General features: G+C 41.5%; 114 protein-coding genes and 1 pseudogene (2 of these 115 cut by a window edge). 84 read left to right on the top strand and 31 right to left on the bottom strand.

What is annotated here, in order from left to right:
- From uxuA to IGJ42_RS13060, 4 genes are all read left to right on the top strand, one after another.
- A protein-coding gene (gene uxuA, locus IGJ42_RS13075) for a mannonate dehydratase (protein ID WP_008380661.1) crosses the window boundary here: on the top strand, positions 1–466 show its 3' end. Its footprint begins 611 nt before the window's first position; the window shows 466 of its 1,077 coding nt (coding positions 612–1,077); the start codon falls outside the window, past its left edge; it ends in the stop codon at positions 464–466.
- Positions 467–482: 16 nt separating this feature from the next.
- The gene (uxaC, locus tag IGJ42_RS13070) at positions 483–1,871 is read left to right on the top strand and encodes a glucuronate isomerase (protein WP_429960201.1); all 1,389 of its coding nucleotides are present in this window, start codon (positions 483–485) and stop codon (positions 1,869–1,871) included.
- Positions 1,872–2,010: 139 nt separating this feature from the next.
- Positions 2,011–2,337 (top strand): MGMT family protein, encoded by a 327-nt coding sequence (locus tag IGJ42_RS13065; RefSeq protein ID WP_074933265.1) that lies wholly within the window; start codon positions 2,011–2,013, stop codon positions 2,335–2,337.
- The gene (locus IGJ42_RS13060; protein ID WP_422705633.1) at positions 2,334–3,041 is read left to right on the top strand and encodes a GntR family transcriptional regulator; all 708 of its coding nucleotides are present in this window, start codon (positions 2,334–2,336) and stop codon (positions 3,039–3,041) included. The genes IGJ42_RS13065 and IGJ42_RS13060 overlap by 4 nt, the downstream gene beginning before the upstream one ends.
- 95 nt (positions 3,042–3,136) lie before the next feature.
- On the opposite strand, the gene IGJ42_RS13055 is transcribed toward IGJ42_RS13060, so the two are convergent.
- On the bottom strand, positions 3,137–4,336 hold the full coding sequence (locus IGJ42_RS13055; RefSeq protein WP_429968057.1) for an enolase C-terminal domain-like protein: 1,200 nt from the start codon (positions 4,334–4,336) through the stop codon (positions 3,137–3,139).
- A gap of 290 nt (positions 4,337–4,626) precedes the next feature.
- Here IGJ42_RS13055 and IGJ42_RS13050 point away from each other — a divergent pair, with 290 nt between their 5' ends.
- The gene (locus tag IGJ42_RS13050; RefSeq protein WP_429968056.1) at positions 4,627–6,456 is read left to right on the top strand and encodes a glucose PTS transporter subunit IIA; all 1,830 of its coding nucleotides are present in this window, start codon (positions 4,627–4,629) and stop codon (positions 6,454–6,456) included.
- A 52-nt stretch (positions 6,457–6,508) separates the two neighbouring features.
- On the opposite strand, the gene IGJ42_RS13045 is transcribed toward IGJ42_RS13050, so the two are convergent.
- The 3 genes from IGJ42_RS13045 to IGJ42_RS13035 all read right to left on the bottom strand — a co-directional run bounded on the left by IGJ42_RS13045 (position 6,509) and on the right by IGJ42_RS13035 (position 8,632).
- Positions 6,509–7,279, bottom strand: a complete 771-nt coding sequence (locus tag IGJ42_RS13045) for an ABC transporter permease (protein ID WP_005228499.1) — start codon at positions 7,277–7,279, stop codon at positions 6,509–6,511.
- On the bottom strand, positions 7,272–8,207 hold the full coding sequence (locus IGJ42_RS13040; RefSeq protein WP_005234114.1) for an ABC transporter ATP-binding protein: 936 nt from the start codon (positions 8,205–8,207) through the stop codon (positions 7,272–7,274). Before IGJ42_RS13040 ends, IGJ42_RS13045 begins: the two co-directional genes overlap by 8 nt.
- A gap of 176 nt (positions 8,208–8,383) precedes the next feature.
- Positions 8,384–8,632, bottom strand: a complete 249-nt coding sequence (locus IGJ42_RS13035; RefSeq protein WP_008380673.1) for a helix-turn-helix domain-containing protein — start codon at positions 8,630–8,632, stop codon at positions 8,384–8,386.
- Positions 8,633–8,825: 193 nt separating this feature from the next.
- On the opposite strand from IGJ42_RS13035, the gene IGJ42_RS13030 reads away from it, so the two are divergent.
- Together IGJ42_RS13030 and IGJ42_RS13025 are read left to right on the top strand one after the other, a co-directional pair.
- Positions 8,826–9,089 (top strand): hypothetical protein, encoded by a 264-nt coding sequence (locus tag IGJ42_RS13030; RefSeq protein WP_005228502.1) that lies wholly within the window; start codon positions 8,826–8,828, stop codon positions 9,087–9,089.
- Positions 9,090–9,102: 13 nt separating this feature from the next.
- Positions 9,103–10,020, top strand: coding sequence for a LacI family DNA-binding transcriptional regulator (locus IGJ42_RS13025; protein WP_008380675.1), 918 nt, complete (start codon positions 9,103–9,105; stop codon positions 10,018–10,020).
- Positions 10,021–10,080: 60 nt separating this feature from the next.
- Here the strand turns inward: IGJ42_RS13025 and IGJ42_RS13020 are convergent, their stop codons facing one another.
- Positions 10,081–10,854: a MerR family transcriptional regulator gene (locus IGJ42_RS13020; RefSeq protein WP_430615717.1), complete on the bottom strand. Its 774-nt coding sequence runs from the start codon at positions 10,852–10,854 to the stop codon at positions 10,081–10,083.
- 114 nt (positions 10,855–10,968) lie between these two features.
- Between IGJ42_RS13020 and IGJ42_RS13015 the strand changes: the two genes are divergently transcribed.
- The 5 genes from IGJ42_RS13015 (at position 10,969) to IGJ42_RS12995 (ending at position 16,805) form a co-directional block, all read left to right on the top strand.
- Positions 10,969–11,850, top strand: coding sequence for an HAD-IIB family hydrolase (locus tag IGJ42_RS13015; RefSeq protein WP_005234118.1), 882 nt, complete (start codon positions 10,969–10,971; stop codon positions 11,848–11,850).
- Positions 11,837–12,190 carry a DUF1827 family protein gene (locus IGJ42_RS13010; protein WP_005234119.1) on the top strand — a complete coding sequence of 118 codons (354 nt, stop codon included), beginning with the start codon at positions 11,837–11,839 and terminating at the stop codon, positions 12,188–12,190. The genes IGJ42_RS13015 and IGJ42_RS13010 overlap by 14 nt, the downstream gene beginning before the upstream one ends.
- 248 nt (positions 12,191–12,438) lie before the next feature.
- Positions 12,439–13,905 (top strand): nicotinate phosphoribosyltransferase, encoded by a 1,467-nt coding sequence (locus IGJ42_RS13005; RefSeq protein ID WP_005234120.1) that lies wholly within the window; start codon positions 12,439–12,441, stop codon positions 13,903–13,905.
- A gap of 62 nt (positions 13,906–13,967) precedes the next feature.
- The gene (gene nadE / locus IGJ42_RS13000) at positions 13,968–14,792 is read left to right on the top strand and encodes an ammonia-dependent NAD(+) synthetase (RefSeq protein WP_077451952.1); all 825 of its coding nucleotides are present in this window, start codon (positions 13,968–13,970) and stop codon (positions 14,790–14,792) included.
- 192 nt (positions 14,793–14,984) lie between these two features.
- A complete protein-coding gene (locus IGJ42_RS12995; RefSeq protein ID WP_077451950.1) occupies positions 14,985–16,805 on the top strand; it encodes an LTA synthase family protein in 1,821 nt (606 codons plus the stop codon).
- Between the two features lie 67 nt (positions 16,806–16,872).
- On the opposite strand, the gene IGJ42_RS12990 is transcribed toward IGJ42_RS12995, so the two are convergent.
- Together IGJ42_RS12990 and nrdI are read right to left on the bottom strand one after the other, a co-directional pair.
- On the bottom strand, positions 16,873–18,522 hold the full coding sequence (locus IGJ42_RS12990; RefSeq protein ID WP_430615714.1) for a MutS-related protein: 1,650 nt from the start codon (positions 18,520–18,522) through the stop codon (positions 16,873–16,875).
- 41 nt (positions 18,523–18,563) lie between these two features.
- On the bottom strand, positions 18,564–19,013 hold the full coding sequence (gene nrdI, locus IGJ42_RS12985) for a class Ib ribonucleoside-diphosphate reductase assembly flavoprotein NrdI (RefSeq protein WP_430615712.1): 450 nt from the start codon (positions 19,011–19,013) through the stop codon (positions 18,564–18,566).
- A gap of 135 nt (positions 19,014–19,148) precedes the next feature.
- Here nrdI and gloA2 point away from each other — a divergent pair, with 135 nt between their 5' ends.
- Both gloA2 and IGJ42_RS12975 read left to right on the top strand, forming a co-directional pair.
- A complete protein-coding gene (gloA2, locus tag IGJ42_RS12980) occupies positions 19,149–19,526 on the top strand; it encodes an SMU1112c/YaeR family gloxylase I-like metalloprotein (protein ID WP_005234127.1) in 378 nt (125 codons plus the stop codon).
- Positions 19,527–19,619: 93 nt separating this feature from the next.
- On the top strand, positions 19,620–20,186 hold the full coding sequence (locus IGJ42_RS12975) for a GNAT family N-acetyltransferase (RefSeq protein ID WP_005234129.1): 567 nt from the start codon (positions 19,620–19,622) through the stop codon (positions 20,184–20,186).
- A gap of 4 nt (positions 20,187–20,190) precedes the next feature.
- On the opposite strand, the gene IGJ42_RS12970 is transcribed toward IGJ42_RS12975, so the two are convergent.
- Positions 20,191–20,712: an LURP-one-related/scramblase family protein gene (locus tag IGJ42_RS12970; RefSeq protein WP_005228514.1), complete on the bottom strand. Its 522-nt coding sequence runs from the start codon at positions 20,710–20,712 to the stop codon at positions 20,191–20,193.
- Positions 20,713–20,751: 39 nt separating this feature from the next.
- On the bottom strand, positions 20,752–21,621 hold the full coding sequence (locus IGJ42_RS12965; protein WP_016612723.1) for a Cof-type HAD-IIB family hydrolase: 870 nt from the start codon (positions 21,619–21,621) through the stop codon (positions 20,752–20,754).
- A gap of 132 nt (positions 21,622–21,753) precedes the next feature.
- Between IGJ42_RS12965 and IGJ42_RS12960 the strand changes: the two genes are divergently transcribed.
- The 5 genes from IGJ42_RS12960 (at position 21,754) to IGJ42_RS12940 (ending at position 25,305) form a co-directional block, all read left to right on the top strand.
- The gene (locus IGJ42_RS12960; RefSeq protein ID WP_142424649.1) at positions 21,754–22,443 is read left to right on the top strand and encodes a uracil-DNA glycosylase; all 690 of its coding nucleotides are present in this window, start codon (positions 21,754–21,756) and stop codon (positions 22,441–22,443) included.
- Between the two features lie 141 nt (positions 22,444–22,584).
- Positions 22,585–23,568, top strand: a complete 984-nt coding sequence (gene pta, locus IGJ42_RS12955) for a phosphate acetyltransferase (RefSeq protein ID WP_008380699.1) — start codon at positions 22,585–22,587, stop codon at positions 23,566–23,568.
- A gap of 214 nt (positions 23,569–23,782) precedes the next feature.
- Positions 23,783–24,256, top strand: a complete 474-nt coding sequence (tsaE, locus tag IGJ42_RS12950) for a tRNA (adenosine(37)-N6)-threonylcarbamoyltransferase complex ATPase subunit type 1 TsaE (protein WP_034858989.1) — start codon at positions 23,783–23,785, stop codon at positions 24,254–24,256.
- The gene (locus IGJ42_RS12945) at positions 24,249–24,773 is read left to right on the top strand and encodes a GNAT family N-acetyltransferase (RefSeq protein WP_008380704.1); all 525 of its coding nucleotides are present in this window, start codon (positions 24,249–24,251) and stop codon (positions 24,771–24,773) included. Before tsaE ends, IGJ42_RS12945 begins: the two co-directional genes overlap by 8 nt.
- Positions 24,774–24,789: 16 nt before the next feature.
- Positions 24,790–25,305, top strand: coding sequence for a GNAT family N-acetyltransferase (locus IGJ42_RS12940; protein WP_194188162.1), 516 nt, complete (start codon positions 24,790–24,792; stop codon positions 25,303–25,305).
- A 75-nt stretch (positions 25,306–25,380) separates the two neighbouring features.
- Here the strand turns inward: IGJ42_RS12940 and IGJ42_RS12935 are convergent, their stop codons facing one another.
- Together IGJ42_RS12935 and IGJ42_RS12930 are read right to left on the bottom strand one after the other, a co-directional pair.
- Complete coding sequence (locus IGJ42_RS12935; protein ID WP_010749886.1) at positions 25,381–25,914, bottom strand: 3'-5' exonuclease; 534 nt, start codon at positions 25,912–25,914, stop codon at positions 25,381–25,383.
- A gap of 84 nt (positions 25,915–25,998) precedes the next feature.
- Complete coding sequence (locus IGJ42_RS12930) at positions 25,999–26,751, bottom strand: exodeoxyribonuclease III (RefSeq protein WP_194188161.1); 753 nt, start codon at positions 26,749–26,751, stop codon at positions 25,999–26,001.
- 213 nt (positions 26,752–26,964) lie between these two features.
- Between IGJ42_RS12930 and IGJ42_RS12925 the strand changes: the two genes are divergently transcribed.
- The 4 genes from IGJ42_RS12925 (at position 26,965) to IGJ42_RS12910 (ending at position 29,942) form a co-directional block, all read left to right on the top strand.
- Positions 26,965–27,240, top strand: coding sequence for an AbrB/MazE/SpoVT family DNA-binding domain-containing protein (locus IGJ42_RS12925; protein ID WP_201688466.1), 276 nt, complete (start codon positions 26,965–26,967; stop codon positions 27,238–27,240).
- 72 nt (positions 27,241–27,312) lie between these two features.
- A complete protein-coding gene (locus IGJ42_RS12920; protein WP_236596272.1) occupies positions 27,313–27,390 on the top strand; it encodes a type II toxin-antitoxin system PemK/MazF family toxin in 78 nt (25 codons plus the stop codon).
- A 329-nt stretch (positions 27,391–27,719) separates the two neighbouring features.
- The gene (gene murB / locus IGJ42_RS12915) at positions 27,720–28,604 is read left to right on the top strand and encodes a UDP-N-acetylmuramate dehydrogenase (RefSeq protein ID WP_371875350.1); all 885 of its coding nucleotides are present in this window, start codon (positions 27,720–27,722) and stop codon (positions 28,602–28,604) included.
- Between the two features lie 117 nt (positions 28,605–28,721).
- The gene (locus tag IGJ42_RS12910) at positions 28,722–29,942 is read left to right on the top strand and encodes a hypothetical protein (RefSeq protein WP_430615707.1); all 1,221 of its coding nucleotides are present in this window, start codon (positions 28,722–28,724) and stop codon (positions 29,940–29,942) included.
- Positions 29,943–30,007: 65 nt separating this feature from the next.
- On the opposite strand, the gene IGJ42_RS12905 is transcribed toward IGJ42_RS12910, so the two are convergent.
- The 4 genes from IGJ42_RS12905 to IGJ42_RS12890 are packed head-to-tail and all read right to left on the bottom strand — an operon-like array spanning position 30,008 to position 32,980.
- Positions 30,008–30,652, bottom strand: a complete 645-nt coding sequence (locus tag IGJ42_RS12905; protein ID WP_005228527.1) for an ECF transporter S component — start codon at positions 30,650–30,652, stop codon at positions 30,008–30,010.
- 2 nt (positions 30,653–30,654) lie between these two features.
- Complete coding sequence (gene coaC, locus IGJ42_RS12900; protein WP_005228528.1) at positions 30,655–31,212, bottom strand: phosphopantothenoylcysteine decarboxylase; 558 nt, start codon at positions 31,210–31,212, stop codon at positions 30,655–30,657.
- 32 nt (positions 31,213–31,244) lie between these two features.
- Entirely contained in the window at positions 31,245–31,994 is a 750-nt protein-coding gene (gene coaB, locus IGJ42_RS12895) for a phosphopantothenate--cysteine ligase (protein ID WP_430615705.1), read from the bottom strand.
- On the bottom strand, positions 31,991–32,980 hold the full coding sequence (locus tag IGJ42_RS12890) for an acryloyl-CoA reductase (protein WP_430615703.1): 990 nt from the start codon (positions 32,978–32,980) through the stop codon (positions 31,991–31,993). Before IGJ42_RS12890 ends, coaB begins: the two co-directional genes overlap by 4 nt.
- A 386-nt stretch (positions 32,981–33,366) precedes the next feature.
- Here IGJ42_RS12890 and IGJ42_RS12885 point away from each other — a divergent pair, with 386 nt between their 5' ends.
- The 5 genes from IGJ42_RS12885 to IGJ42_RS12865 are packed head-to-tail and all read left to right on the top strand — an operon-like array spanning position 33,367 to position 37,739.
- Complete coding sequence (locus IGJ42_RS12885) at positions 33,367–33,909, top strand: helix-turn-helix domain-containing protein (RefSeq protein WP_008380724.1); 543 nt, start codon at positions 33,367–33,369, stop codon at positions 33,907–33,909.
- Between the two features lie 16 nt (positions 33,910–33,925).
- Positions 33,926–35,014, top strand: coding sequence for an ABC transporter ATP-binding protein (locus IGJ42_RS12880; protein WP_005228533.1), 1,089 nt, complete (start codon positions 33,926–33,928; stop codon positions 35,012–35,014).
- Between the two features lie 12 nt (positions 35,015–35,026).
- The gene (locus IGJ42_RS12875) at positions 35,027–35,836 is read left to right on the top strand and encodes an ABC transporter permease (RefSeq protein ID WP_005234157.1); all 810 of its coding nucleotides are present in this window, start codon (positions 35,027–35,029) and stop codon (positions 35,834–35,836) included.
- The gene (locus IGJ42_RS12870) at positions 35,833–36,669 is read left to right on the top strand and encodes an ABC transporter permease (RefSeq protein WP_430615701.1); all 837 of its coding nucleotides are present in this window, start codon (positions 35,833–35,835) and stop codon (positions 36,667–36,669) included. Before IGJ42_RS12875 ends, IGJ42_RS12870 begins: the two co-directional genes overlap by 4 nt.
- Positions 36,666–37,739 (top strand): ABC transporter substrate-binding protein, encoded by a 1,074-nt coding sequence (locus tag IGJ42_RS12865; RefSeq protein ID WP_077451915.1) that lies wholly within the window; start codon positions 36,666–36,668, stop codon positions 37,737–37,739. The genes IGJ42_RS12870 and IGJ42_RS12865 overlap by 4 nt, the downstream gene beginning before the upstream one ends.
- Before the next feature lie 140 nt (positions 37,740–37,879).
- Here IGJ42_RS12865 and IGJ42_RS12860 read toward each other — a convergent pair whose 3' ends face one another.
- Entirely contained in the window at positions 37,880–38,326 is a 447-nt protein-coding gene (locus IGJ42_RS12860) for a MerR family transcriptional regulator (RefSeq protein WP_430615698.1), read from the bottom strand.
- 253 nt (positions 38,327–38,579) lie between these two features.
- Here IGJ42_RS12860 and IGJ42_RS12855 point away from each other — a divergent pair, with 253 nt between their 5' ends.
- From IGJ42_RS12855 to IGJ42_RS12830, 6 genes are all read left to right on the top strand, one after another.
- Entirely contained in the window at positions 38,580–39,587 is a 1,008-nt protein-coding gene (locus IGJ42_RS12855) for an aldo/keto reductase (protein ID WP_430615696.1), read from the top strand.
- 171 nt (positions 39,588–39,758) lie between these two features.
- Positions 39,759–40,052 (top strand): zeta toxin family protein, encoded by a 294-nt coding sequence (locus IGJ42_RS12850; RefSeq protein WP_231472762.1) that lies wholly within the window; start codon positions 39,759–39,761, stop codon positions 40,050–40,052.
- Entirely contained in the window at positions 40,045–40,212 is a 168-nt protein-coding gene (locus tag IGJ42_RS12845) for a hypothetical protein (protein ID WP_005234163.1), read from the top strand. The genes IGJ42_RS12850 and IGJ42_RS12845 overlap by 8 nt, the downstream gene beginning before the upstream one ends.
- Before the next feature lie 409 nt (positions 40,213–40,621).
- On the top strand, positions 40,622–42,388 hold the full coding sequence (locus IGJ42_RS12840) for a 1-deoxy-D-xylulose-5-phosphate synthase (RefSeq protein WP_430615693.1): 1,767 nt from the start codon (positions 40,622–40,624) through the stop codon (positions 42,386–42,388).
- Between the two features lie 289 nt (positions 42,389–42,677).
- Positions 42,678–43,856, top strand: coding sequence for an MFS transporter (locus IGJ42_RS12835; protein WP_034872112.1), 1,179 nt, complete (start codon positions 42,678–42,680; stop codon positions 43,854–43,856).
- Positions 43,857–43,981: 125 nt separating this feature from the next.
- Complete coding sequence (locus tag IGJ42_RS12830) at positions 43,982–44,869, top strand: MurR/RpiR family transcriptional regulator (RefSeq protein WP_228095123.1); 888 nt, start codon at positions 43,982–43,984, stop codon at positions 44,867–44,869.
- Between the two features lie 35 nt (positions 44,870–44,904).
- Here the strand turns inward: IGJ42_RS12830 and IGJ42_RS12825 are convergent, their stop codons facing one another.
- On the bottom strand, positions 44,905–45,726 hold the full coding sequence (locus tag IGJ42_RS12825; protein WP_008380735.1) for an MBL fold metallo-hydrolase: 822 nt from the start codon (positions 45,724–45,726) through the stop codon (positions 44,905–44,907).
- Between the two features lie 98 nt (positions 45,727–45,824).
- Between IGJ42_RS12825 and IGJ42_RS12820 the strand changes: the two genes are divergently transcribed.
- The 3 genes from IGJ42_RS12820 to IGJ42_RS12810 all read left to right on the top strand — a co-directional run bounded on the left by IGJ42_RS12820 (position 45,825) and on the right by IGJ42_RS12810 (position 49,486).
- Positions 45,825–45,980 carry a hypothetical protein gene (locus IGJ42_RS12820; RefSeq protein WP_430615689.1) on the top strand — a complete coding sequence of 52 codons (156 nt, stop codon included), beginning with the start codon at positions 45,825–45,827 and terminating at the stop codon, positions 45,978–45,980.
- Positions 45,981–46,193: 213 nt separating this feature from the next.
- The gene (locus IGJ42_RS12815; RefSeq protein ID WP_315037105.1) at positions 46,194–48,050 is read left to right on the top strand and encodes a beta-glucoside-specific PTS transporter subunit IIABC; all 1,857 of its coding nucleotides are present in this window, start codon (positions 46,194–46,196) and stop codon (positions 48,048–48,050) included.
- 11 nt (positions 48,051–48,061) lie between these two features.
- Positions 48,062–49,486 carry a 6-phospho-beta-glucosidase gene (locus IGJ42_RS12810; RefSeq protein WP_086297909.1) on the top strand — a complete coding sequence of 475 codons (1,425 nt, stop codon included), beginning with the start codon at positions 48,062–48,064 and terminating at the stop codon, positions 49,484–49,486.
- A gap of 122 nt (positions 49,487–49,608) precedes the next feature.
- Here IGJ42_RS12810 and IGJ42_RS12805 read toward each other — a convergent pair whose 3' ends face one another.
- Positions 49,609–50,493, bottom strand: a complete 885-nt coding sequence (locus tag IGJ42_RS12805) for an AraC family transcriptional regulator (RefSeq protein ID WP_008380738.1) — start codon at positions 50,491–50,493, stop codon at positions 49,609–49,611.
- Positions 50,494–50,625: 132 nt separating this feature from the next.
- Between IGJ42_RS12805 and IGJ42_RS12800 the strand changes: the two genes are divergently transcribed.
- Both IGJ42_RS12800 and rhaM read left to right on the top strand, forming a co-directional pair.
- Positions 50,626–51,732: a glycoside hydrolase family 88/105 protein gene (locus tag IGJ42_RS12800; RefSeq protein WP_430615687.1), complete on the top strand. Its 1,107-nt coding sequence runs from the start codon at positions 50,626–50,628 to the stop codon at positions 51,730–51,732.
- A 39-nt stretch (positions 51,733–51,771) separates the two neighbouring features.
- Positions 51,772–52,083 (top strand): L-rhamnose mutarotase, encoded by a 312-nt coding sequence (gene rhaM, locus IGJ42_RS12795; protein ID WP_061053170.1) that lies wholly within the window; start codon positions 51,772–51,774, stop codon positions 52,081–52,083.
- Positions 52,084–52,238: 155 nt separating this feature from the next.
- Here rhaM and IGJ42_RS12790 read toward each other — a convergent pair whose 3' ends face one another.
- Genes IGJ42_RS12790 through IGJ42_RS12780 form a run of 3 tightly spaced genes read right to left on the bottom strand, consistent with a single transcriptional unit; the run spans position 52,239 to position 56,081 of the window.
- Positions 52,239–53,690: a response regulator gene (locus IGJ42_RS12790; protein ID WP_005234181.1), complete on the bottom strand. Its 1,452-nt coding sequence runs from the start codon at positions 53,688–53,690 to the stop codon at positions 52,239–52,241.
- Positions 53,687–55,456: a sensor histidine kinase gene (locus IGJ42_RS12785; protein ID WP_008380747.1), complete on the bottom strand. Its 1,770-nt coding sequence runs from the start codon at positions 55,454–55,456 to the stop codon at positions 53,687–53,689. Before IGJ42_RS12785 ends, IGJ42_RS12790 begins: the two co-directional genes overlap by 4 nt.
- A complete protein-coding gene (locus tag IGJ42_RS12780) occupies positions 55,425–56,081 on the bottom strand; it encodes a DUF624 domain-containing protein (protein WP_005234183.1) in 657 nt (218 codons plus the stop codon). The genes IGJ42_RS12785 and IGJ42_RS12780 overlap by 32 nt, the downstream gene beginning before the upstream one ends.
- 264 nt (positions 56,082–56,345) lie before the next feature.
- Here IGJ42_RS12780 and IGJ42_RS12775 point away from each other — a divergent pair, with 264 nt between their 5' ends.
- The 16 genes from IGJ42_RS12775 to IGJ42_RS12700 all read left to right on the top strand — a co-directional run bounded on the left by IGJ42_RS12775 (position 56,346) and on the right by IGJ42_RS12700 (position 79,145).
- On the top strand, positions 56,346–57,656 hold the full coding sequence (locus IGJ42_RS12775; protein ID WP_430615684.1) for an ABC transporter substrate-binding protein: 1,311 nt from the start codon (positions 56,346–56,348) through the stop codon (positions 57,654–57,656).
- Positions 57,657–57,845: 189 nt separating this feature from the next.
- Positions 57,846–58,805, top strand: a complete 960-nt coding sequence (locus IGJ42_RS12770) for a carbohydrate ABC transporter permease (RefSeq protein WP_016608843.1) — start codon at positions 57,846–57,848, stop codon at positions 58,803–58,805.
- Between the two features lie 3 nt (positions 58,806–58,808).
- Entirely contained in the window at positions 58,809–59,642 is an 834-nt protein-coding gene (locus IGJ42_RS12765) for a carbohydrate ABC transporter permease (protein ID WP_005234188.1), read from the top strand.
- 75 nt (positions 59,643–59,717) lie between these two features.
- Positions 59,718–61,331 (top strand): glycosyl hydrolase family 28 protein, encoded by a 1,614-nt coding sequence (locus IGJ42_RS12760; protein ID WP_430615681.1) that lies wholly within the window; start codon positions 59,718–59,720, stop codon positions 61,329–61,331.
- 424 nt (positions 61,332–61,755) lie between these two features.
- Positions 61,756–63,009, top strand: coding sequence for a glycoside hydrolase family 28 protein (locus IGJ42_RS12755; protein WP_008380756.1), 1,254 nt, complete (start codon positions 61,756–61,758; stop codon positions 63,007–63,009).
- A gap of 419 nt (positions 63,010–63,428) precedes the next feature.
- Positions 63,429–64,943 carry an extracellular solute-binding protein gene (locus IGJ42_RS12750; protein WP_430615679.1) on the top strand — a complete coding sequence of 505 codons (1,515 nt, stop codon included), beginning with the start codon at positions 63,429–63,431 and terminating at the stop codon, positions 64,941–64,943.
- 264 nt (positions 64,944–65,207) lie between these two features.
- Positions 65,208–65,876: a DUF1961 family protein gene (locus tag IGJ42_RS12745; protein WP_005234196.1), complete on the top strand. Its 669-nt coding sequence runs from the start codon at positions 65,208–65,210 to the stop codon at positions 65,874–65,876.
- Positions 65,876–66,550, top strand: coding sequence for a YesL family protein (locus tag IGJ42_RS12740; protein WP_005234197.1), 675 nt, complete (start codon positions 65,876–65,878; stop codon positions 66,548–66,550). Before IGJ42_RS12745 ends, IGJ42_RS12740 begins: the two co-directional genes overlap by 1 nt.
- Positions 66,525–69,038, top strand: a complete 2,514-nt coding sequence (locus IGJ42_RS12735; protein WP_430615676.1) for a hypothetical protein — start codon at positions 66,525–66,527, stop codon at positions 69,036–69,038. Before IGJ42_RS12740 ends, IGJ42_RS12735 begins: the two co-directional genes overlap by 26 nt.
- Positions 69,023–69,970 carry an ABC transporter permease gene (locus tag IGJ42_RS12730; RefSeq protein ID WP_005234199.1) on the top strand — a complete coding sequence of 316 codons (948 nt, stop codon included), beginning with the start codon at positions 69,023–69,025 and terminating at the stop codon, positions 69,968–69,970. Before IGJ42_RS12735 ends, IGJ42_RS12730 begins: the two co-directional genes overlap by 16 nt.
- An 11-nt stretch (positions 69,971–69,981) precedes the next feature.
- Complete coding sequence (locus IGJ42_RS12725; protein ID WP_086297880.1) at positions 69,982–70,860, top strand: carbohydrate ABC transporter permease; 879 nt, start codon at positions 69,982–69,984, stop codon at positions 70,858–70,860.
- A gap of 86 nt (positions 70,861–70,946) precedes the next feature.
- Positions 70,947–73,157 (top strand): helix-turn-helix transcriptional regulator, encoded by a 2,211-nt coding sequence (locus tag IGJ42_RS12720; protein ID WP_142437393.1) that lies wholly within the window; start codon positions 70,947–70,949, stop codon positions 73,155–73,157.
- A 193-nt stretch (positions 73,158–73,350) separates the two neighbouring features.
- Entirely contained in the window at positions 73,351–76,023 is a 2,673-nt protein-coding gene (locus tag IGJ42_RS12715; protein ID WP_430615673.1) for a beta-galactosidase, read from the top strand.
- Positions 75,995–76,834, top strand: a complete 840-nt coding sequence (locus tag IGJ42_RS12710) for a sugar phosphate isomerase/epimerase family protein (RefSeq protein WP_430615671.1) — start codon at positions 75,995–75,997, stop codon at positions 76,832–76,834. Before IGJ42_RS12715 ends, IGJ42_RS12710 begins: the two co-directional genes overlap by 29 nt.
- Before the next feature lie 286 nt (positions 76,835–77,120).
- A complete protein-coding gene (locus tag IGJ42_RS12705) occupies positions 77,121–78,104 on the top strand; it encodes a LacI family DNA-binding transcriptional regulator (RefSeq protein ID WP_244732334.1) in 984 nt (327 codons plus the stop codon).
- 273 nt (positions 78,105–78,377) lie between these two features.
- Positions 78,378–79,145, top strand: coding sequence for a histidinol-phosphatase (locus IGJ42_RS12700; protein ID WP_430615669.1), 768 nt, complete (start codon positions 78,378–78,380; stop codon positions 79,143–79,145).
- A gap of 68 nt (positions 79,146–79,213) precedes the next feature.
- Here the strand turns inward: IGJ42_RS12700 and add are convergent, their stop codons facing one another.
- The 4 genes from add to IGJ42_RS12680 all read right to left on the bottom strand — a co-directional run bounded on the left by add (position 79,214) and on the right by IGJ42_RS12680 (position 84,391).
- On the bottom strand, positions 79,214–80,230 hold the full coding sequence (gene add / locus IGJ42_RS12695) for an adenosine deaminase (RefSeq protein ID WP_422705694.1): 1,017 nt from the start codon (positions 80,228–80,230) through the stop codon (positions 79,214–79,216).
- A 152-nt stretch (positions 80,231–80,382) separates the two neighbouring features.
- Positions 80,383–81,489 (bottom strand): alanine dehydrogenase, encoded by a 1,107-nt coding sequence (gene ald / locus IGJ42_RS12690; protein WP_016612688.1) that lies wholly within the window; start codon positions 81,487–81,489, stop codon positions 80,383–80,385.
- A 147-nt stretch (positions 81,490–81,636) separates the two neighbouring features.
- The gene (locus IGJ42_RS12685) at positions 81,637–82,359 is read right to left on the bottom strand and encodes a C39 family peptidase (RefSeq protein ID WP_422705696.1); all 723 of its coding nucleotides are present in this window, start codon (positions 82,357–82,359) and stop codon (positions 81,637–81,639) included.
- A 100-nt stretch (positions 82,360–82,459) separates the two neighbouring features.
- Complete coding sequence (locus IGJ42_RS12680) at positions 82,460–84,391, bottom strand: ABC-F family ATP-binding cassette domain-containing protein (protein WP_315037042.1); 1,932 nt, start codon at positions 84,389–84,391, stop codon at positions 82,460–82,462.
- Positions 84,392–84,608: 217 nt separating this feature from the next.
- Between IGJ42_RS12680 and IGJ42_RS12675 the strand changes: the two genes are divergently transcribed.
- Entirely contained in the window at positions 84,609–85,283 is a 675-nt protein-coding gene (locus IGJ42_RS12675) for a redox-sensing transcriptional repressor Rex (protein ID WP_005228549.1), read from the top strand.
- A gap of 92 nt (positions 85,284–85,375) precedes the next feature.
- Here IGJ42_RS12675 and IGJ42_RS12670 read toward each other — a convergent pair whose 3' ends face one another.
- Positions 85,376–85,738 carry a thioredoxin family protein gene (locus IGJ42_RS12670; RefSeq protein ID WP_086372317.1) on the bottom strand — a complete coding sequence of 121 codons (363 nt, stop codon included), beginning with the start codon at positions 85,736–85,738 and terminating at the stop codon, positions 85,376–85,378.
- 220 nt (positions 85,739–85,958) lie between these two features.
- On the opposite strand from IGJ42_RS12670, the gene IGJ42_RS12665 reads away from it, so the two are divergent.
- From IGJ42_RS12665 to IGJ42_RS12645, 5 genes are all read left to right on the top strand, one after another.
- The gene (locus IGJ42_RS12665) at positions 85,959–86,906 is read left to right on the top strand and encodes a permease (RefSeq protein ID WP_086297855.1); all 948 of its coding nucleotides are present in this window, start codon (positions 85,959–85,961) and stop codon (positions 86,904–86,906) included.
- 3 nt (positions 86,907–86,909) lie between these two features.
- Positions 86,910–87,740 (top strand): TIGR03943 family putative permease subunit, encoded by an 831-nt coding sequence (locus IGJ42_RS12660; RefSeq protein WP_086297853.1) that lies wholly within the window; start codon positions 86,910–86,912, stop codon positions 87,738–87,740.
- Positions 87,741–87,885: 145 nt separating this feature from the next.
- Positions 87,886–88,152 carry an IreB family regulatory phosphoprotein gene (locus IGJ42_RS12655; RefSeq protein WP_005228556.1) on the top strand — a complete coding sequence of 89 codons (267 nt, stop codon included), beginning with the start codon at positions 87,886–87,888 and terminating at the stop codon, positions 88,150–88,152.
- Entirely contained in the window at positions 88,152–88,583 is a 432-nt protein-coding gene (ruvX, locus tag IGJ42_RS12650; RefSeq protein ID WP_005234242.1) for a Holliday junction resolvase RuvX, read from the top strand. Before IGJ42_RS12655 ends, ruvX begins: the two co-directional genes overlap by 1 nt.
- 22 nt (positions 88,584–88,605) lie before the next feature.
- Complete coding sequence (locus tag IGJ42_RS12645; protein ID WP_005228559.1) at positions 88,606–88,923, top strand: DUF1292 domain-containing protein; 318 nt, start codon at positions 88,606–88,608, stop codon at positions 88,921–88,923.
- A gap of 84 nt (positions 88,924–89,007) precedes the next feature.
- Here IGJ42_RS12645 and IGJ42_RS12640 read toward each other — a convergent pair whose 3' ends face one another.
- Complete coding sequence (locus IGJ42_RS12640; RefSeq protein WP_155853352.1) at positions 89,008–90,153, bottom strand: site-specific integrase; 1,146 nt, start codon at positions 90,151–90,153, stop codon at positions 89,008–89,010.
- A gap of 51 nt (positions 90,154–90,204) precedes the next feature.
- On the bottom strand, positions 90,205–90,777 hold the full coding sequence (locus tag IGJ42_RS12635; protein WP_136770847.1) for a helix-turn-helix domain-containing protein: 573 nt from the start codon (positions 90,775–90,777) through the stop codon (positions 90,205–90,207).
- Between the two features lie 134 nt (positions 90,778–90,911).
- On the opposite strand from IGJ42_RS12635, the gene IGJ42_RS12630 reads away from it, so the two are divergent.
- From IGJ42_RS12630 to IGJ42_RS12595, 8 genes are all read left to right on the top strand, one after another.
- A complete protein-coding gene (locus IGJ42_RS12630) occupies positions 90,912–91,190 on the top strand; it encodes a helix-turn-helix domain-containing protein (RefSeq protein ID WP_010733560.1) in 279 nt (92 codons plus the stop codon).
- Positions 91,147–91,431, top strand: a complete 285-nt coding sequence (locus tag IGJ42_RS12625) for a helix-turn-helix domain-containing protein (protein ID WP_430615663.1) — start codon at positions 91,147–91,149, stop codon at positions 91,429–91,431. Before IGJ42_RS12630 ends, IGJ42_RS12625 begins: the two co-directional genes overlap by 44 nt.
- A 395-nt stretch (positions 91,432–91,826) precedes the next feature.
- Positions 91,827–92,690, top strand: a complete 864-nt coding sequence (locus IGJ42_RS12620) for a hypothetical protein (RefSeq protein WP_430616155.1) — start codon at positions 91,827–91,829, stop codon at positions 92,688–92,690.
- An 8-nt stretch (positions 92,691–92,698) separates the two neighbouring features.
- A complete protein-coding gene (locus IGJ42_RS12615; RefSeq protein ID WP_136770845.1) occupies positions 92,699–92,917 on the top strand; it encodes a hypothetical protein in 219 nt (72 codons plus the stop codon).
- A complete protein-coding gene (locus IGJ42_RS12610) occupies positions 92,904–95,474 on the top strand; it encodes a pLS20_p028 family conjugation system transmembrane protein (RefSeq protein WP_430615660.1) in 2,571 nt (856 codons plus the stop codon). The genes IGJ42_RS12615 and IGJ42_RS12610 overlap by 14 nt, the downstream gene beginning before the upstream one ends.
- A gap of 13 nt (positions 95,475–95,487) precedes the next feature.
- A complete protein-coding gene (locus IGJ42_RS12605; protein WP_010733556.1) occupies positions 95,488–95,676 on the top strand; it encodes a hypothetical protein in 189 nt (62 codons plus the stop codon).
- A 1,594-nt stretch (positions 95,677–97,270) separates the two neighbouring features.
- Complete coding sequence (locus IGJ42_RS12600) at positions 97,271–97,582, top strand: hypothetical protein (RefSeq protein ID WP_123862538.1); 312 nt, start codon at positions 97,271–97,273, stop codon at positions 97,580–97,582.
- Between the two features lie 296 nt (positions 97,583–97,878).
- Complete coding sequence (locus IGJ42_RS12595) at positions 97,879–102,075, top strand: hypothetical protein (RefSeq protein WP_155853353.1); 4,197 nt, start codon at positions 97,879–97,881, stop codon at positions 102,073–102,075.
- 229 nt (positions 102,076–102,304) lie between these two features.
- Here the strand turns inward: IGJ42_RS12595 and IGJ42_RS12590 are convergent.
- Positions 102,305–102,663 (bottom strand): annotated as a pseudogene (locus tag IGJ42_RS12590) (tyrosine-type recombinase/integrase); the annotation flags it as partial.
- A 122-nt stretch (positions 102,664–102,785) separates the two neighbouring features.
- On the bottom strand, positions 102,786–103,559 hold the full coding sequence (locus IGJ42_RS12585; protein ID WP_155853354.1) for a hypothetical protein: 774 nt from the start codon (positions 103,557–103,559) through the stop codon (positions 102,786–102,788).
- A gap of 104 nt (positions 103,560–103,663) precedes the next feature.
- Between IGJ42_RS12585 and IGJ42_RS12580 the strand changes: the two genes are divergently transcribed.
- The 11 genes from IGJ42_RS12580 to IGJ42_RS12530 all read left to right on the top strand — a co-directional run bounded on the left by IGJ42_RS12580 (position 103,664) and on the right by IGJ42_RS12530 (position 113,102).
- Positions 103,664–103,909 (top strand): helix-turn-helix domain-containing protein, encoded by a 246-nt coding sequence (locus tag IGJ42_RS12580; protein ID WP_047638989.1) that lies wholly within the window; start codon positions 103,664–103,666, stop codon positions 103,907–103,909.
- 201 nt (positions 103,910–104,110) lie between these two features.
- Positions 104,111–104,803, top strand: coding sequence for a DUF3800 domain-containing protein (locus IGJ42_RS12575; RefSeq protein ID WP_010733550.1), 693 nt, complete (start codon positions 104,111–104,113; stop codon positions 104,801–104,803).
- A gap of 4 nt (positions 104,804–104,807) precedes the next feature.
- Positions 104,808–105,251, top strand: coding sequence for a hypothetical protein (locus tag IGJ42_RS12570; RefSeq protein WP_010733549.1), 444 nt, complete (start codon positions 104,808–104,810; stop codon positions 105,249–105,251).
- Positions 105,252–105,786: 535 nt separating this feature from the next.
- Positions 105,787–106,209, top strand: a complete 423-nt coding sequence (locus IGJ42_RS12565; protein WP_176285369.1) for an NUDIX hydrolase — start codon at positions 105,787–105,789, stop codon at positions 106,207–106,209.
- 145 nt (positions 106,210–106,354) lie between these two features.
- Positions 106,355–107,458, top strand: coding sequence for an alpha-hydroxy-acid oxidizing protein (locus IGJ42_RS12560; protein ID WP_008380802.1), 1,104 nt, complete (start codon positions 106,355–106,357; stop codon positions 107,456–107,458).
- Between the two features lie 176 nt (positions 107,459–107,634).
- Positions 107,635–108,261, top strand: a complete 627-nt coding sequence (locus IGJ42_RS12555; protein WP_010749841.1) for a glycosyltransferase family 32 protein — start codon at positions 107,635–107,637, stop codon at positions 108,259–108,261.
- Positions 108,262–108,373: 112 nt separating this feature from the next.
- Entirely contained in the window at positions 108,374–108,883 is a 510-nt protein-coding gene (locus IGJ42_RS12550; protein ID WP_005234265.1) for a GNAT family N-acetyltransferase, read from the top strand.
- A 121-nt stretch (positions 108,884–109,004) separates the two neighbouring features.
- Positions 109,005–109,847: a DUF368 domain-containing protein gene (locus tag IGJ42_RS12545; RefSeq protein ID WP_430615655.1), complete on the top strand. Its 843-nt coding sequence runs from the start codon at positions 109,005–109,007 to the stop codon at positions 109,845–109,847.
- Between the two features lie 259 nt (positions 109,848–110,106).
- Complete coding sequence (locus IGJ42_RS12540; RefSeq protein WP_430615653.1) at positions 110,107–111,558, top strand: amidase; 1,452 nt, start codon at positions 110,107–110,109, stop codon at positions 111,556–111,558.
- Positions 111,559–111,570: 12 nt separating this feature from the next.
- A complete protein-coding gene (locus tag IGJ42_RS12535) occupies positions 111,571–112,422 on the top strand; it encodes a transporter substrate-binding domain-containing protein (protein WP_430615650.1) in 852 nt (283 codons plus the stop codon).
- Positions 112,422–113,102, top strand: coding sequence for an amino acid ABC transporter permease (locus IGJ42_RS12530; RefSeq protein WP_315037021.1), 681 nt, complete (start codon positions 112,422–112,424; stop codon positions 113,100–113,102). The genes IGJ42_RS12535 and IGJ42_RS12530 overlap by 1 nt, the downstream gene beginning before the upstream one ends.
- Before the next feature lie 127 nt (positions 113,103–113,229).
- On the opposite strand, the gene IGJ42_RS12525 is transcribed toward IGJ42_RS12530, so the two are convergent.
- The gene (locus IGJ42_RS12525) at positions 113,230–113,550 is read right to left on the bottom strand and encodes a helix-turn-helix domain-containing protein (RefSeq protein ID WP_005228576.1); all 321 of its coding nucleotides are present in this window, start codon (positions 113,548–113,550) and stop codon (positions 113,230–113,232) included.
- Positions 113,551–113,804: 254 nt separating this feature from the next.
- Between IGJ42_RS12525 and IGJ42_RS12520 the strand changes: the two genes are divergently transcribed.
- The 4 genes in view from IGJ42_RS12520 to celB are tightly spaced (at most 13 nt apart) and all read left to right on the top strand, a layout consistent with a single transcriptional unit that may run on beyond the window.
- Positions 113,805–114,140 carry a PTS cellobiose transporter subunit IIB gene (locus IGJ42_RS12520; RefSeq protein WP_016612678.1) on the top strand — a complete coding sequence of 112 codons (336 nt, stop codon included), beginning with the start codon at positions 113,805–113,807 and terminating at the stop codon, positions 114,138–114,140.
- Positions 114,141–114,153: 13 nt separating this feature from the next.
- A complete protein-coding gene (locus tag IGJ42_RS12515; RefSeq protein ID WP_016612677.1) occupies positions 114,154–114,510 on the top strand; it encodes a PTS lactose/cellobiose transporter subunit IIA in 357 nt (118 codons plus the stop codon).
- Positions 114,500–115,018: a hypothetical protein gene (locus tag IGJ42_RS12510; protein WP_016612676.1), complete on the top strand. Its 519-nt coding sequence runs from the start codon at positions 114,500–114,502 to the stop codon at positions 115,016–115,018. Before IGJ42_RS12515 ends, IGJ42_RS12510 begins: the two co-directional genes overlap by 11 nt.
- Positions 115,011–115,343: the start of a PTS cellobiose transporter subunit IIC gene (celB, locus tag IGJ42_RS12505; RefSeq protein WP_430615647.1), read on the top strand. The gene runs 1,020 nt beyond the window's last position; only the first 333 of its 1,353 coding nucleotides appear in the window; its start codon is at positions 115,011–115,013; its stop codon lies beyond the right edge, outside the window. The genes IGJ42_RS12510 and celB overlap by 8 nt, the downstream gene beginning before the upstream one ends.

Here is a 115,343-nt window from a genome sequence, read left to right as displayed (position 1 = left end):
TGTTCATCCAGATGATCCTCCCTATTCGATTTTTGGTCTGCCTCGTATCGTTAAAAACCGCGATGATTTGGATTGGGTCTGCAACGTGGTAGACAGTCCGTCAAATGGTATCACACTTTGTACTGGCAGTATCGCCGAAGACCCAGCCAATAATGTCTATGAGATTTTGGCTGAGTTTTGTCGCCGGGATCGGATTCCTTTTGCCCATGTTCGTAACATTCAATACTTGGGCAATGACAAAGACTTTTATGAAGCACCGCATCTCTCATCTGAAGGCTCATTAGACATGTATCAGATCCTAGAAGCGATGTACAAAAATGGCTTTGACGGCTACATTCGACCAGATCATGGGCGAATGATCTGGGGAGAAACGGGACGTCCAGGCTATGGCTTGTATGATCGGGCGATCGGCGCTTCCTACTTATTAGGGTTGTGGGAAGCCATCGACAAGAGCGTGGGGCGTTAAGAAAAGGAGCGAAGAAATGTTTTTAACTGACGATTTTATTTTGAAAAACAGCTTTGCCAAACAGTTGTACCATGAGTATGCAAAAAAGCAGCCGATCATTGATTACCATTGCCATTTAGAGCCGAAAGAGATTTTCGAAAACCAAAACTTCACCAATCTCACCCAAGCGTGGCTGGCGGGGGACCATTACAAATGGCGCTTGATGCGTGCCAATGGTGTTGCAGAATCTTTGATCACTGGCGATGCTGACGACTACGAAAAATTCTGTGCTTGGGCGCAGACCTTGGAGGCTTGCATTGGCAATCCATTATATGTCTGGACCAATTTGGAATTGAAGCGAATCTTTGGTATTGATGAGCGGTTGACACTAGCCAATGCAGCAAGCATTTGGGAAAAAGTCAATCAACAGCTGCAGACGAAGGAATTTTCACCACGAGAACTGATCAAAAAGATGGCCGTTGAGGTAATCTGTACGACGGATGATCCCATTGATTCGTTGACATATCATCAAAAGTTGGCAGAAGAATCCTTTGCCGTGTATCCTACCTTTCGTCCTGACAAAGCAATCAATCTGCAGAATCCAGAATTTCCAGCATACCTTAAGCAATTGGCTATAGCTGCGAGCAAAGAGATCACTAGCTATCAAACGCTAGTTGAAGCATTGACCGTACGTATTTCTTACTTCCAGCAACAGGGCTGTCGTTTAGCAGATCACAGTCTGTCACGTCTTGGAGAGGAAGCTTATGATGGCGCTGCACTTGAAGCGATTTTTCAAAAGCGTTTGACCACTGAGACATTGACTAATGAAGAAATCAGACAGTTTCAAACCGGCTTGCTGATTGACTTGATGCGCCAATACGCAAAGCAAGGCTGGACCGCGCAATTGCATCTGATGGCGACTCGCAACAACAGTCAAAAACTTTTCCAACAACTAGGACCTGATAGCGGCGGTGATGCGATGGGGGACGATCGTCTAGCGAGCGGCTTAAGTCGGACATTGGCGCAGCTTCAGGCGGAAAGTTTATTGCCGAAGACGATTTTGTATTCACTGAACCCCAAAGATTATCCAGTGTTGACTGCGCTGATGGGGGCGTTCCAAGAAGAGAGCAAAGGCAAGCTGCAATTAGGCTCTGCTTGGTGGTTCAATGATACGTATTCTGGTATGCGACATCAGTTGACGACCCTAGCAGAAGGCGGGATTCTTGGAAACTTCGTCGGCATGCTGACGGATTCTCGCAGCTTTTTGTCTTATCCACGCCACGAGTATTTCCGGCGGATTTTGTGTCAGGTGATCAGTGAATGGGTAGAAGACGGACAACTGCCAGCAGATGAAATATATTTAGGGCAGATCGTCGCAGATATCTCTTATCACAATGCGAAAACCTACTTTGATTTTCCAAACTAATGACTACTCGATTCGTTCTTGGCTTGCTAGAGAAGGAATCGAGTGTTTGGATGGCTATTGCTAAAGTTGCGTCTGTTCATTTACTATTGGCAGGGAATCCAGTACTATGATAGAAAGAATCAAAGAAGGAGCGAACAGTATGAATCCATTCTATGAAGAAGTCTATGCGCTGGCGCGGCAGATCCCTTTTGGTAAAGTCGTCTCCTATAGTCAGATTGCGTGGAAATTGGGACAAATCAACGGCGCGCGAGCAGTCGGTCGAGCGATGCGCTTGAGCCCTCAGGATGTCCCTGCCCATCGAGTCGTGCGGGCAGATGGCGTCTTAGTTGGTCCCTCCGCCAATGGGCGAAAAGCAGCACTCGTCGATGAAGGGGTGGTCTTCAAAGCCAGTGGACGTATCGATATGAAGGCTTGCAGTTGGTCCATGAGCGAGATCGCTCCCGCTCAAATGAAGGAGCCATTATGAAAAAACGTGAATTTATCGTGCAAGATCTGTTGAGTAAAATCTATCAGGAAGAATTTTCTGCTGGCAAATTACCCAACCAAAGAACCCTTGCGCAAACCTATGGCGTTTCTCGGTTTACGATCCAGCAAGCAATTAAAAACCTTGAAGAGATCGGGATCGTCAAAGTGGTACAAGGTTCAGGGATTTTTATCCATGAAAAATGGGTCAAAAACCCAATGATCTTTAATTCCTTGACCCGCACCCCTTATGACCGCATCCATTCCACAATGATTTCCTTGAATAAGGCGGCAGCAACGTTGGATGAACAGCAGATTTTCCAAATAGGCCCAGACGAGGAAGTCTGGACCTTTGAACGAGTGCGGATCGTCAATTACAAAATCGAACAGCTGGAAACGTCTAAATTGCCCGTCAGCCTATTTCCCGAATTGACACAAGAAATCGTGGAGCACTCGATCCAACGCTATGTCGAAAGCTGCGGGTACCGCATTTCCCACTACATCACAAGCTATACCCCCATCACCACATCGACCGCGCAATCGGGTATTTTATTGTGCAAGCGGGGGACGCCGGCAATGCAGATCAGCAATCGGGCGATTTTAGAAGACGGCCGCGTGTATGAGTTCAGCAATATCGTTGCCATTGATTATGCCGTGACCTACATCCGTCCCTTTGACCGTGAGATCCATCGCTCACGCATCGATTGATTTCGGGAAAGCAAATGCGCCAGTTGCGTCGTCTTTATCCAGAAAGAACAAAAGACATCCCCTGTCGGTTGGACAGGGGATGTCTTTTGTTGTGTTTAAGGAGTGATCAATGTGCCGTCTGGTGTACGGCTCTGGGTCCATTCATGAGGACGGTAAACCACGGGAAATTCCGCAGCTGCTGCTTCATCGAACGTGATTCCGATCCCACTTTTCTCGATCGGATAAAAATAGCCGTTTTCAGGTTGCGGACTGCCACCAAAGACCGACTGGGTATTTGCTGGGATCGCAATCGTTTCTTGGATCGCGGCATTGTGCAGATGGATATTTAGATGGGTGTTGACGGCTAAGCCGACAGGGCTGATATCAGACGGCGTGTGCCAAGCGATCCGAATGCCCATCGCATCGCAGAAGTGAGCCAATTTCAATGCTGGCGTGATCCCACCGATTTGTGAGACATGGGCACGCATAAAGTCAATCTGTTGATTTTTGACTAGCTCTTGCCATTCCATCGGATTATTGAACAATTCGCCGGTCGCGATCGGGGTCGCCGACTGGCTGCGGAGTTGCTGCAACCACTTGTTTTGATCCGGCGGCAAAATATCTTCTAGGAAAAAGAGATTAAAAGGTTCAGCGGATTTTGCAAATTGAATCGCTTGGTTTGGATGCAGCCGTTCATGCACGTCATGCAGCATTTGAAATTGATTGCCGTATCGTTCTTGGATCGCAGCAAACATTTTCAGTGTTGTGTCCATGTAGTCTGTTTGATCAAAATAGGAACCAGCGATGGGCTGATCGGGTGTTTGCAGTTGGCTAGGATTTCCACCATAAAAGCCTAATTGGCAACGGATATAGCGATACCCCTCAGCCAAGAAGCGATCGATTTCTTGATAAAGGTCTTCGAGATTATCTGCCACGGCATGGGTATAGGCGGGAATCGCCGTACGCGCTTTTCCACCTAACAGTTGATACAATGGCATATCGGCTAATTGTCCCTTGATGTCCCATAAAGCCATGTCGACTCCTGAGATGGCATTGTTGGTGATCGGACCATTCCGCCAGTAAGAATTGACATTCATCACTTGCCAAAGATCTTCGATTTGATTGGCATCGCGGCCAAGTAAGAGGGGGCGTAAATACTCGTCAACGACGGTTTTTACGGCTAGTGGGCGAAACTGGAAGGTTGCGCAGCCTAACCCAGATACGCCTTTGTTCGTTTCTACTTTAACGACAACAAGGTTATGGCGATCAGGTTTGATCGCAAAGGCTTTGACGTCGGTGATGATCGTTGGTGTCATTTCATTCACTCCAATTTTTGTCTCTAGTTGCTATAGCCATTGAAACATGCTTGGCAACCGCTGTCAATTTGGTCTAATAAAAACTAGATATACACCATAAAACCAGTCCAATTTTTTACTGTTTTATAATGAAACGTTGATATATAGCGTTTTTATTCTGTTTTTATCAAAAAAGGACTGGTTTTACAAGTCTGTGTGAGCATGCTACTATGTGTGTGAAAACGGAAACACCTGAAAGGGCGCCCGTCAAAAGGATCAGGACCGTTAGCAAACAACAGGGGGAAAAAAAGATGACCAAAGAAGACATCGTAAAACAGATCATTAAAGATGTTGGCGGATCAGACAATATCAACAATGCATGGCACTGTATGACTCGCTTGCGTTTTGATTTAAAGGATGAGAAAAAAGTCGACTATGCGGCGTTAGAAAAAACACCCAAAGTCGTAGGAACAAAATATCAAAGCAATCAGCTGCAAGTAGTGATAGGAACGGATGTTGCTGATTATTATGTACCTTTAGCCAAAGAATTAGGTCTTGATGAAGCGAACCAAGGGGAAACATCAGAGAAAAAAGGAGCCGTTTCCTTATTTATGGATACCGTTTCTGGCGTTTTTGGTCCGATCGTTCCAGCTATCGCTGGCGCAGGAATGATCAAAGGATTGATGGCTGGATTGGTGGCATTGAATGTCATCTCTAATCAAACAGATACCTATTTAGTGATCGACATGATCGCGAGCGGCGTATTCACATTCTTGCCATTTTTTGTTGCTGCCTCAGCCGCTCGGATTTTTAAAACCAATCAATATTTAGCGATTGCAATCGCGGCAACACTGCAATTTCCAACGATGACCAATGCGGTAGCCGAAGGGAGCATTTCTGTCTTTCGTTTGTTCGGCGTATTGCCAGTACCCGTCTTTAACTATGCAGGGACAGTGATTCCCATTATCTTTGCCGTGCTGGCGCTCAGTTATATTTACCGTTGGGTCGATAAACTCTTACCACAAGTGCTGCGTACCGTGTTTACACCGACGATTTCGTTGTTTGTCGCTGGTATCTTGACATTAACGGTCATTGGCCCAATCAGTATCCATCTAGGAAACTTATTGGCTGCTGGCGTGGCTGGATTATTCACTATCTCGCCTGTCTTAGCAGGAATCGTGGTAGGGGCGATTCGACCAATCGCAATCTTCACGGGACTGCATCATGCCATGACCCCGATCGCTTTGCAAAACTTTGCCAATCAAGGGTATGACATGTTGATGCCAATGATGTTTATGGCAAATATGGCAATCACCGGCGCAACAGCAGCTATTTATTTCAAAGTCAAAACCAAAGAAGAAAAATCGATCATTCTATCGTCGGCGGTTTCAGGCTTGTTAGGGATCACAGAACCTGCGTTATTCGGGATTTTGTCGAAGTATAAAAAAGCCTTCATCGCAGCAACAGTTGGTAGTTCTGTGGCGTCTGCCTTCATCAGTTTCTTCGGTGTTCGGATTTATGGATATATTCTTTCAAGTATCTTTAGTTTGCCAGCCTATATTGGGGAATACTTTATCTATGCTGTTTTAGGGATCATCTTGGCAATCGGCTTATCCTTTGCAATGAGCTGGTTCTTGGTACCAAATCAAGCAGCAGAAGGCGATCGTTACACCAACGAAGTGGATCTGCATGCCGTGACTCATGGTGAATACGTCCCATTAGAAGATGTACCAGATGAAGTTTTTTCAACGAAAATGATGGGAGAAGGCTATGCCATCGAGTCCCAAGATGGCCAAATCTTTGCACCGGTCAGTGGCGAAGTCACCACTGTTTTCCCTTCAAAACATGCCGTCGGGATCAAGACCCAAAACGGCGTTGAAGTTCTTGTGCATATGGGGATCGATACAGTTTCCCTTGGTGGTCAAGGCTTTGAAGTCTTTGTCAAAGCTGGGGAGCAAGTCACTCCGCAAACCAAACTGGCACAAATGGATCTGCCGTTTATCAAGCAGCAAGGCAAAGAAACCATGGTGATCGTTTTGATCACCAACATGGATCGCGTGCAGCAATTTTCTGGAAGTACTGATTTAGAAGGCAGACACCAAGCCGGTGCATTGCTGGAAAAAATCGTTTTGAATGCCTAATAAAAAAAAAAGATGAGCTTCATTAATGAAGTTCATCTTTTTTTTATTGCAATTAACTACGCAGCCCGCGGCCTTTTTGGATCAAGTACCAGCATACGCTGTATAAGACAACAATGAACAAGACCAAAATACCGATGGATAGGAAAATTGGGACATCGATGGTGCCTAAAAAGCCGTAGCGGAAACCAGAGATCATATACACGATCGGGTTGACTTTGGAGATCGTTTGCCAAATCGGCGGCAGCATGCTGATGGAGTAAAAGACGCCTCCAAGATAGGTCAATGGTTGTAAAACAAAGGTTGGCACGATGGAAACATCGTCAAAGGATTGGGCGAAGATCCCATTTAGCAACCCTGCTAATGAAAATAAGATGGCGGTCATGACTAGGGTTAAGACAACGATGACCCAAGAATACACATGTAATGGCACGAAGAAAAGGGAAATGATGGTCACCAATGTGCCCACCAAGATACTACGGCCAAGTCCGCCAAAGACAAAGCCCCAAATGATGACGTGAGTAGGAACCGGCGCCACTAAGAGTTCCTCAATGTTTTTTTGAAACTTCTGTGAAAAGAAGGAAGAAGACACATTGGAGTAAGAGCTGGTGATCGTCGACATCATGATCAGCCCAGGAACGATAAATTCCATATAAGAAAAGCCGCCCATTTCGCCGATGCGGCTGCCAATCATTTTCCCAAAGATAATGAAGTATAAGGAAGTAGTGATGACGGGTGGGACGAGGGTCTGCACCCAAATCCTTAAATAGCGGTTGGTCTCTTTGACCGCTAAACTTTTTAAGGCTGTAAAATAAAGACTAAACATGGTTTTCCTCCGCTTCGTGTGCTTCTTCGGTGATTTTCAAAAATAGTTCTTCCAAGCGATTGGATTTGTTGCGCATGGAGAGGACATTGATCCCTTGCTGGCTGAATTGAGCAAAAAGATCGTTGACGCCTTGGTCTCGAGCGACTTCAACGGCGATGGTCTGTTCATCTTCCATTTGGATCGGATATCCAGTGATCGTTGGTGCTTGTTTGATCGGTGCGATATCAAAAAGAAAGGTTTCAAATTGCAGTTTTGCCAACAAGGATTTCATGCTGGTGTTTTCGATCAGTTCACCAGATTGAATGATCCCGATGTTGCGGCAAAGCATTTCCGCCTCTTCTAAATAATGGGTCGTCAAAATGATCGTTGTGCCATTTTGGTTCAGCTCCCGCAAAAAGCTCCACATTTCCCGACGCAATTCGATATCGACACCTGCCGTCGGTTCATCCAAAATCAATAGCCGTGGTTCATGCATCAGGGCACGAGCGATCATCAAACGGCGTTTCATCCCGCCCGACAGCATCCGCGCACGAACATTGCGTTTTTCCCACAAATTCGACTGCTTCAAGTATTTTTCGCTGCGCTTGATGGCTTCGTTGCGGGGGACACCATAATACCCAGCTTGATTGACCACGATCTGCTGGACCGTTTCAAAGGGATTGAAATTGAATTCTTGGGGAACCAAACCAATCTGTTGTTTGACTTGGACCAATTCTTTGTCTAAATCGTAGCCGAAGACTTTGACGCTTCCGGAAGATTTATTGACAAGAGAGGTGATAATGCCGATGGTGGTGGACTTTCCAGCGCCGTTAGGGCCTAACAAGGCATAAAAGTCGCCTTCTTCCACCGTCAAATTTATGCCCCGCAACGCTTCAACGCCGGTGGCATAGACTTTGCGTAAATCGGTTAGTTCTAGTGCATAGGTCATGTTTGTTTGAACTCCTTCTATGTATGATGGTTTATTCTATCATTTTTTTTCAAGAAGAACCGCATGATTTGATTTTTTTCATTTGATTAGATAACAATTGTTGCTAATCGATGAAAAGTGGGAAAGAGGCAAAAGAAAAAACGACCATTTGATCGTTTTTTCGATAAAGTCGATTGTTAGCATAAATACCGTTCTGGTCGTTCTGTCTGTCCTAATAAGTAATCGACAGAAACATTATAAAGGGAAGCTGCGTGTAGCAGCGTCAATACATCGGGTAAGCAATCGCCTGCTTCGTATAAGGTGTAATCGGGGTAAGACACATCGAGATGCTGGCATACTTCTTTTGGGCTCAATCCGCGTTCTTCTCTTAAAAACTTGAAGCGGCAACGCAAGGTGTCTAATAAAAAAGCTTCTTCTAATGTCACTTTGCGGTCCTCCTTAAAAAATTGCGCTTCCTTTCGCACTGTTCTCTTTTTATTGTACCAACAAAAGCAAAATATGCGAAGTAATTCACATGAAGGTCGAACGGTTTTTGTTAAAAAGTGAAACAAATGACTTGCTCTGAGACGCGTTTCATACAGTATGCTTGATTTATAAAAAGGAAGGCGGGATGAAAAAATGAATACATACATGAAGAAAAATGGTGCGGAATGTTGTTATGTAACGTTGGCTTTTGATGGACAACAACTGGTATTGACGAAGCCAAAAGGGTTCTTTCAAGAACGATTAGTAGAAATTCCTGTGGATGAGATCAGTCACTTGACGTGTGATGAACACTTCGGGTCTCAGCGGATCGGATTTATTCATCACAATGATTACTATGAATTTTATACATGTGGGTTAAGTGTGATAGACTATATGAAAGAACAATTATTCGTTTAAGGAGCAGTGAGTCATGGCAAACATTCGGGATATTGCACGCTTGACCGGTTATTCGGTCTCCACAGTTTCACGAGTCATTAACAACAATCCGTATGTCAGTGAAGAAAAGCGTCGCAAGATTCTGGCTGTCATGAAAGAGGTCAACTATATTCCAAATTACACCGCGCGGGCATTGAGTGTTGGCAAAACCAAAAATATTGGTGTGATTCTGCCATTTGTCAATCATCCGTACTTCGATCGCTTGTTGAGCGGCATCACAACAGCAGCGTTTGCTCGGGGCTATAAGGTTACGCTTTTAGCCACGAACTATGATCCGCAAGTAGAGGAAGCGTATTTGCAAGAATTTGCGGCGAAAAGCTTTGATGCCTTGATCATTGCCTCGCGGGCGAATCCGATCGAAACCTTATTGCCTTATCGTTCTTACGGTCGCATCGTCTTTTGTGAGAATATCTCGTATTTGACTGACGGTTGCACCTATATTGATCGAGAGGAATCGATCAAAGAAGTCTTTACGTATTTTAAGGAACAAGGTATCCAGAAAATTGGCGTGACATTGGGACGCAGCCGCAAGCTCAGCAGCAATTCAAAAATCACGGTCCGTTTGGCTCATGACTATTTTTCGACTTTTTCCGAAGACTTGATCTTTTGGGATTGTTTGACGGAAGAAGATGGCAAAGAAGCAGCTGCTTATTTTGCAGATAAAGGGGTCGAAGCGATTTTCACCAATGGGGATCATGTTGCTGCTGGGATCCAGTCACAGGCGCCGGGAGAATGGCTCGTGATTGGACGGGACAATTTATACATCAGTGAGCTGCTACAGCTTTCAACGATCGATCATCACTTGCAAGCTTGCGGGGAGACTGCCGTCCAATTGGCGATAATGGAAAAAAGCGGCAACTATCGCATGCCCTATGAGTTCATCAAACGATAGCATAGACGAAACGATGCGCAAACAAAGCCCCTGAGCGGGCAGTGCTTGCGCATCGTTTTTTTAATGGGATTCGGTGTAATGGTCAATGATCTGTTTCAACAGCTGGGCGCTGCCGACGCCCGCTTTTTGATCGTAATAGGCGGTAAAACGCTCGTCTTGAACGTACATTTCCCCTAAAGATCGGTGATATTCTACTGAGTAAAAGGGTGCTGCTTGTTTGAGCCATGCTTGATGTGCAGCAAAAGCCATTTGGGCTTTGTCAGAAGGGATTCGTTTCCCTTCCTTTTCAGTCAATAGCTCTTTTAACAGCTGCAATAAGCGGTTTTCGTTGTCGGTCAGTGCTTGATAATCGACTTGGGTCATCTGCTGCCACTTTTGGTTGCTTTTTTCGATGATCTCCTCACCGTAGGTTTCTCGTAACTCGGCACCGTAGTTTGCTTCGTTTTCACGAATTTTTTGTTTCTTAAAATAACTGAATTTCTCTTGATCGGTCATCGTCTTTTCTCCTTCATAATAATCAATTGTTTGCGCTAAGGTGGTCAAAAGACTGTCCAGGGCTGCTCGCTCTTGTAAAAGCTGTTGGTAATGCTGCAACAAGACCGTTTGGATCGATGCTTGCGGCTCATCCAAGATCCCGCGGATCGTTTCTAATGACAGCCCAAAAGACTTAAAATACAAAATCTGCTGTAGGCGATCGACTTCCTGTCTCCCGTAGATACGGTAACCAGCTGAGTTGGTGCGTTGCGGTTGTAACAACTTGATCTGATCATAATACCGCAGGGTACGGCTGCTGACTCCTGACAGTTTGGCTAAGGCACTGATCGTATATTCCATCGGCTTTTCCCTCCTTACACCTGTATCCTAAAGGTTGACGTAACGACAAAGTCAAGAAAATTTTTTTGCGTTTTTTAAAATGTGCTATAATTATAACAAAGAAAGGAAGATAAGATGCAAATAGTTTTTTCTGATATTGATGGGACGTTTCAAGAAATGGGGCACCCGATTCATGAGATCAATAAAGAAGCCATCCGTTGTTTGCAAGCCCAAGGGGATCACTTTGTGTTTGTCACAGGGCGAGGATTTGAGCTTGTTCAAGATATGATGGCGGAAGAAGGCCTTTCCTGCGATGTGATTTTCGGAAACGGCGCCGGTCTGATGATAAAAGGAGAAGCGCCTGTTTTGACGCATACCTTACCCTATAAGACATTGGCACAAGTGATTGGTATCTTAGAGACAGAAGCGGTTTTTTATTTCTTACATACTGACCATGGCATCATTTCCCCACAAGCGCATTTGTATGAAGCGCAATTTCAAGAAAGCCGTAAGCAGTTACTCGCGGAGTTAGGGGAGCGAGGGCAAATCATCGCTGACTACAAATACGAGTTCTTCTACAACGAATGCCTTCATAAAGACGACGTGTTGCAGTTTATGAAGGAACATCCAGAGATAAAGGTCATCAAAATCGAACTGATGGAAGCGTCAGACGAAAAAAGAGAACGGCTGCGGGCGATGATCCAGTCAGAAACGGCAGCGATTTTTCAATCCTTTGTCCAAACACTGGAAATCGTTGATCCATTGGCGACCAAAGGTGCGGCGATCCGTAGCTTTTTAGAAGCTTTTCCCGCTGCCAAAAGCTACGGGATCGGTGATGGTGAAAATGACCTTGCGATGTTTGAAGCGGTGGATGTTTCTTTGGCTGTAGCAAATGCCAGCCCAGCGATCAAAGCAGTTTGTGATCGAACCATTGAGCGCGCGGAAGACGGCGGTGTTGGCCGCTTTATTTTAACAGAATTAGTTTCGAGAGAGGATGTTGTGCATGAAGTTGATTGAAACCCCAGTAAACCAAAATCTAAATATGGAAACTTTTTACCCGAACATCTCCAAGTATCTATTCGACAAAATAGCGATCAAATACTACAAATTGTATTCGCTTGATCGGACGCAGATTCTCTATGTGGATAGTTTTGATACGATTTCTTTAGTATTGATCAACAATAAAAAGAAAATCAGTCGGGAAGAAGTCGACACAGCGATTCATCGTTTGCTGAAGGTCGATCGCAAAGACGTGACCGTCAATATCAATATTCGTAAAGAAATGGAAGCAAGAGGCATCACCTTTTCTAAACCGAGGAAAGATGTCATTCTTGTTCAATTGCCTGTGAAAGAATAGTAGTTGAAAGAAGTTGGGACATGCACGTTGCAAGAGCAATCAAACGTTGAACAAAGGGGCGACCTTATACGAGCGCGTAAATAATGCGCAATAAGTAGGAGGTTGACCCATGCTTTTGAGCAATTTGTTCTCAGATGGATTGCCTTGTACTGGCAAAAACCCAACTTTTTTTTGAAAAAAACAAGATTTTCTGTCTTTTGTGTTTTTTTTGCTATAATGAGAAGAAGTAAGCTAGAGGGAGTAAGAACATGCAGAAATTATTTAAAGATGACAGCTTGACGCTACACACTGATCTCTACCAAATCAACATGATGCAAACCTATTGGGAGTTAGGCAGAGCCGATCGTAATGCGGTGTTTGAATGCTATTTCCGTGACATGCCTTTTGAAAACGGCTATGCGATCTTTGCCGGTCTGGAACGATTGATCGATTATTTGAACGATTTATCCTTTTCAGAAACGGATATTGCCTACTTGCGAGAAATCGGCGGCTACCCAGAAGCCTTTTTAGAGTATCTAAAGGAGTTCAAGTTTGCTTGTACCGTTCGTTCAGCGTTAGAAGGCGATTTGGTCTTCAACAATGAACCGATCATACAAGTAGAAGGGCCGTTGGCACAAGCGCAGCTGATCGAAACGGCGTTACTAAATATGGTCAATTTCCAAACCTTGATCGCCACGAAAGCTGCCCGCATCAAATCCGTGATCGGCACGGATCCCTTGTTGGAATTTGGTTCACGGCGGGCACAAGAATTGGATGCAGCCATTTGGGGGACTCGAGCGGCCTATATTGGCGGAGCGGATGCGACGAGTAATGTGCGGGCAGGGAAGATTTTTGGCATCCCAGCCAGCGGAACCCACGCCCATTCCCTCGTGCAATCCTACGGCAATGACTATGATGCATTTATGGCATATGCCCAAACCCACAAAGATTGCGTATTCTTAGTCGATACCTATGATACATTGCGTTTAGGTGTGCCAAATGCGATTCGTGTGGCCAAAGAGATGGGGGATAAAATCAATTTCTTAGGTGTGCGGATCGACAGCGGCGATATGGCGTATATCTCGAAAAAAGTCCGTGAACAGTTGGATGAAGCGGGATTCACGGAAGCCAAAGTCTATGCTTCCAATGATCTAGACGAAAATACGATTCTAAGCTTGAAAATGCAAAAGGCGAAAATCGATGTATGGGGTGTCGGCACCAAGCTGATCACCGCTTACGATCAACCGGCATTAGGTGCGGTTTATAAACTGGTGGCCATCGAAAATGAGCAGGGAGAAATGATCGACACCATCAAATTATCCAGCAATGCCGAAAAGGTTTCGACCCCTGGGAAAAAACAAGTCTGGCGGATCACCCGTAAATCGGACGGCAAGTCAGAAGGCGATTATGTCACGCTATGGGAAGAAAATCCGCAAGCAGCAGACGAACTGTTCATGTTCCATCCTGTTCACACTTTTATCAACAAAACAGTGACGAACTTTGATGCGCGACCATTGTTGCAAGATATCTTTGTAGATGGCCAGCAAGTGTATCAAGTACCTGACTTAGAACACGTCAAAGCCTATGCGACGAATTGCTTGGATTCCCTTTGGGATGAGTACAAACGTGACTTGAATCCACAGAAATACCCAGTCGATCTCTCGCAAGAATGCTGGGATCATAAAATGCGCACGATTGAAAAAGTACGCAAACAGACCAATGGCGCGATTTTGTAATCCGCAACTGCGCTGGTCCTAAGATCAGTCAGCTGCTTCAAAAAATAAGAGGAGGCGTTTCTATGACCATGCAACAAGAAATTATCAAAGAATTAGGAGTCTTACCGACCATCGACCCGAAAGAAGAAGTTCGTAAGAGTATTGATTTTTTAAAGGCGTATCTGCAAAAGAATCCGTTCTTGCATACGTTTGTCTTGGGGATCAGTGGTGGACAAGATTCAACGTTAGCCGGCCGAATCGCGCAATTGACGATGGAGGAAATGCGTAGCGAAACCGGGAATCCCAACTATCAGTTCATAGGGGTACGCTTACCTTATGGGGAACAAGCAGATGAAGAAGATGCCAAAAAAGCCATTGAATTTATCAAACCAGATATTGAGCTGCGGGTAAACATCAAAGCCGCCGTCGATGCCCAAGTGCAAGCGGTGGAAGAAGCAGGCTTAGCGGTTTCTGACTTTAATAAAGGCAATATCAAAGCCCGTCAACGGATGATCACACAATATGCCATTGCGGGTGAAAAAGCAGGGGCTGTTCTGGGAACAGATCATGCTGCGGAAAATATCACCGGCTTCTTTACGAAATACGGCGATGGCGGTGCCGATATCTTACCACTGTTTCGTTTGAACAAACGCCAAGGTCGTCAACTCTTGCAATACTTAGGCGCGCCAGAAGCGTTGTATACAAAAGTCCCAACTGCGGACTTGGAAGATGGCAAACCTTTAGTGGCAGATGAAGCAGCTTTAGGAGTGACCTACAACGACATCGATGACTATTTAGAAGGCAAGGAAATTGCGGCTGAAGCCCAACAAACCATTGAAAACTGGTGGAACAAAACGCAACACAAACGCCACTTGCCAGTCACGATTTTTGATGATTTTTGGAAATAAACGAAACCAGTGATTCCGTTCCATTCAGATAGAAAGAAGAGTCTAGGGGGCAAGAAACCTTAGACTCTTTTTTTATGAGGGTTGCTTTCTTTAAAAATAACAAAAGCTTCTTGCCCTGGCTTTACTTTCTTGTCTTGAAAGCATAAAATACGAGGGTACCTAGAACGTGTAGAAAAGGAGGAATGTTCCTTCGTGAAAATAAATAGCCATCCTTATCTGAAGATCGCATTAAAAGGCATCGCCATCGTCCTGTTGATCATTTTCAGTAATTTATATTTGCAATGGTGTCAAAACAATCTTTCCGTTGAATTAGCCTTGAAATTTGCCTTTTCGTGGCATACAGCAAAGTTTTTCTTGGCTTGTGGGGTGCTACTGCTGGTGTATGGGGTGTTTGCCAGTTTGGCAGGTTCAGTACTGATCGGGGGCATCTTTTATAGTGTCGTCATCGGAATCTTAGGGTACGCCAACCATACGAAGATGGTCTATCGCCAAGAACCAATCTATCCTGATGATTTAAAGATGGTCACTCAATTCGACCTTCTACGAACCATGATCGGCAATGGCGCGTTTTTCTTAGCCATCCTCTTTGCTCTGGCGGCGATCGGGGCGATCGGCTGGAGTATCTATCGCAGCCGCAAATTAAACCGGCGTTTACAAGTAATGCGAGGGGCAGTGCTGGTCGTATGCTCGCTGGGCTTAGTCTATGTTTCACACTTCAACGACAGCAACAACCTTCTACGCAAAGCCTACAATCAGACGGCGCTCTGGATTCCGTATTCACAAAAAATGAACTATTACAATACGGGATTTATCGGTGGGTTTTTGTACAACTTGCGGGTAGATGCCATGACGAAGCCTGAGGGGTATTCAAAAGAAGCGATCCAAGCGATTGCGGATACCTACAATGCACAGGCGGCGGAGAAAAACCAAGACCGTGAAAGTGAAGCACCAAATATCGTTTATGTGATGAGTGAGAGCTTTTCCGACCCGAGCCATTTAAATGGCTTGTCGATCACCGGCGATCCGTTGAAAGACTATTACCACGTCGCCGATCAAACCATCAGTGGAAAAATGCTTTCGCAAAATTATGGGGGCGGTACGGCAAACATCGAATTTGAAGCGTTGACTGGTTTTGCCATGGGCCTATTGAATCCGCAAATGACAACGCCTTACACGATGCTAGTGCCGAAATTGACGCAACTGCCATCCTTGGTTTCTTTCTTGGAACAATCAGGGTATACGGCAACGGCGATCCATCCTTACGATACATCAATGTACAAACGCAAGGATGTCTATGGGGTGATGGGGTTTGAACAGTTTATCGATCAAGATACGATGACCTATACCGACAAAATCGAAAATAATCCTTACATCTCTGATGAGGCGGCCTACAAAGAAGTGCTGGCATTGTTGGAAAACGATCAGCAACCGCAATTTGTCCATTTAGTGACGATGCAGACCCATATGCCCTATGCTGGCAAATACGATACGCTGAATTACCAAGCGAGCGGTCCGGGCAATATGGCTTCCTTGGAAAACTACCTACAGGATATCTCTTATAGCAGTACAGCGTTGAAAAACTTTGTGGCTGAATTAGAGCAGCTGGATCGGCGAACGTTGGTCGTCTTTTGGGGCGATCATTTACCAGGCATTTATGCCGATGAAATCAAGGATCAAAATGAAACGGCTGCCCTGCATGAAACCGAGTTTTTGATGGTTGATTCGCAAGGGAATTTTGCACCAGAAGATGTACCAGTAACAAGTCCTTTTTATTTTGCACCGAACCTATTAGAAGCCAGTGATCAACCAACCAGCGGATTTTACCAGTTGTTGTTGGCCTTGCAAGATGAGTTGCCGGCTTTTGAACTGGGTCAATATTATCAAGAGGGACAATGGCAGACGACTCTTGCGTTGGATCAAGAAGCCCAAGAAATCTATGATGCCTATAGTTTGATCCAATACGATGTGCTACAAGGAGAGCAATACAGTTTAACGACTGGTTTGTTTGACTAAATAAAACATAAAATAGCGCCCTATCCTGTGACTGACACTGGGATAAGGCGCTTTTGTGTGTGTGAAGTTATAATTCCTGCCATTTGCGGTTTTGATCAAAATTATTGGCGGCGGCATAGGCGTCTTGAACGATCGTTTCAGGGTAGCCCATGACTTTTAAGAGGGCGATCGCGTTGCGGCTCAAGGCAGGACCGGATTTGACCTTGTAATCAAAGGAGATGCCGTCATCTTCCGTGACTTGTTCAGAAAAATGAATGTTGCGGCAATCATTTTTCAAAATTTCAGTCAGCTCAATATCATGGGTAGCGACAAAGGCTAATGATGGGTAGGCTCGCAACCAATGGATGATGCTAGCAGAAGAAGCGATTCGTTCCACCGTATTGGTTCCTTTTAAAATCTCATCAACAAAACAGTAGCAGCGCTGTTTCGTGGCAACGGTATCTAGCAGGCGTTTGATGGATTTGATCTCCGCCACGAAATAGCTGTCGCCTTCAAATAGATCATCTTCGACAGCCATCGAGGTAACGACGTGACCAGGAACCATCGTAAAGGTTTCAGCTACTGCTGTCTGGATCGTTTGTGCCAAAATACAGTTGATGGCGACACTTTTGACATATGTCGATTTGCCTGAGGCATTAGAGCCAGTTACAAGGGTATTGTGGGTCCAAGTGACATCATTCATGACTGCTTCACTCAGAAGGGGATGATACGTACCCGTTGCTTCTACACCTCCGCTTGTTTGGAAGGTCGGTAGGCAAGTGATGGGCATATACGTGCGAAAATTTAAAATGGCGGCTGCGACTTCCAATTTTCCCAGCAAATTCCACAGATCCATGGCTGCTTGTTGGTGTTTGGCCAGAGTAGTGGTGACCGTTTGATAGGAAATAAACGGCAGCATAAAAATGATATTGATGTATTCAAACAACATGTCTCCTTCGCTGCCGTTTTTGGCACGAAACGAGAAAGCGAAACGAGTGATCTTCTTTAATGGTGCCAAGGATTGTTTGAGCTCATCTTGGAGGGGCGTGTTGATTTTAGCGATCTGACTGCCACAGGCAATCGTTTGAACCAAATAGCGCATGCTGTTCAGTTCTGTTTCCAGCTTGGCTTTTTTGATGGAGTAATAGATCGTATTGAAAACGACACTAATCAACGTCAACAGGAGGCCTTGGACAATCCCCAGCAGGAGCAGCAAGATGCCGACTAATGGCAGCACACCTAAAAAGACAAAGAACGGCAGAGAACCGATCGATTGCGCCGCTTCATTGGCCAAGTAGGCTTTCGAAAAATTATCATCTTGTTTTCCTAAACGAGCAAACGTATATTGGGATTGTTCGCGTGCGGCACTGTCAGCAGCAAAAAAGTCGATCAATTTGGTCAGCTGTTTGTCCGGCTTGAAGTGGAAATTGCGTAATTGCTGGTACAACGCTTCTGAACCAACACTGGAAAACGTCAGATTAATGGACTCAAACAACGAAAAGCCATCCAAGTCATACCAAGTGATGTCATCGACCTCGCTATCAAAATCGTGAAACTTCTTCTCAGTCAGCCAAGCTTTTTTCAAACTCGCTTCTTTATCAAAGCGGGGCTGACGGGGAAGTTTTCCCCAAGCAAGCCGAACGTAACGACGTACTTTGTATCGATTCCAGATATCTAGTGCGGTCAAGATGAGAATGCTGGCGAGTATGATCAAAATGACCATCGTTTGTGGTTCCATATGCAAAAGTCCTCCTAATGGCTAATGAATGCTGGCTAAAGCTAAGTGTTGCTGTGGGCAGGATCGATTTCTTTTAAACAAGCATAGATACGTTCAATATCTTGGGTCGTGCCTCGCAGCTCGAAATCCGCTAAGAACGGAATCGAAAATTGTTCCGCATATTGCTTTGCGGTCAAGCAATATTGATAATTAAAGTTTTTGTTGCCGCTGCCGATCACGCCTAAGCAAAGAGCGGCGTTGTTTTCATAGTCAATGTATTCCCGCATGGTTTCTGTAAGGATCTCCTGATCGCCGTTATCGACGCCGTTTCCACCTTCTAAATAGGTAGGGACAAAAACCACATAAGGTTCGTCTTCTTGTTCAAAGACACTATTGTCATGAATTTCTTTGGCTTCCCAAGTGCGCGGTGTGTCTTGCTGATCTGCATAGGCCAACAAGCGGTTGACGAATGCACGGGTATTTCCAGAGATTGAAATATAAAGTAGTTTCATTTTTTCATCACCTTCCGCTTTCTAGTATAACAGAAACCATTTATGAAAAGAGGAGAACTTCGGCAGTCTTTTCTAGTAAAATGCAGCCAAAGGCTTTAAACTGAGAGAGGAGTCCAATACAAAGGAGTGGCAATAATGTTTTCAAAAATGCATCATGTGGCGATCATCGCTAGTAATTACCAACAGACCAAAGAGTTTTATGTAGAAAAATTAGGCTTTGAAGTGATTCGTGAACATGCGCGTCCAGAAAAGAAAGATGTAAAAATCGACTTGCGCTTTGGGGAATCAGAAATAGAACTGTTTGTGGTGGAAAACCCACCAGCAAGACCAAGTTTTCCCGAAGCAGCCGGCTTGCGACATTTGGCCTTTGCGGTGGAAAATATTGAAGCAGTCGTAGCGGAGTTAGCCACTAAAGGGATTGTGTGCGAACCGATTCGTTTTGATACCTTCACCAATAAGAAGATGACCTTTTTCCAAGATCCAGACGGCTTGCCGTTGGAATTACATGAATAAACAAGGAAGACTTTGTGTTGATCCTTTGTCGATTCAACTTGGTTTTTCTTGAGAGAATTGTTATTCTATGTATAGAAGCAAGGAGGAAAAAACGTGATAAGATTTGCAAAAGAAGAAGATCGTTTTGTCATGGCTGAACTCGTTTTAGTCATTTTAAAGGACATGGAATTGCCGTTTGTCAAAGAGATCGGAGAAGCCAAGACCTTAGAGATCTTGGCAGATGCCATGCTAGAACCCGATTATCGTTACGGCTTTCGCCGTGCGCTAGTCAATGAGATCGACGGAGAAGTTGCTGGCGTCGCCTTTGGATATCCAGACAAAGAAGAGGCGACGATCGATCAGCCTCTAGATAAAGTGCTGGAACAGTACGGTTTGAGTAAAGACATGAAGCTGTTTATCGATGAAGAGACTTTACCAAATGAATGGTACTTAGATACCATCTGTGTGGCTGAGAAATTTCGGGGTAAAGGCGTCGGCTCAGCCTTGTTAGAAGCATTGCCGAAAATTGCTTCTAGAGATGGTTATGAGGTGATCGGCTTGAGTGTTGACCGAGCAAATCCCCATGCGAAGCGGCTCTATGAAAAGCACGGATTTGAAGTCGTGGCCCAAAGAGAGATCAGTGGCCATCTTTACGACCATATGCAAAAAAGAACCAGCTGATTTTTCAGCTGGTTCCATTTGTTAGTCGAAGCTCAAGAGGATGGTCTTTTTTGCGGTGCCGATTGTACAGCCAGTAATCCATGACGGCCGCAATACAGATGCAGACCGGCGCATCCCGGTCATCGACAACATCCAGTACATAATAATCCCCCGTCAACAAGGTCGCTTTGTCCATCTCCATAATCTTTTTATTGAAATGATGGATCCCATAGCGATGATTATAGATATCGCCGTGGACCGCCCAGTGAAGCTGCTGGATATAGTAGAAATCACCTGGCCAGTTAAAGATTTTTTGCAGTGTACCGACTTTCTCAAAGTCTTTGTAGATCTCAAAGCGTGTACCAAAAGTAAAGCTGATTTGTTTGATACTAGCGACCATTTGCCCATTTAAACGGTAAAGGGAGAGGGCATCGCCCTTGGTTCCCCAACGTCCCACCATCAAAAATAGTGATTTGCCTGTTTCATCTTTGACAATGGTTCGTGTGACTCTGCTAAGTTGCCTATCTTGGATGAAAAATTCTGACATACTTACGCCTCCTCATGTATCCCCAAAAAGCTGCGTGGTTTAAAGATTTTCATCAATTGCCCGAACGATTGCTTTGCCGACACCAGCCTCAATATTGGTGTCCGTCAAATACTTCGCGACTTCTTTTACCTCTAACTCGCCATTTCCCATTGCAAAACTAACGCCTGCCAGTTGCAGCATACTTACATCATTTAAGTTGTCACCGATCGTCATCACTTCCGCCAGTGAGATCATCCGATCTTTGGCGACATGTGCCACTGCGATTCCTTTTTGCGCGTTTCGGTGGTTGATCTCAATATTGTTTTGTCCAGAAGAAGTCACCACTAGATCGCCGTACCCATCGATGATTTTCGTGATAGGACCCAATACCCGGGCACCGTCTTGGTGGAAGCAGATCACTTTCAAAAATTCTAATTCTTCGATCGAAAACAACTCACTGAAATCATCGACATAATTGATCGGTAAAAATTCTAAACGGGCTGCTGTCATAGCAATCGCCATCTTATGAGTGAGATGGGGCATTGCTTCTGCCGTATGGATCGCAAAATTTTCGATCCGACGTGTCTGACTTTCCGAGTAGATCCCATTGCTCGTTGAGACCTCAAAATAGATGTCGTTTTCTTTTAGTAGGTCGATCAACGAACGAGTTTGTTCATGGCTGATCGGCACAGTAAATAATGAATTACCCGCTTCGTCATAGACTTGGGCCCCATTCAAGGTGATCATGGCACAGTCGATCCCGGCTTCTTGCAGCGGCGGCAATGCCTCTTTACGGTTACGGCCAGTTGCGACCATAAATTCGATTCCTTTGGATTGGGCATATTTGATTGCTTGGATATTTTCTTCTGAAATCTGCATACTGGCATTTAAAAGCGTACCATCCATATCAGAAGCAATTAATTTGATCATTGTCAGCGTCCTTTCTTAATCGTTTCTACAAATAGTGTACCATAAATCACGGATTTTTTTTCTTTCGAAGAGTAATTCTTGTTTCTAAGGGGAGGGATTTGTTATCCTAGAAGAAAACAAAGGAGATTCGCCATGAAACGACTATTGGACAATGATTGGCAAGAACAATTGCAAGAATCATTTGAGCAACCCTATTACCAACAACTACGGGCTTTCTTGAAACAAGAATATGCCCAGCAAACGATCCATCCAGCGATGGATCATATTTATGAAGCACTTAAACTGACGCCATACCATGACGTAAAAGTTGTCATCTTAGGTCAAGATCCTTATCATGGCCCGCACCAAGCCCACGGACTGTCGTTTTCCGTGCAGCCGGGGGTCAAAATACCGCCTTCCTTACGCAATATTTACAAGGAATTAGCCGATGACTTAGGGATTCCACCTGTGTCCCATGGCTATCTTGTGCCATGGGCGCAACAAGGGGTCTTATTGTTGAATACCGTATTGACGGTACGTGAAGGGCAAGCCTATTCACATCATGGACGTGGCTGGGAGCAGCTGACAGATACGATTATCGAAAAATTGAATCAACGAGAAGAACCGGTCATTTTTGTACTTTGGGGCAAACCCGCCCAAAAGAAAGCCGCTTTGTTAGATACCAGCAAGCATATTATTATAACAGCGCCTCATCCAAGTCCGTTGTCGGCACATCGAGGATTCTTTGGTTCAAAACCTTTTTCTAAGATCAATCAAGCGTTGCTGGCATTAGGGGAAGAACCAATTTCCTGGGCGTTGCCAGAAAAAATAACACAGTTGTAAAACTGTGTTATTTAGAATGAGTGGATTTGTGAAAAAGGTAACGATATTTAAAATAATCGACTAATACAGGATTTTTATCTGTTCTTTTTTTCATAGTTATTGTACAATGGAAGGGTATAAAAAAACTGGAGGTCTTTACCCGTGGAATTATTCGAAAGTTTAAAATTTAAAATCGTGCGTCGTCATATCAAAATCGTTTTTCCAGAAGCAACAGATCCTCGTATCCTAGGTGCTGCTAGCCGTTTACGTTCAGAAGAATTGATTGAACCCGTTTTGATCGGTAACCCGGTTGAAATCGAAAAAGCAGCAGAAGCTCGCGGAATCAACGTATCAAACTTTGAAATTTTAGATCCTGAAAATTATGATCGTTGGGATGAAATGGTTGAAGCTTTTGTGGAACGCCGCAACGGCAAAGCAACGAAAGAACAAGCAGAAGAAATCTTAAAAGATGTCAACTATTTCGGTACAATGTTGACTTACATGGGCATTACTGAAGGAATGGTTTCAGGAGCGATCCATTCTACGGGTGATACAGTAAGACCCGCTTTACAAATCATCAAAACAAAACCAGGTGTGAGCCGTACAAGTGGTGCTTTCTTAATGGTTCGTGGTCGTGACCAAGAAAAATACTTGTTCTCAGACTGTGCCATCAATGTAAACCCAAATGCACAAGAATTAGCAGAAATCGCTGTTGACTCAGCGAAAACCGCTGAATTATTTGAAATCGATCCAAAGGTTGCTATGTTAAGCTTCTCAACGAAAGGTTCTGCGAAAGCACCAGAAGTAGATAAAGTCGTTGAAGCAACAAAAATCGCCAAAGAATTGGCACCAGAATACCAAATCGATGGAGAATTGCAATTCGATGCTGCGTATATCTCAGCAGTTGCGCAATTGAAAGCTCCTGAATCTGAAGTAGCTGGTAAAGCAACCGTCTTTGTTTTCCCAGATTTACAATCAGGAAACATTGGCTACAAGATCGCCCAACGTTTCGGTAACTTTGAAGCGATTGGACCAATCTTACAAGGGTTGAACAAACCAATCTCTGATTTGTCTCGTGGTTCAAATGAAGAAGATGTCTACAAATTATCAATCATTACTGCGGCACAAACATTAATGGAAAAATAAGCAGCCAATCGCTGCACTGATGAAAAACTGATCCGTTGAGGGTCAGTTTTTTGTTTTGCTTTTGGAAAGTTGAGGGCAGCAAAGGAGGAAGTGTGCGCAAAAGCAACGATCCAGTGATCGTCGGGAAATTTTCCCTAAGCTCCTTCTTTACAATTCCTTGAAAAACAAGCTATACTAGCAACTAGTAAATTAGATTGATCAAAGGATGGGGACTATGTTTACCATTAACGACTTAGAAGCAACCGCAGCATTTGCAAAAATCATTGGAGAGGCAGCCGAGCCAGGGGATAATCTGGTATTGACGGGCGATTTAGGTGCTGGCAAAACAACATTGACGAAAGGCATCGCCTTGGGGCTAGGAATCGAGCAACTGATCAAAAGTCCGACCTATACGATCATTCGTGAATATACCAATGGGCGGCTACCGCTGTACCATATGGATGTCTATCGGGTGGAATACGGTGCAGATGATTTAGGACTGGATGATTATTTCGAAGGGGATGGCTTGTGTGTGATCGAGTGGGGCAATCTCTTAGAAGCCTCCCTGCCAGAGGATTATTTAGAACTGATTTTGGAAAAAGATGATACAGATGAACAAAAACGTCTTGTGAAATGTCATGCATATGGCACCAAAGCAACCGCCTTTTTGCAACGGATCACAACAAAATGGCAGGCAGCCCATGAGTGAGATCCAATTACAGATCAAAGAAGCCACGGGTGCTGATGCCAAAGCTGTGTTAGCAGTCAGCCAACAGCTAGGAGAAGAAACGGATTTTCTCTTAATGGACGAGAGCGGCTTGGCGTTGCCAGAAGCCTTATTGGCAGAACAGTTGGATGCTATCTATGAACGGGAGGACTATTTGCTGTTGTTGGCATTTGATCAAGAACAATTGATCGCCATGGCATCAGTCAAAGGCAATGAAGAGTGGCAATTAGCCCATGTCGGAGAGATCGGTATCTCGATTTTAAAAGACTATTGGGGCTTGGGCTTAGGTTCGCTCCTGATTGAAGAATTACTGGACTGGGTAGTAGAAGTTGGCGAATTGACCCGCATCGAGTTGACCGTCCAAGCGAGAAATCTACGGGCGATCCATCTGTATCAAAAATTTGGTTTTTTAACAGAAGGCTGTATGAAAGAAGCGGTGCAAACCCGCGAGGGGCAAAAAGTTGACGTTTTGATGATGGCACGTCTTTTTGAATCATAAAAAAGGAGTGAAGGAAATGGAGTTTCGGGAACCGACGATCGCAGACTGCGATCAAATCGAAGCGTATCGGCAAGCCTTCGAGAAGAATCAAGAAGTCATCCATGGTGGGGCAGGACTTGTAGAAAGTCCCACAGCCAAAGACTGGCTAGGGGGATTGGCAGATTTTAAAACAGCAGAAACGGTACCAGAAGGATTCGTTCCCGCCCGTACCTATCTGGCTATCCAAGATCAAAAAGTGGTCGGTCTCTTGAATCTGCGTCTGACACTTAATGCATATTTGCGCCAAATTGGCGGACACATCGGGTATTCGGTGCACCCAGACCATCGAAAGCAAGGCATCGGCTCGGCAATGCTGGCACAGTCATTGGTAAAGGCCAAACAATTTGGCTTGAACAACGTGTTAGTAACCTGTGAAGAAGCCAATCGCGCCTCCGCCAAAGTCATTGAAAACAACGGTGGTAAATTGACAGAAAAAGTCATTGATCCTGAAGATGGCGCTGTAATCTGTCATTATTGGATCGATCTGACCTAAAATGAATCCTTCCTTAAATGAAAACGTGCGTCCTAAAGGCTAGCGCAATGCTGACTTTAGGACGCACGTTCTTATTTATTTGACTAAAACCAATTTTTTTAATGGATCGATACCAAATTCTTCTTCTTGACGCAATAAGATTTGGGCACATGCCCGACTATCTTCTAGTGCATCATGGTGGTTTAGTAAAGGAATCTGTAATTGCTCACAAACCGTGTTTAATTTGTGGTTCGTAAATTCTGGATACAGCTTGCGGCTCGTTCGCACCGTACATAAGGAAAGATAATTTGGTTGTGACAACCCATAATAATCAAGACATCCCGCCAAAACCCCAGTATCAAAACCAGCGTTATGCGCAACGATCAAACTGTTCAGTTGATAATATTGTTGGATTTGTTTCCATACGTCAGGAAACTTAGGCGCTTCTTGTACATCTTCTGGACGGATGCCATGAATTTGAATGTTTTTCCAAAAAAATTCCGTTTCCGGTTGGATCAATGTGTAATATTCGCCAACGATTTTGCTATCTTGTACCATGACTAGTGCAAGGGAACAGGCACTATGCTTTTGATAATTTGCTGTTTCAAAGTCCATTGCGATAAAATTCATCAGACTCACCTCATTGCCATTCTAGCACAAAATCAAAGAATGAAAAGCGAACAAACGTTAAGAAAAACTGAAGTTTTCTTACGGTTATTTGAGATCTAGCTCCACCGGACAATGGTCACTGCCGATGATATCTGTATGGATCTTGGCGTCTAGCAAGCGCTCATTTAAGTCATCCGAAACGACAAAGTAATCGATGCGCCAGCCAGCATTGTTTTTGCGAGCGTTGAAACGGTAGCTCCACCAAGAATAAATACCTTCTGCATCTGGATAGAAATAGCGGAACGTATCGGTAAAGCCAGCAGCCAAAAGAGTCGAAAACTTTTCCCGTTCTTCAGGTGTAAACCCAGCACTTTTTTGATTGGTTTTCCAGTTTTTGATATCGATATTTTTATGGGCAACATTCAAATCACCACAGAGAATCACTGGCTTTTGTTGTTTCAATTCAGTCAAGTAAGCCAAAAAGGCATCTTCCCAGGTCATGCGATAATCCAAGCGGCGCAATTCATTTTGGGAATTCGGTGTGTAGCAAGTAATCAAGAAAAATTCAGGATACTCCAGCGTGATGACGCGACCTTCCGTATCATGTTCTTCGATTCCTAATCCATAACGGACCGATAGTGCAGGTTCTTTTGCGAAAATTGCTGTGCCAGAATAGCCTTTCTTCTCCGCATAATTCCAGTATTGATGATAGCCTGGTAAATCCAATTCGATCTGACCTTCTTGCAGCTTTGTTTCTTGTAAACAAAAGAAATCAGCATCGAGGGCATCAAACACTTCAGAAAAATTTTTTTTAACGATGGCCCGTAAACCATTCACATTCCAAGAAATAAATTTCATTGAGACTCCTCCTTGTTTTCCACTACGCCTCCCATTTTACCTAAAAAAGCCAGAAGCGCAAAGCAAGTGAGCGGAATGAGGAAAACAAGGAGGAAGAATGAGGATTAAATTTGGATGCTAGAGAAAATTCGTTTGTAGTACGGAAAAGGAACGATGGCTTCTTACGTTTACTTCCATTTTATGATACAGTCATTTTGAAAAGGGGGCAGTTTCATGACGATCAAAGCGCAAGTTTCAGCGAAAATGACTTCGAAAAATCAAATAACTATTCCAAAAAGTGTGCGGCAAATACTAGGCTTAAAAGAGAATCACTGGGTAATTTTTGAATTTACCCCAGAAGGTGTGATCAAGGTAAGAGGCGAAAAAGCAGCACCTTCTTTTGAAGCTTTTTGGAAACAAGAATTAGCGATCATAGAAGAAATGGGAAAATTTGACACAGGTGAGATGTTTTTTGAAAAAGATTTAGGTGAGAAGAACATTGAATGGTAAGGCAAGGAGATATTCTTTTATTGACTTAAATCCCACCAAAGGAAATGAAATGGCAAAAAAAGACCGTGTGTAGTGGTTAGTAATGATTATTATAACAAGAGTTTCAATAACATCTTAGTGATGCCACTCAGTAGCTCAAAAAATATGTAGAAGAAAAATTTGCTCGATCGAATGCGTTTCAAACAGTTACCGAAACACAATAAAGTAAAGTTCAAGGGACGATTCTTTGTCAGCATATTTGCAGTGTGGACTTCTTGCATCGCAGCCACTTAGAAGTAGTCGATAAAGTCACTACGGAGATGAAAGAACGATTATCTGAAATAACAAAACACTTTTTTTGAAGCTGACTCTTTATTAATCAGGTCATTTGATTATTAAGCTTTTCTTTGATTCACCAGAGGTAGCAACTTTTCCTTGAACATGCTAAAATAAGTGAGATGTTTATTGTGAAAGGAAACCTTCTCGTGAATAAAGACTTGATGATTGCGCAATTCCCTGAAATTGCCTTATTAAAAGATGAACCCTTATTGAACTATACGTATACAAAAACTGGTGGACCGGCAGACATTTTGGCTTTTCCCAAAACAGCAGATGAAGCCAAACAGCTGCTTGATTATTGCCGAGAACAAGCGATTCCTTGGATCGTCTTAGGAAATGCCAGCAACTTGATCGTCCGTGACGGTGGTATTCGTGGCGTGGTGATCATGCTATCAGAAATGAACCAAATCGTGGTGGACGGCACTTCTTTGATCGTCGATGCTGGAGCAAAGTTGATCGATACCACCTATGTCGCTTTGCATGAATCGTTGACTGGTTTTGAATTTGCCTGCGGGATTCCTGGCAGTGTCGGCGGTGCCGTCTTTATGAATGCTGGCGCCTATGATGGCGAAATCCAAGATGTCTTTGCGTCCTGCGACGTTTTGCTGGCTAATGGTCAAATCGTGACTTATACCAAGGAAGAAATGGAATTTGCTTATCGTCATAGCAAATTGCAAGAGCAAAAGATGATCATTTTGAGCAGTCGCTTTGATCTAGCAAAAGGCGATCAAGAGCAAATTAAAAAGCGGATGGATGAACTGACAGAATTGCGGCAATTGAAGCAACCGCTAGAATACCCCTCTTGTGGGAGTGTCTTTAAACGTCCAGTCGGTCATTTTACCGGCAAGCTGATCCAAGATGCAGGCTTACAAGGATTGAAATGGGGCGGAGCCCAAATTTCGGAAAAACATGCGGGCTTTATCGTGAATGTCGATCAAGCCACTGCAACGGATTACGTTGAACTGATCGCTCATATCCAACAAGTCATCAAAGAAACCTTTGATGTCACCTTAGAAACAGAAGTCCGAATCATCGGCGAAGAATAGATTAGCGAAAAGATTGTCCCGCGGGGCAATCTTTTTTTCATGAGAGCTGATAAAAAAGAGCTTAGGATTGTAAGCTTTCGCAGTCTTCGGTACAATAAAAGAAAAGGAGTGAGCAGGATGAAAAAGTGGGGAAGCGTCATTTTGTTTGTTGGGTTCGCCTTTCTTTTCGGCGGTTGTACGAAATTACCGCAAGAACAGTTTGCCGAACAGTTGACGAATCAGCAAGCAGCGAATGCTGGTGAATTCCAAGCGACGATCGATACCTTTGAGATAGGCAGCAGCAGCGAATACGGTCAAGAAGCCGATAGGTATGCCTCTATGTTGATGTCACAGTTAGTTGGCTCGTCATTTAAAGGGGACTTCGTGCAAGACAAAGAAACCAAAGCGATTTTACTCAATCTGGCAGTCGCTTTTGGGGGGCAGGAGCTGCCGATCAAGCTGATCGTCGATCCAGAAAAACAAGAAGCGTATGTGTCAGCTGAAATCTATGAAACACTGCAAGGGTATATCAGCGCATTTGGTAGTGACAGTTATGGGACAAAACCAGACGCTGCGGAATATGAAGGCAAATACCTGCGCATCGATCAAGAAACCTTAGATTCTTACTTTGGCGAAGGAACTTTTGCAGAGGACGGCGAGGGGACGACCGAAGCAGAAAAAGCGCCTGAAAACCTCTTTACCATGAACAGTCTTTTTCATAATGAGACGTTTGCAGACTATTTGAAAACCTTCGAACCGGATGCTTTCAAAAGAGATGGAGATACGATCAGCCATACGTTTACCAAAGAAGAATTGGCAGATTATGCAACCTATGCCCAAGAACACGGTGCCGATCAAAAGCAAGTCGCCGAATTAGAAACGATGCTGGAAGAAGTCGAGCAGTTTGACTTAGCTATGACCGTCAATACGAAAACAAATCAGCAGAAAATGGCTTTTCACTTCGTGCAAGCGGATGAGCTGCAAACGACTATCGGAGCTACGGTGACTTTTACAGGAAAGAAAAGTGATACTGCCGTTGCGATCCCCACAGCGGAAGAATTGATTGACCCAGAAGAATTGTTTTCTCCCTATGATTATGGCTGGGATGACAGCTATGACGATGGGTATGAGAATGATTATGATGATGAGTACTGGGATAGCTATGATGAAGCCGATGATTGGTCTTCTTATATGCTGACGGATGAGGAGTTCGAGGAACTGCTACTGCAAATCAAGCAAGAGCTGCCTTATTTGACCCAAGCAGATATCGATGATTATCTGACATTTTATGAAGAGTATTTGACCCAAGAGCAGTATCAAGAGCTTGTCGAAGCACTCCAGATGACACAAAGTTTATGAGTCACTCAAAAGGGAAGCGACCGCCTAAGTTAGCCAAAAAGCTAACTTTAGGCGGTCGCTATTTTTTAGATTCGATTTTTTTTGCGGTTCATGACTAAGCGCAAAAGAACGGTTCCAACTGCCATCGTGGCGATTCCCGCTACAATGGCTTCAGGCACGCCTTGGGCGAAGATCACACCCAAAATCGCTGCGTAAACAGCATTGCCGGCTTTTCCCACAACCTCCGCATATTCTTGCTGGAACAAGAAGTAGATCAAGTTCATTACCAGAATCGTATTCGTCAAACCTCCGGCAACACCAGCAATCAGTAGCGAAAGACTTTGCTGTTTGTTTTTCCAGATTTTTTGACAGCCTTTATAAACAAAGTAAGGAACGACACCAATCAAAATACGGGGAATCAGCGCTACGAGGATCGCTTTCCAACTTCCTTGATCACTCCCATAAATCGGTACGAAAGGGGAGAAGACAAAAGAAAGCGGGGTGATGATCCAGGTCGAACGCACCATACTGATGATCCCAAAGGCGCCGCCTAAAAAGCCGCCGATCCGAGGGCCTAATACAATGGAAGCGATGATCACAGGAATGTGCATCGTTGTCGCATTGATTGGTCCTAAGGGAATAAACCCAAGAAAGGGAACCGATGCTAAAAGAATCAAGATTCCTAAAAAGAAAGCTGTTAAGACAAGTTCAAAAGTTGATATTTTTTTCATTGTTAGACACTCCGTACTTCCAAAGCAGTCAATGCTTTTTCAAGAATCGTTTCTGTTGCTGCTAATGCGCCTCTGCCGAAATCACCGCAAGCCAGTAACGCTTCACGGGGTTCAATCTCTTGGAAGCCGACTTCTTTCAAAATCCCCAAATTTCTTTGAACAATCGGGTTTTCGTACATGACGGTATTCATGGCTGGCGCAATCAAGCGGGGCACGGATAACGGCAACGCTAAGGCAACTGTTGAGATCAAATCATCGGCTATCCCATGCGCCAGCTTGCCAATACTGTTGGCACTGGCTGGGGCGAGCAAGAAAAGATCGGCTTGTTTGGCTAGTTCAATATGATTGATCCGATCTGGTTGACGTTCTTGCATAACATCTACATGGATCGGGCGTTTGGATAATGACTGTAGAGTCAAAGGCGTAATAAATTGTGTGCTATTTTGAGTCATTAAGACATCCACTGCATAGCCCTTTTTGGTTAATTCATTGGTCAGGTCGGCTGCTTTGTATGCAGAGATACTGCCGCTGACGCCAAGCAGAACGTGTTTTTGTTTCATGATTCTTTCTCCTTTTCTAAAAAAACATCTAGCTAAGCACGCAGGTCATTGCGTAATGTGTCAACGATCAAGGTTGCGATCTCAGCTTTTGTGCGACCAGTCCCGATTTGTCCTTCTTGTGTCAAAAGGTGGCCAACATGCTGGTTTCCTGAAATTTGCGTCAAGTCGTTGGCCAACACATAATCCGCTTGGCTAGCCAGCAAACTTTTTCGTGCGACCGCGAACAACTCGTCTTCCGCTACGGCTACTAATAATTTGAATCCGACTAATAAGGTTGTCGGCTGTAATGCTTTGATGGTTTGGATCACTTTCGGGGTTTTCTTCAACACTAAAAACAAATGATCCGTATTGGAAGAAACTTTGCCTGCCGTTGCTTCAGATTGTGCGAGCACGTGTGCCATCAATGCCGGAGTGACCTGGTTGTCATAAGTCGGTAGGGCATCGTTGATTGCTTCATAAAAGGCTGCTTCTGAAAAATGAGCAGCAGGGGTAAAATCACTAACTGCCATACTGTGGATCACGGCAGCATACGAATGGGTCGTCAATAAATCGGTCAATTGCCCCAACAAGTCCGTGGTCCCTTCAATGAAATGACAGGTAACTCGTGGATCGGTAGGCGGTTGCTTGGCAGTTTTCGTCGTAACGTAATCGATGGTCACCTCAGGGTACCGCAGCCATTCCTTGGCAATCGCTTGACCAAGTGAACCCGTGGAATGATTCGTGATTGCACGGACATCATCGATTTTTTCGGAAGTACCGCCAGCCGTAATCAAAATTCTCATTGCCCTTGTGACACCTCAACGATCGTCCGTCCTTGGTGCGTGCCAGCTAATAAAGCTGCCAACGTTTCTGGTAAGTCTTCCAAAGTGATGGCTTTCGTGTAAAGCTGATCGATCACATTCCACTCACCCGCTAATTTCTCCCATAATGCCGTGCGGATCTCATGGGAAACATTGACTGAATCGATCCCAATTACACGAATCCCACGCAAAATAAAGGGTAAGACAGTCGTTTCGATTTTGATCCCACCAGCATTGCCGCATAAGAAGGCACCGCCCCCATAAGCGATTTGCGGAAGCACTGCCGCAAGCAATGGACCGCCAACAGTATCGATGACCGCTGCAAACGATTGTTTTGCTAATGGTTTGACCTTTTCGGGTACCACTTCATCCGGACGGACGATTTTCGCTGCGCCTAGGTCCAACAACCATTGCGCATCGGTTTTCCGAGATAGCGCCACTATATTTGTATAGCCCAGTTTTTTCAATAAAGCAATGCTGACACTGCCAACGCCACCGCTCGCACCTGTCACCAAAATCGCAGCGTCTTTTGCTAAGTGCAGCTGCTCTAATTCTTGCACCGCTAAAGCTGCTGTAAACCCAGCAGTGCCATAGGTCATACTGTCTTTCGCTGAAAAACCAGCAGAACGTTTCACGAGCCACTCGGCTGGGACCCGTTGAAATTGACTGTAACCGCCTGGGTGAGAAACCCCTAAGCCATAACCAGTCACTAAAACTTGATCGCCTGGGGCAAAATCAGCAGACTGACTGTCCACGACTTCCCCTGCTAAATCGATTCCCGGCGTCATCGGATACGTGCGGATCACGCCGCCATTTTCTTTTGCTGCCAAGGCATCTTTGTAATTAACATCTGAGTAATCAACACGGACAAGCACATCGCCTGCTGGCAGCTCGTCAAGGGTTGCAGTTGTGAGTGAAGCAGTAAAATTTGGTTCATTCATGACACGAAAGGTAGAGAAATTCGTCATTTCAGACACTCCTTTGATGGTTTGTACTCATAATACCATAAGTTTTATTTTTTTAACCAGTGAAGCAAGAAAAGGCAGGGCTTCTTATCAAAAAATCAGTAAAAATAGATCATTATTAAATCTACCTTTTCTTCGTTAAAATAGAAGATGTTCTTTTAAACCTGTGAAAAGCGAAAATGACGGGACCGCCAATCGTTTCCTTTATAGCACAAGCATTTAGCATCACTCCTTTTTTTGATTAGGAAGAAAAGAATTCAAAGAAATGAAGAAAAAAGGCTTGTGTTTTTTGCAATTATTTGTATACTAGAAAAAGTGAAATTAAACATGAAGTTTACTTATAGCAAACTTTTTTACTTGCAGTTGTGTCAATAAAAGGGGGAATGAACATGGAGATTGGCGAGAAGCTGCGCAATTTGCGCGTTCAAAAGAATTTGACCCAAGAAGAATTAGGCGAGCGGACCGATTTGACGAAAGGCTATATCTCACAGTTGGAACGTGATTTGAGTTCGCCTTCTATGGAAACTTTTTTTACGATCTTAGAAGTTTTAGGCGTGACACCAGAGGAATTTTTCCGAGAAGAAAATGCGCAGCATCAAGTGGTTTATCGCGAAGAAGACAGTACGCTTTATTATGATGAAGAAAATGGCTATGAATTGAAATGGCTGATTCCCGATTCCAATGAAAAAGAAATGGAGCCAGTCTTGCTGACTTTTGATAAAGCCGGCGAATACAAGACCTTTGAACCATCGTTAGCAGAAACATTTATCTATGTCTTAGAGGGCAGTGTGGCGTTGTCGTTAGGAGAAACGCAGTACAAGGCTCGTAAAGGCCAATCGATCTATTATCAGGCGACTGAGCCGCATCAATTAAAAAATATCGCCGGCAAAAAAAGCCGTGTGCTCGTAGTCGTGACGGATTCTTATTTATAGTACAGGAGGAAAGAGTGTGGGAAAAACAATAATTTCATTCAACAATGTGGTGAAACGATTTGATGATGATGAAACAGTTTTGAAAAAAGTGAGTTTTGATATTGAAGAAGGTCGCTTTTATACATTGTTAGGTCCTTCAGGTTGTGGAAAAACAACTATTTTACGCATCATTGCGGGTTTTTCGGACGCAACAGAAGGCGACGTTTATTTTGATGGACAAAGAATTAATGACGTTCCTGCCAATCAACGGCAAGTGAATACTGTCTTTCAAGATTATGCCTTATTCCCACATATGAACGTTTTTGAAAATGTGGCATTTGGTCTGCGAATCAAAAAATTACCAAAAGATGAAGTGAATAAAAAAGTCTTAGAAGCGTTACGGTTAGTACAACTTCCTGGTTATGAGAATCGTGAAATCAGCGAAATGTCAGGAGGTCAACGCCAACGGGTCGCAATCGCACGAGCGATCGTCAATGAACCCAAAGTATTGCTTCTTGATGAACCATTGTCCGCATTGGACTTGAAATTGCGAACTGACATGCAATACGAGCTGCGGGAATTGCAGCAGCGACTAGGCATCACCTTTATTTTTGTCACCCATGACCAAGAAGAAGCGTTGGCCATGAGTGATGAGATTTTCGTCATGAACAAAGGGAAGATCGTCCAAAGCGGAACACCAGTGGATATCTACGATGAACCAATCAACCATTTCGTGGCGGATTTTGTCGGTGAAAGCAACATCGTCACAGGCACGATGATCGAAGACAACTTAGTGGAGTTTGTCGGCAAGCAATTTGAATGTGTCGATGGCGGGATGCGGCCGAATGAAGCCGTTGAGATCGTGATCCGTCCGGAAGATTTGAATTTGACGACGGCGGAAAAAGGCAAGCTGGTCGTTGAAGTAGACACGCAATTGTTCCGAGGCGTGCATTACGAAATCATTTGTTACGACGAACAAGGCAACGAATGGATGGTTCACTCTACAAGAAAAGCCACTGAAGGAAGCAAGATCGGGCTTTCCTTTGAACCAGAAGACATCCACGTCATGCGTTTCAATGAGTCCGAAGAAGATTTTGATGCTCGTTTAGAGAGCTACGAAGATTAGGAGGGAAAGCAAATGACGAAAATGCGTCGTTTTTATGCGATACCCTATGTCTTTTGGTTATTGCTATTTGTTATTGCACCAGTCTTATTGATCATCTACCAATCCTTTTTTGATATGAACGGCAACTTTTCGCTGGTCAATTATCAAAGCTACTTAGGTTCTGGCAAATATTTGATCATGACCTTAAACTCGGTTTGGTATGCCTTTTTGATCACCTTGATTACCTTAGTGATCAGCTACCCGACAGCCTATTTCTTAACTAAGCTGCGTCACAAAGATTTGTGGCTGCTGTTGATCATCTTACCAACGTGGGTCAACTTATTGTTAAAAGCCTACGCGTTTATTGGCATCTTCGGCATTCACGGTAGTGTCAACAATTTTCTAGAAATCATGGGTGTTGGACCAAAGCAGATTTTGTTTACCGACTTTAGCTTTTTGACGGTTGCCGTCTATATCGAACTGCCCTTTATGATCATGCCGATTTTTAATGCCTTAGAAGAAATGAATCCCTCTTTGATCAGTGCCAGTCGCGATTTAGGGGCAAACAGCTATGATACGTTTCGACGAGTGATTTTCCCTCTGTCGTTAAACGGTGTAAAAAGCGGCGTCCAAGCCGTCTTCATTCCGTCGCTCTCCCTCTTCATGTTGACCCGTTTGATTGGGGGCAATCGCGTAATCACGCTTGGTACGGCGATCGAGCAGCACTTTCTCGTTACCCAAAACTGGGGCATGGGTTCGACCATCGGCGTCATTTTGATCATCGCTATGTTCCTCGTGATGCTGTTTACGGGAGAAAAGAAAAAAGGAGGGCAACGTAAATGAAAAAATTTCGCTGGTCGAATCTTTATCTGATCGTCGTCTTTATTCTTTTGTACGTGCCGATCTTTTATTTGATTTTCTATTCCTTCAATGAAGGAGGCACCATGAATGCTTTTATGGGTTTCACTTTTGAACATTACCAATCCGTCTTTCAAGATACCCGCTTGATGATCATCGTGTTGAACACCTTTATGCTGGCATTTTTATCAGCATTACTGGCAACGATCATCGGCACATTTGGTGCGATGGGCATCTACTATACCCGCAAACGCCGAACAAGAACAGCATTGTTGAGTTTGAATAATATTTTGTTGGTTTCACCAGATGTCATCATTGGTGCTAGCTTCTTGATTTTCTTCACGATGATCGGCAACTTGTTCCGTGGGTTTAGCTTAGGCTTTTTCAGCGTATTGCTTTCGCATATCGCCTTTAGTATCCCGATCGTGGTCTTGATGGTCTTGCCGAAATTGCAAGAGATGAACGATTCAATGATCGATGCTGCCCGTGATTTAGGCGCTAATAATTTTCAAGTCATCAAAAATATCATTTTGCCTTTCTTGACACCGGGCATCATCGCCGGCTATTTCATGGCCTTTACTTATTCACTCGATGATTTTGCCGTGACATTCTTTGTGACAGGCAATGGCTTTAGTACCTTATCGGTAGAGATCTATTCTAGAGCACGTCAAGGAATCAGTTTAGAAATCAATGCATTAAGCACACTTGTCTTCTTATTCTCCATGATCCTGGTGGTAGGCTATTACTTTATCAGTAAAGAAAACGGCGCGAAAAAGTTGCGTAAAAACCGCCGTGTGGAGGTGGCAAATCTGCGATGAAACGACTACAATCTCTGATTATCGGTATTGTTGCGATCGTCCTGATCTTGCTCTTTGGTGTCCGTCAATTGGAACGCTCCTCTGGTATGGCAGGCGCTGAGGTCGTCAACATCTACAACTGGGGCGACTACATCGACCCTGATTTGATCAGTAAGTTTGAAGAAGAGACAGGCTACAAAGTCAATTATGAAACCTTTGACTCAAATGAAGCGATGTTCACGAAGATCCAACAAGGCGGTACGTCCTATGACATCGCCATACCGAGTGAATACATGATTGAGAAAATGATGGAACAAAATCTTTTAAAACCATTGGATCACAGCAAAATCAAAGGGCTAGACAATATCGACCCTCGCTTTTTAGACCTGAGTTTTGATCCAGGCAATCAATATTCCATCCCTTATTTCTGGGGAACACTGGGGATCGTCTATAACGATAAATTCTTTGATGAAGGTGAGATCACCCAATGGGACGATCTTTGGAAACCCGAATTAGCAAACAGCATCATGCTGATCGATGGCGCGCGTGAAGTAATGGGATTAGGTTTGGACAGCTTAGGCTATTCTCTTAACAGCAAAGACGATGATCAACTGCAAGAGGCATTCAATAAGCTGCGGACCATGACCCCAAATATCAAAGCCATCGTCGCAGATGAAATCAAGATGTACATGGCCAATGAAGAAGCATCGGTTGCGGTCACATTTTCTGGGGAAGCAGCCGACATGATGTACGAAAACGAGCACATTCATTACGTGATCCCTTCGGAAGGTTCCAACCTGTGGTTCGATAATATGGTCATTCCTAAGACCTCACAAAACGAAGCCGGTGCTTACGCCTTCTTGAACTTTATGCTAGAACCCGAGAACGCTGCACAAAACGCAGAATACATCGGCTATTCCACACCAAACCAAGAAGCCATGGCATTACTGCCTGACGAGATCACCGAAGACGAACAGTTCTATCCATCCGATGAATTGATGGAACACCTCGAAGTCTATGAAAACTTAGGTGCTGAGTATCTTGGCATCTATAACGATTTGTTCTTGGAATTGAAGATGTATCGGAAATAAGCAAACTGCCATTAAGCAGGGAATGAATCCTGTTTAATGGCAGTTTTTTAGTAATGAATAGTCTATTTCAGCACTATACGAATATAATCATCAAAAAATTAAGTGTCTATTGATCCAAATCATTGGTAAAATATCTTCATTCAAGTTCTATTCCGCAATACTGCTTCCTCCTCCCAAGTTGCCGGATTCAATGGATCGTTAGAAGCTGTTTTCTGGTTGATGAGCTCTTGATAGGTATTGATTTTCTTTTCTAAATAAGCGACTCGTTTTTGCGCTTCTGTAAGTTTAACGAGCGCTTTTTCTTTTTGCGATTGAATGATGTCGGCTCTTTCTTTGATCGTCGAATCGCCAAGGAGGCAAAGCGAAATATAATGCTTAATGGCTTCTAAAGACATGCCTGTTTCGCGCAAATTCTTGATACCAGTTAACCAATTGATGGAAGTCTGATTAAAAACCCGTCTGTTGTTTTTGTCCCTGATCAAACTAGGAACCAAACCCATATCGGTATAATAGCGAATCGTGTGTTCAGACAATTCAGTGATCGTGGCTGCTTCTTTGATAGAGTAAATGTTGGTCACGCCTTTCATAATTTGCTGTAGTAAAGCAAGTCGTTTGAACGTATTAGTAAAAACTGTTGTAGATCATTTTCTTTTTATATCGCGTATTATAGCACAGATAATTTTGTGGAGAAAAGTAGCTTCCTATTTGAGAGCCTCAAAAAGACAAAAGGTGGAAGAAAAATGATTGTTAGAAACTCCTTGACTTCGAGTGACTCGAAGATGCTAAAGTTTAGCTAGCTTAACGAGTGCATAAGGTATCGATGAAGGAGGGAATTGTAATATGAAGAATAGAAAAATCAGAAGTTTAGCAGTTTCGCCAATCGGAATGGGGTGTATGGGGTTTTCTCACGGATATGGAAAGGTGCCAGAAGAAAAAGAGAGTATTGCATCTATTCACAAAGCTTACGAATTTGGCTGTACATTTTTTGATACAGCAGAAGCTTATGGAAAAGAAATGTTTTATTCTGGACATAATGAGGAGTTGGTGGGTAAAGCACTGTCGCCTTTTCGAAACAAAGTTGTTCTTGCCACCAAGTATCATCTCGACGAAAAAGAAGTGAATGAAAGCACAACTCTTTACACAGCCATCCGTAACCATTTGATTGCTTCAATGGAAAAATTGCGCACCGATTATGTTGATCTTTATTATCTTCATCGAATCAATGAACAGCTTTCTTTAGAAGAAATAGCTGATGTGATGGGACGATTGATCAAAGAAGGTATGATCAGAGAATGGGGACTCTCGCAAGTTTCCGTGGAGACACTTGCTAAAGCACATGGGATTACCCCCGTTGGTGCTGTGCAAAATCTCTATTCAATGGTTGAGCGTGATTGTGAGCGAGAGATTTTCCCCTATTGTCTTGAGAACGAGATCGCCGTCGTTCCTTTTTCACCAATCGCTAGTGGGTTTTTATCTGGAAAAGTCACACCAGATACATCCTTTGAAGGGGATGATGTTCGCAAATTCGTCCCTCAGCTGGCTAAAGAAAACCTCGTAGCCAATCAACCGATTTTAAATATGCTAGCAGAAGTCGCTCAAGCAAAGCAGGCGACAAATGCCCAAATTTCATTGGCGTGGATGCTTCACAAGTACCCGAATGCAGTGCCGATTCCTGGATCAAAAAATCGAGTCAGGATTTTGGAAAATCTAGCTGCTTGGGATGTACAGCTTACAGATACCGAGTTTCAAGTAATTGAAAACCAATTGAATCAAATACCTGTATATGGCCATCGAGGACATGTCGAATCACAACAACAATCTTTCGGAAAACAGTGGGACAAACACTAAATTAAGAAAAAGTTGGAAAAGCAGACTGCATGACAAATGTAGTCTGTTTTTTTGCGTATAGTTCATTAACAGAAATTTTTGCCATCTTACTTCTCGCAATAAATGATTCTTGTTTCACCCACTAAAAAAGCTGATCAAAATATTGCGCGATGCTTAAAAAAGAATTATGATGTGCTTATCTATTATATCTATCAAGATCCTTTTATTGCTTGGAATTATACGAAGCAACGTGAAAAAATAGAAGGACGCTTTGTTCCTAAAGAACATTTTATAAATGCTTTTTTTCAATCAAGATATAACTTGATTAAAATGAAGGAATTGTATAAAGAAAATGTGACCGTTAATATTTTTATAAAAGATTTTCAAAATCGCCATTCTCATACGTTGATGGCAGTTGACAATGTATCGTTCGCTTTGCCATTAACATACACAAAGGAAGAATTGGAGGAGAAGCTCAATGACTGAGAAAGAAAAAGTAGAAACAATCATGATAAAATATCATCGAAACTTCTCGATCTTACAGAAAAAGGCAACGCCTAGCGAATTGAAAACAGTTTTAAACTTTGTTGCAGAAGAATCGAACCGTAAACAGCGAGTGCTTGTTGGCTTAGAGAAAGAAGAATAAGTGGTCAATGAAAAAATTTAGGTTTCTTAAGAATGACCATTGAACAAGTAAAATCCGAGATAAGAAGCAAGCGCTTCTTATCTTTTTTTTGTATCATTATGGCGGGCACGCAGTAAAGATAGGATCAAAATAGAATAAATTCACAAAAAGTGCTTGACCTAAAGTCAACTCTAGGTGGTATCTTTTTAGATAGAAGAAATGAGCAGCGATTGTTGAAACTCAGAAAAATCACGATTTCCCTTTAGGATAACTTGCTATTTCTCGGTTTGACAGGAATTCTAAAAAGAGCGTCTAGCTCCGATGGCCACGTTTTTCATTCTAGAGAACGATCCACTCATTTCGATTTCGTGTCTTTTTCCTTGTGAGTAAACACACGAACCATTCAAACATTTCTACAGGAGGTACGTACATGTTATTAGAAAAAATCAAAAGCCCCAAAGAGTTAAAAGAATTGACCAGTGGGCAACTTCAAGAACTGGTAGTAGAAGCACGAACTGCTTTATTGGAAAAAATCAGTCACCATGGGGGGCACAATGGCCCCAATCTGGGGATGGTTGAGATGACGATTGCGTTGCATAAAGTCTTTGATTCCCCCACAGATAAGCTGATTTTTGATGTGTCCCATCAGACCTATATCCATAAAATGTTGACGGGACGCGCCCATGCCTTTCTTGATGCTGCGCAGTATGGTGCGGTTTCTGGTTACACGAATCCGAAAGAAAGCGAGCACGATCTCTTTACGGTCGGTCATACCTCCACCTCAGTTTCGTTGGCAAATGGTGTGGCGAAAGCCCGTGACCTAAAAAATGAAACGTATAACGTCGTTGCCGTGATTGGTGATGGTTCTCTATCAGGCGGGTTAGCGTTTGAAGGCTTGAACAATATCGTGGAATTAGGCACCAATACCATCGTGATCCTCAATGACAATGACCAATCGATCGCAGAAAACCATGGGGGGATGTATCAGAATTTGCGGGCATTGCGGGAAACAAAGGGGCAAGTAGCAGACAATCTGTTCAAAGCGATTGGTTTTGAGTACCACTATTTAGATGAAGGAAATGACCTCGCTGCACTGATCGCTTTATTTGAAAAAGTGAAAGATGTTGATCATCCTGTTTTATTACACATTCATACGATCAAAGGCAAAGGCTTCAAGTTTGCGGAAGAAAATCGTGAAAAGTTTCATGCAGGCGGTCCCTTTCATTTAGAAACCGGCGAATATATTTCTATTGGCGGCAATCAAGTAACGTACAATAGCTTAACGACGGATTATTTATTAGAAAAAATGGCGTCAGATCCTAAAGTCGTGGCAGTAAACGCTGGTACACCGATGCTGCTTTTTTCTCCGGAACAAAGAGAAAAAGCAGGCAAACAATTTGTAGATGTAGGTATTGCAGAAGAACATGCGGTATCGATGGTTGCTGGGTTAGCAAAAAATGGAGCAAAACCTGTCTGGGCCGTTTTTTCTACCTTTATGCAACGTAGTTTTGATCAAATTTCCCATGATTTGGCCTTAAATCATCTGCCTGGAACGATTCTGGTATATGGTGCATCGATTTACGGCATGAATGACGAGAGCCATTTGGGAATTTTTGATATTCCATTTTTGGCACATATTCCCAACCTTATTTATCTTGCGCCAACCTCTAAAGAAGAATATCTGGCAATGTTGGATTGGTCGCTGGAACAAACCAGCTCACCAGTTGCGATCCGGGTACCGGTTGGACCTGTCAACGAAATGGCAGTGACAGTCTCTACTGACTACAGTGATCAAAAAAATGAAGTGACTCAAGCTGGCACGCAGGTAGCCATCGTCGGTGTTGGGAACTTTTATGCGCTAGCGGAAGAGATCGCAGAACAATTGAAAATGCAACATGGAATTACGCCAACGGTGATCAATCCTAAGTTTATTTCAGGGGTCGACAAAGAGTTGTTGGATGCTGTGGCACGATCGCACAAACTCGTTGTCACGTTGGAAGATGGCATACGAGAGGGTGGCTATGGACAAATGATTGCCAGCTACCTGGGTGATCGTGAGATTGTCGTCAAAAACTATGGCTTAGAAAAGAAATTTTATGATAATTACCGGGCAGCGGACGTTTTATCTGAACTTGGTATCACCGTTGAGACAATTACGAAAGACGTTATGGAACAGTTAAAGCAATCAATTCACTAAAGCATTCTGAGTAGTTACAGTCGATTTATGAAAAGAAGGAAACCTTGCAGAAAACATACTGCAAGGTTTCTTTTTTTAGACAAACATAAATGAGTTCCAGCAATCGCCATAGAAACCTAGTAGAATACAGAAGACCAATGCTTTTCAAGCATAAAGCCCAAGCGCGTTAAGCATTGGTCAACGAGGACAATCTAGCGAATAATAAGGTAGTGAAAGGATCACTTTGTCATCTTGGACTATTGGGTTCAGAGACAAGGAAGAAAAGGTGTTTTTAAGGAAAGGGGTATTTATGAAATTTTTTTCTATGAAGTTGTTGGCACTGCTGTCGGTGGCAATGGTTGTCTATTCGGCACCGGCGATTTCTGCCAATGTCCCAGCGATTGCGGCAAGCTTTCCAGAAGTTGATGCGGTCTACATTGGGTTACTGACCACGATTCCATCATTGTTTCTTTTACTGGGGATTTTTACTACCAGCATGATCGAAAAAAGGATCGGCAAAAAATACACGATGGTCACCGGCTTGGTCATTGTGGCGGTTTTTGGCACGCTGCCGGCATGGTATCAGGGGAGCTTTCCCGTCTTGTTTCTTTCTCGAGGGATTCTTGGCTTCGGGATCGGCTTATTCAATCGTTTGGCGATTCAAATGATTAGTTTGCTGTTTCAAAATGAGCCGCAAAAGAAAGCCAAAGCTCTTGGATTAGAAAGTGCCGTCGGTGGTTTAGGTGGTATCTTTATGACTTTGCTGGTTGGGCAGCTAGTGAAAATCAGTTGGGAAATGTCCTTCTTGGTTTATGGCTTTGCCCTGATCAGTCTCTTCTTTGTCCAGCTGTTTATTCCAAACGAAACACAGGCTGTGACTAATGAGACGTTATTGGCGAACGTCACGGTTTCAAAAGAACGGAAACAGCGATCATTCGTTCTGGGTGTGCTCTTGTTTCTAATCGTTGTCTTATTTATTAATTACAATTTACAGATCACACCATTGTTATTGGAAAAAGGAATCGGGGACGCCACTGAAGGCAGTAACATGATCGCCGCCATTGCGACGGGAGCATTTATCGCCGGCAATGCCTTTGGCTTGATATACAGTCGCCTACATCGCTGGTTGCTGCCCATTGCGGCATTGCTTGCAGGAAGCAGCATCTATTTGACTTATCCATTGCAGACAGTGGGGCTACTCTTGGGTTGTTCTTTATTATTAGGCTTTGCCTTTCGCAGCATCATGCCTTTTTTCACCCACTTGCTGACGACTGGTGGTGAAGCAGAAGCTAAGTTTGGCACGATCGTCTCGATCGTTGCTTACAATTTAGGGGTCACGCTCGCACCCTATGCATCACGCTTGCTGATACTAGTCAGCGGCAATGAAACAGCAGGGATGCAGATGATCTTATCAGGGGGCATGCTATGTCTGATTGGTATGATCGCCCTTTTGGGAAATAAATTCTTTTTGTATTTTGAACGAGGGTAGGCATACGCTGGCGTGCTCCACGCTTTTCTGTCTTCAATTCATCACTTTCAGTGCTTTTAGATAGAAAGAAACGTGAATGAATGGGACGTGTAAAACTAACAGCAGCAATCAGAAGGGAGAACCAGATGTATCTTTTTCAAAAAATTGAAGAAGCAGCGTTTAAACAAAATGATGCAAGAAGGACGATCGGTGATTTTTTACTAGGCAATCGGGAAAAAGTCAGTGAGTATACTATGGAAGAAATCGCAAAACTGACCCATACCTCAAAGCCGACGTTAGTCCGTTTTGCAAAATATTTTGGCTTTTCCGGTTGGAAAGAATTTGTGTATGCCTTCGTGCATGAACTGGCACACTTTGATGATGGCTCAGCAACGATCGATGTGAATATCCCTTTTGGTGAGGCGGCAGACACATTAGAAATCATTGAAAACTTGGCGAACTTACGCATGCAGACGATTAAAGAAACAGCGGCACTTATGACGGTAAAAGACCTGAATCAAGCCGCTCGACTCATCAATGGCGCTCAAAACGTTGTCATCTATGGGCGTAGTCCAAATTCGTATTTCGGGCAGCTGTTTAAACGCAACTTAAACACGATTCATAAAAAAGCCTTTGTTGCGGATACGGACGAAGCGGGCTTGATTTCCCAAACGCTGACCCCGAAGGATTGTGCCATTCTTATCTCTTATTCTGGAAATAATTCAGAGACCTATCCTATGAAAAATGTGAAAACATTGCTGAAAAATGGTGTGCCAATTATCAGTCTTACGAGTGGTGGGGACAACTATTTGCGGGACTATTCGACAATCGTCTTGACGATTGCTAGCCGAGAAAAACTATATTCTAAAATCGGAAATTTTTCCACAGAAGAATCGATTCAATTCCTTTTGACGGTTTTGTTTGCTCAGATTTTTTCCCTCGATTATCAGGAGAATATCCAAATGAAAATCAGCAACGCTCGTTATTTAGAAACGAGTCGAAGAACGACGTTTAAAGAGATGGCAGAAGAATAAAAGGACCACACCAAAAACGGTGTGGTCCTTTTTCCCTATTCTAAATTGTTGGAAGTGGTTGATTTCAATTCGATCGGCTCACCGGCAGCAACTAGACGAATCCGTTTCGGATTGACGATCCGATCGTACAAAGCTTCAGGGTCCCCATTAAAAGCATCGATATGCGGAGCATCCACTGTTCCCCAATGGGAGAGGATCAATTCAGCATGAGGATAGGTATTTGCCAGTTTCACGGCGTTCTCAAAGCCGATATGCCAAGCGTTGTCGTTAAAGTCAAATAAGATCGCATCTGGTTGAGGCATCTCTAATTGTTCTGGTAAGAGACGAGAATCGCCAGGAATCCACAAGGAACCATCCGGAGTATCGATCCAAAAGCCGCAATAGTCCTCAATTTGGAAGACACGGTCAAATTTTGTCGTCTCATTTTGCCAAAGGTGATACGCCTTTGTTAAAGAAATCTCCAAATTTTTAACGGTGAATGAATCATAGATTTCGTGACCTTGGGCAGCAACTTGAAAGTGCTCTTGCATAAGTTCGGCAACATATTTGGGTCCATGGAAGCTATCGGTAACCGGGACTAATTTTTCAATCGTCGGAATGCCGTAGTGATCATTATCTGAATGGGTGATCAATACCGCATCTAAGTGAGGGACTGCCGCCGGTTTGATTGGCAGATCGATCAGTAACGGCAGGTCAAATCCTTCTAAGACCGGATCGACCATGATACATGTACCACGGCTGTTTAGAAGAATACCGGAGTTTCCTAACCAGCGAATGATCGTTTGATCTGTTTTTTGAAAAGCTTCTTCATGAAAGAAAATCGTTTTTGGGGGTATTGCTTGTTTCGCGTTTGTCATGTTTCTTCGTTCCCTTCGCCTGTTTTTTATAAATCCAACCCAGAATAGCCGTTCATAACAGGCTAGACCAAATCGTTGATTCAGTAAGGATTGCTTCAATGGTTGGGGGAAGAAGCAGTGGTTTGATCCGTTGTTGCGGGATCATCGGGGCGCTCTTTTTCGGTTGGTGGGTCCATTACGTTGAAAAAGCCTATTATGATCGCGATAAATCAAAAGTAACACAATCATCTAGTAAATTAGATCATTGTTTCTAGTGGCTTCGTCAAGGCGATGTTTGGTCTTTTAATGGAATGGATTTCGAAAAAAGAGCGGTTTTTAATGAAAAGATGAAATCCATTTCGTCTTTAGGAAAATATATTGGAAACGCTCTCTATAAATGGTACATTGCTGGCAGAAAGAACAGTATGTTATACCGGTAAGCACATACAACATAGATTTTCTTTGAAATTTATTTAGGGGTGGAATGTATGAGTGAAAATTATCAATCATTAGCAAAAAAAATCGTCCAGTATCTGGGGGGACAAGAAAATATCACGGATGCCTATCACTGTCAAACCCGATTGCGCTTTAAAGTCAATGAAGAAAAGCGTATAGATCAAGGAGAACTAGAGGCGCTCGATGGGGTTGCCAAATACATCAATAACGCAGGGGTACATCAAGTCGTGATCGGAACACATGTCAAAGATGTCTATGAAGAAGTCACAAAATTGGTTTCGCTTCAATCATCAGGGGCGTCGGAACCTGGGGAGAAAAAAGGACCAGCAGCTGCAGTGATCGATTTTGTGGCAGGAACGTTTCAACCAATTATTCCCGCACTGTCCGGTGCCGGAATGGTTAAGGCAGTTTTGGCTTTATTGATCGTTTTTGATGTGATCACGGCTGATTCGCAAACCTATTACATGCTGAATCTTTTTGCAGATGGTGTTTTCTTCTTCTTACCAATGATCCTGGCCTTCACTGTGGCACAAAAATTGCGATGCAATCCGATTTTAGCGGCTTCAGTGGCTGCTATGATGATGCATCCTAATTGGGGTGCCTTGGTCACAGCAGGCGAACCCGTTCACTTTTTTGGGGTTATTCCTTTTACATTAGCAAATTATACGGGATCAGTCATTCCGATCCTGATCGTGATTTTTTTCCAATCGTATGTCGAAAAGTTTTTGAACAAAGTGATTCCAAAATCAGTGGAGCTGGTTTTTGTTCCGATGCTAACATTCTTGATAATGGGTACATTAGCCTTCTCGCTATTTGGACCGATCGGTAGTATCTTGGGTGGTTATTTGGCAACTTTCTTTACCTTCTTAAGTGTCCATGCTAGCTGGGTTCCAGCGGTTTTGATTGGGGGCTTTTTGCCAATCATGGTGATGTTTGGATTGCACAATGGGATTGCTCCTTTAGGGGTGATGCAAATGGCAGAACTTGGGTATGACAGTATTTTTGGTCCAGGGGCATTGGTCTCAAACATTGCTCAAGCAACCGCAGTAGCAGTTGTCGCATTGCGTACGAAAGAGAAAAAAACTAAGCAGTTGGCGGTATCAGGGGCAATCACTGCCTACATGGGGATTACCGAACCCGCTTTATATGGCATCAATTTGCCCAAAAAATATCCGTTGGTTGCGGCAATGATTGGTGGGGCTTCTGGTGGTTTGTATGCTGGCTTGACCAATACGCATCGCTTTGCGACCGGTTCGTCTGGTCTCCCAGCAATCTTACTATATATCGGTGATGATACGATGCGCTATTTTTGGAACATCATTATCGCATTGGTGATTGCAGCTGTGGTGAGTGGGGCCGTTACCTATGTCTTAAGTTTCAAATATGAAACAAAAGTGACAATTGATGTTCCGGAGATGAAAGCAGTAGTACTAGAAGATACCGGCTTGATCAATCCTGTACCGGGAATCGTGATTCCGTTGAATCAAGTCAAAGATGACGCATTTGCTTCTGAAGCACTCGGAAAAGGATTTGCGGTCGATGAACCCATCGGTGAAGTCATTGCGCCTTTTGATGGAAAAGTCGCTGCTGTTTTTCCTACCAAACACGCGATTGGCTTGGTTTCAGACACCGGAATCGAATTGTTGATCCATGTCGGTTTAGACACAGTGGAACTAAATGGTCAGTATTTTGATGCTTTAGTAGAAGCAGAGCAAAAAGTTACAAAAGGGCAGCGATTGCTGACGTTTGATGTACCGCAGATAAAAGCTGCAGGATATGTCACACAAGTACCGATCATCGTTACCAATACACCACAATATACCGCAGTCGAACGTGTGAAAGAAGGTTTGGTAGCTAAAGAAGAGGAAGTACTTGTAGTCAAAGTTTAGGAGGAAATAACATGGGATTATCAGATGATTTTTTATGGGGCGGTGCAACGGCTGCCAATCAAGCAGAAGGTGGTGTATTAGCAGGAGGACGTGGCTTATCAAATGTCGACCTCTTACCAACTGGTCCTGATCGCGCAAAGGTCGCTGCGGGTGAACTGGAAATGTTGGAATGGCAGGAAGATTCTTTTTATCCAGCCCAAACGGCCATTGATATGTACCACCATTATATGGAAGATATTGCCCTTTTTGCCGAAATGGGGTTTAACGTGTATCGGATGTCACTTTCTTGGTCACGGATTTTTCCGAATGGCAATGACGAAGCGCCCAACGAAGAAGGACTGCTTTTTTATGAGAAAATCTTCAAAGAATTGAGAAAACATCAAATCGAGCCATTAGTCACGATTGCCCACTTCGATGTTCCGCTGCATTTGATCAAGGAATTTGGTGGCTGGAAAAATCGCCGACTCATTGATTTCTATGTGACTTATGCGGAAACCGTCTTCCAACGCTATCGCGGGTTGGTCAAATATTGGCTGACGATCAATGAAATCAATATTTTGCTGCATCAGCCCTTTGTAGGTGGCGGGATCGTCTTTAAAGAAGGGGACAATCGTCAAGAAATCAAATACCAAGCAGCGCATCATCAGTTAGTCGCCAGTGCCTTAGCAACCCAAAAGGCTCATGAAATCGATCCGACCAATCAAGTTGGTTGTATGCTGGCTGGTGGCAGTCATTATCCTTATACTTGCCGACCTGAAGATTACCAAGAAGCAATCGATCGTGATCGCGAAGGCTATTTCTTTATCGATGTGCAAGCCCGAGGCAAATACCCCAATTATGCCTTGAAAAAATTTGAGCGCGAAGGCTTAACAATCAAAATAACACCTGAGGACGAGGCGATTTTAGCGGCTTCTCCTGTTGATTTTGTCAGTTTTTCTTATTACTGTTCGCGAACGGTCAGTGCCCACCCAGAAGACTATGCGCAAGCGACAGGGAATCTCTTTCCATCAATTAAAAATGAACATCTATCATCGACTGAGTGGGGGTGGCAGATTGATCCGTTAGGACTGAGAAATTCATTGAATCAATTGTATGATCGCTATCAAAAACCGTTGTTTATCGTAGAAAATGGGTTAGGGGCGATCGATACCCCTGATGAGAATGGGTTTGTCGCAGACGATTATCGGATCGACTATTTAAAAAAACATATTCAAGCCTTCAAAGATGCAGTGACGATCGATGGCGTGGAACTACTTGGTTATACTACTTGGGGTTGTATTGATCTTGTAGCAGCCAGCACCGGTCAAATGAGTAAACGCTACGGCTTTATCTACGTGGATCGAGACGATCAAGGCAACGGCACCTTGAAACGAACCAAGAAAAAATCCTTTGAGTGGTATAAAAAAGTGATCGCTTCAAATGGGGAAGTTTTATAGCATACAAAAAGAATGACACATTTCCTCGTGTCATTCTTTTTGTATTGTGTCATCTAACATCAGGAAAGGGAAGCAGCAACTCTTTTTTCACGAGCCAATGATTGGCGCTTTGCAACGGCTTGCTATTTTTTCCCTGCAAAATGCGTAAAACGGACAAACTGATTTTGGGCTTCTTCTTGTAAAAATTCTTTTGGTGTCAGCTGAAATTCTTGTTTAAAGCAGCGTAAAAAATGGGTATAGGAGTTGAAGCCGCAAGCTTCGAACGTGGCGGTGGCGCTTCTGGTTTTACGTAAAATTTCTTTGCTCTTTAAGAGTCGTTTCTTTACCACATAGGCATGAAAGGCGACGCCAGTTTCTTTTTTGAAGGTCCTTGAAAGCGAGTATGGGCTCATGAAAAGGGCTTTGGCGACGGTCTCTAAGGAGAGATCAGCGGTCAAATGCTGATTGATATAGGTAATAGCAGCCAAAATGTCTTTATTTTTATAGAGTGAGTCGGATAAAAATAGCGGTTCTTTTTCCTGATAGGCAATCGTATTGATGGAAATCAAAAACGCAATCAAATGATTTTGATAAAGTAAGTCGGTGCCATAATTGCTATCCGTTTTTTTGCGTAAAGGACGCAATAGCTGGTCTAGTTGGTCGGCATCGATCGATAAAATACGACTGTTGATGCCGCCGTTGCTACGAAAACAGGCAGTGAGATCTGTTTGGGTAGTGGAGAGGGCAGCGAGATAACTAGGATTGATATACAGGTAGGTTCGCTCGAAAAAATCAGAAGTTTGATGAACGATTCGATGCAAGACGTTTGGAGGAATCAAGATGATCGTACCAGGTTCTAGAGGGAATTCTCCGCCATCGATAAAGAAGACCGCTGATCCTTTTAAGGTACAGTGAATCTCATAAAAACTATGGTAATGATAAAGGGTATTGTTTTCTTCTACGATGTCTTTGATATGAAAGGCCTCAAAACGATCGTTGATCATCGTATCCGCACTTTGCTTCTCCATGATTGGCTCCTTTCGTACTCGTTTGTTTTTATCATACAAGAATAGATAGTAAAGTGTCAATAACTGCTATTTTTGTGTAAATGTAAGCGTGTTACGATCAATCTATCAAAGAGAAATGAGAGGATGAACCCAATGGTGATTTTAGAACAGTTATTTGTGGAAAAACGTGTTGTAGAAGAAAAAATTGATCGCATGATCGAAAATTTAACGACGATCAAGGATGATAATGGCGAATTTCTATTAGACTTTGACGGCTTGATCGTTGATGATAAAAGCTGGGGGATTTGGAACTGGCCGCAAGGGGTGGGACTATACGGCATTTATAAAAACTACCAAATCACCAAAAATCCCAAAGCGCTCCAAGTTGTGGAAGAATGGTTTGAGCAGCGGATGTTAGAAGGCGCGCCACCTAAAAATGTCAACACGATGGCGCCGCTTTTGGCAATGGCGTATCTTTATGAAGACACCAAAGATTCTCGTTACTTGCCGTACCTTGAACAATGGGCGGAATGGGTCATGCATGATATGCCGCGAACCGATGAAAATGGTCTGCAGCATGCGACCTATGGACCAGAAAATCGCAAGCAGCTTTGGGACGATACCTTGATGATGACCGCTTTGCCTTTGGCGAAAATTGGCATGTTGCTGAATCGTCCGGCCTATATCGAAGAAGCAAAACAACAATTTATGATCCATATCAAATACTTAGTTGATAAAAAAACTGGTCTTTGGTTCCACGGCTGGACCTTTGAAGAACGCCACAATTATGCGCAAGCGCTTTGGGCAAGAGGCAACTGCTGGATCACCATTGCGATTCCTGAGATCATTGACATTCTCGACTTGCAAGAAGGAGATGCGTTACGAGGCTTCTTGATCAATACCCTCTTAGACCAACTAGCTGCCTTGCAAGAAATGCAAGATGAAAGTGGTTTGTGGCACACCTTGTTAGATGATCCTAGCTCGTATGTGGAGGCTTCTGCGACGGCTGGTTTTGCCTATGGGATTTTAAAAGCCGTTCATAAGCGTTACATTGACAAAGCTTGGGAAGATGTTGCCTATAAAGCGTTAGCCGGTTTGATCGAACAAGTCGCAGAAGATGGAGAAGTCCAAAATGTTTCCATCGGTACTGGAATGGGAGAAGACTTGGCGTACTACAAAAACATCGCGATTACAGCAATGCCTTACGGGCAATCACTGACAGTTTTAGCATTTACTGAACTATTGGTTTCATTTTGTTAAGCAGAACACCTTACGTAATAAAGAGAGGAGCAGACAAAGATGATCAAAAAAGCGATTCGGATGAAGCTACATCCTGGTTATGAAGCAGAATATGAAAAACGGCATCGCGAACTATGGCCAGAACTAAAAGAGCAGCTCATAGCACACGGGGCGAAAAGCTACCAGATTTTCTTAGATCCAGAAAGCCTTGCGTTGTTTGGCTACCTTGAGATTGAAGATGAAACCCGCTGGCAGCAGTTAGCGGCAACCGAGATCAACCAAAAATGGTGGCAGTACATGGCAGAACTTATGGAAACAAATCCGGATGATTCGCCAGTGACACAGGAGTTAAAGGAAGTCTTTACGCTGTAAGCTAGACAAAAATGTTTATTTCTTAAAACGAACACGGTCGCATCAATTGTTTGACATCAATTACTGGTTAGTCAAAGAGGTAGTTCGCTCACGAATGTGAGCGGACTACCTCTTTTGTTGAAATAGCAACACAGTCATTTCGGATAGAAGAAACGTTAAGAGAGAAGTGCTTTTTCTTGCTGCTTCAAAAATTTCTTTGGTGTCATACCGGTAATCTTTTTAAACGTTTGAACAAAATATTCGGGGGCATTACTAAAGCCCGTCATCGCTGCCACTTCGTAGACTTTGTAGTTTTTCTTCAGCAGTTCTTGTGCTTTTTGGATTCGGTATTCGGCTAATTTTTGATTGAAGCGAATCCCGGTTTCTTTGTAATAGGTTTTTCCTAAGTATTCAGGATTTAAGTACAAAAGATGGGCGGCGATCCATTTCAATGACAATGCTTCATGGTCATAATATTCTTCGATGATCAGGTTGACTTTTTGGGACAGCTGCATGTTCTCGCTATCGTCTAAGCTGCCCCGCATCAAATCGATACAGTGAAGCAGCATAAACTGGAGTTCGTGCCAATTATTCAAGAGCATGATCTTTGGGGAATAGTCATCAAAGTAGATGTCTTTTTTGATGCGATGGTTTTCAAAAATTGCCGATAACAAATCGTTGACCTGCAGCCGCAATAGTTGGACAGGGTAAAGCTCCATGCGACAGGTAGAAAAAAAGTTTTCCGTAAGAACTTGGGCTAAAGTCAGTTCGCCTTTGTCGATCAATGCCAAAAGTTTTTCACGGTATTCCATATAGAGACTATTTTCATAGACATTTTCTTGTGAGATTTGGGCTTCTTGGATGACTTCAAAGGTATCAAAATAAAACTCCTTATCCAAGTTCCGCTTGCCTAAATGATAACTGAGTAAAAATTTTTCGGGGGTTTCGACCCAGCAATTGATGGCGATCCCTTTTCCTAGATGCGCAGCCTGTACCTTCGTTTTAAAAAAGAGATTAAAGGTATTTTCCGTACTGAAGTTCAGGATATAGCCAACTTTGTTTTGATGACCGATCACCAACTCGTGATGGTTCTCATAGCTTTCGATCCGCTTGGCGATGGCGTGATAGAATTTCGAATCAAATAAGTACATACAAAATGGAAAAACGAACGATTCAGGCAGCGGTTCTTCTCCGCAGCTATTGATGTATTGTTCAATTTGTTGTTTTAAATAGAGGGTAGATTCCATTTGACGACGTTCAGAACGTTCGATCGTCTCAGCCAACGCTTCTGAAAGCTTGCTCGGAAAAACAGGTTTTTCAAGGAAAAATTTGACCCCTAAAGCCATCGCTTCTTTGGCAAAGGAGAAGCTGCCAAAGCCTGTCAAAATAATGATTTGAATCGCAGGATTGATGGCTTTTAATTTTTTGATCAAGGCAAGTCCATTGACTTTAGGCATATTGATGTCGGTAATCACGATGTCGATGGTGTTTTGCTGACAAAATGCCAAGGCTTCTTCACTGTCTGTGTAAATTCCTTTGACCACTAATGGGAAATCAAAAGAAGCAACGAGGTTAGCCACACCATTTGCTATCAAGGGTTCATCGTCAACAACGAGGATATTTTTCATGTTTCACTCACTCCTTTTAAGGGGATCACAAAGCGCACCGTCGTCTTTTTGAAGGGAATCGAGGAGACGATGGCTAAGGACGCTTGATCACCATAATGCAGTTGCAATCGTTTTTGAATATTGGTCAATCCGATGCCGCCTTCTTTTTCAATCGAGAAGTTGGCTTTAAAACCAGGGCCATTGTCAGAGACACTGACTTGGAGAAAGGTTGCTTGTTGTTCAATCGTAAGGACGAGGCGACACGTCTCCTTCATATCATTGACGGCGTATTTAAAGACATTTTCAATCAATGGTTGAATCAGTAACTTAGGAATCTTAAAGGACAAGTCATTCACCAAAATTACTTCGATATACTCGATCCGTTTCCCGAAGCGAACGTTTTGAATATTGATATAGGCGTGCACGATATCTAATTCATCTTGTAGCGTTGTGAAGTCAGACTTGGTATCGATTTTTTTTCGAAACAAATAGGCAAGGGAGGTGACCATCTCTGAGATCTGCCACTGCTGATTTTCAATGGCGATCCAGTTGATCGAGTCTAACGTATTGTATAGAAAATGTGGATCTAATTGCGCTTGCAATCCTTTAAATTCGATTTCTTGGGACAATATACGCATTTCATAATTGTCCTTGATCAAGGCATTTAATTCATCGATCATCGTATTGTAGCTTTCATAAAGGACCATGATCTCTTCTTGACTATTTTCTGGGACAGCGAGGGTCTTTAAAGAGGCCAGTTTTTTCGTTTTCCGCAGAACTGCCATTTGCGAAGCTAAGTCAGCTAAAGGGCGGGTCAGCTGATTGCTTATTTTCCGAATCACAACAATAATCAAACATAAAAAAGGCAAACTCACAGCGATGGAAAGGCCTTGTAGTTTATAAAGATCAGCTAAGACTTGATTTTCAGGCAGCAAATAAATGAAGGTCATATTCGGCATCGTCTTCCGATCCATTGCGTAGTAGTACTGGCGATTATCAAACGTCATGGAGCCGATCGATCGCTGGAAGGTTTCCATTTTTTGCTGCAAGGTATTTTGATCCGCAGCGAGGGTTTGCTCGTCATTTGCGGTACTATAAAATTGGTTCTGATACGCCATGAAAAATTGGTTTTGTTCGGAGACAATGGGAAGACTTTCGATCTCGTTACGAAAGAAGGACGTATTCACTAGAAATATCACCGTACCAATATAGGTTAAAGAAAGATCGGCTGTTGAATAGATTTTTCGCAGGTAGACGCCTTGAGAAAGGTCTTTTGCAAAAAACCAACTCCCTTTGGCAGGCTTATCGGGCAAAGTCTCGATCATATCTTTGATGGTTTGGCCATTAAAGATATGGTCGGTCTCGGCTAGAAAGTTGATCATGTTTTCGTTCGTTGGGGTAAAGAGATAGACGTTTTGAATCGTTGATTCATTGCGTACGAGGGCGTTGATTTCTGCACTTAAGGCATTCTTTTGGTCGATCGCCTCTAAGGATTGCAAGGAATCTTGTGCCAAGATCCTTTGTAGGCCATTTTGGATCGGTGCACTATCGATAATGCGAAAAGAGAGGGTTTCGACGGCAGTTAAACGCTTGGCGATATTTGTTGAAATGATCGAGACATCTTTATACGCGGCTTCTTTCAGCTGCGCCATGTAGACTTGTCGCCAAACTAAGGTCAGGAGAACAGCCAATGAGACGATAATTGCCACCGTCGCAAAAAAGACAAAATGTAACTGTCGCTCAAAAGGCTGCTTTTTAAAGTGATTGATCAGCTTCTGGGACTTCATGGACACTGCCTCGCTTTGCTTGCAATTGTTTGGTTTTTTCAATCATCTGACCATGAAAAAATTCAGCGAAGAACAAGAAAATCACCAGTCCAAAGACGAGTAACAAAGAGGTTTTGGCAGTCAATAAGAGAAACAATAAATACCAGGTAAACAACAAGGCAAGGCCTTGCAGTGGGTAGCGAAAGACTAGAAAGATACTGACGTACAAGGTCTGTTTCCAAGCGTGTTGTTCGGCTTTGGCATAGGTCATAAAGCTGATGAATGCAGTGTAAAGGAGGAGAATCGTTAAAAGTAAATAGACAGGGCGCAGCCAAGCCATTTCAGTCGGGAAAAAATGAGTGATCCGTAAGTTAAACAATAACAGGAGTACTGTACTTAATAGTCCAATGCCAAAAAGGGAAAAGGTGCGAAAGGCTTGCTTGTAGGCTTGCCAGAAGGCAACAACCGAATAGTCATGGCCAGTTTTACGAAAATCATGTAAACATTTGATCGTGACAGCGGTGGCAGGACCGAAGCCAAAGATCCCCAATCCTAAAAGGGTAAAGAAAAGCCATAAAAGGTTTAATTTAGCAAAATAAGCTGTTACCGTAAAAAGACGAAACAGTCCGGTTTGTATTTTTTTCATTGTTTCCACCTACCTTGTTTTTTGAAAAGAAAGCCTTTTCAACGCTAGTATAGCATAGTATATTGGAAAAAATAGAGCATGTCTGTTTTTTTACATTTTTCATCTGTTTTTCTATTTTTTTCTAGCTATTGCCCGTGAAGGCTTAGCCTTCAGCAAAAACGACAGTCTAGTTTTTCACATATTTGCTCTTGTTTTTTCATTTTTATTAACGAGGATTTCCATTACAATCAGCTTGTAAGCGCAAACAAAAAGGAGTGTAGAAGAATGAAGAAAACTTTTTTTAAAGCAGCGAGCTTGTTGTTTCTTGGTGCGACCTTAGCAGCTTGTGGCAACAACGGCAATAGTAGCGGAAGCTCAGAAGCTGATGCAGATGGGAAAACGACGATTTCCTTTACCTGGTGGGGCTCAGAAGTCAGACACGAGAAGTATATCGAATCAATCAAAGAATTTGAGAAACAAAATCCTGACATCAAAGTTGAATATGAATATGGTTCTTGGGATGACCATTGGAAAAAACTAGCAACAAAAGCGGCTTCTGGAGAATTACCTGATGTGATCCAGATGGATGTGCAGTACATTGCGCAATATGGAACGAAAAATCAATTAGCAGATATGTCGGAATTTATCGGCAATGAGATTCAAACCGATGATATCAAAGAATCGATTTTAGCAACTGGCGAGTTAGATGGAAACATTTTTGGCATACCAACTTCTGTCAATACTATGGCGATGCTCTACAATCCATCATTGGTAGAACAAGGGGGCACTGGGATCGACTTTAGCAATTATACCTTCGATGACCTTATAGAAAGTACGGCAGCGATCGCTGAAGCAACAGGTGATTACGGTTGGAATGATAACAATGACAACAGTACGATTTTGCAATATTTTTTACGCACTAAAGGTGAAGATCTATACAAATACGATGCGGACGGCAAACCAGAGATCGGTTTTACCAAAGAAAACTGGGTTGAATTTATGGGGGCTATCGCGGATCTTACGGAAGCCAAAGCAATGCCAACCGCAGAAGTGACTAGCAATGCCAACAGTATGGATCAATATCCGTTTTCACAAGGAAAAGCAGCCTATATGATGACTTGGTCCAATCAATACTTGACTTATAAAGCCTCCGCCGCAGAAGATGTCGAAATCAACTTGGCTCGTCCATTCGACTCAGAAAACGGGGCGATGGCGTATCGACCAGGGTTCTTTTATTCGATCGCGAATGCTTCTGAATCAAAAGAAGCAGCTGCGAAGTTTGTTGACTTTTTAGTGAATAGTGAAGAAGCCAATAAGATCATCGGTACTGAGCGGGGAATTCCTTCCAATGATGCCATCAAAGAATTGCTTTATGCCGACATGACACCAGAAGAGCAAGAGTCATCTGATTTCTTAGATGATATTGCAGACATCGTCGGTGATCCATCCCCAATCCCACCAATTGGGTTTGCTGAAATCAACACGTACTTTAAAGAGCTGTACGCAGAGATCACTTATGGCACGATGACACCAGAAGAAACTTATGATGCCTTTACGCAACGCTGCGAAGAAATTTTTGCAGAAAACTATCAATAAGCATAGATGCGGCGCCTTTACTGACTTTTTCAGTAAAGGCGTTTTTTTAGGAGAAGCACTGGAGGAAAAAAATATAGGTCCTCTAGTTTTTCACATTTCTGTGCTTTTTTTTCTATTCATTCTTAAGAAGCACTTCGTTAAAATCAACTTGTAAGCGTAATCAACTATAGGAGGTAGGAAGTGAAAATTATGGAACTACAATCAAAATCACCCACGGCAAAAGAGCCTGGGAAACTCAAAAGCTGGTTTAATCGATTACCAGAATCAAAACAGAATATGGTTACAGGCTACTTATTTATCTCACCCTTCATCATTGGCTTTTTTGCTTTTATTATCGTCCCGATGGGGATTTCTCTTTTTATGTCTTTTCATGACTATGATTTATTGACAGAGGCGCAATTTGTTGGCTGGAATAACTTTAAGACGATTTTTACGAATGATCCCAAGTTTGTTCAGTCACTGACTGTTACGCTGAAATATGTTGTGTTGGCAGTCCCTTTACGGCTGATCGTCGCATTAGCAGTGGCGATGCTGATCAACCGCCCATCGAAATTAAGCGGCGCTTATCGGGTATTATTTTATATCCCTTCGATTTTAGGTGGGAGCGTGGCGGTCTCGATCATGTGGCGGAATCTTTTTGGCGATTCAGGGTTGATCAATGGCGTGCTAGCGGCGATCGGCTTAGACCCGATCTACTTCTTTAAAAGTCCTGGCTTAGCGTTGATGACCTTGATTTTATTAGCAGCGTGGCAATTTGGCTCGTCGATGTTGATTTTCTTATCCGGTTTGAAAAATATTCCGAAAGATTATTACGAAGCGGCAGAAATTGATGGGGCAGGAAAAATCAGACAGTTTTTCAATATCACGGTTCCAGTCCTGACGCCAATCATCTTTTTCAATCTGATCTATCAAACGATCATGGCCTTTTTGACCTTTACACCTGCGTTTATCATTTCGAATGGGACGGGTTCACCCCGTAACGGCACGTTAGTCTATTCCTTGTACATGTATCAACGAGCCTTTACCGATTTCAAAATGGGCTATGCTTCAGCCTTAGCGTGGATTTTACTGGTCATCGTTGGGTTGATTACGATTCTGTTGTTCGCAACATCGAAATTTTGGGTGTTTAAAGAAAACGAGGAGGTTTGATTGATGCGTGAACAAAAACAAAATTATTTCTTTGATGCCGTGATCTTAGTTGCTGCATTACTGATGCTTTATCCGATTTTCTGGCTGCTGTTTAGTGCCTTTAAACCTAGTAGTGACATTTTTCGAACGGCAACGGAGTTGATCCCCCGAAGCTGGACGTTAGAAAATTTTACCAAGGGGTTTGAAGGGATCGCAGGGATTCCCTTCATTCGCTATATTTTCAACTCGTTGCAAATCGCGTTGATTTCAATGGTAGGGGCGGTCTGTTCTTCGGCTGTCATTTCTTATGGATTTGGTCGAATTCCTTTCAAAGGAAAAGGCTTTTGGTTTGCTTGTATCTTGGTCACGATGATGCTGCCGCAAGAGATCATCATGGTGCCTCAGTATCTTTGGTTCAATCAATTAGGCTGGCTTAACTCGATTCGTCCGGTAACCGTTCCTTCATACTTCGGACAAGCTTTCTTTATTTTCATGATGGTTCAATTTGTCTCTGCGATCCCGACAGATTTAGATGAAGCAGCAAAAATGGACGGCTGTGGACGGGTCGGTATTTTCTTCCGTGTGATTCTACCGTTGATGAAGCCTTCCTTGGCAAACGCTGCGATCTTCTCTTTCTATTGGAAATGGGAAGAACTGATCGGACCGATGCTGTACCTTACACGTCCGCAAAACTACACGGTATCGATTGCCTTAAAGCAGTTCCTAGATGCTAGCAGCACCTCCAATTGGGGAGCGATGTTCGCGATGTCTGTCGTCTCCTTGCTGCCTGTGTTGATCATCTTCTTTATTTTCCAAAAATACATTGTTGAAGGCATCAGCACGACTGGTCTTAAATAAGTGTGGAAAAAGATATTCGCTGTTTTGGAATATCTTTTTTCTATTGAATGAATTCGTTGAAGAAAGGACAAACCGATGCAACCATTTCAAGTAATTGATTTTCATGTGGTACCAAGCACGATCGGCGCTCATCAAGCGACCCTTATTTGGGAGAAGCCGCTGCACGCCCAAGCTATTTTTGGTTATCAATTGTTTTTAGACAACGATTTGATCCAAACCAGACCAACAAACAAGACGCATTGGACGTTGACAAACTTATCTGCCGATCAAACGTATCAAGTAACGATCATCTGCCTCGATCATCAGGGGTGCCTGCTTACAAATACCGCAGTCACGACGACCTTTCGTACAAAGAAAAAAAGTGTTTTGTTAGATGTTACGCAAGCACCCTACCATGCTGATAGCGCAGGCAAAGAAGATAGTACCGCCATTCTCCAGCAAGCGATCAACGATTGCCCTAGCAATGGCACTGTCTGGATCCCAACAGGGGCAGTGATCCTTTCTGGTGCGTTGGAGCTAAAAAGCAATATGATTTTTCAGGGAGATGGCACATTGCAAGCAAGCCTCGACATAGAAACGTATCGGGTTGCCCCTCACGATTATTTAGGAAGCGTGAATCAAGAGGGGTTGCCATTAAGCCGTTATGAAGGCTGGGAATTGTTTTGTTTTCGTTCATTGATCAACATTGGGTATATCGATCGGGGCGATCGAGGGCGTATCGTTTGTGAAAATGTCCGTCTTTGTGGCAAAGGAACGATCATTGGTGGCGGGAATCCATTAGGACTAGCGATGCGAAACCCTTATGCAGACCGTGAACAGTATCCAGAATATGTTTCTGATGGAAAACCTGGAAGACGAGTAAGGGGACGTTTGATCTGTATGATGCAGGCCAAAAACATCCATTTGACAGAGCTGACGTTGATTGATCCACCATGCTGGACTGTTCATATGATTTACTGTGACACCGTTGTGACCCATGGGGTGACTATTCAGTCCAAAGGCATCGACAATGGCGATGGTTGGGACCCAGATTCTTCGCAAAATTTGCTGATTTTTGACACCGTTTTTGATACGGGCGATGATTGTATCGCAATCAAATCTGGCAAAAATCCAGAAGGAAATCAGATCAATAGACCAGCGAAAAATATTCGGCTGTTTGATTTGGCTATTCGAGGGGGACATGGCATCGCGATTGGTAGTGAGCAATCTGGTGGTGTTGAAAATATCGCTTTTCGAGATTGTCAACTGACCAATACGCTTTATGGACTAGAATTGAAAGCGCAGAATGATCGTGGTGGCTATATTCGTCAAGTGACGATCACCGATTGCCTGTTGGATCGTTTCATGGCTCATCCTGTTGCTTACAATGCCGATGGTCAGGCAGCACAACAGTTACCGATCATTTCGGATATTTTGGTCAAGAATACCCGTATCGTAGGGCAGAACCCTTTGGTCGAGCTAAAAGGGTTTGTCGATGAACAAACACAGCAGGTTTCACCGATCCAACGCGTTACTTTTGAGTCAGTTGCCTTTGAATCAGCTAAAGGGCAAAAGAAAATGATTTTTGAACAGTGTCAGGAGGTCAGCTTTAAAGAGGCAGCGATCATTGAGCGAGCGGCCATAAGTGACGCAATAAGTTGCCAAGAAACAGTCGAACTATCCATGGTGGGGCAAAAGAAACGCACGTAGAACAAGCTTTTGGAAATGATCTGCGTTGGTTTTCCCAATGAGAAAAAGTTAGTTAAGCACCTTATTTCCTTCCTTGACAGGTTGCGCCTTTTTGCTTTTGTAGACAAAAAGGCGCATTTTTCTAACAAGAAAGGACGTTACAAAAAAAGACGATCCTCAGAAATCAAAAAGGACTTTCTTTTGCCGCTAAGGGGACTATAGTAAAGAATGTAGGAAAAAAGGACGCCAGAAAGCACATGGGAAAAGACAACGAGATGTGCCAAGAGGAACGCTTTACTTGATGGACAGCGCCAGTAAGAAGCACTTAGTTCTATCCAAATAAATGATAGATGAAAAAAGGTTGGCGATGCGCAAATTTTTAAAAGTCATGGATATCGATAAACCTATTTGTAGCGTAAAACAAAAGCGTAGGAGGTAAGCAAGAATGGAAGACATCACGCAATTATTGCAACGAGAAATTGACCAAGCATCAACTGTGCAGGGAACAGTGATTACACCACCCGGCGCCTATCAAATCGGCGCATTGTTTTTAAAAAGCAATGTGCACTTGATTGTCTCAGAGGATACGATTCTGTATGGTAGTCAAGAACTGGCCGATTATCCCGAAGTAGATAATCGGGTCGCAGGGATCAATATGAAGTGGCCTGCAGCGATGATCAATGTTTTTCACGCAGAAAATGTCATGATCTCGGGAAAAGGGAAACTTGATGGTCGTGGAGAAACATGGTGGCAAACGTTTTGGGGAACAGATGAAGCCAGCGGGATGATGGCGGATTATGCAAAGAAAGGCTTACGCTGGGCAGCAGATTATGATTGCAAGCGTCCACGAAATATCCTTGTTTATGAAAGTCAGCAAGTAACCATCAAAGATATTTCGTCGGTACAGTCGGGTTTTTGGAATACACAAATCACGTATTCTCACCACATATTGATCGACGGCATCACGATAGACAATGGAAAAGGGCCTAGTACTGATGGCATCGATATTGATTCCTGTGAAGAAGTCACCATTCAAAATGCCTACATTTCCTGCAACGATGACAATATCTCGATCAAGGCGGGACGTGGGGCAGAAGCCTTAGCCCAGCAAAGAAGCTGTCGGAAAATCACGATCAAAGACTGTCAGTTAGGGTACGGTTCAGGAATTGCCATTGGCAGTGAAACTTCAGGTGGGATCGAAGAGATCAAAATCCAAAAAGTCGTCTTTGAGCAAACTGGCGCAGGGTTTCGGATCAAATCCGCTAACAATCGAGGTGGATTTATACGCAAGGTCACTGCTTCGGATTTAACGATGAAGGATGTTGGCTTTCCTTTTCTCTTACAAACAAATTGGTACCCAGATTATAGTTATCCAGAACTGCCAGCTGATTATGCGGAAGAGATTCCCGACTATTGGCACAAATTGATGGCACAACCTGCTATTCCAGTAGGTCCAGCAAAGGTCTGCGACATTACTATTGAAAACGTGCAAGCTACCAAAATAGGACAACAAAGCGTGCGTGCTTTCTTCATCGAGGCCAGCCCAGCAGAACCGATCCGCAATCTAACAATGAAAAATCTTTCCATCCATGCCGACGAGTTCGGCAAGATTGCAGGGGTCGAAAACTTAAAGATGGTGGAAACGATCGTCACTGCGTTAGCGCCAACCTTGGATCAAAATGATGTGTATGAGCGGTAGTACTCTTTCTGTCGGATATGAATGAGTGGTGATCCACTTAGTACTACAAAACTGATGAATTATCAAAAAAGACCAATGAGTTGGTCTTTTTTTCATGATAAGATGTTTCCAAATCTCTCACGAATAAGAACATCAGTACTTAGGCTACTTTTTCTACAACGAGAATTTAAGAATGATAGGAATCAGAAAAACTGCGATAATTAAATTGATTGAGCGAACTAAGAACACGAAGAACTATTTATTCTTTTTTCCTATAATTTACGATACCTGCAAATGTAGAGCAAAACTCCCTACCCAGCCATATATCAACGATTAACAAAAAATGTCAATTGCTGGAAATCCTGCTTTTCGTTATGCTTTTGGTATTGAAAGCGGTTTATTTAATCGAGCTCAACAACAAAATCTAAGGAGGAAAAGTAGTGAAAAAATTAAGTACGATTCTTGGTTTGGGGTTACTATCAGTCGCCTTTTTGTCGGCATGTGGGAAGGAGGAAGCAGGTTCCACAACAGATTATGATACGATTTCGATTTTATCGCCGTACATTGAAACTGAACCACCTGCAAGTGACAACGAGATTTTGAAACAATTAGAAGCTTACACTGGCAAAAACATTGATATTACCTGGGCACCCAATACATCCTATGAGGATAAAATGAATATTACGTTAGCTTCAGATGATATTCCAGAAGTGATGGTCATTCAAGGAAAATCAGGAGGATTTATCAAGTCAGCAGAAAATGGGGCTTTTTGGGATTTGACCGACTATTTAGCTGATTATCCTAATCTCTCTCAGTCTAACGAGGATGTTTTGCGTAATTCTTCTGTGAATGGCAAAGTGTACGGAATTTATCGGAAACGTGATGCGATGCGGACGGCGGTGATCATCCGAAAAGATTGGTTAGAAAACTTAAACTTAGAGGTACCAGAAACGATCGATGATCTTTATGAGATTGCCAAAGCATTTACTGAGAACGATCCCGATGGGAATGGTGAAAATGATACGTTTGGTTTGATTATTCCCCAATGGCCTGGCTCGATCAATTCAAATAGTCCTTACGATGTGTTAGCTACTTGGTTTGGGGCAGGAAATGCTTGGAAAGAAATAGACGGCACTTTAGAGCCATCCTTTATGCAACCAGAATACCTAGAATCAATGCAATTTGTTAAAGATATGGTGGAACAAGGCTATGTCAATCGTGATTTTGCAACCATGGCAGCAGATAAATGGGATGAGCCGTTTATCAATGGACGTGGTGGGATCATTATTGATACGTATTCACGAGCAGCACAAATCAGTAATAAATTATTGCAAGCTGGAGAAGAAGACCTCGTCGTCTTTACAGGGAATTTAAAAGATAATAGCGGTACGATGAATGCGTTACCGACAGATGGCTATTCTGGTTTCTTGGTGATTCCTAAGTCGAGTGTCCAGACAGAGGAACATCTAAAAGAGGTGTTGACGTTCCTTGATAAATTAAATGATAAAGAAGCACAGGTATTGCTGAACAACGGAATCGAAGGAATCAATTTTGAAGTAGTGGATGGAATGTCCGTCGCACTAGAAGGATCAGAAGCTGAAGCGTTAGCCAATGCGGTTAAAGGGTACTCACAAATTGGGATGAATGTAACGGAAGATACCCTGTACTATATTGCTAAGCCTGATACAGAAGCGGCTACTGAAAGCTATGAAAAACGATTGTCATTGATGGAAGCTGATTTAGAGCACGCTGTCTTTAACCCAGCAGCCTCCTATAATACAGATACGTATGTAACAAAAGGGGCACAGCTTGATCAGATCATTAGTGATGCGCGGGTTCAATTTATCGCAGGACAAATCGATGAAGCGGGTTGGGAAGCTGCGATCGAACTTTGGAAGAATCAAGGAGGCACGCAGCTGATGGAAGAAACGAATGCCCTTCATCAAGCACAATAACGACAGTCGAAGAAGGTTGAGTGGATCTTGCTCTCAACCTTTTTCTTTTTCAATAATTTTTTTCAGCTAATAAAATGGAGTAATAGTCAAGTGAGACGAGACAGGTAGTGAGAAATCAGAAAAGAAAAAATGGAAACAAGCAAATGAAAACCCTAATCTAACGCTTGATATCAAAGAATTCAAAAAAAGTCAATTGTTAGAAATGTAGGTCAAGTTTACTATGAAAAGAGAAAAGCAGCTCATATACGCATAAAAGGAGAAGAAATGTTAGCGAAATTGATCTATGAAAATCCGCTGAATCAAGCAGCAGATATTCAACACTTTATTGCTGAAGGAGAGCCCAAAATTACTTTCCAAGACGGGATGATTCTGGCAAATACGTATTCTGAAGAATCAAACAAACAACCACATTTTGTTTTATGGCTGCCTCAACAATTTCCAGCGGACCTACGAATCACCTGGCAGTTTCAACCACTGGCTGAACCAGGCTTATGTATGCTCTTTTTTGCAGCAGCCAATCGCAAGGGTGGCTCGATCTTCGATTCTGGAGTACCCAAACGAACCGGGGCATATCCCGAGTATCATTCTGGAGGGATCAATGCTTACCACCTTTCTTATTTTCGAAGAAAGTATGAGGAGGAACGGGCGTTTGAAACGTGTAATTTGCGCAAAAGCCATGGGTTTCATCTGGTCGCCCAAGGCGCAGATCCACTTCCGAGTGTAGCAGATGCCCGAGGGTTTTATCACCTAAGAATCGATAAGGTAGGTGCAACGATTACCTTTTGGATCAACGACTTATTGGTGTTAAGGTACCTTAATGAGGAACATTTTGGTCCCGTATTAACCAAAGGAGCGATCGGATTTCGGCAAATGGCGCCAATGAAGGCCTGCTATAAAGACTTGAAGGTATATTCCTTAGAGGAGGAACAGTGATGAAATGGCAGAAAGCATATCAAGCAGCAGATTTTGTCTTTTATTGTTTGCTGATAAATGTAACCGTTATTATAGGTGCGCTAGTAGGTGGGATCATCTTTGGACTGGCGCCTAGCGTACAAGCAGGATTCCACGTAGCAAAGAAAACCCTTAAACAGGAATCGCCGCCTTTTTTTCAAACGTTCTTTCGGTATTACCGCAGGAACTTTTGGCGATCGAATCGCTTGGGCTTACCGATCATTCTCTTTTATTTGTGCCCCATGGTAGTGATCCAGCAAGGATTTTTAGCGGCATTGACTCAAACAGGCTTGATCCTATTGATCGTTAGCCAATGCGTCGCGATCGCTGTGATTAATACATTGCTTAGCATGTACGAATATTATGTGCTCCCAACGAAGAAGTACCTAGGCGCTTCACTACGCTTTCTTTTCTTTCAACCTATTGGCACCTTTTTAGGCGTCCTTTGGTTTGGGATTTGTAGTACGATCAGCTTTTTTCTCCCCGGTCTCCTGCCATTTTTAAGTATTGGGATGTGGATCATTGGCACAATGGGGATTTACTTGAAATTATTTGATGAAAATGAACAAAAGCTAAAGCAACAAAACGATGCAGGTCAACCTGCAGAGAGGGAAGAGGAGGAAATCGAGCATGGCATTGAAATGGCTCAAAAATAAACCTAAGGGAAAACGTGGGCTGAGTTTTGGGTATCCATGGGAAAAAGGAGCTTTACAACCTGAGGTTCTAAGTGAGGAACTGTTTTTGCTGGGGGAGGAGCCGCTGCAAACGAAAGTACTGGCTTACTGGCCAGATGGCAGTGTGAAATGGACAGGACACAGTGGTCTGGTGGCAGAAACGACGCAGTTACTTTTTCAAAGAAAACAGCGTGTCCAGAAGAAACAGGCGATTGCTAGGGAAGCTTACAACGGTATTTATTTTGACAACGGTACGATCAAAGGCTTCTTCCCGAAACATGGGGAAGGGAAAAATGTATTGGACTGGGTAGCGGTCAATGGGCAGAAAAAATTGCAAGATCTTCACGCAATCCTGCAATACCAAAACAAAAAGGTGCAGTCCAAAGTAACGGACTTGATGTTGGAAGAAAATGGTTCAGAAAAAGCCGTTATCAAAGTATCGGGCGTCATTGAGATCAATCAAGAAGTGGTGCAAGAGTTTATTTTACGGTTCCGTATCTTTCGCGAAATCAGCAAATTGGAAATCATTCATACGGTCATTATCATCAAACCACTTGCTTATGAAGGCATGGGGGTAGCATTTGATTATGCGTTGACAGGTGAAAATTGGAATCGACAAGTCAAATTTATTGCAGATGCTGTGTATCATGAAGCGGCACAATTGTTACTTTCACGGCGACACTATCAGCAAAACATTCCCTATCAACAACAAGCCAGTGGACAGCTCGTTTCATTGACCCCAGCGGACGAGCCGATGCTGTCTCATGCGGTGGAAAATGCTATTTGGGACAATTTTCGGGTCAATCAAATCAATCATCGGTCATTTGAATTAGAAAAACAGACCGAAGCTGGGTACTGTTGGTTGCCCATTGGGGATGGCGAGCATTATTCAGGTACCTTTTACGCTGGGGGAGAAACCGGCGGCGTTGCTTGCAGCATGGAGAAATTTTGGGAAAAAGCACCATCTGCGATCGAGGTGACAGGCATCACCCAAAAAGAAACCCAAATCACGATGTGGCAGTGGTCACCGAATGCCAAGTCAATGGATTTTCAGCACTATTCCAAACGTGATCATATGCTTAGCGGATACGAAGGAATGGAAGAGATTCGTTCGACGGCAGTTGGCGTAGCAAATACGACGCGTTGTTGGTTGGATCTATATGAAGAAGCCCCGTCAGAAGAAGTGTTGCTGGGCTTAGCTCAAGAAAACCAAGAACCTGCCCAGATCGTTTCATTGCCAGAGCGTTATCAAGAGACGAAGGTTTTTGGCAGGATCAGTTTACCAGACGAATCAACGAAAACGAAACAGTTGCTGGAGCAACAATTGGCTAAGATGCGTCAATTCTATTTAGCAGAAGTCCAACAAAGAGGTTGGTATGGCTATTGGAACTATGGTGATGTCATGCATACCTATGATCAGTTTCGACACCAATGGCGCTACGATCTTGGTGGGTACGCTTGGCAAAACACTGAATTGGTCCCTAACATGTGGCTTTGGTTAGATTTTTTACGGACTGGTGATCCAAGCGTCTACTATCTGGCTGAAAGCATGACGAGACATACTTCAGAAGTCGATCAGTATCATGCTGGGGAATACAAAGGATTAGGGTCAAGGCATAATGTCGTTCATTGGGGGTGCCAAGCCAAAGAAGTTCGAATTTCAATGGCGTGTCTCCATCGCTACTACTACTATTTGACAGCGGATGAACGCATTGGAGAGATTATGGAACAAGTCAAAGACAATGAAACCTATGCTTTTGATGCGTTACCACCGATGCGCGAGTTTTATGAACGAGAAACGAAGCGGATACCGATTCGCATCGGACCAGATTGGGCTGCGCTAGTCTCGAACTGGTTTACCCAGTGGGAACGGGCGAATGATCCTGTGTACCTTGAAAAAATTCGCACGGGCATCACCTGCATCAAAGCCATGCCCCAGCGCCTATTGTCTGGTCCCACAGTGTTATTTGATCCACAAGACAAAACCTTATCTTATATGGGAACAGGGAATTTTGGCGGCTATCACATGGTCATCTCCTTTGGGGCGCCGCAAGTTTGGTTAGAACTTGCTCAAGTGCTGGAAGACCCCGAGTGGACAGAGATGTTAGGGGAGTTTGGCTGGTTTTATAGCTTGAGTCCTGAAATAAAAGCAGAAGAGTCAAACGAGGTACTGACGGAACCTCATTTTGCCTGGCCAATGTTTGCGTCGACGATGATGGCCTTTGCTGGGCGAGTGCGTAACGATCAAGCAATCAGCCAAAGGGCTTGGCAGTTATTGCTTGATAATGACAAATCGGGTGTTCCATTGCCGATCGAAGCGACCATTGAAGCAGCGACAACGTGGAAAAAAATAAAAGAAATGCCGTGGGTATCGACCAATGTGTTGTCACAGTGGGGGCTAAATACGATTTGTTGTTTAGCACTGATTGGAGCGGAATTAGAGGAGGAGAATGAATGGAAACAACAATAAAAAAAGTGCCGAAAACGAAAGAGCAATGGGGGAGTTTTCTCAACCATTTTAAACAAAATAAATGGCTCTATATTTTGACGATTCCCGGGATCATCTATTTTGCAGTATTTCGTTATGCACCGATGTATGGGTTGATCATTGCTTTCAAAGATTATGTGCCTTTTTTAGGAATCGCAGATAGTCCATGGGTCGGAACACAAAATTTTATGGATTTCTTCAATAATCCTGATTTCTTTCGGATCTTGTGGAACACGTTGATGATTGCCTTTTTAAACATCTTCTTTTCGTTTCCAGCACCCATCTTTTTGGCACTGTTACTGAATGAATTGCGCAACAAGCTGTTTCAGCGGACCATTCAAACCTTCGTCTATGTACCACATTTTCTTTCATGGACGATCGTCGTTAGTCTTTGGCATATCTTATTCAACATCGATCATGGAGCGATCACTCAATTTATCGCTTCGTTGACAGGCGTTGAAATCGACTTTCTCTCAGACCCGCAATGGTTCCGCCCCATGATCGTGATGCAATCGATTTGGAAAGAGATCGGTTGGGGGACTATTATTTATTTAGCTGCCTTATCAGGTGTGGATCAGGAACAATACGAAGCCGCGATCATGGATGGTGCAGGACGTTTCCGTCGTGTGTGGCACATTACTTTGCCTGCGATTCGTTCGACGATCATCATTATGCTGATTATGCGGATCGGGTCAATTTTGTCTACTGGGTTTGATCAGATTTTCTTGATGACCAATCAATTGAACCGGACAGTAGCAGATGTTTTTGACACGTATGTGTATATGATGGGGATTACCAATGGCGCTTACAGTTATTCAACAGCCGTCGGATTATTTAAATCGATCGTTGGGATCATCCTCGTACTTTGTACCAATAAATTAGCGAAACGCTTTGGCGAAAGCGGCTTATACTAAGGAGGAAAAAGATGGCTACTTTACACAATACGAAAGCAGGGAAAATATTTGATATTTTTAATGCGCTATTTTTGGCATTGATTGGGTTATTCATGGTGATTCCTTTTATTTATGTGATCGCCGGTTCATTTGCTACGGAGTTAGAATTGACCACTCGCTCGTTTTTCTTATGGCCAAACGAGATCAGTCTCGACTCCTATCGTTTTATTTTTTCAACCAACACCTTTATCCGTAGTTTGCTTGTAACGGTCGGCGTTACCATCGTTGGTACGCTGGTGCAACTTTTCTGTACCTTCACCTTTGCCTATCCTTTATCACGCAAGCATCTAAAAGGACGGAACACCTTGTTGAATCTCGTGATTTTTGCGATGCTCTTTTCAGGTGGGATGATCCCAACGTTTATCGTGGTTAAAAATTTAGGACTGATCAATTCTTATTGGGCATTGATTTTGCCAATCGCGATCAACCCGTTCAACTTAATGATCATTAAAAATTTCTTTCAAGAAATGCCGATCGAATTGGAAGAATCCGCCAAGATGGACGGCTGTACGGAACTAGGGATCTTATGGAAAATCATTTTGCCTTTATCAAAACCAGTGATCGCGACCTTCACCCTTTTTTACGCCGTTGGTATCTGGAACGACTTCATGAGTGGATTGCTCTATATCAACGATTCAGCAAAATGGCCGATTCAGTTATTGTTAAGACAGATCACGATGGCCTCCAGTGGTGCCAATGCGTTAGCAAGTATGGACCCCAACTATGTGCCGCCTGAACAAGGAATCAAATTTGCAGTCATCATTGTGGCGACTTTACCAATTTTGATCTTCTATCCGTTTTTGCAAAAACATTTTGCCAAAGGAATGCTGATTGGATCCGTCAAAGGATGATACACTTCAATAGTTGTGGATAGGTTGTCATGCGTTTTTTCGCATGACAATTTGTTACATAAAATCTATTACAAGGGTGTTTGGGAATGAAGTACTTTAAAACAGGCGGTTTTCATCGAAAACTGCAGCTAGCCAGTCTATGGATCGTCGTGCCGCTATTAGCCGTTGCAATCTTTTTGCATGCCTATTTGATCGGACCATTACAACGATCGTATCAAGAACTAAACAATCGCCAAGTCGAAGGAATCGTTAGTAACATCAACCAACAGTTCTCGCAGCTGGAAGTGACTTTAAGCGTTTGGGGGCAATCGTTTCAAAGGCGCTACCAAGAAGATTTATTGGAAACGACGAATTATCAGACGTTGATCCAGCTGTCGGAAGAATTGTTTTACTTAACCAATAGCTCCAATTATGTCAATCGAATCGGTATTTATTCGCTCGGAGAGGCGCCCTTTGGGATTGAAAGTGGCGGCACGTATGAATTAACGCTCGAGCAAACCAAAACAGCATTTGCACGCTATCGGATCGATAATGGTAGGCAGTATCAGTGGAAGATCATTGAAGAAGAGGATGAATTGATTTTTGTACAAAACATTGATAGCCAAGGCGAAGATCAGCCTAAAATTTTTTTAGTTGCAACGATCGACGAGCAATCATTGTTAAAGTATTTTTATGATACTCAAATTGAAAATGGACTCGCAGCGATTTCCTTTAATCATGAGAGTTTTCGTTTTATTGGCGATCAGAACTTAGCGAATGTTATCCAACCGCTGAGTGAGGAGCATCAAGGAACCTGGGTCGAATCGATCAATGGCAATGATTATAGCATGATCGCCGTAAACAGTACGCGACTCAACCAAATATGGACGTTTTATACCGTCGTTCCCTTAGCATTGATTACCGAGCCAGTCACTCATTTGGCTAGAGTGCTGATCGTCGTAAGTATTCTTTTTATTGCTTGTGTGGCAGTCATGAGTCTCTTTTTGGCAAAAAAACAATACCAACCTTTTGAAAAAACGATGGATCAGCTCTTTGGTAATACCCAATGGAAAAAAGAAAACGATCTGGAGTTTTTGGTGGACCGTTGGCAACAATTAAGTCGGGAAAAAGGATTGCTACAAAATCAGGCGGAACGCTTTCAAGATTCGCTGAAGCGGCAAGTGATCCAACATTTGATGGAAGGGTATTATGGCTATTTGTCAGAGGAAGAATCGCAACAATTACTGCAGCAAAAAAACTGGCGCTTAAGTGACCAAGGGTATCGCCTGTTTTATTTTCAACTCAATGATCTATTAAGCAATCAAGCAAATTCACAAGATGAAACCCACATTTTGTTTGCGCTAGAAAACATTATAACGGATGTCACAGCCATGTTTTTCCCAGAATCAACCATCGTTTCGTCAAATGAAGGGCGGATTTTGGTTTTTGTGGTCAATCAAGAGCAGCAACTGACAGATTACTTCACGATGGTCACCAAGCAAATCAATTTGATCGTCTGCCGTTATGTCACCATCGTTAGTTCGCAACAAGAAACTGAGATTCGCAAGTTGCCTGAAGTTGCCCAACGTCTCAAAAAGCAAATCCATCTGCAACGGTTGATTCCCGAAAATCAAGTGCTTCAAGGAGAGAAAATGCGCCCGCTGCCGAAGTATTCTCTTTCGCAAGAAAATTTGATTTTAACAGCGCTGAAAAGTGGCTATCATGAAGAATTGCAACGAAGTCTCCAGCGGTTTTTGGAACAGGTCGTGGCAGAAAACAATCAACAGGCTGCGGTGATCTATGTGGTCAATCGACTGTACGATCAAGTCGATTACCTTTTAAATGAAAATGGTGTCTCACGAACGGATTATGTATCGAAAACGGTTGTGTTAGAGCGAATCGAACGACTTTTAGCCATCAATCAGATCCAAGCCTTTTTGTACCATCATTTCTTAAAACCCGTCTCCATCCTCTGGCAAGAAAATGTCGCTAATTCTTATAGTGAAATGATCCAAAAAGTAGCTGAGTACATCCAATCTGATTTTCGCAATGAACAAATTTCGTTAGAATACGTTGCGGATCGTTTCGAAGTAGACCCAATCTTTTTGAGTAAGGAGTTCAAGCGTGCCAAGCAGGTCAACTTTATTGATTATTTAACCAATGTTCGCATCGTAGAAGCAAAACGGCAGTTGCTCGAAACTGATCACCAAATCAATGAAATTGCAGAAAACCTTGGGTATAATCCCAGTTACTTCAATCGTTTATTTAAAAAGTGCACGGGAATGACCCCAGGACAATATCGAAAAGGTCAGAGCTGATCACTGTTGGTTGCTGCGGAAAAGCTCGTATTTTCGCAGCTTTTGCTCTGATTTTTCCATGTTTTCGTCAGCGAATGTTTTGTATAATAGAAAAGAAAGCGATTTCTAATGCAGCTTATGTTCAGCAAGAAAACCAGTGGACTTGTCGAAGCTGTTGGAAATCTGATAGTAAATAGATGGAGGAAGAAAAGAAATGAAAATCGTTCTAGGCGGAGATTCAACCGTGGCGGATTATCCCCTTGATCAACAGCCAATGATGGGCTGGGGACAAGCTTTACCAAGCTATCTGTCCCCAGAAGTAGACGTACACAATTTTGCGAAAAACGGCAGTACGACTCGTTCCTTTATCGAAGAAGGGTTGTTTGAGCAACTCCTGCAAGAAGTCGAACCGAATACAGTCGTCCTACTGCAATTTGGACATAATGACCAAAAAGAGAAAAATCATGTCACGATGGAGGCGTACATTGCTCATTTGACAGACATGATCCGTCAAATCAAAGAAAAAACAGGAATCCCGATCCTGTGTACACCTGTTGAACGGCGTGTAGGAGAAGAGGGACGACTGGCGCATACGTTGTCAGCGTTTTTATCGGTCTTAAGAGAACTTAGTCGAACGGAAGAAGTGGATTTGTTTGATTTAAATCGCTATACCTATCATTATTATGACACACTAGGACTAGAAGCTTCCAAAGCACTCTTTGTTTGGTTAGCACCGGATGAACACCCCAATTATCCTGCAGGTCTCGCAGATGATACCCACTTTTCAAAGGTCGGGGCGCATATGATCGCTCGCTATGTAGCGATTCGTTTACAGGCGTTTTTCCATGAGCAACCACTGTTTCCTGATATTTATTACGGCGCCTGCATGTATCCAGAAGTCTGGTCGGAAGAAATCATGCAAAGTGATAGTCAAACGATGAAAACGTTGGGCATGAATTTTGCTAGAATTGGGGAATTCATTTGGCGTGACTTGGAGCCTCAACCTGGAGAATATGATTTTTCGTTGTTGGAACGTGCGCTAGAACAGTACCAAGCAAATGGCATCGATGTTTGCTTATGTATTCCAACGCCGACCCCACCCCGCTGGTTTACAAAACAGTACCCAGAAGCATTAATCACTAATCAAGATGGAACGAAGATGCATCACGGCTCAAGACAGCATGTCTGTACAAACAACGAGGACTTTCGCCGTTATGCCTATCGGTTGACGAGAAAAATCGCTGAGATTGCCGAAAAACATGAAAATGTTGTTATGTTGCAATTGGACAATGAATTTAAATGTCATGTCGATCTATGTTATTGTACGACGTGCCAAACGCGTTGGCATACGTATTTAAAAGATAGCTATCAATCCGTGACCAACCTCAACGAGTGTTGGGGCACGAAGGTATGGAGTGAGTGGTATGACGCATTTGAGGATGTCGTCTTGCCACTAACGACCCCGTTTTTGCATAATTCTTCCCTGATGAATGCCTTTCGTCGCTTTACCACTGATATGTTGAATGAGTTTGCGCATGATCTTTGTCATTTTATCCGAATGGAGACCGCGTTACCCATTACCCATAACTCCGCTTTTGGGTTTAACTTGCAAAATGATGAGCTATTTGCTGATTTAGATATTGCTGGTTTTGATACGTATGCACCGGCAGACAACTATCCAGCGTATACCATGAACTTGGATCGTTGGCGGAATGTCAAACCGCGCAACAAGGAACTGTTATTGTTAGAAACTTGTACTGCCAATGCTGGTCATATTGAAAATTATGCGGCACCTCGTCCTCATGGGTTTGTCACAAGTGAAGCGTTCATTGGCTATGCTGGTCATTTGAAATCCTTCTGCTTTTGGCATTTTCGTGGACATCGCTATGGTGTGGAGCAACCCCATAGTGCCGTGTTAACTGCTTGGGGAGAGCCAGATTGTGGGTATGAAGAGGTAGTTCGGATTGGCGAACTAAGACAACAGATCGCACCACTTTTAGCGGAAACGAAGTATGTATCGTCAAAAATAGCCATCATCTACTCGGATTACTCGAAACGCTTTTACACGATCGATCATGGAGGTGTTTATGATTATCGCAGCCTGTTTACCGAATTTTACGGCAGTCTGATTCGCCAAGGGATTCGTGTAGAAATCATTCAAGAAAATAGTCCGTTAGAAGAGTATGATGTTGTTCTTGCCCCATTTGTTCGTTGGATCAGTCCGACCTTGCTGAAAAAATTTGCCGCCTTTACTGAAGCAGGAGGTAAGCTGATTTTAGGCCCGATGACGGGGGATCGGACCAAAGAGCTGGCGTGGCCAGCGACAAATGGCTTAGATCGTTTAGGAGAATGGCTCGGGTTTGACGAAATCCAGCAATTTACGGTGAAAGGACTGACTTATCAGCTAACCTATGACGGCCTAAAAGAACCTTTGGATCATTTGGTCACAGTTTTTCATTGCCCAGAAGATTGGGAAACGATCGGACGAGGGAATGACCAAACGCTACTAGCTAAGAAACAACTGGCTCAAGGAGAGATCATCTATTTAGGTGCGCTACCTAGCAATTTAACAGACAGTTTGATATGGCAGTCGTTTTGTCACAAAGAACTTTTCCCTTATGAATCAGAGCGCCTGTTGATCAAATGTTCGGAAGGTGTGATGAAGTATCGCCGAGAGTCAGCGACCCATGTCCAACTCTGGATCAGTAACTTAGGGATGACGACAGCTGACTTTACCTTACATCTCCCCGGTTTCGAACGCTTATCAGGTGAAGCGCTGGCGCGGGGGAACCATAGGCTAGAACCTTATGAAAATTTGATTATTGAATGGGAAAAAACAGTAGAAAGCGAGGAGTCAGATGATTCATTTAGCCATCCGAGGGCATGACCTCTCAGGAGAATATACACCCAAGCAGCTAGCACAAGCGGTAGGAGCAAAGAAAATAAGAAACGTTCAGTTTGCCTTGAATGCGTCTTTTCCAGACCTAAGTGCTCCTGAAAAAATGAGTCCAGGTATGGGGACCTTCTTCAAGAATGAATTCCAAGAACAAGGCGTTCAAATCGCTTTGTTAAGTTGTTATAGTAACTTGATTCATCCCGAACCAGAGGAACGAGAGAAAATCTTACAGAAATTTGAGCGCTACTTATTCCATGCCCGTTATTTTGGTGCCAGCATGGTGGCTTCAGAAACAGGCTCAGTCATTGCCGCGCTGGGATATAGCGAAGAGAATTTTTCGGATGAGGTTTTTGAAGACTTGATCCATGTGATCCAGCGACTCGTTCGAGTAGGAGAAAAACATAAAACCATGTTAGGGATCGAAGCAGGAATGAATCATCCGTTGTATTCGAATCAGCGCATCGCCGAGCTGATTGAACGTGTTCCTTCTGATTATCTAGGGATCATTTACGATCCAACGAATTTGATCACCGCAAAAACGGCTGCTGATCAAGTTGCATTGGTAGAAGAAGCGTTTACTCTTTTTGGCGAGAAAATCGTCTGCTTGCACCTAAAGGATTTTCAACTCTCGAGAGAAGAAGTGATCCCTGTCCCGTTAGGTGAAGGACAAATACGGTATCCAGAAATTTTACAGCTTCTGATCAAACACAAGCCATACTGTTACGTGGTGTTAGAAGAAACAAAAGACGCTGGGATCGATCGTGCGGTGGCGTTGATTGAAGGCTTAGATTTAAAAAATTAGCTGGGTGCTTTTGTAAATGATTGTTTAAGAGAACACGGGAGTGATTTTCTTGTTTTCTTCAAAGACGCTGACATTAATGCAAACTTTTATCGAGCATAGAAAAGTTGTTTATGGTGAGATTTCATCTAAACAGCTTTTTTATTTTCATAAAAACAGAAAATATGATGCAAGGTTTGTTATTATAGAATAAAAAGAAAGTATTTTAGAGTGTTGCATTCGGATAATAGATCAAATGGAAAAGGATTTAACAATTACGAGACATGAAAAAGAGAGAAAGGAGGGACCAATGGCAAACATGCAAGATGTGGCAAAACTTGCCAATGTATCCGTGACTACCGTCTCACGAGTGATCAACAATAAAAAATACGTGAATGAAGAAACAAAGCGGGTTGTGCTAGAAGCAATTCAAGCACTTGATTATGTACCAAATGAATTAGCACGGTCCTTTTATTACAATTCTTCAAAGATGATCGGCTTGCTGATCTATGATTTGAAAAATGATTTTTATAATCAATTTATTACCCGAATCGAGTCGCAACTGATTGAGAAAGGCTATAGTTTGATGATTGGTACCACACAAGGAAATCCTGAAAGAGAAGCCTATTTTTTGAACTTGTTTCTCGCAAATAATATTGATGGGTTGATCTTATGTACCAACCTTTGTACGCAAGGTCCGTTGTTGCAAAAGGTTCTCAAATTACCTCTAGTGAGTGTGGGTAGAGTCCTTAGCGATGAAGTATCCTCCGTTTCTGCGGATAATACCTCAGGTGGACAGTTGGCAGCACAGATCTTAATCCAAAATCGTTGTCGCGAGATCCTCTTCATTAATGGGCCAAAGACATTACATTCCGTTCAAGAAAAATCGGCTGGTTTTTATCAAGTGATGGACCAATACCCAGAGATTCTTGTTCACGAGGTCGTACTCGATTTTGTAAATGTCACGCAAACATCCTTTGATCAACTTTTTCATCAATGGCCTTCTATCGATGGCATTTTTGCGGCAAGCGATTTTTTGGCAGCCTGTGCTTTACGTTCCCTTCATTCACTGGATAAAAAGATTGGTGAAGCGATTCAGGTGATTGGTTATGAAAACACCAATGTTTGTCTTTGTACTAGCCCTTTGCTTTCGTCCATCGCACGACCTTTAGAGGAGATGGTGGATTGGACGACCCAGCTACTTTTTCAAGAGGTACAAGGAGACAAAACCGCACCAAGACACGTCCTCTTGAAAAATTCATTTGTCCCAAGAGAAACGACTCAATGGAAGTGATGGGAAAAGAAGCAACCGTTTGCAGCTTTCTTTTGATTGTCTTGGGATAGCCGCAATTCTATAATGAAATGGACTGGAATAAATCCAGACTGATGAAGTTGCTAAGTGATAGGTGTTGATAGCTAGTACTATTTTTTCGAAAAAATGGTTCCGCTTACAAAAGATTCTGTAAAATAGCGAACGGCTTGAAGGATAACGCCTCAAGAAGAGTGTACCTAAAATGCGATCACAAAAACAAATCAACCTAAATGTAATATGAAGGAGTGAATAACCATGTGGAAAGCAAACTATCATACCCACACAACTCGATGCAAACATGCACGGGATTCTGATGAAGACTATGTGATCAAAGCCATCCAAGCTGGCTTTAAGGAAATTGGCTTCGCTGATCATTGCCCTTGGCCCTTTGAGGATGGGGATGTCTCGCCCATGCGGATGGATGTTGCGCAATTGGAAGATTACGTTTCATCGGTGAAAAGCTTACAGGAAAAATACCAAGGACAAATCGATGTGAAATTAGGATTAGAGTGTGAATATTTTGAAACAATGATCCCTTGGCTGGTTGCAGAGAAAGAAAGGCTGTCGATCGACTATTTGATTTTTGGCAATCACTTTCCTGAAATCGAAAGCAATCACTATTACGACCATACACCCGGGGATTCGGTAAAAGCGATCAAAGATTATCTCCGTGTTTCTTTACAAGGGATCGAATCAGAAATTTTTGCTTATATGGCACACCCAGATGTGTTTATGCGGGGCTATAAAACCTTCGATTCCCATTGCGAAGAAGTTGCTTACCGTTTATGCGAAAAAGCCAAAGAGTATCAGCTGCCATTGGAGTATAATTTGGCGGGCTATACGAATGGTGGCTATCCGCATCCTGAATTTTGGAAGATCGCTAAGGAAGTCGGCTGCTCTTGTATTATTGGGATCGATGCCCACGAGAGTGCGGCTTTCACAAATACAGAAATTTACGAAAGAGCTCTTTTAGAAATCGATGCCTTAGGATTAACAAGGATCGATCGGCTCTTCTTTGCGTGAAGGAAAGAAAGTTGATTGTTTTGGAAATAAACATGGACGCCAGTGGGGATCACTAGCGTCCATGTTTATTAGAATTGCCATTCTTGAATTTTTTTCAAGAGTACCGCTTTGTCGGCAGCTTCCGCAAAGGAATGCTGAGCGGCAGTTTCGTTTATGAAGCGCATCTCTGATTCGGACATGTCGCAATGATGAGCCATTTGCAGGTATTCATTGGTCAATGTCGTATTTGAGACCGTTCGGTTATCGGTGTTCAAACAAAAAGGGACCTTGGCTTCCAGCCATTCTCTTAATGGGTATGCCGAGTATGTGGGAATCGCACGAGTATGAACATTGCTGGTAGGACAGCCTTCGATACAGCGCTTTTGTTCTCGAACAAACGCTTGAGCAGTGTGATCTCCTTTTAAGGCGATGCCGTGGCCAATCCGCTGCGCACCGCTTTCGATGGCTTGATAAATGTTTTGCACACAGCCGCATTCGCCTGCATGTAAGGTCAGCTGGACACTTTGGTTCTTGAGGAACACTTGATAGCTGGCAGCTAAATCAGGGACGTACCCGTCTTCTTCTGGACCTGCTAGATCAATACCGACTACTTTTTCATCGGTAAGAGCGATCGCTTCATCAAAAATCTCCGTAATAGCTGATAGGTCTTCTTGACGCATCCCAATGACCAAAACATTGCCTTTGATTGGGTAGCGTTTTTCTGCTCGTGCGATGCCTTCGATCACGGCTTGGATGGTCTGGCTGCAAGTGAGTCCTTTGTCCATCGATAAGCTGGGGGCAAAGCGGATCTCAATATAAGCGACCCCATCTTGAGCGGCTTGTTCCATCACGTCATAGGCAGCAGCTGCTAAAGCTTCTTGTGTTTGCAAATACGGCCGAACGAAATCAAAGCAGCTAAGATAATCCCTCAGGTCATGACAATCTTTGGGGGCTTGCATCTGTGCTTTCACAGCTTCGATGTCTTGAGCGATGGGAAGCTCTTGCTGATTGGCGATGGCGATCAATGTTTCTGGACGAATGGAACCGTCGAGATGGCAATGAAGTTCTACTTTGGGAAATGCTTGGATTTGTTGTTGAGTAAGCACAGTGTTCCTCCTGTCTAGGTCGAATTTTTTTTAAGTATGAATATAGCATACTTCCAAAGCCCATGCTACCCAAAAAAGGAAATTCTCATAGAAAGCAAACCAGCAGCCGCGAATTACTTGTGCGGCTGCTGGTTTTATTGTGGGAGAGTGGCTCAAATCAACTCCGATAGATCGGTAAAAGGCAATGACAGATCATGAGCGGCTTCTTTTGAAGTAAATGCGCCCTCATAGGCGATGACCCCTTTGGCAAGTGCCTCGTTTTCTCGCAACGCTGCTAAAGGGTCTTTCGCTAGCTGCTGGGCATACGGTAATGTGGCAATGCTCAATGCGATGGTTGCCGTTTGCGGCACAGCACCCGGCATATTCGCCACTGCATAGTGAATGACTTCTTCCCGGATATAGGTTGGCTCGTCGTGGGTGGTGACTTTGTCTTCGGTCTCGAAAATTCCGCCTTGGTCAATGGCAATATCGACGATCACGGATTTTTCAGGCATCTGTTTCACCATGTCGCGGGTCACTAAGCACGGGGCTTTTTGTCCTGGCAATAAAACGGCTCCTACCACCAAGTCTGCGGATTGGATCGTTCGCTCGATATTCAAACGATTGGAATACAAAGTTTGGACTTGACCAGAAAATTGTCGATCCAGCTCTTGTAAGCGTGGGATTGAAACGTCTAAAATTGTCACTTGTGCGCCTAGACCTACGGCGACTCTCGCGGCATTCTCGCCGGCAACGCCACCACCAATGATCGTTACCCGACCTTGACGGACGCCGGGAACACCCGAAAGCAGGATCCCTTTTCCGCCATAAATTTTTTCGAGAAATTGCGCGCCAATTTGAACAGACATTCTTCCAGCGATCTCACTCATGGGAGACAGTAAAGGCAGGGTGCCGTTCGCCAGCTGGACGTTCTCATAAGCAACAGCGATCACTTTGCTGTCGATCAACGCTTGAGCAAGCTGTTGATTGGCGGCTACGTGGAAATAGGTGAATAAAACCAGTCCCTCATGCAAAAAGGGGTATTCTTCTGGTAAAGGTTCTTTGACTTTCATAACCAATTCAGAGGCCCAAACCTCTTCAACGGTAGCAATCGTAGCGCCGACTTCCTGATACGCTTGATCAGAAAAGGTTGATCCTGCACCAGCGCCTTGTTCAACGAAGACTTCGTGTCCGTCTTGGACTAACTCATAGACTCCGGAGGGCGGCAATGCCACACGATTTTCATTGTTCTTGATTTCTTTGGGGATACCGATTTTCATAGACTTCACACCTTTCTTTCTTCCATTATAATAGAAAGCGGATTCCCAAGGGGAGAAAAAAGGGTTTTTTTATTAAAAAAGTAAGATCCAGTTGCTGCTTTCGGGACGACAAAGAAAAAAGCCCCCAATGGGACTTTTTTCGAACAATCAGCTGAAGGTCCAAAAGCGCAAGCTTTGATCAGCGATTTCATCTAGTGTGTAGTAAGTAGCGTAGTGGGATTTTTCCGGATCATCATTGGGATCTAAGACAAACACTTGATCGCCCATCATTCCACCTAAGACCATGATATGGCCGCCATCTGTAAATTCCCCTGGGGTCATAGAAACGATGACGGGATGATTTTGTTGCAAGTAGGCTTCAACGCTAGCTAGGTCAGTACTAAGATCATAATAGTTGTAGCCGTTTGCATCGGCAAAGTCAGAAAAAATCCGCCAGTCCGTTCCTTGGCCGTCAACGTAATAATGATCTCCTGCCCAATCAAGGACTTCCGGTGGCGTAATGTGATAGCCTTCAAGATAGGATTGAACCATCGCAAGAGAAGCGATCGCACAGCCGTTTTCTGCTAAGGTTTGGCTGCCGTCATTGCCATAGGATCTATCGGCCCATTCTTCGTTTGTCTGCAGGAAAATCGGTGTTGTGATGTCCATTTCCCCTAAGTAAGCATTGATATCTTCACTAAAAATAGCTTGAGAGTAAATATATTCGTCGTCATAACTCTCATCATAGGCAACGACGGTGTGCACGTGTTCGTACAACTCTCCGTACAACACGTGATGAGAGATTCGATTGAACCCTATCCAAATCAACACCAATCCTGCTAAAACAATCATTGGCCGACGCTTTCGATAAACATCTGTCTGTTTTTGCATTTTTCCCTCCTTGTTTTACGAATCGTACGTATTCATCCTGTTCTTTTAAGTAAAACAAAGGAGGGGGAGCTTGTCATCGGCCTACAGACCGATTCCACGATCAACTTTCAAATGCCTCTAGTTCTAAGCTAGTATTTTCCCATGCTTCTAATAGGGCTTCTTGTTCAGTGCGGGCTTGTTCTAACGCTTGATTCAACGCGGTCAATTTTACATGATCATTCAACGCTTCTGGTGCGGTCATGTCTTGTTCCAGTTGCTGGATCGTTTCTTCTATCTTGGCAAGCTCTTCTTCGATTTGGGCGACTTTTCGCTGTAAGGTTCTAACGGCTTTTTGCTGTTCTTTGCTTTGGACAAAGTTTTGTTTGCCTGCTGAAATGGTGGTTTCGGTTGTTTTTGCTTCCAGCATCGCTGCGATTTCAGCTTCTTCTTGTTTCTTTTCTAAATAATAATCGTAATCGCCTAGATAGAGCTTGCTGCCATTTTCAGACAGTTCCACGACCTTGGTGGCGATTCGATTGATAAAGTAGCGGTCGTGAGATACGAAGAACAACGTGCCTTCATAATCGATCAGGGCATTTTCTAAGACTTCTTTGCTGTCGATGTCTAAGTGATTGGTTGGTTCATCCAAAATCAAGAAATTGTCATGATCCATGGCTAATTTTGCCAAAGCGACACGGGCTTTTTCGCCACCACTTAACAGCGTGATCGGCTTTTCAACATCTTCTCCCGAAAATAAGAAGCTGCCTAATATATTGCGAATATCGACTTCAGGTGTGGTACTGTGGTCATCCCAAAGCTCATGGAGGATCGTTTTGGTTGAGTGCAGATCGGATTGAGTTTGGTCATAGTACCCGATTGAGACATTGGCGCCAAAATGCACCTTTCCTTGAATAAAGGGGATTTTATGAATCAGCGATTTCAGTAAGGTTGACTTGCCGATCCCATTCGGCCCCACTAAAGCGATCGCATCTTTGCGACGAACATCTAAGTCGATGGGCGCCGATAAGACTTCTTCTTCAGAATAACCGATAGCGGCATTTTCTACTTGCATTACAACATTTCCTGAAGGTTTTTCAATGGAAAAAAGGAAGTGGGCGGATTTTTCATCTCCTTGCGGGCGATCCAACCGGTCCATTTTCTCCAATTGCTTACGGCGACTTTGCGCGCGTTTGGTGGTAGAGGCACGGACAAGGTTGCGGGCAACAAAGTCTTCCAGTTTATTGATTTCTTCTTGCTGCTTTTCAAAGGCTTTCCATTCGCTTTGCAGCTGTTCAGCTTTCAGGGTCAAATAGCGGCTGTAATTGCCTTTGTAGTGGCGCATTTTTTGCCGACTCAGTTCGTAGACTTCGTTGACAACTTTGTCTAAGAAGTAACGGTCATGGGAAACGATCAGCAACGCACCGGCATATCCTTGTAGATAGTTTTCCAACCAAGATAACGTTTCGATGTCTAAATGGTTGGTCGGCTCATCGAGGATCAAGATATCAGGTTTTTGCAGCAGCATTTTTGCTAATGCCAAGCGGGTTTTTTGACCACCGGAAAGGGTATCGATCGGCTGTGTGTAAAAAGAAGGATCAAACTGAAAACCGTGCAAGACGGAGCGAATTTCATTTTCATAGCCATAGCCGTTTTTTTCTGCAAATTCATGTTGCAATTGATCGTATTCCTTCAGGAGATTGCCAGAGTCAGCAGCAGGATCTGCTTCGGAGATGGCGATCTCTAAGGTACGCATGCGCTGCTCCATCTGTCGAACCGTTGCAAAAGCTCCTAGCATTTCTTCCCAAACGGTGGCCTGACTATCAAGTCCGGTATCTTGAGCTAAGTAGCCCATCGTAGCGGTCTTGTTTTTAGCGATCGTTCCTTTATCAGGACTTTCGAGTCCAGCAATAATTTTCAGTAGCGTTGATTTACCAGCACCGTTGCGCCCAACAAGCGCGATTCGGGAATTGCTGGCAATCTCTAATTGGATATTTTCAAATAAAACCTCGGCTCCGAAAAGACGGGCGATTTGGTTGGCTTGTAATAAAATCATGTGTATGTCATTCCTATCTTTAAGAAACTTGTCTGTATCAAGGTTGCAATACTACAAGTCTATCATATTTTATGAAAAACAGCGATTGGGAAAAAGTTTGATTTTACCATTATAAAATTTATATTTCAAATTATGAGCATTCAAATTGATTTTTGAACAATGTATTTGTTATGATAGCTTCATCACAAGTGAATTTTTCACAATGGGGGAGTATTCTTTGAAAGATCATCAAATTCCAAAGGCAACAGCGAAGCGATTGCCTTTATATTATCGTTACTTGCGTATTTTGCACCAAGCTGGCAAATTAAAAGTTTCTTCGACCGAACTAAGTGAAGCTGTTCAAGTTGATAGTGCGACGATCCGCCGCGACTTTTCCTACTTTGGTGAATTAGGAAAACGCGGCTATGGCTATGACGTTGAAAGCTTGATGCAGTTCTTTGCGAAGACATTGAACGAAGACCACATGACGAATGTAGCTTTAGTCGGTGTCGGAAACTTGGGGAGCGCCTTGTTGAAATACAAATTTCACCAAAGCAACAGCATTCGGATCAGTGCTGCATTTGATGTCAACGAAGATCTAGTTGGTCGAATCGTAGATGGTGTGCCGGTCTATCCAATGGATGACATGAAGGAACAAGTGAAGATCCAGCAGATCGATGTGGCTATTTTGACGGTTCCCGCACAACATTCACAAGATTTAGTGAATGAGCTTGTGAAAGCTGGCATTAAAGGAATCTTGAACTTTACACCTGCACGGATCACTGCACCAAAAGGCGTGCTGATTCAAAACGTTGACTTAACCAATGAATTGCAAACATTGATTTATTTCTTGCATTCAGGCAACGTCTTGTCACATGAAGAACCAGTAGAAGAACCATCACTAAGCGAATAATCGCATCACATAAATAGGAACCAACAAAACAGCTGCCAGATCGTAGTATATACAACGATCTGAAAGCTGTTTTTTGCTTTTCGCCATTGATCTTACTCGTCTAACTGGTCAAAAAGTGATTCGTAGGAATCTTGCTCTTCAACGCTTGTGAGCGCTTCTTGATACCGCAAGATTTGTTGAGTCAAACGTGTGAAATCGATGATGCGGGCTTCACGATGCACTTCTTTCCCATTCGCGAACAAGAGGACGACGGGAACCGTCAAGACCGAAAATAAACTGGCTGCTTCTGGCTCTGCCAGCGTGTTGATGGTAATTAGGGGGAGTTGCTGGGTTTGTGCCAGTTTTTGGATGCGTGGTTTGTCTGCAACACAAATACTGCAATTCGGTTGAGAGAGATAGAGTAGTGCCAACGGTTGTTGGGCGAGCTGCTCTTGGATCGGTTGATTTTTTTGCATAAGTCATTCCTCCATGGAAAATGTACGCTGTTCTTGAGGAAAAGTCAAAATATCTGCTAGCAGCTGATCGCTTAGGTGAGTAAGAAGGATTCAAAGATAAGGGAAATCTAAAGCAACGATTAAAAAAATAGGCTGCTTTAAAAAAAACGTTGTATAAAAAAAGGAAAAAACGTATAGTAATTCCAGCGTTTCGAATTTATTGATAAAGAAGGTTAAAGTTATGTTTCAGGCATTACCGAATTCTGTCCTGCAAATGAGTGTTATTTTTTTATCTATCGTCATTGAAGCCTTGCCGTTTGTCCTATTGGGCTGCTTGATCTCAGGTGCCTTACAAGTCTTCTTGACGCCAGAAAGAGTCACGAGACTCTTACCAAAAAACAAATTGGCATCGATCACAGTTGGTTGTGGTCTGGGGGTCTTTTTTCCTTCCTGCGAATGTGGGATCGTACCGATCGTTAATCAGTTCGTAAAAAAAGAGGTTCCAGTGTATACGGCGTTTGCCTTTATGCTGACTGCACCGATCATCAATCCTATCGTGATTTTTTCGACATTCATTGCCTTTGGAAATTCCGCGAAGTTCGCCTTTTTGCGTGTACTGGGCAGCTTATTGGTCGCAATGGTCGTGGGGATCTGGCTGGCGTATTTTAACAAACAAGAGGTCTTAAAAACACGGCTTGCCAATCAATTAAGTGGCGGGAATGAGCAGGCAGCCCACCCACACCATCATGGGCATGATCACGCCCACCATCAAACAGAAAAGACCAGTCATCCGTTCCTTCGGCAGATTCGTCATTTGCTGCAGCATAGTTTGGATGAGTTTTTCGATACTGGGCGTTATTTGATCATTGGTGCGTTGATCGCCTCAGCGATGCAGACCTATCTGCCAACTGGTTTGATGCTGACATTAGGCTCCACGAAGCTGTTAGCGGTCTTCGTCATGCTGCTGTTAGCATTAACGTTATCCCTATGTTCCGAAGCAGATGCCTTTATCGGCTCTTCGTTGTTGAGTTTATTCGGCACTGGACCAGTCGTCGGTTTCCTGGTTTTTGGTCCAATGGTAGATATTAAAAACCTGTTGATGATGAAGCGGTACTTTTCGGGGCGTTTTATCGCTTCTTTAGTTGGTTTAGTCGCAATCGTCGTTTCAATTTATGCATGGGTGGTGTAAAGAATGGTTCGTTTTTTGATCTTATCAGGCTATTTTGAATTGATGATGTATTTGCAAGTGACGGGTAAACTCAATCAGTTTATCAACATTCATTATCGCTATCTCGCTATTTTATCCATGATCATTTCTTTATTATTGGCTTTGGTCCAGCTGTATTTTTGGGTCAAACAAGAGCCCGAGCATCATCATGACGATGAGCACCAGCATGGATTAGAGAAAAAACACCAACGAGTGATTGCGTATTTTCTATTAGCCTTACCGATCATCGTGGGTCTCTTTTTCCCCACCGTTAGCTTGGATACGACGATCGTTGAAGCAAAAGGGTTTAATTTCCCCCTAAGTGAAGAATCTGTGGGGGATCCAGAAATGACGACCCAATATCTGAAACCCGATACAAGTCTTTATTTTAACAAAGAAGATTATGACACTCAGATGGATGCAGCCTTGGCACGTTACGCCAAAGATGAGACGATTGCGATAACGGAAGAAAATTACTTGGAAGTCATGGAGTTGATCTATACGTACCCGAGCGAATTTATTGGCAAGAAAATCACCTATGATGGATTTGTGTACCATGCAGATCAAGATGATGCCAATGAAATCTTTTTGTTTCGTTTTGGCATTATCCATTGTGTGGCTGATTCAGGCGTTTTTGGCTTGCGAGTGGAATTACCACAACAAACAACGGCAGAAAATAACCAGTGGCTCCACGTGGAAGGGACGATCCAATCGAAGTACTATCAACCCTTCAAACGGGACTTGCCGATGGTGGTAGCAGACCAAGAGAAGACGATTGAAGCACCAGAAAACCAGTATGTCTATCGCGCTTTCTAGCTTTTTTTAAGAAAGTTCATAAAAACATCATAAACCTTTGTTATAATGGAGAAAATCTAAGCATATGTTTGTAGTTTTATCAAACGTTTAGTACAATATAGTAGGAACATATGCTAAAATCTATACAAAAGAGAGGTGTCGTGAAATGGGTTTTACAGATGAAACAGTTCGCTTTGATTTTGATGATAGCCGTAAAAAAGAAGTCAGCGAAACATTAGCTATCGTCTACCGAGCATTAGAGGAAAAAGGATACAATCCGATCAATCAAATCGTCGGTTATCTCCTTTCTGGCGACCCGGCTTACATTCCTCGTTATCGGGATGCCCGGAATTTGATTCGTCGTCACGAACGGGATGAGATCATGGAAGTTCTGATCCGTTATTATTTAGGCAATCACGGGATCAACCTATAATGAGAATCATGGGATTGGATGTTGGTTCGCGGACAGTCGGCGTGGCGGTCAGTGACCCAATGGGCTGGACAGCACAAGGGATCGAGATCATTCGCATCAATGAAGATGAAGGCAATTTCGGTTATGATCGACTTGCTGAATTGGTGAAAGAATATGAAGTCTCACGTTTTGTGGTAGGACTACCTAAAAATATGAATAATACGATCGGACCTAGAGCGGAAGCTTCTATGGCTTACGGCGCAGCGATCGAACAGCAATTCGGTTTGCCGGTCGTTTACCAAGACGAACGTCTGACGACCGTTCAAGCAGAACGAATGCTGGTAGAACAGGCGAATACATCGCGTGCCAAACGAAAAAAAGTGATTGATAAATTAGCAGCAGTCATGATTTTGCAGAATTATTTAGATGGTGCTGGGAAACAGCTGTTTTAATTTACAGAAAAGAGGAAAATAAATGTCAGAACATACACACGATCATAACCACGATCACGATCATGAAGGACATGAACACATTACTTTAATCGATGATCAAGGAAATGAAACATTATACGAAATTCTATTAACGGTTGACGGTACGGAAGAATTCGGCCGCAACTACGTCTTGCTTTATCCAGCAGGCGTACCAGAAGAAGAAGACGTTGAATTACAAGCATACGCTTATATTGAAAACGAAGACGGTTCTGAAGGTGAATTAGAACAGATCGAAACAGAAGCAGAATGGGATATGATTGAAGAAGTCTTCAACACATTCATGGCGGAAGAAGAAGAATAGTCTTAAAATGATGGCTGAACCCTTAGCGAATAAGGGTTCAGCTTTTTTGTGTTTTGTTTTGAATACGAGATTGAATACGTTCCGCTAGAAATTTAGGTGTTCTGCAAGCTTTTCAACGGTTTTTTCTTTGGTTTCTTTAGTTAGATGAGCATAAGTATCCATTGTTAATTTGATTGATGAGTGTCTAAGGCGTTCTTGAACTTCCTTCATGGAGACTCCTGACTCTAACAGCATACTAGCATGAGTGTGTCTGGTTACATGGTTTCCTAGAAATGGAATACCGGAATTCTTGCAGATTGTGATCATACGAGAATAAATAGCGTGTTTAGTAATGATTTCCTTGTATATTCCACAAAAAATCATTGTTGGATCAGTAATACCAAGGGTTAACATATATCTTTTTTGATTGATTTGCCATTTCTTTAGCCAATTAATAGTTTTATTGTCTAAAGATAGAGAACCATAACTATTTTTCGTTTTTGGACTTGAAATTTTGTACCCATATTTTGTTTGGCTTAAGGTTTTGTTTATAGTTACGGTGTTTGAATCAAAGTCAATATCTGACCAGTTCAAAGCTAAAGCCTCACTAATTCGACAACCACTAAAAAACAGAAAGCGAAGTAGCGTTTTATCGTAATCTGCTCTATAGGTACTTCTTTTTGATTCCAAGTATTGGAAGAGAATTTCTAGTTGATTCCGTGAATAAATTTTGACAGTATCTTTCTTTTTTTCAACATTTCTATTGGGCATGATTACAAGTTCACAGGGGTTTTTAGTAATTAGCCCCAAAGTCATTGCGTATTTGAAAATACGGCTTACGGTAGAATGTAGGACTTTATATTGATCCGTCATTTTCGCCCATTGATTCAATATTTTCTGAACGTGTTTTACAGTGATTTCTTTGATCCTGAATTTACCATATTTTGGAAGAATCCATTTATTGAACTTGATCTCAATTTTTAATTGAGTGACTTCCTTTACAGTGGTTTTATAACTTTCATACCAAAGTTCATAGATTTCTTGAAAAGTCTCGTTCGTGTCTTGTTTAAGTCCGTTATCTTCAAAGTCTACAAGTAGTCTATTAAGCTCGATTTGAGCTTCTTTTTTTGTTTTAAAATTTCTACGTGTAGTACGGACTTCTTTACCAGTTAATGGATTGATTCCAAGGTAGGTTTGAAACATCCATGCTTTGGCTCCGTCTTTCTTTTCATATTGTTTAATTATTGCCATTGCTTTTCCTCCTATCAGTTGCGTGGCGTGCTTTTGATAGGAAAAAGATTTTTAAGTAATATAATACTTGCCTTTAAAATTAAAAAGTTCTTTTTGAAAATCTGCTTCATTAGAAAATATTAGGCCTTTCCAAATAAGAATAGCCTTTTCATTATTTGAAAGTAATTTAATCTGAGCAACAAAATTATTTACAATTTCTAAAGCAAGTTTAGAAATAAATAGTTCATCATAAAATGTTCCAAGGTACTCAAGAACTTGGTTTTCATTACCCTCAAATGCTTCAATAATAAAGAGAGTGATGTTTTCTAAGTATTTGACATTAAGTTGTAAAGATATGAGATCATATTGAAATCCATTAAAAAATCTAATATCATATTGTCCAGTTGTCTCGGTCAATATAGCATTTTTTATTGAAAAATTCTTTTTTGAACTATCGCTCAATAATGTTCCTATTTGAACGTCTAATGCTCGTGCTATGGAGTCTAAAGTTTCAATACTAGGGTTATATCGATTTCCTTCTACATCGGCAAGATAAGAGCGAGAGATGTTAGCTTTGATTGCTAAATCATTTTGCGTCATTTTTTTTTGTTTACGTGCAATTTTAATGTTTCTACCAATATCCAAAAAATCACCTCCATATACATATTAAATAAAAAGTGTCGGAAATACAAGAAATAATTGTTGACGGTATTTAATAGCCATGGTAAAGTAAAAGTGTAAAAAATGTCGGAAATACAAGATGGAAAGTTGGTGCTAAAATGAAATCTAGGAAGAAGTACCTGAAACGTTTATATGTAGAAAGAAAACGTCTTGGGTATACACAAAACCAAATGGCTAGGTTGATTGGAATTTCTAGAAGTTATTATGCAGAAATTGAAAGTGGTAAGGTGCTACCCTCATCTAAAGTTCTTTTTAAAATAAATGATGTAGTTAAAATTATTTTTTTTAACAATGATGTCGGAAATACAAGTAGTTGTGAAGGGGAGATTTTTAATGGTTCAAAAAGAAATACAGGTGATTCTACCTCCAAATCTTGATCATGAACTAAGAAATTACTTTTATCATGTTGCAAAAGAGGCGGTAGATCAGATCAGAATTGAAACTTCTTTTAACAAAGAATTTTTTAGGCTGGGAGAAGCATGTGAATATTTAAGTGTGAGCAGAAGTACATTAAAGAAATTTATACGTGAAAAAGGATTGAAAGTCAGTATTATCAATGATTGTCAGTTTATTAGAAAAGAAGAATTAGCAAGATTTATCAAAGAATATGAAGTATAAAAAAAGTTGCGTGGCGTGCTTTTGATATGAAAAAAGGAAGTGATTATATGAGTGATGATGAAGTAGCAAAGTTGATTAAAAAAAATCGAGATTTATCTTCAATCCAATTCGATTCAATATAATGTGTACATGCAGAAAAGGGTATTAAAAATGTTAAAAAAAAATAAAAAAGAGTGCTCCCGAAAGTTTGCAGACTGGGGGAACACTCGACAATAAAGTTCTGAGAAAACTTTATTTATAGATATTATATCAAAAAAGCAGGTGAAAAAATGTTGTCCTCTGGAAATGTTGTAGTCGACAAACTTAGAGAAATAAATTTAGATGGAAATGTAATTCCACATTCGTGGTACGGCCAATTAAGAAAAAAAACGAAAAAAGGTGTTGAGAAGCCCTATCTGAATGCAATAGTTATCTTAGCAGAAATTACTTACTGGTACAGACCCAAAAAAATTTTTAACGATGAGGGCCAGTTAATTGGATATAAAAAGAAATTTATTGAAGATATTTTGCAAAAATCATATAAGCAATTAAGCAAAAAAACAGGGTTATCAGAAAGAGCTATAAAAGATGCAATTGTGTACTTAGAGAAAAAGGGGATTATTAAAAGAGTTTTTAGAAATATTTACTATGAGCAGAGAGCAGTTACATTATCAAATGTTATGTACATTGTTTTAAATGTACATAAATTGATAGAAATTACTTTTCCTTCTTTAGATTGCGAAAAAAAGGAGTATGTGTCGAAAATTCGTCAGAGGGGGATCAAAAAAAAGAGATATGTCTCTTTAAAAAAAGGTAGAGGTATGTACAAATTCGTATATACGTATACAAAGACTACTTCACAGAACACATCAAAGACTACTCCCACCATAAAAGAAGAGGATATTAATATAAAGATAATTTACAGTAAGATTAGTGTTCTTTATGAAGCAAATAGCGAAGATGGTCGAAAATTATTTCAAGTGTATCACTATTTGAAAAACACTAATGTAGATATAAAAGATATCAGAAAAATCATTGAATTTTTATATGAAAATATCCAGTATATTAACGCTCAATGCATTACAACACAACATAAAGCATGCGTTTTTCAAGCGAAAACAGATGAAGGACTATTCGATTACACAAAATTTTTTCTACATGGACTTCAAATTAGATATAAAAATCAGCTTTTAGAAAATATAGAGACTACAGATCAATTCAATAAAGCACTCGGAATTAAAGAGTTACCTAAAATCTCTATGCATAATTGGTTAGAATGAGAAAAAACATGATTAAAAATCGTCTAATAGATCAGATTTTGTGTCTTGATCAAAACACTGATACTCTCGAACTAATCGAGAGTATCTGCTTCAACACAGTAGTTCTCGATTTAAGATCTGAAAATGATAAATGTGTAACTCATATCATAATTGACAGAAAAACAGCTCAGAAACTCTCTGAGAGTCTCAGAAAATGGGCTGAGGGAGGTAACGATGAAAATATTTAAAAAAAAGATTGCTAATAGAAAAATAAATTGGTTGGCGGTTATTTTTCTTGTTCTAATAGCTATGATTCTTTTTAAGTGTGATGTTACTCACGCAAGTATTTTCAGCTGGTTTGATGATACTGAGAGTCAAACTGATTTTTTAACTAATCCACTCTATCAGAATTATCTAAAAAAATATAACGGAAATTTTTACAGTCAGTTTGGATTATGGATAGGATGGTCTGTTATAAAAGCAACGTTCGCTGTTGTCGATAGTATTCAAAATATGATTCCCAAGGTTTTAGATTTGTTTAGCTTTGTAGAAAGTACCGGATTGAATAAAGTCTATCAATCAGTTTTAAGTACCATTGTTGTTGGCTTAATGATACTTTCACTAGTGATTATTGGTTATAAAATGATTACAGGTAAAGGAACGGTTGATCTAAAATCTGTTGGAATGAATGTTGTAATGTCGATTGCATTAATTCTTTTAATGCCAACGATGATTTCTAGCGGTATTCAATTTTCCAAAATACTTTACAATGATGCTACTACGATTACAAATTCAGATGACGGAGTCGCTTGGTCATTGATAAAACAAGGAGTAACAGATTTGGCATATATTAATAAAACAGATCAGTACTCAAGCATTGATAAAACGGAGGATCGGAATAAGTTAACACGAAAAAATTTTCAACAGACGGATCTCACACAAGTGTTGACGGATAAAGTGATTGATAAATTGGAAAAAGAAAATCCAGTTGCGGATAATCTTCGCTATGAATTAGTTGAAAATTCTAATAATGAATTTGTTGCCACAAAGTTTTCTGATAACTTTTTATCAACATTTTCTGATAGCTTGAAATCAGGCTATTATCGCTATCAAGCAAATCTTTGGGGAATTTCGATTGGGTTGACAGCGTTGGCAATCGCATACGTGTTTAGCGCGTTTGTCATTATTACAGCAATACTAGAACTGGCATTTAAGCGTGTGTTAGGGGTTCTTGTTTTTGCATCAGATATTGAGACAGGACAGCGTTCAAAACAAGTTTTGTCAGATATTCTACAGTGTTATTTGACTGTCGGTTTTCAGGGATTTGGATTGTCTATGTTTGCAATGTTCATAAATTATCTAAACGCTGGCGAAGGTATCTCAACGAATATTTTTATAAAAACAATTGCTTATATCTGTGCCGTGTTCGTTCTAATAAAGGGTAGTGGAACAGTCATGCGTTACTTTGGCGTGGATATTGGTTTAAAAGAAGGCTATGGCCAGCTTGCTTCAGCATTTGGCATGGGCGCTATGCTGTTTAGAAAAGGATCAAATGGATTTAATCGAGCGAAAGGAAGTGGAAACGGAAATGGATCATACAGCAGGGAAGGAGAAGATCGAAAACCTGAAAAGAATTTCGGCGAAAGTTTATCAAAAAAAGCTGGCAAAACTGGAAGATTTTTGGGATATGCCGATGAACGTGGAATATCAGGTTTAGCTTCAGATGGAGCTACAATGGCTAGTGAAAGAGCAACAAAACCATTTAAGAGTATGCGTAATATGGCTAATGATACCAAGAATAAGTTCAAAGAAGGTTTAGATGATGGTACCGTGTCCGCTATTAATAAAAATAGCAAACCTATGTTAGCTAAAAATAAAGAAGATGAAACTGGAAAATATGCTGATTCCATGCCAACACGTCTTTCGGATAGAAAAGATGGTGCTAGGGTTGAAAATGCCGATAGAATTATGTCTAGTTCTGAACGTATGCGTGAAGCAATGAAAAATAATGCTGAATCGAATAATAATCCTGTAAGTGCAATTCAGCAAAAAGTCCAACAAGATATTGAAGAACGTAAAAATGCTATGCACGGTCAAGCTAAGTCTGCTGAAGAATTAATTAATCAGAAGCGTCAGGAAGCGAAATACACGCCTGAAGCAATAAATCGTGAGGAAATGTTAAGGAAACGTGTAGAAGGGCGTACAGGCGCTAATATGGACGAAAAAGAAGCGTTGACCAAAGAAATAATCCAAGAAGCTAAAAATTCAAATACAGGATTAGAAAAATTAGTCAAAGAAAATCTACAAAATTCTACAAGTAGTCAAGGTGGCCGATCAGTAGATGTTCGAGAAAATATTCAAGGTTCATTGAATGGTCATGTCGGACGGAATGTTGATGTAAGAGAGAATTTACAAAGTTCTTCAAATGGTCAAGGTACTAAGACAATTGATGTTCGAGAAAATCTGCAAAGTAGCAGTACAAGTCAACCAAAAACAGTAGATGTCCGAGAAAATGTACAAAGTTCTACAAGTAGTCAAGGGTTCAAAACAGTAGATGTTCGGGAGAACGTTCAAAAAGATAGTGGAGAAATGAAAGAAAAAACACAAAAAATCAATATTGTTGAAGAAAGAAAGTCAGCGAAAAAATTTGATTCAAATCATGAAACAGTGATTATTGATAGTGAAATCCGTGAAAATGATAAGGGATCAAAACCAAGACGAAGATTCACTTATGAAGATAACGAGTTGTTCAGAGATACATTTAATGATCCTAATCCACTTTTCGATAGTCTATTAAAAAAATAAAGAGGTGATTGTCATGCAATTAATTCTGCAGATTAGTACGCATGATTTCTTAGAGCTTGACGAATTATGTGAATCAGTAAAGAACGCAACAAATGAAAAAATCACGGTCACTAATTATATTGAACTGATGATTCAAGAAGAATTGAAGATAAAACATGAGATAAAAAACAACCTGAAATATTGTTATCTAGAAAAAAGTTAAGAGAAAATCCATGAATTAAATGTTTTTTTAAAATTGTATTTCACATGGATTTATGATAAAGAATTATTGGGGATTAAGCTGTTATTCTCTTCCACTTCAGTGAAAGAATGGGTAAAAGAGTTAGAATATGTAGAGCAATATTGACAACATATAAAGGAGCTATTGTTTAAAATTGGAGTAACAAAAAAATAAAGAGAGGTTTACATCTGTCAGATTAAAAGTGATAGTATGCCCCATGAAACTTGCAAAAGAGTTGAACCGTTATACACTAGGTTCAACTCTTTTTATTTGTAAATTGAAAAAATATCACCGAAGTGACGAATGAAACTGTGACCAATGTAAACAAGAAAATAAATATTGTGAATAAAATAAAGTAATATAAAAAGATATTGATGAAGCCAATCAAAATTTAGAATTTCAAACGCTAGATAATCAAATAGATAAAAAAATGAAATCAGTTCTATGCGTACGACTAATAAAAATAATAAATTTTCAATAGAAGAAAATGGAAATGAAATCAAGTAATTATGAAAAAAAACAAAGCACTTAGAGAAGTCTGCAAGCAAATTTGAGTAATTGAGATCCATTTTTTTTAAGGAAGTTTAGCAAAAATATGTAATTCTATTGTCACTATTAAAGAGAAAGTTGGAGCGGAATATAAAGAAAAGAGAAAAGCAATTAAACTCAAAAAAATGTAGAACTTAAAAAATATAAAGAGGAACAACCGTTAAAATTAGGAATGATGTAGTGTAAACATTATAATTGCTATGATATAAATGAAGTGTTAAAGAAAGCAAATTTAAACCAATTTTGTGAATAGAAAAGAGAATGGCAAGCTTTATTTTGCCACTCTTTTTTTGTGCGTAAAAGCCTTAGTCACTATGACCAAAACTATGGACGAAACTATGACCAAAAGTAGGTACTATATTATGACCGAAAATAGGTCGAAAATGGATTTTTTTGTGATAGCAAAAAAATATGAAGTGATTTTGAAAGAAAACCAGTTGGCACAGCCAACTTAGCCACCTTCCTTTAGGAAGGTGCTATCAGTTTTCCCTTATGCTCTTTTCTTTCTTTTTTGTTTTATAGTTTAAATACCATTTTGAAATGTACCATCTTAAGAAATTTATCCTTGAAAACAATTGCGTTATTGGATAAAAAAATGCTACATTATCTTAAAAAAGGAATCAAATATAATGAATTTAGTGGCTAGCATATCGTGTGATTAAGATACTTTATAGTGTAAGTTAAAGGAGAAAAAATATTTAAAATATTCTTCCCATTTCAGCGGGAAATAAAGGAATCTTGTTGTTTCTACTAGTAATGTATCTTTTTGGAAACTATGTAATGATGTAAGCAAGATTTTTTTCAGAAGAAAAAACGATAAAAGTTGTGATAAAAGATTAAAAAAATAGGAGAAAATCTATCAACCGTATGATATGAAACGCACATTTAAAAAATATTCGACTAACTAAAAAAGTTTACAAAACATGGCCGTGTATTACAAGTAATCTATGCACTGAAAAATGATAGAGAGAATCTGACACGTCCGCAACAATGGACGATTTAAAATGAAAGTGAGGAAATTGGGAGAATGTCTGATGTAAATAAAGTTGTTCCGTTTGAAACATTAGTGATAAATAAGGAAGAGTTTGAGCAAATTTTTCTTGATTTTTTTATTCAATATGACTTAGTTTATGATTTTAGTTCGTCACTAGATTTATTTGAATTAGAAGCAGAAATAAAAAAAAATAGCCAAGAAGAAGATAGTAACATTATCATTTCAGTAGAAAAATTTCTTGAATTGTTTTCGGAAATATTTGAAATAGATACAGACTATTATCAACCACAAGAAGTTTTTCGACTATTTAGAAATAAAATTATTAGTTTAAGTCAAAATAAATAAGCACTAGAGCAAGTGTTGGAAGGGTTAATTATTCCTCAAACGCTTGCATTTATTATGAGTACATCATAATGTATGTATAGAAAAAGAACAGTGTTCATTTTCTATACTATTATTCCAATAAATTTCAAAAAAATGTGCTTAAAGTACTGAAAGAAGTAACAGGTTCAAAATTACTTGTAGTCAATTGGATTTAAAGTATTGAAGTCACATGTCACATGGAAATATTGGTATAATAAAGTAGTTATTTAAAGTAGTAAATATCATTTGTTTTGTAACATTGTACTGGGGGACGAAAAATGGTGTTATCATGGTTAACTACAACTGTAACGGGGATTCTTTTAGAACGAAAAATTTCTAAAGGCATTGATAGTATTTTGGAGAAAAAAGAATATAAAAAAATAATTGGGTCTATTTCGACCTTTCAGTCACAATTCGTAGATTCTGAAATTGATAGAAAAAGCTTTCAGGACTTTTTGATGAAGAATAACACAAGATGTGAAATTTATCAGTATGTATATGAAAGATATTCAGAAGAAGTTATATCCGATAAGGAAGCTTTTATATCGAACTTGGTTACTCGAGCAATGAGTCACATGAATGAACAGAACTCGAAATACTCAAGATCTATTTTTACTAATGAAGATATTTTGTTTCGTTATTTTAACGACTTATTAGATTCTTTATATAAGCAAATGTTTTCCAATATGTCTTTAGATTCAAAAGCGCAGTTGAGTACAATCAGCTCTTTATTAGATAAGAAATTTTCTCTCGATTATTATGAAAAAGAAATACATTTGACTACAGACTTTTTGACGCACTCATTAAACCGTTCTATTAACAATCTAGGTGGGAGATATACCTCTGATTTTAACATTGAAACTCAGAACAAATGGTCTTTAGAATGCTTAGGAAAATCAGATGAGTTTCTCATAGAAATAAACAGGCTTAGAATGCAAGTTTCTACTGGATATTCAACCTTGTATTGTAGATTAAGCAATAATGAAAAATACACTTCAATAAGTGAATTGAATAATATAATTTCTTTAGAATTTCTTGATTTAATAAAAACAGAAATAACTTTTTCCACAAATTTTTTTGATCTGAAAAAAAAGCTTGAATTAATGGCACTTCCTGATGTTTATTGGATTGACGAATTGAGTAATGAAGAAAAATCTATACTACGTCATTATATTGAGCCCCTTAGCAGAAATTTAACCGGCCTAATTGAATTTTTAGCAACATCTAATGTAGAACTAATAGGCCAACCTTATTTATTAGTTACGGGGAAAGCAGGAATTGGGAAAAGTCATTTGTTAGCTGATTATGCTAAGAAATTTACTGGAAGAGGGCATTCAACTTTTTTATTCTTAGGGTCTTATTTTTATAAAAATGCTGATCCTGTCAGTCAAATTATGGAATCTTTAAGAATTCCTAATTCTTCTTTCAAGTCGGTTTTGGAGGAGCTTGAGAGAAAAAGCGTAGAGACTGGAAACCGATCAATAATTTTTATAGATGCTTTAAATGAAGGCGCAGGTTTAACTTTGTGGAAAGAGCGTCTAATAGGCTTCATAAAAGAAATTCAAGAATACCCAAATATAGGGATTGTTTTATCTATTAGAACTGAATATGAAATGACTATTCTTCCAGAAGATTTTAATAAATTAAATTTTAGTAAGTTGAAGCATACTGGTCTGGAAGGGACGGTTAATGATTCAATTAAAGCATTTTGCCAATACTATAAACTGGCGTATCCTACCGTACCCTCTTTTAATGAGGAATATAATAATCCGTTGTTTTTAAAAATGGTATGCCAGTTGCTCATAGATTCAAATATAAAGCAATTTACTTCAAATTTTTCAATAGAAACCATTATGAAACATTATCTAAATAAGTTAGAGTTGAATCTATCTGCAAAAGACCGAATGAACTTCGATCCTAAAAGAGGTATATTAAATGAATTAATACTGTCTATTTCAGAATTAAAAATTGAAAGTAAATGGTCAATGCTAGAATATAACACCGTGTACGACAAATTAATAACTGTTGGACATAAACTAGCTATTGATAGTCCCGGTATTTTACTTAAGGAATTAATTAATGAGGGACTACTACAAGTTATTGAAGCAGGCGAAGAAAAAATCTTTTTAGATTTCCAATTTGAAAAATTCAGTGATTTTTTTATTGCAGATTATATTTATCAAAAATATATAAGAACTAAAAAAATTGAAGATTTGGAAAGCGTTCCAGAATTAGCTTCATATTTTAAAGATGATTTAGCCTTACGCAATAATTATGGAGTATTGATTATGCTTTCCACCCTCATTGCAAATCATGAAAAAAAAGAAATATTTTCGTATTTTCCTAAATTAGGAATGAGTTATTTAATGTTTGAAATTATTTTTGATAGTTTTCCTTATAGAAATTCAAGTGCAATTTCATTTGAACTGGTAAAATTTATTGAAACTGATGTATCTATGATAAATGAGTTAATGATGTATTTTGTAACATCTCAATTTCAGTTATCAATAAATCACAATTCTCCTATCAATTCTAGATGGTTGCACAATTTTTTATTGAAAAAAAATCAGCAAGAAATTGATTTAGTTTGGACCATGAATATATCAAAGTATTATAGAACTTTTGTTGGTCAGTTTACAAAATGGTATAGAGAATTTTACGAATATACAAATAAAAAAGATGCTGAGTTAATATTACTTCAATTAGGATGGATACTTTCAAGTACTAATAGATATTACAGGGATCAGGCAACTCTTGCAATTGTTAAAATATTAAATTTTGATTCAGAATTGATAAAGTTTTTCATTTCGAGCTTTGTAAATGTAAAAGATCGATACGTTGTAGAGCGTGCTATGGCTGCTATATACGGAGCAACAATTAATTTAAATGATCCTAAGAAAATCGAAGAAGTATCAAAACAGGTTTATGATTCATTTTTCGATGTTGAAGATTTGATTCCCAATGTGTTAGCGAGGGATTATGGGCGCCAAATAATTAATTATGCTATCCATCATAATGCATTAAACGAAAAAGTAGATTTATCTAAAGTATTTCCCAAATATGAAGGTATTTGGGAATACGAAGAAGTGACTGATGAACATATTTTAGAGTTAAAAAAAATATATGAAAAACATTCTGGTTTTAGCAGTATCACACGTTCAATGATGACAAATTTTGGAAGAGCTAATGGAATGTATGGCGATTTTGGTAGATACACTTTTCAATCAGCTCTTTCTCCTTGGGAAGAACAATTTGATATACAAGATTTGAGTAATATCGTTGTTAAATTATGCTTAGATCTTGGCTATTCTCCGGAGTTGTTTTCTGAATTTGATACTCTGGATGGTCGTTACTTTGATAGATTTTCAAATAAAGAAGAACGAATTGGGAAAAAATATCAGTGGATTGCTTTTTATGAGATATTAGCAAATATCTCAGATAATTTTATTCCTTATAATCTTAAAGTCACTTTTGATGATGAATATAATCAATATATAAAACACAAGGATGAGTTGTGGATTTCTGCAATTACAAATAAAGATTTTTCAGGATTATATGAATATGAAGAGGAGCTGGACGAAAATGACCATATAATAAATATAGAAAGGGATTATCAAAAAAAATGGACTGTTAGTGACTCGTATATACGAAACATAGACGTATCAGTAACAGATGAAACACCTCCATTATCCAAAAAAAGAATATTTGATTTTTCTTTACCCGATTATTTAACTGATATTTGGATGAAAGAAAATATAGATGTAAAAATGCTTCGTTATTATATATCAACAGAATTTGAATCTGAAGAATACTATGCTTTGTCGTTTTATAATGATGATAGAAGACAAAAGGATGGTTCTCAAGGTTTTACACAGGATAAAACTGAAAATCTAACAATAATGGGAAGAGCAGTATTTGTTAAAAAATCTGAATTAAAAAAACTTCATCAAGAAGCCATGAATGATATTGGTAATGTCTCTTCACCAACTACTTACAATATTTTTTTAAGAGAATATTATTGGCATGAAGCATATATTAACTGGGAAAAAGAGAGAAGTGAGTACGATAAAAAAGTATATATACATTCAAGTCATTGCTATGGGTGGGAAAAAGCTGATCAATATACTTCACTAGATGAGGATAAAACTAATGAGTCTCTTTCTTTACTAATGCCAAGCAAAATTTTGGTAGATTTTGGACAGTTGAAAATGGATTCAGACTATAAATGGAAAAATGATAAGAATGAATGTGTTTGTTTTGATGGAAGATTTATTGGTGGAGAGAGAGTACTATTAGTAAAAAAGGATTTTATCGATGAGTTTTGTTTGAAAAATGAATACACAATTGTTTGGTTTTGTTATTATGATAAGATTGGACTAAATCAATACCATGATTCCCATTATTATTTTGTCAAAGAAGGTAATCAGTACATCTATTTTGAGCAAGACAACAAACATGGATATTATGATCGATAAAACCTATAATAAATGGAGAATATCAAGTATTTATTATATCTCGCAATAGAAAACTTGTTATTAAAAATTTTAAAAAATATCCGTGCTTTTTAATTAAAACTAACTACAATTGTCAAAAATTAGCGAGATACAGAATTATTCATTATAAAAATAAATACTGTTATATCAACGTTGAGCACCTGTTAGAGCCACTAAGAAAAGATAACTTTCTGCTGGAAGAGTCAGTTTGTTAAGAATTAAATCTTTGCTCGAAACGTTGATATTGTAGTACCTCGAATTTTTTATTCCCAGTTTTCTTAACGAATTGTGGTGTGACGTTAGCATAGATATTCATAGTAGATTTAATATTTTTAAAACCTAAACGTTTTTGTACTTCTTTTATTAAAGCCCCACTTTCAAACAATAAGCTACAGTGGGTGTGCCTAAATCTATGTAGAGTGATTTGAAGTTCCATCGGTGTCCTTTTGTAAATCTATTCTAACCAATGTTTACTACTTGAGTATAGTGAAGCTTGTTTTAGTTTGTAGTGAATAAGAACTATCATGATGAATACGTATTATAGCCATATAGAATCATTATTTTCATTCTATTATCTGCCACAAGAAGTTTTTTGACTATTTAGAAATCAGATTATACATTCAAGTAATATTGCAAATTGAATCAATAAAAGAAGCGTTGAAGAAAATTTAATTTTTTCAACGCTTCTTTTTTTAGAAGATTTTAATGACCATATCAGCTTCATTTTCAGGTTTAGGTAATTCATGGAAGCATGTGTTTATAGTGCTTAATTGATCAACTAACCATGTTTTACTTTTTGACTCGTAGACAAATCTAAAATTAATATCATTGTTCTCGTGTTGAAGAGGTGTCTCCAAATAATCTGGTGAATATTCATAGTCAACGTAACCTGCTAATACAAAAGAGAGTAATCCATTATTTAGTGTCAGATTTAATGGATGGTCGTAAGCTTTTATTTTTTTTAACGTCATATTGTACATATCTTCAGCCATAAAAGTTGAGTTCGTGATTTCATCTTGGGTTTCATTAAAAAAATTATCCGAATAATCGCTTATTTTTGAAAAGTCTTTATTGGCACCAGCCTCAAAAAATTGTTCAACTTTTTTAGTATAAAGTTGTGCTAACGCTCCTTTTTCAATATTAACTTTGATATTTTCATGTCTATCAATTTGTGTGCTGTTCAGTAAGGGAAGATCAGCTTTTAGTTTAATATCATCTTGATTTCTTTCAATTTCAATTGGCAAAATCTTTTCAGTAGATTCAGTTTCTGATAAAGGAACATCTAGTTTTTTATCATGATAATAAGCTTCAAATCCATCTGGAACCGGAAAAAAATGTATTGGGTAATTTTTTTCTGAGGTTGTTGTACTAGTTTCTGTACTTGTAGAACTTGTGTCAGAAGTGTTACACCCGCTTATAGTTCCGATGAGTAAAGCGTAGGTTAGAATGATTGCAAATTTCTTCAAAAAAATTCCTCCTTAAAATCGTATGTGGACTAATAATAGTCCCATTGTAGCATACCAAATCTTTAATATTAATAAGAAAAAGGACTAATTTTAGTCCAAAAGGTGTGCTATTCTTGAAAGAGGAAAGAATTAATGATAGAGAAAATGTAATCGGTAGCAATATTAGACGAATCCGATTAGAAAAAGGAATTGGTCAAACCGAGCTGATTAGAGACCTACAGCTCAAGAAAATCGCTATAACTAGGGAAACATTGGTTAAGATCGAAGGCGGCCGCCAACACATTAAGTTGGATCAATTGAGAGCTATTAGGGATGTTCTGCAGGTGTCTTATGAAGATTTGCTTCAATGACTACTTGTAGTCATTTCGTTTAAAATTATTATGGTACACCCTTATGTGTCACGAAGAAATACTGGTATAATAATGATTGATATGTGTAACGTTAGGGTATACTTGGATGTTACAGTTAGTCTGTTGTATACTAGCTTATTGAATATACTCGGGAATTATTGTAGCTTAAGGATGAATAGAAAATGAAGGAGGGGTCTAACTATGATAGAGGTCTATTGTGACGAAAGTCGCCCAGAAACTATATTTGGTGATGAATCAGTCGATCAATATATGGTTATTGGCGGTATTTGGTTCCCGTCTAGTGAACGAAAAAAAATAAAAAATAAAATAAAATATCTAAAAAAAACTTACAATGTGCACGGTGAATTTAAATGGAATAAGGTGAGTCCTTCTAAAATTGAATTTTACAAGGAACTAATTGATTATTTTTTTCAAAATAAACATATTCGATTCCGATGTATTGTTGTGGATTCTAGCGCAGTTGATTTAGAAAAATATCATCAGTCAGACGGTGAATTAGGATTTTATAAATTTTACTATTTTATGCTCTACAAATGGTTTGATTGGGACGAAACCTATAGAATTTATCTTGATAATAAACAAAATAAAATGAGCTCAAGAATTCCAGATTTAGAACGAATTTTAAATTATGCGAGCTTTGCAAAGGTAAGCTCTGTTTTATCCATTGATTCTAAAGAATCTGTATTTGTTCAGTATGCTGATTTATTGATAGGTGCCGTAGGCTATGTATTTAACGAATATTATAATGCAGATTATTCTAGCGATGCAAAAAATGAACTGATTGAACTGATTGAAGAGTACTTAGATCATGCAATCCAACCAACATATGGTTCGGAGAGAAAATTCAATGTGTTTAAGATAATGTTGAGGTGATTGTATGGCATTCTATAGACCACTAAAGAAACTACAGACTATGGATGAATATCGGATGCATTATGAAAAGAAATATTGCACTTCGACAATCCTGACTCACCAAGGATTACCTGTTCGTTTTTATCCAGAGCGTTTTGATCATGCTTTTTATAAAAATAGTAATCGGCGAACAAAAGATAAGTCGTTGTTTTCACTAGAAAGAGCTGAACGGATTGACTGGATTGAAGAAGTTTTGAAGGATCCCAATGTTACGATTTATGCTGGTTGGGACAGTAAGAGAAAAAGACATGATTTCAGTCATAGAGCTTCACTTATAACGCCTGATGGCTATGTAGTAGTGATAAGGAAAATTAATGATTCGAAGGCAACATTCGTTACAGCTTATGTGATTGATGATCTTTCAGTATTCGATAAGATAAAATCAAATCCTATCATATATGAATTATAATTGTTGACACTAGTAGATTTGTGGATTATGATAAATATGAAATATCAGCTAGGTTGATATTGATTGTCCTCTACCTATGGTTTGGGATCCGCAAAGGTTTTGTGTAATGAACCCGATAATCAGTGCACCAGTAATCTCCCTATACGGGAGATTTTTCTGTTTAATAGATAATATGGTTTCGTTGCTAAGTGAATAATTTAGAGAAAAAAATGGTGAGTTATAATTTTACTTTACAAAGTTCCGGATAAAAAAGTTTTATGATTTTCCTATCAAAAGCACGCCACTTGAATACGTTTTTGAATACGATAAGAAAGTAAATCAAGATGAATTATCATCAATAAAATGATTAGCTCTATTCAAAAATCATTGAAATGTCAACTATCTTCAATTATCGTCAATGAACTTAACTTCATGGCGGAAGAAGAAGAGTAATAAGTTGCAAGTGCTGACCTTTCCATAAGGGATCAGCACTTTTTTTGATTTAACGACTGTTTATTTTAGAAACATGTCTGCTTTTTTGAAAGGAATGAGAAAAATGAGTAACGTAACGATATTCGATCTTGAAAAGATCGCAGAAGAGCAGCTAGTTTTTGCCGTGATCATCAGCAAGTACCAAGAAAAGTTCGTCTATGTCAAACACAAAGAACGAGACACCTTGGAGATCCCTGGAGGCAAGCGAGAACTAGGAGAAAGCATCACAGAGTGTGCTGCCCGTGAATTAAAAGAAGAAACAGGCGCCAAGCACTTTACTCTAGAGCCGTTATTTATCTATGGGGTAGAAAAAGACGGGGAGACCGATTACGGCTTGGTGTTCGAAGCCCAGATCACGGAGTTGGAGGATGAGTTGACCTCAGAGATCGAAGCAATCTATGTAAGGGTAAAGCCGCCTGTCAGTTGGACATATCCAACGATTCAGCCGTTGTTATTGGCAGAATATGTTAAACGAACAAAACAATAATTCAGCTAGTTCAAATGGAGGGCTGTCTTGAGTGGAAAAGTAAAGTAAGCCTATTTGACAGGAGTGAGCGAATGAGTTGCGTGATCCTGCAATCAGGGGTAGGATGAAAATGTAAACGTTATCTTATTGGAGAGTAGGGAAAGGCATGGAAAAAATTTATCAAGCAAGTACCGCAGAAGGAGCAATCGATTTTATCAATATGCGCGATTTGGAGATCGCGGCAGAGGAAGTGATTCCTAAAGGTGGGTATGGCTATATCAGCAGTGGTGCGGGGGATATTTTTACCTATCAAGAAAATGAACGCGCCTTCAATCACAAATTGATCATTCCTCATGTCTTAAAGGACATTGAATTACCGGACACAACGTTGTCCTTTGGCGGTGACACGTTGTCAGCGCCAATCATTATGGCACCTGTGGCTGCCCACGGCTTAGCAAATGTTGCGGCAGAACAAGCGTCAGCCAAAGGTGTGTCACGTTTTGGCACGATCTATACGGCGAGTTCGTATGCCTCTTGTACGTTGGAAGAAATCCGAGCGGCTGGAGGTCAAGAAGCGCCGCAGTGGTTCCAGTTTTATATGAGTAAAGACGATGGTATTAACAAAGACATCTTGGCGATGGCAAAACGCAATGGCGCCAAAGCGATCGTTTTGACCGCAGATGCAACCGTGGGGGGCAATCGAGAAACGGATCGCCGCAATGGCTTCACCTTTCCGTTGGCAATGCCGATCGTTCAGGCTTATCAATCAGGGATCGGACAAACGATGGATGCCGTTTACGGCTCCTCAAAACAAAAATTAAGTCCCCAGGACGTCGCTTTTATCGCCAAAGAATCTGACTTGCCAGTTTATGTCAAAGGGGTGCAATCAGAAGAAGATGTGGAACGAGCTTTAGGGGCAGGTGCACAAGGGATTTGGGTCTCAAATCACGGGGGACGCCAATTGGATGGTGGTCCAGCTTCCTTTGATTCCTTGCAGATCGTGGCTGAAGCAGTGGCAGGTCGGGCGCCGATCGTCTTCGATAGCGGGGTACGGCGAGGACAGCATGTCTTTAAAGCGATTGCTTGCGGAGCAGATCTAGTGGCGATCGGTCGACCAGTGATCTATGGGTTGGCTCTAGGTGGTGCCACTGGTGTTCAACAAGTCTTTGATTTCTTCAAAAAAGAATTGGAGATGGTCATGCAGCTTGCGGGGACGCAAACGGTGGCAGATATCAAAAAAGCCGTCTTACGGGACAATCATTATTTATAAGCAATCCCTCAAAAAGCACTCGAGTCGTTGACTCAGGTGCTTTTTTCAATGATCCTTTCTGATCCTGAAGAGCAGAGCCAACAGTTCTTTTCGCCGTAAAAAGTGTATATGATTTTGAAACAATTGCAAAATCCGCTACACTTAAAAGAGACCAATAAACTAAAGGAGAGAGATTGATGATTCCAAAAATTATTCATTATTGCTGGTTTGGCGGCAATCCATTAGGTGAACAAGAAAAGAAATACATGGATACCTGGAAAAAATATTGTCCGGATTATGAGATCAAACGTTGGGATGAATCAACGATCGACCTTTCAAAATTCGGTCCTTATCTAAAAGAGGCCTATGACCAAGAAGAATGGGCATTTGTGTCAGATGTGGTTCGTTTGTATGCGTTAGTGACAGAAGGCGGTATTTATATGGATACTGATATCGAGGTGGTCAAACCTTTAGATGAGCTCTTGACACTGGAGGCATTTATGGGCTTTGAGATCGAAACCAAGATTTCTACTGGGATCATTGGAGCGGTTCCGCACCATCCCTTTATGGAAGAATGGTACCACGATTACGATGACCGAAAATTTGTCCGGGCAGAAAAAACGGAAGATGTCGTCACCAATGTGATCCGAGTGACGGAACTGCTGCAAAACCACGGATTAGAATTGAATAATCAACGACAAACCGTTAAGGGCGTAGAGATCTTCCCGCAAATGACGTTTTCACCAAAAAGCTATATCACGGGTGAGGTCGAGGAAGATCCGAGTACGATGGTGATCCATCAGTTTTCTGGCTCTTGGTTATAAAAGAGTAAGTCTATGAAAGGACGGACAGTGGGGAAAGCTGTCCGCCCTTTTTGCTTTTGCAAGGGATAATGGAGATGTGATAGAATAGCTTGATAAAAAAGGAGGCGTTTTGATGGCTATCAAACGATGTACTTTGGCAGATTTAGAAGAATTGGGAGAAATCAGCGTATCCACCTATTACGATACATTTGCTCCTTTCAATACGGAGGAAAATACCCGCATCTATCTAGAAGAAGCCTACAATCTGCCGAAACTGACCCGAGAGTTAGAAAATCCGCAATCGGCGTTTTATTTTTTGCAAGAAAATGATCAAACCGTAGGGTATATCAAACTTAACTGGGGGGAGGCACAGACGGAAGCGATCGCCCCAGAGGGGTTGGAAATTGAACGGATCTATATCAAAAAAGAACATAAGCGGATGGGCTATGGCAAAACACTGCTGCTTTTTGCCCAAGAGACCGCCAAAGCGCTGCAGAAAAAGTCGATCTGGTTAGGCGTTTGGGAATTTAACGACAATGCGTTGGCTTTTTATCATACGATGGGCTTTGAAAGAGTTGGCAGTCATTCCTTTTTTATGGGGGATGATGAGCAGACGGATTTCTTGATGCTGAAAGAACTTTAAGTGCCGCCTTGTATGAGGAATTAGAAATTACTTTCCATTTTTTTGGCAATCAAGTATAGTTAAAGGGATTGATGAAAAAAGAACGATTGGTGAAAACCATCGCTAAGGAGAGCAATTGTAAATGGAAAAACAGAGAAACGAAAGTATTTTGTCACGTTTTCTTAAAGGCGTGGTGATTGCCTTGGGCTTTATCTTGCCTGGTGTTTCAGGTGGCGTATTGGCAGCCATCTTAGGCATTTATGAGCGGATGCTGCGCTTTATGGCACATCTGACGAAGAATTTTAAAGAGAATTTCCTCTTTTTCCTACCAGTAGGGATCGGGGGAATCGTAGGGATCGGTCTTTTATCGAAGCCATTAGAGTGGTTGCTGCAAAATTATCAAATCATCGTTTTGTGGGGCTTTGCGGGGGCAATTATTGGGACATTACCTGCACTTGCCAAAGAATCTACTTTAAAAAGCAAACGAACAACCGGTGATTTGATTTGGTTCTTCGGCAGTATGGTCATCGGCTTCTTGTTCCTCTATTTTATGGGCGATATCTTAGGAAAGATCCCTGCCAATTTCATAGGTTTTGTGATCGCCGGCGGTCTGATCGCGTTAGGTGTTTTGGTTCCCGGCTTGAGTCCTTCAAACCTTTTGCTCGTTCTGGGCCTTTATGATCCGATGTTGAAAGGCTTTAAGAGCTTTGACATCATGGGTGTCTTTCTACCGATCGCCATTGGCGGCTTGGCAGTGATGCTGTTGTTTTCGAAATTGATGGAGTGGCTATTGACGCATTATCATTCAAAAGTCTATCACTTCATTTTAGGGATCGTTATTGCCTCAACGGGTTTGATCGTGATTCCTCCGGTGGCAAACTATAGCGGCTTTACTTGGGTAACGGCCGTCATCGGAATTATCTTGTTTGTCTTGGGGGCTTGGTTAGGTCTTTGGATGAGCAAGCTGGAAGAAAAATACAAGTAAATCAAAACGGCACATCGTTTGGCGATGTGCCGTTTTTGTTAGGTTATGATTCGGGCAGCTAAGAGAAAGCGTTGGTGGACAGCCAGTAGTAAAAAGATTGGAACGTTTGATAACGATGTGATACAGGTTTAAAAACTGTTCTATTTTTGTTGAAAGATTTCCTAGTGTTTGGTATATTGTAGTCTATATAAAGAAGAATTTCCCATGTGTTACAGTTTAGATAATTGTTTGAGGTTATTGAGAAAAAGGAGGGACAAGCATGCAAGATGCGACCTATTGGGCGGAACAATTGCGGCAAGGTCAAATCAGCTTTGCCGAGCGGGTGGCGATGATCGAAGAAAAAGTCAATCAACAAAATTCGCTTTTGAATGCGCTTGTAACATTTGATCCGCAAGCAGCGATCCAGCATTACGAGCAGCATCTTCAAAAAACGGTTTTTGGTGGACAACCCATGCCGCTAAAAATACTCGGCCAAACCAAAGCAGGGTGGCCAGCAACGTCAGGAGCCAAACTGTTTGCAAAAGCACGAGCCATCCGCACGGCTCATTTTGTCTCTCGTTTAGAAGAGGCGGGCTTTGTGCCGTTAGGGCAAACCAATGCACCAGAATTTGGATTCAAAAATATCACTGATCCAACATTGTATGGGCCTACACGTAATCCGTGGAATCCTGCCTATTCAGCTGGTGGTTCCAGTGGTGGTGCGGCAGCGGCAGTGGCTTCGGGGATGTTTCCGATTGCAGGTGCCAGTGATGGCGGCGGATCGATCCGCATTCCAGCTTCCTTTAGCGGATTAATCGGTTTGAAGCCAACCCGTGGCACGATGCCAGTGGGTCCTAGTGAGTGGCGCAGCTGGCAAGGCGCTTCCATCAACTTTGCGTTGACGCTTTCTATGCGTGATACGGAACAGTTGTTTTATGCGTTGCGGACGTCACAGCCGGCAGCCCCTTATCAGGCACCGCAAGTAGAATGGCATCATCAACAAGCGAGTCAAAAACCGCGGTTGAAGGTTGCTTTTACTACCGCATCGCCGACCGGTGGCCAAGTGTCTGAAACTGCCATCCAAGCAGTCCGAAGTGCAGCCGCATTTTTAGAAGAGCAGGGGCATGAAGTCGTTGAAGTGGGCTATCCAGTGGATGGTCAGCAAATGATGACCACTTATTACGCCATGAATGGTGGCGAAACAGCTGCGATGTTTGCTGAGATCGATGCTGCTCGTCAAGAACCAGTCAGACGTGAAGAGATGGAATTGATGACCTGGGCACTTTACCAATATGGCAAAAAACTGCCTGCCGCCGATTACGTTCTTGCCTTGCAGTGGTGGGATCAGCTGGCAGAAAAAATGGAAGAAGTCTTTTCGACCTATGATCTCTTTTTAACACCGACGACGGCTTTTCCAGCCCCTTTGATCGAGGAAGACTTACAAAGCGATAGCATTCGCCAAAGACTGCATGAGATCGAATCGCTTGGAAAAAGTGCTGCGGGTGAGTTGATCGAAGAAATGTTTGCCAAGAGCTATACTCTGACACCTTACACTCAATTAGCCAATTTAACGGGGCAGCCAGCCATCAGCTTGCCAACTGCTCTTAGCGAGGAAGGGTTGCCGCTAGGGATCCAATTTATGGCGTCTAAAGGCAGAGAAGATCTGCTTTTCCAAGTCGGCTATTTATTTGAAACACAGCAACGATTTCTGTTGCCAAAACAAGGAAACTAAGAGGAGGATATTATGAAACAAGTTAGAAAAGGGAAAATCGTTGCAATGGTTGGCTTTTTAGGTTTATTTACGGGGGTCCTGTTAAGTGCCTGCAGCAAACCAACGGAAGAAGACACCAGTCTAAGCAAGGTGGAAGAAGCCAAAACATTGGTTGTTGCTACTTCGGGAACCTTGTATCCATCGTCTTACTATAACGATGAAAATGAATTAGTGGGCTATGATGTCGATGTGGCAAAAGAAGTCGCCAAACGATTAGGCGTAGAGATCACATTTAAAGAGTACAATGTCGATGGACAAGTTTCTTCTTTAACACGTGGAGAAGCCGATTTTGCTGCCAACGATTTTGGTTTGACGGATGAACGGGCGGAAAAATTCAGTCTCTCAACGCCTATCAAATACTCGTTCGATAGTATGATCGTGCGTAAAAGTGATGACTCAGGGATTGCTTCTTTAGAAGATTTGGATGGCAAAAAAGCTGCTGGTGAACCGAATACCAGCTACATGCGCTTAGCCGAATCTTATGGGGCAGAATTAGTGACTTACGACAACGCAACGAATGATCAGTATTTGACAGATGTTGCGAATGGTCGAACGGATGTGATCTTGAATGATTACTATTTGCAAAAAATGGCGGTTGCTGCTTTGCCAGATATCCCTGTAAAAATTTTAGAAGATGTCTACTTTAATCCGAATGAAACGGGCTTCTTATTTGTGAAGGATCATAAAGCATTGCAGGAAAAAGTGGATGCTGTTTTAGCAGAAATGAAAGAAGACGGCCGTTTAAAAGAACTTGCAGAAACGTATTTTCAAACCGATATTTCAGTAAAATCTGATCAAGCGATCCAAACGGTTGAAACAGACTAATGTATATTCCAACCCTTGATTTGCCGTTGATGTGGGACTCATTGCCCTATTTGCTGTCGGGCTTGTCCTATACGGTCGGCATTGCTGTCGTTTCTTTTCTAGGTGGCAACCTCTTAGGGATCATGCTCACCTTCTTAGGGATGCTGGAAAACCCCATCATTAGAGGGTTCGTGCGGGGCTATCTCTCATTTCTAAGAGGCGTCCCAGCGTTGGTCTTGTTGTTCCTACTGTATTTTGGCTTGCCCTATCAATTGTCGGCGCTTAGTGCTGCGATCATCTGTTTTACATTGACCAGCAGCGCATTTATCGGGGAAATCTACCGAGGATCAATTGCTGGAGTGGATCGTGGGCAATTTGATGCTGCCTATGCGTTAGGGTTATCATTTACGAAAACGATGCGTCTGATTATTTTGCCGCAAGCTTTTCGTATATCTGTACCGGCATTGAGTAATGTGGCAATGGATTTGTTGAAAGGAACCTCCTTGGCAGCAATGATCACGATTCCTGATATTTTTCAAAAAGCCAAGATCGTTGGCGGACGAACTTTTGATTACATGTCCATGTACGTGCTAGTTGCCATCATCTATTGGCTGTTGTGCATTTTGATTGAAGCCGGGCAAAAGCGATTAGAACAACATTTTTCAAAACGCTTTGCTACTAATGATACTGTAAGACAATAAAAAAAAGAGCCGAGGCTCTTCAACTGCTGTCAATGTTTCCTTGTGAGACATTGACAGCAGTTTTTTCTTTAGGTAATGAAGCAGCACCACAAGTTAGCCAGAGAAAAAAGGCAGAATAGTATCGCGTTTACTCTGGGCGGTTTTTTATAAATTCGATAAAGGTAATGATTTCAGATAGTTGATATTCAGTAAAGTCCTCATTGATTCTTGAAGCCACACGAATCTGTTTCATAGAGAGGGCTTCCAAATCATTCGGACGTCCATGTAAATAATCGAGACTGACATTGAAGTAATCAGCAAGTTCTTTTTGGATCTCAATATCGGGCATCCGATTGCCTTGCTCATACGAAGCATAGGTTGTTTTGGCGATTCCTAAATATTTTGCCATTTTTGCTTGTGTTAAACCAGATCGCGTTTTCCGCAACTGTCTTAAACGATCTTTAAACATGAAATCCCCTCCACAAAATTATTCTACTATGACACGATAGAAGCAGAAAGAAATTAATGTTTTATATCACTAATAGAGTTTTATTGCATTTACAAAGTACTCGATATGTAATACTATTTATGTGAAGAAGGATTACTACCTGTAAGAATCAGCGGATAGTGAATCGTTCTCAAGGATTTTTTATAGCACGAAGGAGGGGAGAAGAAAGGAACAGATACAACGAATGGAAGCGCTTCATAGAAGGAGGAAGGGAAATGAAAAAAGTATTGATAATTTGTGCAGCAGGCATGTCTTCATCGTTGATCGCCAAAAAAGGAACAAGCTTTTTAACCACAGAAGGTTGGTCAGTGAGGATCGATGCCATCTCTGCTTCAGAGGGGATCGCTACGATCGCTAAGGATGAGTATGATTTATATCTAGTTAGCCCGCAAACGAAAATGCATTTTGCCAATTTAAAGAAAAGCGCCGATAAATACGGCAAACCAATCGTGAATATTCCCCCGCAAGCGTATATTCCGATCCCAATCGGAATCGAGAAATTAGCACAGTTAGTCAAAGAAAGCATTGCATTAGAAAAAAGTACGAAATAAATGGAGGCAGGCTATGGATAGTGAAAAAATACAAGAAATATCCTTTGAACTTATTTTAGCAAGCGGTGATGCCCGCACGATGATTCATCAAGCCTTTGAACAGATGCGAATCAGTAGTTGTCAAGAAGCGCAAGAGTTGTTGGACACAGCCAATGATTCATTAGTCAAAGCCCACCGCATCCAGTCAAAAATGCTGCAAGAATATGCTTCAGGGACCTCATTTACCTGCGATATCTTGTTGATCCATGCACAAGATCATTTGATGACAACCATGACCCTCAGAGAGGTTGCACTAGAAATGCTAAGGATTTATCAAAAGATGAATCGCCTTGAAGAAGCGATCCAATGCAGGAGTGCAGATGGCGAGTAAGCAAGCAAAAGTCGCGCAAAGAGATGCATCGCAAAAACTGACGAAGAAAAATCTCTATTTTCAACGTCTGTTGTTTTTGCGGTACTTAGTGGCATTCTCTTTCTTTTTTAACCTATATTGGCTGTTAGCTGCTTCTTTGGCAGGGCAATGGCTGCGTGTGGTTCCACTGAGCCTGTTGCTTTTTTCAATGGGAGCGATCAGTGAGTTTATCCGCTTATATGGACACCACGCAACCATCGTCCGCAAGCAACTCTTTTTTACTACTTGGTATTTACGCCTTCAAATGGGGACAATGGCCATTCTTTTTTTATTGACTTTTTTTGGAGTGACAGAAGTTATTTTCCCCTATTTCACCTCGCAAAGTACGGAGTATGTTCGCATAGTTCTCTGGATAAGTGGCGTCTTTGCTTGGAGTGGTATCAGAAAACTGAAGAAAATTTTTCGTAATAAAGATCGACAATGGCAATGGATACGTGAATTTGAAGAGATAGAAAGAAAGGGTGATTGAATTGACAGAATCGAACAATAAACTATTTCAACTTTTGGAAAAAGCAGTAATGGGTCCGATGGGAAAGATTTCCCAATACAAAATCGTTCGTAGCATCATGGTGGCAGGGATGGCGTCGATTCCTTTTACGATCGTAGGCTCAATGTTTTTAGTATTCAACATTTTACCGATCACGTTTCCGTTTTTAGCTGACTTTTTTGAAGCGACTTTTTTGAATTTCAGTGATTTGTATATGTTAGCAAATAGTACGACCATGGGGTTATTGGCATTATATTTTTGTATCGTTCTGGGCTATGAGTATTCCAAGATCATTCAAGTCGAGGAG

Origin of the sequence: Enterococcus sp. DIV1067f, from assembly GCF_050543505.1 — a bacterium.
Lineage (GTDB): Bacteria > Bacillota > Bacilli > Lactobacillales > Enterococcaceae > Enterococcus_D > Enterococcus_D entomosocium.
The sequence above is the reverse complement of the archived record's forward strand: the minus strand, read 5'-3'. Positions and strand labels throughout refer to the sequence as shown.

Excerpts from the sequence above, each read along its gene's own strand:
- uxaC (WP_429960201.1), top strand. The coding sequence starts at position 483 with ATGTTTTTAACTGACGATTTTATTTTGAAAAACAGCTTTGCCAAACAG.
- IGJ42_RS13065 (WP_074933265.1), top strand. The coding sequence starts at position 2,011 with ATGAATCCATTCTATGAAGAAGTCTATGCGCTGGCGCGGCAGATCCCT.
- IGJ42_RS13060 (WP_422705633.1), top strand. The coding sequence starts at position 2,334 with ATGAAAAAACGTGAATTTATCGTGCAAGATCTGTTGAGTAAAATCTAT.
- IGJ42_RS13055 (WP_429968057.1), bottom strand. The coding sequence starts at position 4,336 with ATGACACCAACGATCATCACCGACGTCAAAGCCTTTGCGATCAAACCT.
- IGJ42_RS13050 (WP_429968056.1), top strand. The coding sequence starts at position 4,627 with ATGACCAAAGAAGACATCGTAAAACAGATCATTAAAGATGTTGGCGGA.
- IGJ42_RS13045 (WP_005228499.1), bottom strand. The coding sequence starts at position 7,279 with ATGTTTAGTCTTTATTTTACAGCCTTAAAAAGTTTAGCGGTCAAAGAG.
- IGJ42_RS13040 (WP_005234114.1), bottom strand. The coding sequence starts at position 8,207 with ATGACCTATGCACTAGAACTAACCGATTTACGCAAAGTCTATGCCACC.
- IGJ42_RS13030 (WP_005228502.1), top strand. The coding sequence starts at position 8,826 with ATGAATACATACATGAAGAAAAATGGTGCGGAATGTTGTTATGTAACG.
- IGJ42_RS13025 (WP_008380675.1), top strand. The coding sequence starts at position 9,103 with ATGGCAAACATTCGGGATATTGCACGCTTGACCGGTTATTCGGTCTCC.
- IGJ42_RS13020 (WP_430615717.1), bottom strand. The coding sequence starts at position 10,854 with ATGGAATATACGATCAGTGCCTTAGCCAAACTGTCAGGAGTCAGCAGC.
- IGJ42_RS13015 (WP_005234118.1), top strand. The coding sequence starts at position 10,969 with ATGCAAATAGTTTTTTCTGATATTGATGGGACGTTTCAAGAAATGGGG.
- IGJ42_RS13010 (WP_005234119.1), top strand. The coding sequence starts at position 11,837 with ATGAAGTTGATTGAAACCCCAGTAAACCAAAATCTAAATATGGAAACT.
- IGJ42_RS13005 (WP_005234120.1), top strand. The coding sequence starts at position 12,439 with ATGCAGAAATTATTTAAAGATGACAGCTTGACGCTACACACTGATCTC.
- nadE (WP_077451952.1), top strand. The coding sequence starts at position 13,968 with ATGACCATGCAACAAGAAATTATCAAAGAATTAGGAGTCTTACCGACC.
- IGJ42_RS12990 (WP_430615714.1), bottom strand. The coding sequence starts at position 18,522 with ATGGAACCACAAACGATGGTCATTTTGATCATACTCGCCAGCATTCTC.
- nrdI (WP_430615712.1), bottom strand. The coding sequence starts at position 19,013 with ATGAAACTACTTTATATTTCAATCTCTGGAAATACCCGTGCATTCGTC.
- gloA2 (WP_005234127.1), top strand. The coding sequence starts at position 19,149 with ATGTTTTCAAAAATGCATCATGTGGCGATCATCGCTAGTAATTACCAA.
- IGJ42_RS12970 (WP_005228514.1), bottom strand. The coding sequence starts at position 20,712 with ATGTCAGAATTTTTCATCCAAGATAGGCAACTTAGCAGAGTCACACGA.
- IGJ42_RS12965 (WP_016612723.1), bottom strand. The coding sequence starts at position 21,621 with ATGATCAAATTAATTGCTTCTGATATGGATGGTACGCTTTTAAATGCC.
- IGJ42_RS12960 (WP_142424649.1), top strand. The coding sequence starts at position 21,754 with ATGAAACGACTATTGGACAATGATTGGCAAGAACAATTGCAAGAATCA.
- tsaE (WP_034858989.1), top strand. The coding sequence starts at position 23,783 with ATGTTTACCATTAACGACTTAGAAGCAACCGCAGCATTTGCAAAAATC.
- IGJ42_RS12945 (WP_008380704.1), top strand. The coding sequence starts at position 24,249 with ATGAGTGAGATCCAATTACAGATCAAAGAAGCCACGGGTGCTGATGCC.
- IGJ42_RS12940 (WP_194188162.1), top strand. The coding sequence starts at position 24,790 with ATGGAGTTTCGGGAACCGACGATCGCAGACTGCGATCAAATCGAAGCG.
- IGJ42_RS12935 (WP_010749886.1), bottom strand. The coding sequence starts at position 25,914 with ATGAATTTTATCGCAATGGACTTTGAAACAGCAAATTATCAAAAGCAT.
- IGJ42_RS12930 (WP_194188161.1), bottom strand. The coding sequence starts at position 26,751 with ATGAAATTTATTTCTTGGAATGTGAATGGTTTACGGGCCATCGTTAAA.
- IGJ42_RS12925 (WP_201688466.1), top strand. The coding sequence starts at position 26,965 with ATGACGATCAAAGCGCAAGTTTCAGCGAAAATGACTTCGAAAAATCAA.
- murB (WP_371875350.1), top strand. The coding sequence starts at position 27,720 with ATGATTGCGCAATTCCCTGAAATTGCCTTATTAAAAGATGAACCCTTA.
- IGJ42_RS12910 (WP_430615707.1), top strand. The coding sequence starts at position 28,722 with ATGAAAAAGTGGGGAAGCGTCATTTTGTTTGTTGGGTTCGCCTTTCTT.
- IGJ42_RS12905 (WP_005228527.1), bottom strand. The coding sequence starts at position 30,652 with ATGAAAAAAATATCAACTTTTGAACTTGTCTTAACAGCTTTCTTTTTA.
- coaC (WP_005228528.1), bottom strand. The coding sequence starts at position 31,212 with ATGAAACAAAAACACGTTCTGCTTGGCGTCAGCGGCAGTATCTCTGCA.
- coaB (WP_430615705.1), bottom strand. The coding sequence starts at position 31,994 with ATGAGAATTTTGATTACGGCTGGCGGTACTTCCGAAAAAATCGATGAT.
- IGJ42_RS12890 (WP_430615703.1), bottom strand. The coding sequence starts at position 32,980 with ATGACGAATTTCTCTACCTTTCGTGTCATGAATGAACCAAATTTTACT.
- IGJ42_RS12885 (WP_008380724.1), top strand. The coding sequence starts at position 33,367 with ATGGAGATTGGCGAGAAGCTGCGCAATTTGCGCGTTCAAAAGAATTTG.
- IGJ42_RS12875 (WP_005234157.1), top strand. The coding sequence starts at position 35,027 with ATGACGAAAATGCGTCGTTTTTATGCGATACCCTATGTCTTTTGGTTA.
- IGJ42_RS12870 (WP_430615701.1), top strand. The coding sequence starts at position 35,833 with ATGAAAAAATTTCGCTGGTCGAATCTTTATCTGATCGTCGTCTTTATT.
- IGJ42_RS12865 (WP_077451915.1), top strand. The coding sequence starts at position 36,666 with ATGAAACGACTACAATCTCTGATTATCGGTATTGTTGCGATCGTCCTG.
- IGJ42_RS12860 (WP_430615698.1), bottom strand. The coding sequence starts at position 38,326 with ATGAAAGGCGTGACCAACATTTACTCTATCAAAGAAGCAGCCACGATC.
- IGJ42_RS12855 (WP_430615696.1), top strand. The coding sequence starts at position 38,580 with ATGAAGAATAGAAAAATCAGAAGTTTAGCAGTTTCGCCAATCGGAATG.
- IGJ42_RS12845 (WP_005234163.1), top strand. The coding sequence starts at position 40,045 with ATGACTGAGAAAGAAAAAGTAGAAACAATCATGATAAAATATCATCGA.
- IGJ42_RS12840 (WP_430615693.1), top strand. The coding sequence starts at position 40,622 with ATGTTATTAGAAAAAATCAAAAGCCCCAAAGAGTTAAAAGAATTGACC.
- IGJ42_RS12835 (WP_034872112.1), top strand. The coding sequence starts at position 42,678 with ATGAAATTTTTTTCTATGAAGTTGTTGGCACTGCTGTCGGTGGCAATG.
- IGJ42_RS12830 (WP_228095123.1), top strand. The coding sequence starts at position 43,982 with ATGTATCTTTTTCAAAAAATTGAAGAAGCAGCGTTTAAACAAAATGAT.
- IGJ42_RS12825 (WP_008380735.1), bottom strand. The coding sequence starts at position 45,726 with ATGACAAACGCGAAACAAGCAATACCCCCAAAAACGATTTTCTTTCAT.
- IGJ42_RS12820 (WP_430615689.1), top strand. The coding sequence starts at position 45,825 with ATGGTTGGGGGAAGAAGCAGTGGTTTGATCCGTTGTTGCGGGATCATC.
- IGJ42_RS12815 (WP_315037105.1), top strand. The coding sequence starts at position 46,194 with ATGAGTGAAAATTATCAATCATTAGCAAAAAAAATCGTCCAGTATCTG.
- IGJ42_RS12810 (WP_086297909.1), top strand. The coding sequence starts at position 48,062 with ATGGGATTATCAGATGATTTTTTATGGGGCGGTGCAACGGCTGCCAAT.
- IGJ42_RS12805 (WP_008380738.1), bottom strand. The coding sequence starts at position 50,493 with ATGGAGAAGCAAAGTGCGGATACGATGATCAACGATCGTTTTGAGGCC.
- IGJ42_RS12800 (WP_430615687.1), top strand. The coding sequence starts at position 50,626 with ATGGTGATTTTAGAACAGTTATTTGTGGAAAAACGTGTTGTAGAAGAA.
- rhaM (WP_061053170.1), top strand. The coding sequence starts at position 51,772 with ATGATCAAAAAAGCGATTCGGATGAAGCTACATCCTGGTTATGAAGCA.
- IGJ42_RS12790 (WP_005234181.1), bottom strand. The coding sequence starts at position 53,690 with ATGAAAAATATCCTCGTTGTTGACGATGAACCCTTGATAGCAAATGGT.
- IGJ42_RS12785 (WP_008380747.1), bottom strand. The coding sequence starts at position 55,456 with ATGAAGTCCCAGAAGCTGATCAATCACTTTAAAAAGCAGCCTTTTGAG.
- IGJ42_RS12780 (WP_005234183.1), bottom strand. The coding sequence starts at position 56,081 with ATGAAAAAAATACAAACCGGACTGTTTCGTCTTTTTACGGTAACAGCT.
- IGJ42_RS12775 (WP_430615684.1), top strand. The coding sequence starts at position 56,346 with ATGAAGAAAACTTTTTTTAAAGCAGCGAGCTTGTTGTTTCTTGGTGCG.
- IGJ42_RS12770 (WP_016608843.1), top strand. The coding sequence starts at position 57,846 with ATGGAACTACAATCAAAATCACCCACGGCAAAAGAGCCTGGGAAACTC.
- IGJ42_RS12765 (WP_005234188.1), top strand. The coding sequence starts at position 58,809 with ATGCGTGAACAAAAACAAAATTATTTCTTTGATGCCGTGATCTTAGTT.
- IGJ42_RS12760 (WP_430615681.1), top strand. The coding sequence starts at position 59,718 with ATGCAACCATTTCAAGTAATTGATTTTCATGTGGTACCAAGCACGATC.
- IGJ42_RS12755 (WP_008380756.1), top strand. The coding sequence starts at position 61,756 with ATGGAAGACATCACGCAATTATTGCAACGAGAAATTGACCAAGCATCA.
- IGJ42_RS12745 (WP_005234196.1), top strand. The coding sequence starts at position 65,208 with ATGTTAGCGAAATTGATCTATGAAAATCCGCTGAATCAAGCAGCAGAT.
- IGJ42_RS12740 (WP_005234197.1), top strand. The coding sequence starts at position 65,876 with ATGAAATGGCAGAAAGCATATCAAGCAGCAGATTTTGTCTTTTATTGT.
- IGJ42_RS12735 (WP_430615676.1), top strand. The coding sequence starts at position 66,525 with ATGGCATTGAAATGGCTCAAAAATAAACCTAAGGGAAAACGTGGGCTG.
- IGJ42_RS12730 (WP_005234199.1), top strand. The coding sequence starts at position 69,023 with ATGGAAACAACAATAAAAAAAGTGCCGAAAACGAAAGAGCAATGGGGG.
- IGJ42_RS12725 (WP_086297880.1), top strand. The coding sequence starts at position 69,982 with ATGGCTACTTTACACAATACGAAAGCAGGGAAAATATTTGATATTTTT.
- IGJ42_RS12720 (WP_142437393.1), top strand. The coding sequence starts at position 70,947 with ATGAAGTACTTTAAAACAGGCGGTTTTCATCGAAAACTGCAGCTAGCC.
- IGJ42_RS12715 (WP_430615673.1), top strand. The coding sequence starts at position 73,351 with ATGAAAATCGTTCTAGGCGGAGATTCAACCGTGGCGGATTATCCCCTT.
- IGJ42_RS12710 (WP_430615671.1), top strand. The coding sequence starts at position 75,995 with ATGATTCATTTAGCCATCCGAGGGCATGACCTCTCAGGAGAATATACA.
- IGJ42_RS12705 (WP_244732334.1), top strand. The coding sequence starts at position 77,121 with ATGGCAAACATGCAAGATGTGGCAAAACTTGCCAATGTATCCGTGACT.
- IGJ42_RS12700 (WP_430615669.1), top strand. The coding sequence starts at position 78,378 with ATGTGGAAAGCAAACTATCATACCCACACAACTCGATGCAAACATGCA.
- ald (WP_016612688.1), bottom strand. The coding sequence starts at position 81,489 with ATGAAAATCGGTATCCCCAAAGAAATCAAGAACAATGAAAATCGTGTG.
- IGJ42_RS12685 (WP_422705696.1), bottom strand. The coding sequence starts at position 82,359 with ATGCAAAAACAGACAGATGTTTATCGAAAGCGTCGGCCAATGATTGTT.
- IGJ42_RS12680 (WP_315037042.1), bottom strand. The coding sequence starts at position 84,391 with ATGATTTTATTACAAGCCAACCAAATCGCCCGTCTTTTCGGAGCCGAG.
- IGJ42_RS12670 (WP_086372317.1), bottom strand. The coding sequence starts at position 85,738 with ATGCAAAAAAATCAACCGATCCAAGAGCAGCTCGCCCAACAACCGTTG.
- IGJ42_RS12665 (WP_086297855.1), top strand. The coding sequence starts at position 85,959 with ATGTTTCAGGCATTACCGAATTCTGTCCTGCAAATGAGTGTTATTTTT.
- IGJ42_RS12660 (WP_086297853.1), top strand. The coding sequence starts at position 86,910 with ATGGTTCGTTTTTTGATCTTATCAGGCTATTTTGAATTGATGATGTAT.
- IGJ42_RS12655 (WP_005228556.1), top strand. The coding sequence starts at position 87,886 with ATGGGTTTTACAGATGAAACAGTTCGCTTTGATTTTGATGATAGCCGT.
- ruvX (WP_005234242.1), top strand. The coding sequence starts at position 88,152 with ATGAGAATCATGGGATTGGATGTTGGTTCGCGGACAGTCGGCGTGGCG.
- IGJ42_RS12645 (WP_005228559.1), top strand. The coding sequence starts at position 88,606 with ATGTCAGAACATACACACGATCATAACCACGATCACGATCATGAAGGA.
- IGJ42_RS12640 (WP_155853352.1), bottom strand. The coding sequence starts at position 90,153 with ATGGCAATAATTAAACAATATGAAAAGAAAGACGGAGCCAAAGCATGG.
- IGJ42_RS12630 (WP_010733560.1), top strand. The coding sequence starts at position 90,912 with ATGAAATCTAGGAAGAAGTACCTGAAACGTTTATATGTAGAAAGAAAA.
- IGJ42_RS12625 (WP_430615663.1), top strand. The coding sequence starts at position 91,147 with ATGGTTCAAAAAGAAATACAGGTGATTCTACCTCCAAATCTTGATCAT.
- IGJ42_RS12615 (WP_136770845.1), top strand. The coding sequence starts at position 92,699 with ATGATTAAAAATCGTCTAATAGATCAGATTTTGTGTCTTGATCAAAAC.
- IGJ42_RS12610 (WP_430615660.1), top strand. The coding sequence starts at position 92,904 with ATGAAAATATTTAAAAAAAAGATTGCTAATAGAAAAATAAATTGGTTG.
- IGJ42_RS12605 (WP_010733556.1), top strand. The coding sequence starts at position 95,488 with ATGCAATTAATTCTGCAGATTAGTACGCATGATTTCTTAGAGCTTGAC.
- IGJ42_RS12600 (WP_123862538.1), top strand. The coding sequence starts at position 97,271 with ATGTCTGATGTAAATAAAGTTGTTCCGTTTGAAACATTAGTGATAAAT.
- IGJ42_RS12595 (WP_155853353.1), top strand. The coding sequence starts at position 97,879 with ATGGTGTTATCATGGTTAACTACAACTGTAACGGGGATTCTTTTAGAA.
- IGJ42_RS12575 (WP_010733550.1), top strand. The coding sequence starts at position 104,111 with ATGATAGAGGTCTATTGTGACGAAAGTCGCCCAGAAACTATATTTGGT.
- IGJ42_RS12570 (WP_010733549.1), top strand. The coding sequence starts at position 104,808 with ATGGCATTCTATAGACCACTAAAGAAACTACAGACTATGGATGAATAT.
- IGJ42_RS12565 (WP_176285369.1), top strand. The coding sequence starts at position 105,787 with ATGAGTAACGTAACGATATTCGATCTTGAAAAGATCGCAGAAGAGCAG.
- IGJ42_RS12560 (WP_008380802.1), top strand. The coding sequence starts at position 106,355 with ATGGAAAAAATTTATCAAGCAAGTACCGCAGAAGGAGCAATCGATTTT.
- IGJ42_RS12555 (WP_010749841.1), top strand. The coding sequence starts at position 107,635 with ATGATTCCAAAAATTATTCATTATTGCTGGTTTGGCGGCAATCCATTA.
- IGJ42_RS12550 (WP_005234265.1), top strand. The coding sequence starts at position 108,374 with ATGGCTATCAAACGATGTACTTTGGCAGATTTAGAAGAATTGGGAGAA.
- IGJ42_RS12545 (WP_430615655.1), top strand. The coding sequence starts at position 109,005 with ATGGAAAAACAGAGAAACGAAAGTATTTTGTCACGTTTTCTTAAAGGC.
- IGJ42_RS12540 (WP_430615653.1), top strand. The coding sequence starts at position 110,107 with ATGCAAGATGCGACCTATTGGGCGGAACAATTGCGGCAAGGTCAAATC.
- IGJ42_RS12535 (WP_430615650.1), top strand. The coding sequence starts at position 111,571 with ATGAAACAAGTTAGAAAAGGGAAAATCGTTGCAATGGTTGGCTTTTTA.
- IGJ42_RS12530 (WP_315037021.1), top strand. The coding sequence starts at position 112,422 with ATGTATATTCCAACCCTTGATTTGCCGTTGATGTGGGACTCATTGCCC.
- IGJ42_RS12525 (WP_005228576.1), bottom strand. The coding sequence starts at position 113,550 with ATGTTTAAAGATCGTTTAAGACAGTTGCGGAAAACGCGATCTGGTTTA.
- IGJ42_RS12520 (WP_016612678.1), top strand. The coding sequence starts at position 113,805 with ATGAAAAAAGTATTGATAATTTGTGCAGCAGGCATGTCTTCATCGTTG.
- IGJ42_RS12515 (WP_016612677.1), top strand. The coding sequence starts at position 114,154 with ATGGATAGTGAAAAAATACAAGAAATATCCTTTGAACTTATTTTAGCA.
- IGJ42_RS12510 (WP_016612676.1), top strand. The coding sequence starts at position 114,500 with ATGGCGAGTAAGCAAGCAAAAGTCGCGCAAAGAGATGCATCGCAAAAA.